Genomic DNA, 114,618 nt, shown 5'->3' on the forward strand with positions numbered 1-114,618 from the left:
CTGGCTGTTCGAAGGAGCACGGATGCCTCCCGTCGCAGACGCCGCACGAGCGCCCCGCCCGATCGTCGTGCGGGCGGCCCCACCGGGGGTCCGGATCGGGGAGCTGCTGCCCGCCGGCGCGCTGCCGGCGTCCGGGCGCACGCTGCGCATCGCGCTCGCGATGCGCGGCGGGGTGAGCCTCGCGGTCTGGATCGGCGGCGTCGCCGCGGAGCTCGATCTCCTGCGCCGCATCCGACTGTTCGACGTCGGCGACGAGACCTGGGCGATCGTGCCGACGACCCGCGGCGCCGACCTGTCGCCCGCGATGGAGGAGCGCGTCGTCGTCTACGCGGGCCTGCTGGACCGGGCGGGGTACGACCGGGTCGAGATCGATCTGCTCGCCGGGGCCAGCGCGGGTGGGCTGAACGCGGTCGTCTACGCCGTCGCGCAGCGTGCGGGCGTCGCGCTCGACGGACTGCTGCGCACGTGGGGCTCGGTCGGCGGCTTCTGGGGGCTGCTGCACGAGCCGGGCACCTGGGGGCTCCGGGCGCCGCTGCGCGGCGAGGGCTACTTCCGGCGCCGGGTGTTCGCGGCGATCCGCGATCTGCACGGCTCGCCCGGCGGACATCCCGACCTCGTGCCCGAGTACGTGAGCGTCGACCTGTCGGCGACCATGATCGACACGGCTGACCAGTTCGAGGAGGACGCCGCCGAGGGGCGCGGGCACTTCCGGTTCGTCGGCAGCGACACCCACCATCTCGACAACCTGGTGCCGCGCCGGGGGGCGCTCGGCTACGAGGGCAAGCCGGCCGACGATCGCACCCAGCTGTGGCACCTCGCACTCGCCGCGAGGTCGACCTCGTCGCTCGCGGGCGGCTTCGAACCCGCCGAGATCGCCTCGACGGAGTGGCCGGCGGGTGAGCCGCGCACGGAGAGCGTCGCCGAGCGCGACGACCTGCGGTTCGCGTTCGGCGCGCACCGCGAACGTCCGGGCGAGCCGTTCCGTGTGATCGACGGCGCGGTGTTCGACAACGTGCCCATCGATCGCGCGCTGGCCGCCGCCAGGCTCCGCGCGAGCGACCGGCTCGCCGACCGCGTGCTGGTCTTCCTCGATCCGGAGCCCGACCCGGCGCTCGGCGGCCCGGCACCCTGGGATCCCGATGCGTCGCGGTTCTTCCGTGCGGTCGGCGCGATGTTCACGCGCAGCTTCCGGCGTGAGTCGGTCGCGCGCGAGGCCGCCGAGCTGCAGCGCTTCAACGGGCAGCGCGCGCTCGAGGCGGGCCGGCGCGACAGCGGCGCGGGGCTGCTCGGATCGGCGGGCGCCGAACCCCGCGAGGTCGACGCGCGCCGCCGCGCGTACGTGCGCGCGTCGGGCGTCGCGGTGGCCGAGAGGCTCGCCGACGCGCTCGGTCAGCCCTCGCTCTGGCAGCTGCGTTCGGCGGGCCGGCGACGCCGGCGGTACACGCCGATCGACCGCAGCGCGCTCGCGGGGCTCGCCGATGCGGCGGCCGCCCGGTACGCCCGTGAGGCCGACGACCGGCTCGCCGTCGCGCTGCACGCCCCGCTGGCCCTCGCAGACGCGGCGAACTGCATCCTCGCCTGGGCCCGTGAGCTCGAGCGCGTTCCGGAGACCCCGGGTGCCCGCCGCGGGCTGAGCCTGCCCGATGTGCGCCGCGACGCGTACGCCGCGCTGATCGACGCCGAGGGCTCGCTCGACGCGCTCACGGAGCGCGTGCTCGAGCACGTGCGTGCGACGCTGCGGCCGCACGCGGTGCCCTCGCCGCCCGAGCTCGCGGCGTTGGTCGAGCTCTGGGTCGCGACCTCGGACGAGGTCGACACCAGCGCGCACTGGCGCGAGCTCGATGCGTGCGTCACCGGGCTCGCGCTGCTCAGCCGTCAGGTCGATGCGGGCATCGACGCCCACGCGGCCGAGGTCGCCGCACGGTGGCGTCGGTCGCCGTGGCGCGCGATCGCCCTCGCGGACGCCGCGACCGAGGCGGCCGACCTGCCGCCGCTCGCGAACCCCATCGGCATCCCGGCCGCGCTCTCGCACGTCGGCTACTGGAGCATCGGCGTCGACGAACGGCCGGCACACCAGGAGCGGTTCACTGTGCTCCTCGACGACCGGTTCCTCACGCGACTGCAGACCACATTGCGCACACCCGGCCTGCCCGCCGACGCGGCGGCCCGCACGCTCGCCGCGCCCGACCCCGACCCGATGGACCGTCAGACGAAGCTCGCGGGCTACGGGTTCGGCAACTTCCTCGGCTTCCTCGCGAGCCAGTGGCGCGTGAACGACTGGTGGTGGGGGCGTCTCGACGGCTCGGCCGGTCTCGTGCGCCTGCTCGCGACGCGCGTGCACGGCGTCGCCTCCGACGGCCTCGTCGCGGCGGTGCAGGACGCCGTGCTCGCGCAGAGCGACGAGCCCCGCTATCGCGACGGCGGACTGTCCCCGCTCGATCCGGTCCGGTCGGGGGCGTCTTCGGGTGTCTCGGCGACGGTCTCGGCCGGCGCGGCCGTCCGGTCGGGCGGCCTCCCGGACGCGGCCCCGGCGAGCGCCACGTCGACGGATGCCCCGCCCGAGGCCGAACGCACCCCGGTGCCCGCCCCGCACGCGGCCGACGGCGACGACCGGCGGGCGCGGCTCCGCGCGGGCACCGATACGCTCTGGAACCTCGATCCGGGGTACCGATTCGCACTCGCGGCGCGTGCGATCCGGCTCATCGACCGCGCGGCGATGCCCGTGAACCGGGTGTTCCGCACCGTGTTGCAGGTCGGGCTCGCCGCACTGCGGCCCGTGCTCGTCGCCGTTCCGGCTGTCGCCGACCCGCCCCGGCTCGCGCTGGTCGCGGGGCTCGCGGCGGGCGTCGCGTGGCTGCTCACCTGGACGGCGTTCGCGCCGACCGCGGGGTCGAGCATCACCGCGGCGGTCGTCGCAGCGATCCTGCTCGGCGTGCTCGTCGCGGGCATCGTGCGCTCGCGCCGGCGCTGGGCGACCGTGATCCAGGGCCTCGCGGGGAACCCGCGCGAGATCGCCGCCGTCCGTGCACGGGCGGACTCCCGCTGGGGCCTCGCGCGGTACACGGTGGTCGCGGTCGCGAGCCTCGTGCCGCTCGTCATCGCGATCGCGCGCGCGAACCTCGTCATGGCCGTGCTCTGCATCGGGGTGTCGCTCGTGCTCATCTCCGTCGCGGTGCGCGCCGCGAGCGGCGCGCGGCAGACCACGGTACGGCCGCGCCTGCTGCGCACGAACCTCATGTTCGCGGTGTTCGTCGTGCTGGGCGGGCTGCTGCCGCTTGCGCAGGTGCTCTGGGCGGAGCATCCGCTCGCCCCGTCGCTCGCGCGCGCCGCGCTCGCCCCGCCGCTGCGCTGGGACCTCGCGGTGCTCGCCGTCGGCGCCCTGCTCGTCGCGATGGCGCTCAGCGTCGACTGGCTGCCGGTCCGTGTCGGCCGCACGGCCCGGCGCCGCACGCGCGGCATCGACTGGCTCACGATCTCGACCCTCGCGACCGCCGTCGCGCTCGTCGCCGCCGAGCTCACCCGGTTCGCGATGTCCGACCGCCCTGAGCTGCACGCCACGGCCACCGCCGTCGCGGTGTTCCTCGTCGTCTGGGGCAACCTCGTGTGGTGGCTGCCCGACCTGCGCCGCCGCGAGCTCCCGAAGGCCGACACCGTCGTCCGCGCCCCCTGACCCGCGCCCCGGCCCGCGCGCCCGCGCCAACCGCGCCCCGCGCCCCCGCACCACCGCCCCCGTCCCACCGCCCCGCCGCGCCAACTCCGACCAATCGCGCCAGGCACGACGGTCCTAGGCGGCGCGATCGGTCAGAGTCGGCGCGGCAAACGCGAACTGGCGCGGCACACGGAAGGTGGGCGGCACACGGAAGCGGGCGCGGCACGCGGAAGGGAGCGCGGCACGCGGAAGGGGGCACGCGGCAGGTGGCGCGGCACACGGCAGGTGGCGCAGCCGCGCCCCGCGCGCCCCGCGCCCCCCGCGCCAGCTCTGACCAATCGCGCCAGGCACGACGGTCGTACGTGGCGCGATCGGTCAGAGCCTGCGCGGCACACGCGAACTGGCGCGGCACGCGGAAGGGGGCGCGGCACACGGAAGGGGGCGCGGCACACGGCAGGTGGCGGCACACGGCAGGGGGCGCGGCCGCGGCTATACGAGCGAGTCCCGCCAGGCCGCGTGCAACGCGGCGAAGCGGCCCGACCCCGCGATGAGGTCGGCCGGGGCGCCGTCCTCGACGATCCGGCCGTGCTCCATCACGAGCACGCGGTCGGCGATCGCGACCGTCGACAGCCGGTGCGCGATGATGACCGCGGTGCGGCCCGCGAGCAGGGTCTGCAGCCCGTCCTGCACGGCGCGCTCGCTCGGGATGTCGAGCGAGCTCGTCGCCTCGTCGAGGATCAGCACGGCCGGGTTCGCGAGGAACGCGCGCGCGAACGAGATCAGCTGGCGCTGCCCCGCGCTCACGCGTCCGCCGCGCTTGTTCACGTCGGTGTCGTACCCGTTCGGCAGCGACTCGATGAACTCGTGCGCGCCCACGGCCTGCGCCGCGCGCACGATCTCCTCGAACGGTGCGTCCGGCCGGCCGAGGCCGATATTGTCGGCCACCGAGCCCGAGAACAGGTACGCCTCCTGCGTGACCATGACGATCGCGCGGCGCAGGTCCTTCGGGTGCAGATCGCGCAGATCGACGCCGTCGAGCGTCACGTGCCCCTCGCTCGGGTCGTAGAACCGGGCGATGAGCTTCGCGAGCGTGGACTTGCCGGCGCCCGTCGAGCCGACGAGCGCGATGGTCTGCCCCGCCGGGAGCTCCAGGTCGAATCGCGGCAGGATGACCCGGTCGGCGGTGTACGCGAACTCGACGCCGTCGAACCGCACGTTCCCCTCGGCGGTCCACAGATCGACCGGCTTCACCGGATCGGGCACGCTCGGCTCCTCCTCGAGCACGCCCGAGATCTTCTCGAGCGCGCTCGCGGCCGACTGGTACGAGTTGTAGAACATGGCGAGCTCTTCCATCGGGTCGTAGAACCGTTTGGTGTAGAGCACGGCCGCGAGCAGCACGCCGACTTCGAGCCCCGCGTCGATGACCCGGAACCCGCCGATCAGCAGCACGACGGCCACCGCGGTGTTGCCGATGAGCGCGAGCGACGGGTTGTACACCGCGAAGAGCCCGAGCACGCGCGCGTTCACGTCGCGGTAGTCCTCGACGAGCGCGCCGAACTCGTCCTCGTTGCGCCGCTCCTTGCGGAACGCCTGCACCGCCCTGATGCCCGTCATGGTCTCGACGAACTGCACGATGAGGCGCGCGCTGGCCACGCGCGAGCGCCGGAACAGCTTCTGCGAGCGCACCTGGAACCAGCGCGTCAGCCCCACGAGCGGCAGCAGCGTGACCAGGAGCACGAGACCCGACACCCAGTCCAGCCAGATCAGCGCGATCGCGGTGAACACCATGTACAGCACGCCGCGGATGAGCGCGTTGATGCCCTCGTCGAGCAGCTCGCGGATCGCATCGAGGTCGCTCGTCTGCCGCGAGATGATGCGACCCGATGTGTACGACTCGTGGAACTCGAGCGACAGCTTCTGGGTGTGCAGGAACACGCGGGTCCGCAGGTCGATCAGCACGGCCTGGCTGATGCGCGCCGCGAGCCGGATGTACCAGGCCATCAGGAACGCGCCCGCGACGCCCGTCAGCAGGAACGCGAGGCCAGCGAACCCGACCGGCAGCCAGTTCTGCTGCAACAGCGCAGGCAGCCCCTGGTCGAGCCCGTAGGCGATGATGGCCGGGCCCGCGACCTGCGCCGCGGTCGACACGACGACGATCATGAGCGTCAGCCACAGGATGCCCCGCTGGGGGCCGAGCAGGGAGCCGAGCAGGCGAAGGCTGCGCCGACGGATCTGCCGAGACTCGGCCTTCGTGTACTCGTGGCGTTCCTCGCCCTGCACGCCGAACACGGTGCTCATCGGAGGACCTCCCGCTCATCGTCCCGGTCTTCGATGGGCTGGTCGCCTGGGCCGGACGACTCGACCACCTCGATGAGATCGGATGCCTCGGCCTGGGCCCGACGCTCCTCGTCCTCGAGGCTCGAGATCACGAACCGGTAGTGGTCCGAGTCGCGGAGCAGCTCGGTGTGGGTGCCGACGGCGGTGATGCGGCCCTCCTCGAGGAGGGCGACCCGGTCGGCGAGCATGACCGTCGACGGGCGGTGCGCCACGATGAGCGCGGTCGTGTCGGCGAGCACGGTGCGGAGCTCCTGCTCGACGCGCTCCTCGGTCGCGACGTCGAGCGCCGAGAGGGGGTCGTCGAGCACGAGCACGGCGGGCTTGGCGGCGACGGCACGAGCGAGCGCGAGCCGCTGCCGCTGCCCGCCCGAGAGGCTCATGCCCTCTTCACCGACCTTGGTCTCCAGCCCGTCGGGCAGGTCGTAGGCGAAGCCGGCCTGCGCGATGCGCAGCGCCTCGTGCAGCACCCGGTCGGCCTCGGCCAGGACGGCCGGCTCGTCGCCCGCGAGCTCGGGACGCCCGAGCAGCACGTTGTCGCGCACCGAGGCGCTGAACAGCGTCGCGTCCTCGAACGCCATCGCGATGTGCGTCCTGAGCTCCTCGCGCGTGAGCGCGCGGACATCCACGCCGTCGAGCGTGACCGCACCCGCCGTCACGTCGTAGAGCCGCGTCGTGAGCGCCGTCATCGTGGTCTTGCCCGAGCCCGTGAGGCCAACCAGCGCCATCGTCTCGCCGGGCTCGAGCACGAGGTCGACCCCGTCGAGCAGGTCGCCGAACCGCTCGGGCGAATCCTGATACCTGAAGTGCACGCCCTCGAATGCGAGCTCGCCGCGTGGGCGCTCCACACGCAGCGGACGCTCGGGGTCGGTCACCTGGTTCCGCTCGTCGAGAATGTCGAAGTACCGGTCGGTCGCGGTCCGTGCGTCGAGCGAGAACGCCAGCAGGAACCCGATCGACTCGATCGGCCACGCGAGCACGGTCGCGGTCGCGAAGAAGGCCACGAGCTGGCCGACCGACAGGTGCCCCTGCGACGCCAGCCAGACGCCGAGCACGAGACACGCCGCGAGGGCGACCGCGGGCACGAGCAGAAGCCACACCCAGATGTTCGCGTCGAGCCTGGCCTTCTCCATCTCGGTGGACCGCAGCGTCTCGGCCCGCGCCCGGAACGAGCTCAGCGCGTGCTTGCCGCGGCCGAACGCCTTCAGCACGCGGATGCCGTGCACCGACTCCTCGACCGCGGTCGCGAGATCGCCCGACTGGTCCTGGCTGCGGCGCGAGACCTCCGAGTACCGGCCTTCGAACAGGTACCCGACGACCCACAGTGGGATGGCGCACACGAGGAACACGAGGCCGAGCACCCAGCTCATCGAGATGAGGATCGCGATGCCGACCACGATCACGATGAGGTTCACCACGAGCAGCACGAGCCCGAAGGCGAGCCAGCGCCGGATCAGCCCGAGGTCGGTGACCGCACGCGAGAGCAGCTGACCGCTGGGCCACCGGTCGTGGAAACTCACGGGAAGGTCCTGCAGCTTGGCGTAGAGCGCGTTGCGCATGCGCGCCTCCACGCGCGTCGTCGGGGTGAGCACGAGCCAGCGACGGAGGGCGAACATGAGGGCCTCGGCCGCGCCGAGCCCGAACACGAGCAGCGCGAGCGGCACGACCGCGGCGCGGTCGCCGTCGGTCAGCGGCCCGTCGACGATGCCCTGCAGCACCTGCGGCACGGCGAGCGCGATGAGCTGCGCGACGAGCGCGGCGGCCGCGCTGCCGATGAGGGCGGGAAGGGCGGGCCGCGCGTAGGCGTTGAGCCGCCAGAGCGCGCGGATCGAGCTCGAGCGGGCCGGCGCGGGGCTGCGGTGGGGCGGTGGCTGGTGGTCGGCGATGGCGGTCAAGCCGAGATCCTTCCGGAGGCGCTCGCGCGCGTCAGCGCGTCGAGTCGAAGGTTCGAGGAGGGCGCACGGTCGCCGCGCGGTCGTCGCGTGGCGGGAGTGTGCGGAATACAGGCGGCCGGCGGAGCCGGCGGTGCGGACGGGGAGCCGGGGGCGCTACCGGGACGGCGTGAGCGCGGCCGGCGCACGAAAGGCAGCGCCGAATGCCGCCACGGAACGGGCGTCGAAATCGGTCGTCTGCATGGTGTCCTCCTGCGTCTTCGTGATCGGCCGCGACGGATCGCATCGCGGCCAGCCCTCCAGACTAGAGAACCGCGGAGCCGGACCGCAACACCGGCGTTGGTCGAGTCGCGCAGCGTATCGAGACCGGGCGTGGGGTCTCGATACGCTCGCTGGCGCTCCCTACTCGACCAGCGGGGGTCGCTACTCGACCAGCGGTGGTCAGCGCACGCGCACCGAGAGGCAGGTCACGCAGCCCTCGAGCTTCTCGAACTCGGAGATGTCGACCGTGACCACGCGATAGCCGAGGCCCGCGAGCATCTCAGCGGTCTGCGGGGCCGACGCGGCCATCAGCAGCGTCTCGGGCGACAGCTCGACCACCGCGACCCCCTCGGGCTCGGGCACCGGCAGGAACCGCGGGAACAGGCTCGGCGTGTCGACGCGCTCGGGATCGCCGATGATCGTGCCGTCGGGCAGTGCGGTGAGCACGCTCTTCAGGTGCAGCGCCTTCGTGACCGGCACCGCGACCACGGTGAAGCCGTGCGGGGCGAGGATCGCCCGCAGCTGACGGATGCCCTCGGCGTTGGTCCGGCTCGAGGCGCCCACGTAGACCGTGTCGCCGACCTTGAGCACGTCGCCGCCCTCGAGCGTGCCCGGTTGCTGGATGCGCTGCACCGTCACGCCGGGCAGGTTCCGCACCGCGCGCTCGACCGACGCGGTCTCGGGCCGGCGCGATTCGGCGCCCGGGCTGCCGAGCACCGCGAGGTCGCCGAACATGACCACCTGGTCTTCGACGAACACCGAGTCGGCGAGCTCCGGCTCGGCGTCGACCTCGATCGTCTCCCACCCCTCGGCGACGAGCGCGGCGCAGTAGTTGTCCCACTGCTCGTCGGCCTTCGCCTGGTCGACCGGGAGCCGCTCGAGGTGCGTGAGCTCGCCCTCCGCGAGGTTCGACGCGGGGATCCGCACGAGCGCCATGCGGTGCTGATCGCGGTCGGGCGCGTACCCGAGCACGGTCCGCAGCACGCGCGGCGCGAGCAGCACCTCGGCGAGCACGACGGCGATGATGAACACGAGGTTCAGGCTGACGAGCGACCCGAGCACGAACAGGAACGTCTCGGGCCGGACGCCGTTGCCGCCCGCGAGCACCGTCCAGGAGGTCCCGAGGATGGCGGCGAGGACGGCAGACGCGAGCCCCGCGAGCAATGCGAGGAACCAGCGCCGTGTCGCGCCGGCCGCGTTCGCGATCGAGAGCAGTGCCCATGCCAGCACCGACGTCACGAAGAAGTGGCCGCCGATCTGCCCGAACACGTCGGGCGACTGCCCGTTGCCGATGAAGAGCGCGAGCGTCGCCGCCGCGTAGGCGACCCCGGCGACCACGGCGCTCGAGAGCAGCACCGAGCTCACGCGCCGGGCGGGGGTGATCGCCGGACGGAAGCGGGCGCGCGGGGATGAAGCGGATGGCGCGGGGGACGTCATTCGCCCAGCCTATCCGGGCGCCCGCCGCCGACGGGCGGTGCCGCAAGCCGCTTATTGCGGCGTGTCGCCTCCGGTTCGACCGGCCTCGGAACGGGCGTCCGCGCGACCCGCGTCGAGCCGAGTCGCGGCGAGTCGCTCGGCGGCGCCGAGCGTGGTCTCACCCGCGGTCTCGGCGCCGCGCAGCACCTCGCCCACCGTTCGGCCGATGCCCGCGATCCTCGCCTCGAGCTCGACCTCGGCCACGTCGGGCGAGGAGGCGAGGTCGAGATAGACGACGCCGCCCGCATTCACGACGAAGTCGGGCGCCCAGACGATGCCGCGTTCGCGCAGCAGGTCGGCCACGACGCGTTCGGCGAGCTGGTTGTTCGCGGCACCGACCACGGCCCGCACGCGCAGGTCGCGGACGACGTCGGCGGTCAGCACGCCGCCGAGCCCGCACGGCGCGAAGACGTCGGCCTCGACGAGGTGCGCGTGCTCGGGCTCGACCCAGTCGGCGCCGAGCTCCGTGGCGAGCGCACGCTTGCCCTCCGCGACATCCGTCACCGTCAGCCGCGCGCCGCCCGCCGCAAGCTGGCGCGCGAGGCGACCGCCCACCTGGCCGAGGCCGGCGATCACCACGTGGCGGCCCGAGACGTCGGCGCTGCCCGTGAGGTGTTCGAGCGTGGCGATCAGGCCCGCGTGCACGCCGGCCGCGGTCGCGTCGGCCGGCTCGCCGACGCCGCCCTGCTCGGGCGGAAGCCCGCACACGTGCGCCGTGCGCTCGGCGACGACGGCCATGAGCTCGGCGCTCGTGCCCACGTCCTCTGCGGTCATGTAGGCGCCGCCGAGCGACTCGACGGCGTCGCCGAGGTCGAGCATCGCGGCCCGCCGGCCCGCGTCGTCGAGCACGACGCCCGGCGGGATCGCGATGACCGACTTGCCGCCGCCGCGCGCGAGGCCGGCCGCGGCGTTCTTCAGCGTCATGGCCTCGGAGAGGCGGAGGGCGTCGGCGAGCGCGTCGGTCCAGTGGTCGTACTGCCAGAGCCGGGCCCCGCCGAGCGCCTGCCCGAGTACCGTGGAGTGCACGGCGACGATCACGATGAGACCGGATCGCGGGCCTCGGGTGATGAGCACGCGCTCATGATCGGGGGCGTCGAGGGGAAGGGCGACCGCGCCGGCCGTGGAGGGCGCGGGAGCTGCGGGTGCGGTCGCGGGCGTGGCGAAGGAATGCGTGATCGACATCGATCGTTCTCCTGGTTCTTCCGCCTGGTGGGCGGAACGTGGGCTGCAGCGCCTCGTGAGCGCCTCACCCCCAGGGTACAACCGGCCCCGTCGGTCCGTTGATCCAGTCAGTGGAAGAAGTGCCGCTCGCCCGTGAAGTACATGGTCACGCCGGCCGCCTTCGCGGCCGCGACGACCTCGTCGTCGCGCACCGACCCGCCGGGCTGCACGATCGCGCGCACACCCGCGTCGATCAGGATCTGCGGCCCGTCGGCGAACGGGAAGAACGCGTCGGATGCCGCGACCGAGCCCGCTGCTCGCTCCCCCGCACGCTCGATCGCGAGCTTGCACGAGTCCACGCGGTTCACCTGGCCCATGCCCACACCGACCGACGCACCGCCCGACGCGAGCAGGATCGCGTTCGACTTCACGGCCCGGCACGCGGTCCACGCGAACGCGAGGTCGGCGAGCGTCGCCTCGTCGGCCGGCTCGCCCGCGGCGAGCGTCCACTCGGCGGTCGGCGCGAAGTGCCGGTCGGACTGCTGCAGGAGCATCCCACCGGAGACCTGGCGGAGCTCGACCGCCGTGGGCGCGAAGCCCTCGGGCAGCGTGAGCAGCCGGATGTTCTTCTTCTGCGTGAGCACCTCGACGGCCTCGGGCTCGAAGCCCGGCGCGACGAGCACCTCGGTGAAGATGCCCGCGACCGTCTCGGCCATCTCGCGCGTGACGACGCGGTTCGCGGCGATCACGCCGCCGAACGCCGACACCGGGTCGCACTCGTGGGCGCGCCGGTGCGCGTCGGCGATCGGGTCGGATGCCCCGGCCGCGGCCACGGCGATCCCGCACGGGTTCGCGTGCTTGATGATCGCGACGGCCGGCTCGGCGAAGTCGAACGCGGCGCGCACGGCCGCGTCGGCGTCGACGTAGTTGTTGTACGACATCTCTTTGCCGTGCAGCTGCTCGGCCTGCGCGATGCCGGGCGCCGGGGCGCCGTTCGCCGCGTACAGCGCCGCGCGCTGGTGGGAGTTCTCGCCGTAACGGAGGTCCGCGTCCTTGCTCCAGGACCCCGCGATCCATGCGGGGAACGGCGACTCGTCTGCGGGCTGGTCGGGGGCGACGACCGAGCCCATCCACGATGCGACGGCGATGTCATACGACGCCGTGTGCCGGAACGCCTCGCGTGCGAGCTCGCGACGCTGCTCGAGCGTCGTGCCGCCCGCGGCGACCGCCTCGGCGATCTCGGCGTACCGGTCGGGCGACACCACGACCGCGACGTTCGCGTGGTTCTTCGCCGACGCACGCACCATCGCCGGGCCGCCGATGTCGATCTGCTCGACGACCGCGTTCGGCTCGGCACCCGAGGCGACCGTCTCGGCGAACGGGTACAGGTTCACGACGACGAGCTCGTACGGCTTGATGCCGAGCTGCGCCAGCTCGGTCTGGTGGTGGTCGAGGCGCAGGTCGGCGAGCAGGCCCGAGTGTACCGCGGGGTGCAGCGTGCGCACGCGCCCATCGAGGTGCTCGGGGTAGCCGGTGACCTCGGCGACCTGCGTCACGGGCAGCCCGGCCGCCGCGATCGCCGCGCTCGTCCCGCCCGTCGAGACCAGCTCGACACCCGCGTCGACGAGCGACGTCGCAAGCTCGACGAGGCCGCGCTTGTCGCTCACCGCGATGAGCGCACGCCGGACGCGGATCTTGTCGCGCTCGCGGTACAGGCTCGGGTCGATCTGCGGTCCGCTCATGCGGTGAACTCCTTGAGGTCGAGGTGGGAGGTGGCGATGTCGTGCACCGCCTGGATCAGCAGCCGGCGTTCGACGGGCTTGATGCGGTCGTGCAGGCTGTGCTCGGTGTCGCCGGGCAGCACCGGCACGCGCTCCTGCGCCACGATCGGGCCGCCGTCGACCGAGGTGTCGACGACGATGAGGCTCGCCCCGGTCTGCGTGACGCCCGCGGCGAGCGCGTCGCGCACGCCGTGCGCGCCGGGGAACTCGGGCAGGTACGCGGGGTGCGTGTTCAGCAGGTACGGCGAGAACGCCTCGACGACCGACGGCGGCACGAGCCGCATGAGCCCCGAGAGCACGACCAGCTCGGCGTCCCAGCGACGCACTTCGGCGATCAGGGCCTCACCCCACGCCTCACGGCTGTCGTACGCCGTGAACGGCACGGTGAAGGTCGGGATTCCGAACTCCTCGCCGAGCACGAGCCCGTCGGCATCGCGGTCGGCGCCGATCGCGACCACCCGTGCCGGGTACCCGGGGTCGGATGCGGCTTCGAGGAGCGCACGGAGGTTCGAACCGCCGCCCGAGATCAGCACGACGAGCTTGAGCACCGTTCGAGCCTACCGGCTGCTCGGATGCGCACCCGTCCCGCCGCCCGCCGCGCACGCGATCGGAAGATCGGGCGATCGGGCGATCGCGGCGTCCGATTTCCTTGCTCAGGAAGGTCGGCGCGACGCGCCGCCTTCGGGGCGCCCGCTGTCGGCGGGTCGCGCGGATCTTCCTGAGCACGGACAGGTGCGGCAGGCGAGCTCCGCGCGGTGCGCGTCAGCTCAGGCGAGGTGCGCTTCGTGGGCGGATGCCTCGTCGGCATCCCGTTCCCGCGCGCCGCCGTCGCGCGGGAACGCGCGCGCCGTGAACGCCCCCGCGACCGCGCCGAGGAACACGGTGGCCGCGGCGATCGCCGCCACGGGCCACGGGTCGGGCCCGGTGACCGCGAGCCGGCCCGGGCCGAGTGCGCCACCCGACCACCAGGCGAGGAGTCCCATCACGACACCGGCGACGACGCCCGACGCGGCCGCGACGGCGACCGGCGCCCACCAGAGGTCGGCGCGGGCGTCACGCACGCGGGCGATGCGCGGCCACACGAGGTTCGCGCCCGCGAAGGCGAGCACGAGCGGAACGATGAGCCACACGATGCCGAGCGACGCGCCCTCAGCCGGCAGCACGCCGAGCAGCGGCACACCCGGCACGGGGCCGAGCAGCGTGCCCGTCGGCGAGACCGTCGAGCCCGCACCGAACGCGAAGCCCGGGCCGAGCAGCCACGACGCCGCCCAGATCACCGCGTTCGGCAGCACCGCGAGCTCGGCGACGGTGATCGCGAGGCCGCCGTCGACGCCCGCACCGATCGCCTGCGAGAGACCGATCATGGTCGCGTAATCGGCGGCGATGAGGATCGCGACGAGCACCGCGGCGGCCGCGAGCACCCCGAAGACCGTGCCCGCGCCGATGCGCACGGCCGCCCCGGTCACCGCGCCGACGAACTCGGGCAGCGCGCGCCAGCGCGCGAGCAACGGACCCGCCGAGGCATCCGCCCGCCCGGCCCGCTCGGCACGCAGCGTCTCGGAGACCGAGCCGATCGTCGCGCCGAGCGCCATGACGAACGCGGGAAGCACGACCGCCTGCCAGACCGACGGCGTCGCCGCCGGCGCGGCCGCCGCGACGCCGAGGGCCGCCCCGATCGCCGCGAAGACCGCGGTCGCCGCGAGCACGCCCGTGACCGCGTGCCCGCCGGCGGCCGCCCGGCGGCCGAGCCGCACACCGAACAGCGCGCTCACCAGCGCGAACCCGAGCGCCGCGATCGTGAGGGCGAACGGTTCGCCAGCGCCCGCGATCCCGGTCAGCTCGGCGGTCAGCGGATCGAGCTGCACGACGAGGTCGACGCCGTGCCCGAGGAGCCACACGTCGGCGGTCGCGCGCAGGAAGATCGAGACGTCGAGCGTCAACCCGAAGTGCAGGCCCCAGAGCAGCATGAGCGGTACGAGGACGACACCGAGACCGACGAGGGCCGCGATCGCGGCCTCGAGCGCGGCGAGCAGGGCGACGGCGGTGCGGGACATGGCACCGCGAGCCTAACCCGCCGCGGGCTCCGTTCTCGCCGTCGCCTCCGGCGAGCCGGTCGGCCGGCGCAGCAGCTCGACGAGCAGCAGCGCCAGCAGCGAGAGCAGCACGGTCCAAACGACGAGTCCGACCGTGATGGGACGAGTGAACAGCACGACCGCCGAGGCGACCACCACGATGAGCGCGTACGCGCCGGCCCGCCACCGATCGAGCCAGCTGCCGAACGTGCCCGTCGTGACGCCGTGCGCCGCGGCCGAACGCCGGATCGCGGTGAACCCCGAGTCGGCGAGCCCGCGCGCGGCGCGCGCCGGGCGCCACGGACCCGTGAACCACGCGATGATCGCGATCAGCAGACTCAGCACGAACAGCGCGAGGACCGCACCCCGCATGATCTCGACAAGCTGCTCGTACAGCGCCACGGCGGTGTCCTGCGGCATGATCGACGGGCTCACGGTGCCGACGAAGAACGCATGGCCGATGCCGACGCCCGCCGCGAACAGGATCATCGACAGCGCGAACCCGCCCGCCGTCCAGACGAGCGCGGACGCGCGCCGTTTGGCGATCAGCACACCCGCAACGAGCAGCGCGAGCGACACGATGGGCAGCCAGGTGCCCGCGGCCACCGCGAGCGCGTACATGGTCTTCACGAGCGCAATCGCGTCGTCCTGCACGATGACGATGCTGCGGTCGATCGACGGGATCGCCGACGCGATGCCGATGCCCTGGTCCTCGAGCCGCTCCTTGACGGCGTCGATGACCGGCCCGAGCTGCACCGACAGCGTGTCGTTCGAGACGTCGAGCGCCGCGTTCGGATCCCCCTGCATCGCGGCGACGAACTGGCGGTGGGTGACCCTGAGCGCGGTCCCCCAGACGTCGGCGAATGCGTCGGACGCGACGATGCGGTCGACCGCGCCCGCCACGAGCGACTGCAGGCCCTGCGTCGCGGGCCCCTCGAGCAGGCCGAGCGCGTCCTGCGCGCGCGGCGGCAGGTTCAGCTGCTGCAGCCCGTCGAACAGGTCGCTCGTGAGCGCCTCGAGGTCGACCTGCTCCTCGATCGCGGCCGTCACCTGGTCGGCGACGTAGGCCTGCACGTCCGGGTCCTCGGCGAGCGGCGCGAACGTCGACACGAACCGGTCGGTGTCGACGAGCTCGATGCGCGCCCACGCCGTGAGCAGTGCGATCGGGGCGAGGATCAGCCCGACGACCACGCAGATCACCGCGACGACGGTGCGCCAGCGCTGCCGGCCCTTGCGTGGAGCGGGCGGGGCGGCGCGGCCGTCGTCGGCTGACTGCGCACGCCGCAACGCGACGTTCTCGGCTTCGAGCTGCGCGATCCTCGCCTGAAGTTCCGACTCCGATGCCGTCGACATGGCGCGCCCCCTTCGTCGGGCTCCCTCTGGGATGACCCTAGCGCTGCCACCGCCTCGCGGTCACGCGCGCTCGCGGATCGGGCCCGGCTCAGTGCACGATCGCCTTGAGCGCGATCATCGCGAACCCGAACGCCGCCGTGCCGAGCGCGCCCAGGATGCGCCACGGCCAGCTCGCACCCCGGCGCGTGAAGCCGATGTACCCCAGCACGAACAGCACCAGCACGCTGACCCACAAGGCCGCCCAGATCGCGTTCGTGTCGTCGACGACGCGGGTGGCGCCGAACAGCAGGATGAGCGACGGGATGAGGGCCGACGTCAGCAGGCCCAGCGACCGCTGCAGCGACATCCGGAACGCCTCGCGCAGCCCGGTGACGCGATCCTCCTCGAGCCCGTGGTGCGCGACCGTGCCCGCGTACACGTGCGCGGCCCAGAACACGAAGACCGTGGCGATCACGGTCGTGAAGACCGTCCATGAGCTGTCGCTGTAGCCCCCGGCGACGATGATCATGCCCGCGACGAGCAGCACCCCGTACACGGCCTCCTCGGTCGCGAAGCTCGCATGCACGAGGTGGACGGCGCCATTCGTCTTGCGCTTCGACACGGTTCCCACGCGATCAGGCTAGAACGAATCGAGCCCCGACGGCAGGACCGGTCAGACGCTACTTCCCCCGGCTGGCGTCCGCAGGATTGCTCGTGCAGTGCACCGTCACCTTCACCCTGGCGGAGTAGAAGTGGATCACATTGGTGATCTGGTTCCCCCAGTCGACGCCCCACCCGCGGAGGCGACTGACGCCGTCGAGCGGATCGTCGTCCGTGATGCCGGAGTACCAGAGCGAGAGGGTCACGCCGAACGGCACCTCGACGTCGACGCCCTTGAACACATTGAAGGAGGACTCGTGATCGCCGTCGAGGATGTAGGGGGTTTCCGACGGGCACGTGAACGGAGGAATGAGGACGCTCTCCCCCACCGGCACCTCGCCGTCGACGATGACATATTCGTCAACCCTCGGCGACGCCGCAACATGGCCGGATTCGGATGGTTCGTGGGGCTGCACGCGGGCCGCCGCGGAAGCCGGCGAGACCGCCCCGAGCGTCGCGCAGACGCAGACGGCGGCAGCGGCGACGCACGCGGCGAACGATCGAATTTCCGCCTTCATAGTTCTAATATACAGTAGCGAATTTTCGCGTGCACCCGGTCGGCAACGCGCGAGCCCCGACGGCACTGCCGTCGGGGCTCGCGTGTCAGCGGTGAGCGGATGCTTCGCTACAGCGCCGCGTAGACCTCACGCAGCAGACGCGCGGTCTCGGACGGCGTCTTGCCGACCTTGACGCCGGCGGCCTCGAGGGCCTCCTTCTTCGCCTGCGCGGTGCCGGCCGAGCCGGACACGATCGCGCCCGCGTGGCCCATGGTCTTGCCCTCGGGCGCGGTGAAGCCCGCGACGTAGCCGACGACCGGCTTCGTCACGTTCGCCTTGATGAAGTCGGCCGCGCGCTCCTCGGCGTCGCCGCCGATCTCGCCGATCATGACGATCGCCTTGGTCTCGGGGTCGGCCTCGAACGCGGCCAGCGCGTCGATGTGCGTGGTGCCGATGATCGGGTCGCCGCCGATGCCGATCGCGGTCGAGAAGCCGAGGTCGCGGAGCTCGTACATCATCTGGTAGGTCAGCGTGCCCGACTTCGACACGAGGCCGATCGGGCCCTTGCCGGTGATGTTCGCCGGGGTGATGCCCACGAGCGACTCACCGGGGCTGATGATGCCCGGGCAGTTCGGGCCGATGATGCGGGTCTTGCCGCCCTGCTCCTTGGCGTACGCCCAGAACTCGGCCGAGTCTTGCACGGGCACGCCCTCGGTGATGATGACGAGCAGCGGGATCTCGGCGTCGATGGCCTCGATCACCGCGTCCTTCGTGAAGGCGGGCGGGACGAAGGCGATCGAGACATCCGCCCCCGTCGCCTCGATCGCCTCGGCGACCGAGCCGAAGACGGGAAGCTCGACGTCGGCGCCGTCCTTGCTCTTGTGCAGCACCGTCGTGCCCGCCTTGCGGGCGTTGACGCCGCCGACGACCTGGGTGCCCGCCGCGAGCATGCGCGCGGTGTGCTTCGAGCCCTCGCCGCCGGTGATGCCCTGGACGATGACCTTGGAGTCCTGGTTCAGAAAGATGGTCACTGGAGTTCAGTCCTTGTCTTCGGCGCTTACGCGTTCGCGAGCTCGGCGGCCTTGTCGGCGCCCTGGTCCATGTTCTCGGCGAGGGTGACGAGCGGGTGCGCGGCCTCCTCGAGGATGCGGCGGCCCTCGGCCACGTTGTTGCCGTCGAGGCGCACGACGAGCGGCTTGTTCGCCGTCGAGCCGAGCTCGGCGAGCGCGCCGACGATGCCCTTCGCGACCTGGTCGCACGCGGTGATGCCGCCGAAGACGTTCACGAAGACGCTCTTGACCTGCGGGTCGCCGAGGATGATCGAGAGGCCGTTGGCCATGACCTCGGCCGACGCGCCGCCGCCGATGTCGAGGAAGTTCGCCGGCTTCACGCTGCCGTGGTTCTCGCCCGCGTACGCGACGACGTCGAGCGTCGACATGACGAGCCCCGCGCCGTTGCCGATGATGCCGACCTCGCCGTCGAGCTTGACGTAGTTGAGGTCGAGCTCCTTGGCCTTGGCCTCGAGCGGGTCGGTCGCGGCCTTGTCTTCGAGCAGCGCGTGACCCGCGTGCCGGAACTCGGCGTTCTCGTCGAGCGTGACCTTGCCGTCGAGCGCGATGATCTTGCCGTCCTCGTCGAGGATGAGCGGGTTGACCTCGACGAGCGTGGCGTCTTCGGACTTGTAGACGTCGTAGAGCTTCACGAACACGTCGGCGACCTGGTCGACGAGCTCGGCCGGGAAGTTCGCGGCCTGCGCGATCTCGCGCGCCTTGGTCGGCGTGATGCCCGTGCCGGGGTCGACCTCGACGCGCGCGAGCGCCTCGGGCTTCTCGACCGCGAGCTGCTCGATCTCCATGCCGCCCTCGACGCTCGTGAGCGAGAGGTAGGAGCGGTTGGCGCGGTCGAGCAGCACCGAGAAGTAGAACTCCTGCGCGATCTTCGCACCCGCGGCGACCATCACGCGCTTGACGACGTGCCCCTTGATGTCGAGCCCGAGAATGGCCTTCGCGGCCTCCTCGGCCTCGTCGGGCGTCTTGGCGACCTTCACGCCGCCGGCCTTGCCGCGGCCGCCGGTCTTGACCTGGGCCTTGACCACGACGACGCCGCCGAGCTGCTCGGCCGCGGCGCGAACCTCTTCAGGCGTGTCGGCGACGATGCCCGGGAGCACCGGTACGCCGTACTGTTCGAAGAGGTCTCGGGCCTGGTACTCGTAAAGATCCACGCTCTATCGCTTCCAATCGTTCCGCGCGGGTGACGCGCAGGGATGGTGGGTGATGGCCCGGCCTCGATCTCCCGCTCGGTCGATCTCTCGACGTCGAGATATCCGCGCGGGCCGTCTGCCATGGTACTCCCCTTGCGAGGCGCCTCAGAACGCGTGACGGAGGGCTCGCGCCCGGCACCGCCCGTGAGGCCCTGGAGTATACTGACATTATGTCTACGCTCTCCGCGATCGCCGCTGCGTCACTTGCCGTGACCCTCCCGCTCGGACCGGGCGTCCAGAGCGCCGAGCCGGTCGCGGTTCCCTCCGCGCGGGCTGCGGCGAGCGATACCGTCGAGGTCCTCGCCGGTTGGGGGAAGTTCGGCGGATCGGGGATGGAGACGAAGTGGTTCACGGCGTGGACCTGCCCCTGCGATCGGCCCTACCTCTCGGATCGCGAGTTCCACCCGGCCAGCGGCTATGGAATTCCCCGCGGCGTCGAGATACGTGCCTCGGTCGCCCTGCCGACCACGCCGGTGTTCGCCGCCACCGCCGGTGCCACGCTTCACGTGTCCGAGAAGGGGCTGAGCCCGTCGGGCATCCTCTGGGCGACCATCACGAACTTCGACAGTCTTCGCCAGAGCGTGTACATCATCCTGCACTGCACGAAGACGGCGAGCTGACGAGCCGGGCGCAAGCCCCGGTCGCCCCGCGCACCACGCTGCGAGACTGGCGGGCATGACGGATGCCTCGGCCCCGGCCGCTCGCGACGCGCCCGAGGCGCGCGCGTTCGTCGGCATCTCGGGGTGGGTGTACCCGCGCTGGCGGAAGGCGTTCTATCCGAAGGGGCTGCGGCAGGCCGACGAGCTCGCGTACGCGTCGGAACGGCTGACCTCGATCGAGGTCAACGGGTCGTTCTACTCGTTGCAGCGCCCCGCGAGCTGGGAGCGCTGGCGCGACACGGTGCCAGAGGGATTCGTGTTCGCAGTGAAGGGGCCGCGCTTCGTCACCCACATCAAGCGGCTGCGCGACATCGACGCCCCGCTCGCGAACTTCTTCGCGAGCGGGGTGCTCGCGCTCGACGGCACGCTCGGGCCCGTGCTGTGGCAGCTGCCGCCGACGCTCGCGTTCGACGAGGCGCTGCTGGACGCGTTCCTGGCACGGCTGCCGCGCACGCGCGGCGCCGCGGCCGCTCTCGCGGCCGGGCACGACGAGCGCATGGAGGGCCGATTGTGGTTCGCGGTCGACCACGACGACCCGGCGCCCGTGCGGCACGCGGTCGAGGTGCGGCATCCGAGCTTCGAGACCGAGGCGTGGACCGACCTGCTCGCCCGCCACGGCGTTGCCTCGGTCGTCGCCGACACGGCCGGCCGGTACCCGCGCCTGACGGCGACCACGGCCGACTTCGCGTACGCGCGGCTGCACGGCGAGGAGGAGCTGTACGCCTCGGGCTACGACGACGCCTCCCTCGACCGCTGGGCCGACTGGGTGCGCGGCCACCGCGCCTCCGGCCGCGACGCCTACGTGTACTTCGACAACGACGCCAAGGTCCGTGCCCCGTTCGACGCCATGGCCCTCATCGCACGCCTCGACGCCTGACCCGGCCGGCGCAGGCGGGTGTGCCACCAAAACTGTGCGCGCCGCCGAAAGTGGGTGTGCGCGTAAGGGTGGGATCGAGGCCGAGAAGTGGGTTGGAATGCGCCCCTGTCGGGTTTCCAACCCACTTTTCGACTTCCAACGCGAGCCCGCCCCGCCGGAACACGGTCAGGAAGAGGAGGAGGGGGCGCGGCGAGTGAGGCCGCGGGCCGCGAGCACGGCGAGGATCGCGACGGCACATCCGAGCGCGGTCTCGACGACACGATCGACGAGCAGCGTGCCGACGGGCACCGGCTGGCCAAGATGCGCGACCACGAGCGCGAGCGGCGTGATGAACATGAGCGCGACGCCGTAGTGCCGCCCGACGAACACCTCGGCGCCGAACTGCGCAACGGCCACCACGAGGACGAGCACCCACACCGCCGGGTCGGGCAGCAGGATCGACCATGTCACAACCACGCCCGCGACCGTGCCGAACACGCGGTGCCACGCTCGCGACACCGAGTGCGCCGCCCCAGCGGGCGGGATGACCGCGGCGACGCTCACCACGGCCCAGTACGGATGCCCGATGCCGAACGCCAGCGCAATCGCCCCGGTGGCGAGCCCCCCGATGACGTGTTGCGCGATCGCGCGCCACACCGCGGCATCCCGCAGCGCACCCCAGCGGACCGGCGCGGCCGAGCGCAACGGCTTGAACGGCGACACGGATGCCCCGGGGCGGGCCACGGCCCGCCGGAGCAGCCAACCCGACAGGCTCACCGCCCAGGCGAACGCCGCCGCTGCCGCGGCGATGCCGATGCGCAACCAGGCCTCGTCGCCGGGCGTCGGCACGCTCGCGCACACGAGCACGGCGAACACGAAGAACAGCGGGGTGGGCGGCCCGAGCCGCGCGACGTTCACGGTGAGCACGCCGACGACGAGCACGAGCACCAGCGCCGCCGCCGTGAGCGGCACCGCCGCCCCGGGACCGAACGCATCGACCGAGCTCGCGACCGCGACCGCGACGCCGAGCGCGACGCTCGCGACGAGCGCCACGGCCGCGACGGACACCGTACGGACCCGCCCCCGATACGCCTCACCGCGTCCGAAGATCGCGGTCATCCCGCCGAACGCCGCATACGGTGCCAGCTCGACGTGACCGAGGCCCACGAGGATCGCGAGCGGCACGACCGCGGCGACCGCTGCCCGCGCCGCCACCTCGAGATCGAGGGCACGCACGTCGCGCCACCACGGCCGCCTCGATGCTGCCGCTCGCGCCGCGGCGCCGGCTCCTGTATCGCCGTCGGCGCCGCCGTCACCGCCCGCGCCGCCATCACGACCAGCGCCGCCATCACGACCAGCGCCGCCATCACGGCCAGCGCCGCCGTCACGGCCAGCGCCGGCGTCGCGGCCGGCGTCGAAGGCGGCCCCGGGCGATTCGTCGGGCGACCCGGTCACGAGACGCGGCCGAGCGCGACCGCGGCGAACATGAGCGCCGCCACGGTCTCGCCGTCGGTGATCTCGCCGGCCTCGATCATGCGGGTCACCTCGGGCCACGGCACCGCACGCACGTCGCTGATGCCTTCCTCGGCCTGACTCTCGCCGGCGTGGGCCGACGGCGCCAGGCCGGTCGCCAGGTAGATGTGCTCGGGCGCGCGGGCGATGCCGTTGAGCGCATTCATGCGGCCGATCTTCCGCCACTCGGCGGCCTCGTACCCGGTCTCCTCGAGCAGCTCGCGACGGGCCGCCACGAGCGGGTCCTCGCCGTCGGTGCTGCCGGCCGGAACCTCCACCGAACGGCCGACGGTGTGCCGGTCGATGGTCACCAGCAGCACCTCGTCGGCCTCGGTCACGGCCACCACGAACACCGCGGTGTGCTGCATCTCGACGACGCCGTAGATGCCGGTGCCGCCGTCGGGTTTCACGATCTGGTCTTCGAGGACCCGGATCCAGCGGTTCTCGTACGCGGTGCGGGTGGCGCGGATCGGCCAGGTCACAGTTTCTCGATCGGCGCGATCTTGATGAGCAGCTTCTTCGGTCCGGCCTGCTCGAAGTTCACGTGCGCGATGCGCTTCGCGCCCTCGCCCGTGACCTGGTTGACCCGGCCCTCGCCGAAGTCGGTGTGCCGGATGCGGTCGCCGGGCTCGAGCGTCAGGTCGCCGTTGTCGCGCACCTTGCCGGTGACCCGGTTCGGAGCGACCCGATTCGCCCACTCGGTCTTCGCGTCGGCGTCCTTCGTCACGCTGAACCGCTCGAGGTCGCGACTGCGGGTGCCCCACGCGCCGCCCGAGCCGGGCGCGCCGCCGCGCCTCGCGTTCAGCGCGCGCGGCTGCGTTCCGCCGCGGCTGGTCGCCATGCCCGGCGACTGCTTCCAGTCGACGAGGTCTTCGGGGATCTCCTGCAGGTACCGGCTGGGCATCGCGACCGCGACCTCGCCGAACTGGGCGCGGCTCATGGCGAGCGAGATGAACAGCCGCTGCCTGGCCCGCGTGATGCCCACGTAGAACAGTCGCCGCTCCTCGGCCGGGCCGCCCGGTTCGGAGGCCGACATCTGGTGCGGCAGCAGGCCCTCCTCGAGGCCGGTGAGGAACACCGCGTGATACTCGAGACCTTTCGCGGTGTGCAGGGTCATGAGCGAGACGGTGCCCGATGCGTCGTCGAGCTCGTCGGCCGCGGCCACGAGCGATACCTGGGTGAGGAAGTCGACGAGCGTCGCCTGCGGGTTCTCGCGATCGAAGTCGCGCGTCTGCGCCACGAGCTCCTCGACGTTCTCGGCCCGCGTCTCGTCCTGCGGGTCACGGCTCGTGCGGAGGGTCTCGAGGAGCCCCGACTGCTCGACGAGGAACACGAGCACGTCGGAGACCTTCGCCGCACCCTCGTTCGTGCCGGCCGCGATCGCCTCCTGCGTCGGCACGAGCATGGCCGCGGCCTGGTCGAGGAGGTCGGCCAGCGCGGTGATCGCCTTCGTCACCTTCGGCCCGAGGCCGAGCTCGCCCGCCGAGCGCATGGCCTGCCGGAACGTCAGCTCGTTCTGCTCGGCGAACTGCGCGATGGCCGTCTCGGTCGCGGGCCCGATGCCGCGCTTCGGCGTGTTCAGGATGCGGCGGAGCGCGAGCTCGTCGAGCGGGTTCGCGACCGCGATGAGGTACGCCATCGCGTCCTTGATCTCGGCACGCTCGTAGAACTTCGTACCGCCGACGACCCGGTACGGCACCGCCGAACGCACGAAGATCTCTTCCAGCGCACGGGTCTGCGCGTTGGTGCGGTAGAACACCGCGATGTCGCGGTAGGCCACGCCCGCGCGGTGCAGGGCCTCGATCTCGTCGGTGACGAACTGCGCCTCGTCGTGCGCCGAGTACCCCGTGTAGCCGACGATCTTCTCGCCGTCGCCGTCGGCCGTCCAGAGCTTCTTGTCTTTGCGGTCGAAGTTGTTCGAGATGACCGCGTTGGCCGCGGACAGGATGTTCTGCGTCGACCGGTAGTTCTGCTCGAGCAGCACGACCTTCGCGCCCGGGAAGTCGCGTTCGAACTCGGAGATGTTGCGGATGTCGGCGCCGCGGAACGCGTAGATCGACTGATCCGAGTCGCCGACGACCGTGAGCGAGGCGCCGGGGATCTCGCCGGCCTGGTCGACGAGTCCGCGCACGAGCACGCCGTGCGCGTCGAGCTCGTCGACGAGCGCTTTCGCGACGGGCCGCGTGAGCTCTCGGATGAGCGAGTACTGCGCGTGGTTCGTGTCCTGGTACTCGTCGACGAGGATGTGCCGGAACCGCCGCTGATACAGCGCCGCGACCTTCGGGAACGCACGGAACAGGTACACGGTCTCGGCGATCAGGTCGTCGAAGTCGAGCGCGCTCGCGTCGCGCAGCCGACGCGTGTACTGCCGGAAGATCTCGAGGAACATGACCTCTTGCGGGTCGTTCATGTTCGCGTTGCGCGCGTAGCTCTCGACATCGGCGAGCTCGTTCTTGAGCTTCGAGATCTTCGCCTGCGCGCTCGCGGGCGTGAAGCCCATGGTGTCGGCGTCGAGCTCTTTGATGATGCGCTTGAGCACCGTACGGGTGTCGGCCGAGTCGTAGATCGTGAACGTCGACGACAGCCCGATGGCCTCGGCCTCACGGCGGAGGATGCGCACGCACGCCGAGTGGAACGTCGAGATCCACATGCCGGACGCGCCCTCGCCGAGCAGCGCCTCGACGCGTTCGCGCATCTCGGCCGCGGCCTTGTTCGTGAACGTGATGGCGAGGATCTGGCTCGGCCATGCCTCGCGGCTCTGGATGAGGCCGGCGATGCGGTGCGTGAGCACGCGGGTCTTGCCCGAGCCCGCGCCCGCCACGATGAGCAGCGCCTGGCCGCGGTACTCGACCGCCTCGCGCTGCTGCGGGTTCAGGCCCGCCGTCAGCGGGTCGTCGGAACGGTCGGCGTCGGGGGCGAGGACGGCGGGCGCCTCGCGCCAGCCAGCTGGATCGTCGGGGTCGAGAATCAGGGTCATGTCGCCGTCAAGTGTAGGCGGCACCCCTGACAGCGACCCCGAGGTCGGGATGGTCGAGGAAGAGCCCGTCGACGCCCGTCCCGATGATCTGCCGGAACTCCCCCGGCCAGTCACCGATGCCCGCGCGCGCCGCGCCGCGCCGCCGGCCCGGCGCGAGGAACCGGTTCTCGGGCCGGAGCGTCCACGTGTACACCTCGAGCCCCGCCGAATGCGCGGCGTCCACGAGCTCGGCACCGGTGAGCGGACGGCCGGGCACGGCCTCGGTGCGCGGCTCGGCGAGCAGCCGCGCCTTCCCGACGCTCACGCCGTCGAACCGCCCCGCGAGCGCCAGCAGCCCCGCCTCGGTCGCGAAGTGGTCGTAGCGCAGCGCCGCACGCCCGCCGGCGCTGGTCAGGTCCCAGGGCGCCCCGGCGTCCTCGAGCAGGAACACCCGCCGCCCGTGCAGGCCGCGCTCGGCGAGCCGGTCGAGGAGCGTCGGCTCGAACGACTCCATGATCAGGCGCTCGTCGCCCGACCCCCAGCCCGCGGCCTCGAGCTCGGCGGCGAACAGGTCGTCGAGCGGCAGGCCGAGGCCCGCGAAGTGCGTCGCATGCTTGAACTCGGCGACGAGCCGGAGCATCCGGTCGTGCTCGCTCGCGGCGCGATCGACGATCTCGAACAGGTCGCGCAACCGGATGATCGGGAAGCGTCCGTCGAAGCTGGCCGACAGCGGACGCAGCGCACCGAGACGCTCCGTGGCCCTGAGCGTCGCGAGCTCCGCCCACGTGAAGTCCTCGGTGAACCAGCCGGTGAGCACCCGCCCGTCGACCTCACGCGTGGTCCGCCGGCCGGCGAACTCGGGGCGGCCCGAGACATCCGTCGTGCCACTGATCTCGTTCTCGTGCCGCAGCACGAGGACGCCGTCGCGCGTCGCGACGAGGTCGGGCTCGACCGCGTCCGCGCCGAGCGCGAATGCGAGCTCGTACGACGCGGACGTATGCTCCGGCCGGTATCCGGGCGCGCCGCGGTGCCCGATGACGAGCGGATGCTCCGCGGAATCGCCCAGCATGTGGCCAGCGTAGCGACGCCTACCGCGCCCGCGACCGGGAACAGCGCGCGAACTCTCGGCGTTATCACGGCATATCACGGTAGGTTGGACTGAGGCGGACGGGATCGTCCGCTCGATTCCCCTCCACCCGACACCCACAGCCGAAAGCAGAGGAACCACAGCAATGGCTCTCGACAACCCCGCCTTCTCACGCAACGAGGCGTTCTCCAAGCAAGGGGCGGTGGCTGCAGCACAGAACGTGTCCGCCTCCGATCTCCAGGAGATCTACGACCGGCCTGCGACGCTGAACGACCGCGAGGTCATGACCGTCGAGGACACGATCGCCAAGTCCGGGCTCTCCTTCGGCATCCTGCTCGTCGGTGCGGCCATCGGCTGGTTCACGGCGGCTGCGATGCCGTGGCTCTGGATCGGCGCCGCGATCGTCGGGCTCGTGCTCGGCCTCGTCAACAGCTTCAAGCGCGAGCCCTCGCCCGCGCTCATCCTCACCTACGCGGCCGTGCAGGGCGTCTTCGTCGGCGCGATCTCGGTGTTCTTCGAGACCATCGTGCCCGGCGTCGTCGGTCAGGCCGTGCTCGCGACGCTCGTCGTGGTCGGCGTGACGCTCGCGCTCTTCGCGTCGGGCAAGATCCGCGCCTCGGCCAAGGCCACGAAGATCTTCCTCATCGCGATGATCGGCTACGCCGTGTTCTCGCTCGTGAACTTCGGGCTCATGATCTTCGGCGGCACCGACAGCGCGTTCGGCCTCCGCAGCGAGCCGAGCTTCCTGTTCGGCATCCCGTGGGGTGTGATCATCGGCGTGTTCGTCGTGATCCTCGCCGCGTACTCGCTCGTGCTCGACTTCGACTTCGTCCAGCAGGGCGTGCGCAACCGCGCGCCCCGCAAGTACGGTTGGACCGCCGCGTTCGGCATCATGGTCACGGTCATCTGGCTCTACATCGAGATCCTGCGCATGCTCGCGATCGTGCAATCCGGCGACTGACGGATGCTCCAGAGCTGACGCACCTCCAGAACGGGCCGCCCTTCGGGGCGGCCCGTTCTGCGTTTCCCGGGCGCAGCTTTCCGTCGCGCGGGGTCGCACTGCGCACTCGCGGTTCCTTGCTCAGGAAGCTCGCGCCAACGCGCCGGCTCCCCAGGGCTCAGCTGCGGCATGTCGGGCGTAGGTTCCTGAGCAAGGAATTCGCGCCCTGACGTCGGGGCGCCTCGGAACTCGCGATCGGGCCTCAGCCTGGGCCGACGGCGGCCTTCGCGAGCAGCACCGCGCGCTCGCGCGCGTTCTGAGTGAGCTCCACCGCGCGCGCGAACTCGGCCCGGGCCTCGCCGTCGCGCCCGAGCCGCGCGAGCAGCTCGCCACGCACGCTCGGCACGAGGTGGGACATCCGGAGCCGCGGGTCATCGGCGAGCGCGTCGACGAGCGCCAGCCCCGCCGCGGGCCCCGACGCCATCGAGACCGCGACCGCCCGGTTCAGGTCGACGATCGGTGAGCTCGTCAGTTCGGCGAGCGCGTCGTACACCGCGACGATGGCGGCCCAATCGGTCTCCTCGACCGTGGGCGCGATGTCGTGCTGCTCGGCGATCGCGGCCTGCAACGCGTACGCGCCGCGCGGCGCCGCGGCCGGCACGCCGGGCACGGCGCCTCCTGCGGCGTCGGCGCTGCTCGATCGCGCGCGCGCCAGTTCGTCGGCGCGCGCGAGCGCGGCCCGGCCGCGCGTGATCGCCGAGCGGTCCCAGCGACGGCGGTCCTGATCGGCGAGCAGGATCGGTGCGCCGTCGCGGTCCAGGCGTGCGGGGAACCGCGCCGAGGTGAGCTCCATGAGCCCGATGAGCCCGTGCACCTCGGGTTCGCGCGGCACGAGGCCCGCGAGCACGCGCGCGAGGCGCAACGCCTCCACGCTGAGCTCGGGCCGCATCCAGTCGGCGCCCGAGCTCGCGGCGTAGCCCTCGTTGAAGATCAGGTACAGCACGCCGAGCACCCCCGCGAGGCGCGCGGCGAACTCGTCCCGCCCGGGTGTCTCGAACGCCACGTCGGCCTCGGCGAGGGCCTTCTTCGCGCGCACAATACGCTGTTGCACGGTCGTCGTGGGCTTGAGCAGCGCGCGGGCGATCTCGTCCGTGGTGAGGCCGCCGACCACACGCAAGGTGAGCGCCACCTGGGCCTCGCGCGACAGCACGGGATGGCACGCGATGAACACGAGCCTCAGCACGTCGTCGTCGATCGCGTCGGGGTCCCAGGGCGTCGCCTCCGCCGCGACCCGCTGCTCGGCCTCGAGGTCGTGGGCGATCGCGGCGATGCGCTCGTCGTAGCGCTCGCGGCGCCGCCAGCCGTCGATCGCCTTGCGCTTGGCGACCGCGGTGAGCCAGGCGCCGGGGTTCGCGGGCACGCCCTGCTCGGGCCACTGCGCGAGCGCGTCGGCCAGCGCCTCCTGTGCGAGGTCCTCGGCGAGCCCGAAGTCCCCGACCGTGCGCGTGAGCGTCGCGACGATGCGCGCGGACTCGATGCGCCACACGGCGACGACGGCGCGCCGCGCGGACTCGTCGTCCGCGCGGCGCGTGGCCGAGGCATCCGTCATCTGGGAACTGATCCGCCGATCAGGCCGAGCCTGCGATCAGGCCGGGCCGCGATCAGGACCGGGCCGCCCGCTCCTCCTGCTCTTTGCGCCAGCCCTCTTCCTTCTGCACCCACTCGTTGTCCTGGGGGAAGTCCTCGGGGCCGGTGATGCGGCGCACCTCGAGCTTCGCGCCCGGGCCGAGCGGGGCACGCTTGGCCCACTCCGCCGCTTCCTCCTTCGACGCGACCTCGAGGATCCAGAACCCGTTGAACAGCTCCTTGGTCTCGCCGTAGGGGCCGTCGGTCACGAGCGGCGTCTCGCTGTCGAAGTCGACCACGAAACCCTCGCTCGCGTCGCTGAGCCCCTCGCCCGCGAGCAGGACGCCCGCCTTCATCATCGCCTCGTTGTACCGGCCCATCGCCGCGATGACCTCGTTGAAGTCGAGCTCCTCGTAGGCCGCGACGGCTTCGTCGTTCGAACGCATGATCAGCATGTACTTGCTCACGGTGATTCTCCTTGATGGTGGGGGCCGCTTCTCGACCCTCTCATTCAGGACGTCGAACGGGAAGCCTCGGGATCGACACGTCGCCCGAACTTTCTCAGGAATTTTTCCGGCACCCGTCGACGGGTGCTCAGCGGGCGGGCGCCGACTCCCATCCGTGCCGGGCGCGACCGCCGCCCGCGACGAGCGAGACGCCCGTGAGCAGGAGATCGCGCAGGGGTTGCGCGCGATCGGCCGTCGCGACGCGCATCACCCGCGACGACATGACGGCGAGCCGGCGGGTTCGCCGGCGGCGCTCACGGTCGTACGCCGCGAGCGCGCCCTCGGTCGGCCCGGCCGAGAGCAGGCGGGCGAGCGTCACGGCGTCGACGAGCGCCTCGCACCCGCCGCGTCCGAGGTTCGGCGTCATGGCGTGTGCGGCATCGCCGATGAGCACGTTCCGGTCACGCACGTAGCTCGGCAGCGCGGGCGACACCCAGATCCGCTGGGCGAGCGTCGTGGCCGGCGTCGCGGCGTCGAGCGTGCGGCGGAGGGCGGTCGCCGTCCGCCCGGCCGCGCCGAGGTGCGCCCGCGCCTCGTCGAGTGCCGCGGCCACGTCGACGTCGCGCGGGCCGAGCGATGACCGGAACGACATGTACCAGTTCGTGCCCGAGCGGTGCGGGCCGACGCCCACCAGCTGCCCCCTCCCCCAGTACTCCCCCTGATCGGCAGGATCGGTGGGCTCGGTGAGGACTCCGCGCACGGCCAGGAACGGGGTCGCGACGGCCTGCGCCTGCTGGGGCCAGACGAGGCGCCGCACGGCGCTGTGCACGCCGTCGGCGCCGACGACGAGGCCACCGCCCGGGCCGCCTCGGCCGCCTCGGCCGCCTCGGCCATCCCGGCCATCCCGGCCGTCTCGGCCGTCTCGACTGCCGGCCTCGGCCTCGCCGAACCGGGCGCGGACCCGGCGCACGCCGGCGGGCACGGCGGCCTCGAGCGCCCCGAGCAGGTCCCGACGGCCGATGAGCGGCGACTCGGGCACCTCGGATGCGACGAACGGGCGCCCGTCGATCCGGCGGATGGGGAACCGAGTGATGTGCGGGCTCGCGGCGGCGAGCCCGTCGAGGATGCCGAGCTCGGTGAGCGCACGCTGGGCCTCCGGCCACATCGCGAGACTGGTCGCGACCTCGGGAAGCTCGGCCCTGGGTTCGACGATCGTCACGTCGAAGCGCGCCGGGTCGAGGGCTGCGGCGAGCGCGAGGCCCGCGATGCCTCCGCCCGCGATGGTCACGGTGCGTCGTTGGTCCATGCCCGTAGGCTACTACTTTTGTAGTGGCACGTCACGACAAATGTAGTGCCAGCCGTCCCGAAGTGGCTACACTCGCGGAATGCAGGATCGACGCGCCCAGGTCGCCGACGCCGCCCTCGAGCTCGTGGCCGAACACGGCCTCAAAGGACTCACCCACCGCGCGGTCGACCAGCGTGCGGGCGTGCCGCTCGGCACGACCTCGAACTACCACCGCACGCGGGACGCCCTCGTCGACGCCGTCATCGCGCGACTCGAGCAGCGCGACCTCGCGGTCTGGGACGCCGACCGGGACATGCCACCCCCGGCAGACGCCGACGAGCTCGCCGATCTGCTCACGAGGTACCTCGGCGTGTTCGCCGGCCCGCAGGCCTGGCTCACCCGCGCGCGCTTCGCCGTCTCGATCGCCGAGCCCGAGGCGATCGCGGCCGGACACCGCCGGTTCATGGCGCTGGCCGAGCAGATGCTCGCGCACGCGGAGATCGCCGATCCCGCCGAGCGCGCCCGCTGGCTCGCCGACTACTGCGACGGGATGCTCTTCCACCAGGTCACCGCGCGGCGCAACGAGCCGCTCGACCTCGCCCCGCACCGCCGCGCCATCCGCGCCCTGCTCGCCTGACGGCGACCCGCCGCGCGGGTCTCACGCAACTGCGCCAGGTCCGACCAACAGCGCCCGCCACGACCGTCCGACCCGGCGCGAAACGTCACACGTGGCGCGACAGACGGAACGTGACCGCCGTCACTCCCACTCGATGGTGCCCGGCGGCTTCGACGTCACGTCGAGCACGACCCGGTTCACCTCGGGCACCTCGTTCGTGATGCGGTTCGAGATGCGCGCGAGCACATCGTACGGCAGGCGGGTCCAGTCCGCGGTCATGGCGTCTTCAGAGGACACCGGGCGCAGCACGATCGGGTGGCCGTAGGTACGGCCGTCGCCCTGCACGCCTACCGAGCGCACATCGGCGAGCAGCACGACCGGGCACTGCCAGATCTCCTGGTCGAGGCCCGCGGCGGTCAGCTCCTCGCGCGCGATCGCGTCGGCCTCGCGGAGCAGAGCGAGACGATCACGGGTGACCTCGCCCACGATGCGGATGCCGAGGCCTGGCCCCGGAAACGGCTGCCGGCCGACGATCCCCTCGGGCAGGCCGAGCTCGCGGCCGATCGCGCGCACCTCGTCTTTGAACAGCGTGCGCAGCGGCTCGACGAGCTCGAACTGCAGGTCTTCGGGGAGCCCGCCGACATTGTGGTGGCTCTTGATGTTCGCGGTGCCCGTGCCGCCGCCCGATTCGACGACGTCGGGGTACAGGGTGCCCTGCACGAGGAACTTCACCTTCTCGCCCGACGCGGCCGCCTCGGCGATGAGGTCGCGCTCGGCCTGCTCGAACGCCCTGATGAACTCGCGCCCGATGATCTTGCGCTTCTGCTCGGGGTCGCTGACGCCCTCGAGCGCCGCCAGGAAGGTGTCGGCCGCGTGCACGGTCACCAGGTTGACGCCGGTCGCGGCGACATAGTCCTGCTCGACCTGCTCGCGCTCGCCCTTGCGCAGCAGACCGTGGTCGACGAAGACCGCGGTGAGCTGGTCGCCGACGGCCTCGTGGACGAGCGCGGTGGACACCGCGGAGTCCACACCGCCCGAGAGCGCCGAGATGACCCGCGCGGACCCGACCTGCTCGCGGATCCGGGCGACCTGCTCGGCGATGACGTTGCCCGCGTTCCAGTCGGCGGGGATGCCGGCCGCCCGGTGCAGGAAGTTCTCGATGACGGCCTGCCCGAACGGCGAGTGCTTGACCTCGGGGTGCCACTGCACGCCGTAGAAGCCGAGCTCATCGTTCGCGAACGCCGCGACCGGCGTCGAGGCGCTCGACGCGAGCACCTCGAACCCCTCGGGTGCGCGAGCGACCGAGTCGCCGTGGCTCATCCAGACGGTCTGTGCCGACGGCTGGCCGCCGACGAGCGAGTTGTCGTCGTCCGTGCGCACGGTCACGTCGGTCGCGCCGTACTCGCGCTGCCCGGTGTGCGCGACCTCGCCGCCGAGCTGCTGCGCCATGACCTGGAACCCGTAGCAGATGCCGAGCGTCGGCACCCCGAGCTCGAGGATGCCGGGATCGAGCGCGGGCGCGCCCTCCTCGTAGACCGACGACGGCCCGCCCGACAGCACGATGCCGACCGGGTTGAGCGCGCGCACCTCTTCGGCGGTCACGGTGTGCGGCACGATCTCGGAGTACACGGATGCCTCGCGCACGCGCCGCGCGATGAGCTGCGCGTACTGGGCTCCGAAGTCGACGACGAGGACGGGACGCTGCTCGGTCTCGTGGCTCACTGGGCGGCCTCCATGGGCTCGGGCTCTTCTGGCGTGGCTGGCGTGGTCGCGGCCTCGGCGCTGCGCCGCGCGAGGTAGGCGTTCACCTCACGGCCGATGCGGGCCTCGAGGAAGAAGGAGAGGAAGGGGATGACGCCGCCGAGGGCGAGCACGATGAGCCGGATGAACGGCCAGCGCATCAGGCTCCAGATCCGGAAGTTGCTGATCAGGTAGACGACGTAGAACCAGCCGTGCGCGATGAGGATGCCCGTCGAGAGGTTCACGCCGTCGCCGGTCGACTCGAGGCCGTGCGCGGTCTCGATGACGGGCTGGAACGACAGGAAGCCGCCGGACCCGAACCCGTAGAGCTCGAAGTGCCAGACGTACTTCAGCAGCATCTCGGCGCAGAGCAGCAGCAGCATCACGCCGGTGATGACCGAGGCGACCTGGTAGAACCGCAGCGCCCCGCGAATGCGCGGCAGATCGGCGAGTTTGGGCTCGAGGGGCATGGGTCCAGTCTACGTGCCGGTCGGTGCGGTGAGTTCCTGCTCGGCGGCCTCGGCCGCCTCCTCGCGTTCGCGTTCGACCGCGTCGCGCACGAGCCGGTACCAGAGATACACCGCGAACCCGGCGAACAGCGCCCACTCGACGGCGTAGAAGATGTTGAGCCAGTTGACCTCGACGGCCTGCTCGGGCGGCGGCGACGAGATCGCGACGAGCCCGTCCACCGGGTCGGCGGCCGTCACGTAGCCGAAGTACACGGGCTGGTCGTCGTAGTCGGCCCACAGGTTGATGAGCTGCGCGACCGCGACGGTCTGCATGGTGTGCGGGTCGGCGTCGTCCTCGGGGAGCATGGGCGCCTCGCTCGGCAGGAACCGTCCGGTGATCGTGACCTCATCGGGCCCGGTCAGCGCGTCGAACCGGTCGAGCACCGCCTGCGCGTCGTCGCGTTCGGCCGCCCAGCCGATCGCGACGGGCAGGCCCCCGGCCGGGCCATCCGTCACCTCGAGGTGCGCGACCACCCAGGTTCCCGCCTCGCCGTCGTTGAGCCGGCCGTCGACCAGCACCGTGTCGCCTGCGACGTACCGACCGGTGACCTCGACCATCTGCCCCGTCGCCAGCTGCGACGTGGGCGTGTCGGGGTCGACCAGCCCGGCGAACGGCCGGACGTCTTCGGTGGGGGCGATCTCGACGGAGGCCTGCTCGACGGCACGCTCGATCTGCCACTGGCCGAGCGCCGCGAATGCCGCGGCGACGCCGAGCGCGAGGAGGAGCGCGAGCACCCAGCGCGGGCGCAGCATCATGCGGAGCATCGGCGACCAGTCTAGTCGGGCCGGCCGCCGGCGACCTGCGCGGTCGCCTGGCTGGGGGCGGCGGGCTCGGGCTGGGCTCCTGCGTCGGGCCGGGCGGATGCCTCGGTGTGCTCGGATGCGTCGCCGGGCGCCGTCGGCTCGCCGAACGCGGACGCCTCACCCGAGGGCGCCGCCGCGGCCGCGACCGCGGGCTCGCCACGCGTCCACCGCTGCACCAGCCGGATCGTGGGCCGCTCGACCATCACGAGCAGGATCGAGCCGAACGCGAAGGCGAGCACGAGCGTCAGCACCAGGCTCACCCAGGCGGTGCTGTTGCCGAAGCCCGCGATGAGCACCTGCTGGATGAGGAACCCGGTGAGGAACACCCCGAACGCGGGGTTGCCCCATCGCCCGGCCGACCGGATCACGGGGAACGACGACCGGCCGATGCCGACCGCCGCCACGGGCAGCAGCACCCAGCTCGCCAGGTGGATGGGTTCGGGCGAGAAGACCGTGATCGCCGTGTAGGCGACGAGCGCCGGGACGCCGACCCACGCGCCGGGGCTGCGCGGCAGCTCGCGGAGCGCGGCCCCGACGAAGAAGCACGGCAGGATGTCGCACACCGGTTGCATGGCGTTGCCCCAGACGATGACGTCGTGCGTCTCGGGCAGGAGCGACGCGACCGCCACGGCCGCGGCGAGCACGAGCCACGTGAGCGCGCGCGGCGTGCCCCGCCGCGCGAGCCCGACGAGGGGCACCGTGAGGTAGGCGAGGACCTGAGCCGGGATCGACCAGAGCACGCCGTTGACGGCCGCGCTCCACGAGTTCTGCCAGAAGACGCCCGGGAGACCGTACTGCGGGTTGAGCAGCAGGTTGAGCAGATACTCCCAGGTGCCGACGTCGCGCAGGTAGGCGTCGACGGCGAACTCGGAGGTCAGCGGACCGACCAGGAAGACCGTGACCAGGACGACCGCGATCAGCCCCGGGAAGATGCGCGCGGCGCGCTCGACGAGGTACCGCCCGGCGCCGGGGCGACGACGCCAGCTGCCGGCGACGAGGTAACCGCTGACCGCGAACAGCACGTAGATGCCGATCGGCGGCAGGCCCGAGAGGACCGCGGTCGACGCGTCGGGACCGAGCAGGATCGCCGAGTGCCGTACCGAGACGAGCGTCGCCGCGGCGAGCATGACGAACGTGAAGTTGTTGCGGGGTGCCGAGATGCTCACGAGCTCCGAGGGGGGTTCGGATCAGGGGGTCCGGACAGCCTAATCGCGGCCTCGCGGAATCGACAATCGCCGCCCGCTCCACCCGGCCGTTCACCTCCGCGCCATCGTCCGTTCACTAGGATCGAAGTGCTCCCGCGCCCCCGGGAGTATCGAACCCGACACTGGTTGCCCTCCATGATCCTCATCTCCGGCGCCCTGTTCGTCCTCCTGCTGCGCCCCGCCGTGCTCCCGATCGAGCGAACCGCAGCCCGCGCCTTCATCGCCGTCCTCATCGCCGCCTATCAGCTCATCGTCGCCCTGTTCATCGCGCTCGGCGTGGGCATCGACGTGGGCTGGGCGGAGCTGGCCGGCATCGGGTTCTTCCCCGTCCCCGTCCTCATCTCGACCGGCATCGCCGCGGCCGCGGCCGTCGTCCTGGCCGCGCTCACGCACCTCGTCACCGTCCGCCTGCGCGCGGCGGACGAGCCGATCCGCCTCGCGCCGTCGAAGGTCGCGGCCTCGGTCGTCTCGAGCGTCCTCGTCTTCGCCGGCATCTTCGCCGCCCTCCTCGCCGAGTGGGCGAAGGCCTCGTTCGCCGGCGTCGGCGTCGCCGAGATGCTCTACACGCTCAGCCAGCCCCTCACCGGCTCGGACCCCGACCGGATCGAGGACTTCCTCCGCGGCCCGCTGCTGACGTCCGTGGTGTGGACGCTCACGGCGCTGCTGGCGTTCTGGGTGCTGGCGATCGCCGTCGCGCGCATCCCCCGCACCCGCCGAGCACCCCGCGCGCTGCGCGCGGCCGCCCCCTGGGCCGCCATGGTCACGGCGGGCGCCGTGACCCTCGGCGCCGGAGTCGACTCGGGCGCGCGCACGATCGGCGCCGACGAGCTCCGCGCCTACTTCTTCGAGACCACGGCGCTCTTCGAGGAGCACTACGTCGACCCGGCGAGCGCGAACGTCGTCTTCCCCGAGGAGAAGCGCAACCTCGTCTACATCTACCTCGAGTCGATGGAGTCGACGTACTGGTCCACGGAACTGGGCGGCGCGGAGCCCGCGAACCTCCTGCCGAACCTGAGCGCGCTCGCCGAGGCGGGAACGAACTTCTCCAACTCCGACGACCTCGGCGGCGCGGTGCAGGTGCCCGGCGTCGGCTTCACGGTCGGCGGCATGATCGCGCAGACCGCGGGCGTCCCGCTCACCGTCACGGGCGAGTACAACGAGAACGAGTACGGCCAGACCTCCCGGTTCATGCCCGGTGCGGTGTCGCTCGGCGACCTGCTCGAGGAGGCGGGGTACCGCCAGACGCTCCTCATCGGCTCGGACGGCGAGTTCGGCGGCCGCTCCCGCTACTTCACGCAGCACGGCGGCTACGAGATCCGCGACTACTTCTATGCGATCGAGCACGGCTGGATCCCGGAGGACTACCACGTCTGGTGGGGGTACGAGGATGCGCGCCTCTTCTCGTTCGCGACCGAGACCCTCACCGAGCTCGCCGCGGGCGACGAGCCGTTCAACTTCACGATGCTCACCGCCGACACCCACTTCCCGTCGGGGTTGATGACCGAGGAGACGCCCGAGCTCTTCCCCCGGCAGTACAGCAACGTCATCCACCACTCGGATGCCATGGTCGGCGACCTGGTCGCCTGGATCCAGGAGCAACCCTGGGCCGAGCACACGACGGTCGTGATCGCGGGCGACCACCTGAGCATGGATCCGGAGTACTTCGCCGAGCTGTCCGAGGAGTACGAGCGCACGACGGTCAACGTGTTCCTGAACAGCGCCGTGGCCCCGGTCTCGACGAAGCGGCGCACGTTCACGACCATGGACCTGTTCCCGTCGACGCTGCGCGCGCTCGGCGCGCAGTTCGACGGCGACCGGCTCGGCCTCGGCACCGACCTCTTCTCCGGGACGCCCACGCTCGCCGAGCAGCTGACCGTCGAGGAGTTCTCCGCCGAGCTCTCCCGGCGTTCGCCGTACTACCAGTCGGAGATCATGCAGGGCTCCGACCAGGTGTCGCAGGTCGCCGGGTAGAAGGCACTGGGCTCAGTCGACCGTCACGATGTCGGGCGCCTCGAGCCGGACACGGTCGGCGGACTCGTCGTCGGGCTGCTGCTGCGAGGCCCGCTCGGCCTCGACCCGCTGCAGGTACCGCTCGACCTCGAGCTGCTCGCGCGCCTCGTCCCAGCCGAGCACGCCGGCCATGAGCTTGGCCGCGACGGGCGCCGCGGAGACGCCGCGGTCCCAGGCCTCGATCGAGATGCGGGTGCGGCGCGCGAGGACGTCGTCGAGGTGCAGGGCGCCCTCGTGCGAGGCCGCGTAGACGACCTCGGCGGCGAGGTAGTCGTCGGCGCCGGGCAACGGCTCCCCCAGCGACGGATCGCTGCGGATGAGGTCGAGCAGCTCATCGGTCATCGTGCCGTACCGGTTCAGCAGGTGCTCGATGCGCACCTTGTGCACGCCGAACGCCCGCGCGATCTTGCCGCGCTTGTTCCACGCGGCCTGGTATCCCTCGGCACCGAGCAGCGGGATGTCCTGCGTGGTCGAGACGGGGGTCTTGCCGTCGAGCGCGTCGGCGGCCGCGTCGATCGCGTCCTTCGCCATGACCCGGTACGTCGTCCACTTGCCGCCGGCGACGACGACCAGCCCGGGCACGGTGTGCGCGACGATGTGCTCGCGCGAGAGCTTCGAGGTCTGCTCGCTCTCACCAGCGAGCAGCGGGCGCAGGCCCGCGAAGACGCCCTCGACGTCCTCCCGCGTGAGCGGCACCCGCAGCACGGCGTTCACGTGCTCGAGCAGGTAGTCGATGTCGGCCGCGGTCGCGGCCGGGTGCGCCTTGTCGAGGTGCCAGTCGGTGTCGGTCGTGCCGATGATCCAGTGCCGGCCCCACGGGATGATGAACAGCACGCTCTTCTCGGTGCGGAAGATCATGCCCATCGCGGACTGGATGCGATCGCGCGGCACGACGAGGTGGATGCCCTTCGAGGCGCGCACGTGGAACGTGCCGCGCTCGCCGACCATGCGCTGCGTGTCGTCGGTCCAGACCCCGGTCGCGTTGACGACCTGCTTGGCGCGGACCTCGAAGCGCTCGCCCGTCTGCAGGTCGTGCGCTTTGACGCCGACGACGCGTTCGCCGACCTTGACGAAGCCCTCGACCTTGACCCGGCTCGCGACGTGCGCGCCGTAGAACGACGCCGTGCGGGCGAGGCTCGCGACGTACCGGGCGTCGTCGACCTGCGCGTCGTAGTAGGTGGCGCCGCCGATCAGCGCGCTGGGCGAGAGCGACGGGATGGCCCGCATGACCTGGGTCTTGGACAGGTGCCGGTGGTGCGGCACGCCCGGCGGGCGGCCTCCGGTGTAGCTGAAGATGTCGTAGAGCAGCATGCCCGCGCCGATGTACAGCCGTTCGAACACGCGCTTCTGCAGCGGGTACAGGAACCGGACGGGCTTCACGAGGTGCGGCGCGATGCGCTGCAACAGCAGGCCGCGCTCGATGAGCGCCTCGCGGACGAGCCGGAAGTCGAGCTGTTCGAGGTAGCGGATGCCGCCGTGCACGAGCTTGGAGGAGCGGCTCGAGGTGCCCGATGCCCAGTCGCGGGCTTCGAGCAGACCGGTCGAGAGCCCGCGGGTGACCGCGTCGAGCGCCGCGCCCGTGCCGACGATGCCGCCACCAACGACGAGGATGTCGAGCTCTTTCTCCTTGAGCCGCGCGATCGCGGCCTCACGCTCCTCGGGTCCGAGCTTGGTCGAACGTGTCACCGACTTCTTTTCGGCCATGTCGCTCCCCGCTTCCGAACGACGCAACGGCTGCGCCGCTCTCCTCTCACGCTACCCGAGCGTGTCGGAGGAGGGAACGGGTTGCCGATCCCACCGTCGGTCGAGTAGCGAGCGCCAGCGAGCGTATCGAGACCCCGCACGCCGACCTCGAAGCCGGATCGCCAGGTCTCGATACGCTTCGCTACTCGGCCGACGCCGCTCATGCCCCCTGGTAGGGCGCGACGACGACCTCGACGCGCTGGAACTCCTTGAGGTCGGAGTAGCCCGTCGTCGCCATCGACTTGCGCAGCGCGCCCACGAGGTTCGCGGTGCCGTCGGGGTTCAATGACGGGCCGTACAGGATCTCCTCGAGCGGAGCGACCTGGCCCACGCGGACGCGCTGACCACGCGGCAGTTTCGCGTGGTGCGCCTCGGCGCCCCAGTGCCAGCCGCCGCCCGGGGCATCCGTCGCGCGCGCGAGCGCCGCACCCAGCATGACCGCGTCGGCGCCGCACGCGATCGCCTTGACGATGTCGCCCGACGCGCCGACGCCGCCGTCGGCGATGACGTGCACGTAGCGGCCGCCCGACTCGTCGAGGTAGTCGCGGCGTGCGCCCGCGACATCCGCCACCGCGGTGGCCATCGGCGCGTGGATGCCGAGCGACGTGCGCGTCGTCGAGGCGGCGCCGCCGCCGAAGCCGACGAGCACGCCGGCCGCGCCCGTGCGCATGAGGTGCAGCGCCGCGGTGTACGTCGCGGCGCCGCCGACGATGACCGGCACGTCGAGCTCGTAGATGAACTTCTTGAGGTTCAGCGGCTCGACGTTCTTCGACACGTGCTCGGCCGAGACCGTCGTGCCGCGGATCACGAACAGGTCGACGCCCGCCGCGACGACCGTCTCATACAGCTCTTGCGTGCGCTGCGGCGAGAGCGCGCCCGCGACGGTCACGCCCGCCGCGCGGATCTCGGCGAGACGCTGCGTGACGAGGTCGGGCTTGATGGGCTCGGCGTACAGCTCCTGCATACGCGCGGTCGCACGGTCGGCCGGCAGGTTGCGGACCTCGGCGAGCGCGGGCTCGGGGTCTTCGTACCTCGTCCAGAGACCTTCGAGGTCGAGCACGCCGAGGCCGCCGAGGCGGCCCATCATGATCGCGGTCGTGGGTGAGACGACCGAGTCCATGGGCGCCGCGAGGAACGGGATGTCGAACTGGTAGGCGTCGATCGTCCAGCTCACCGAGACGTCTTCGGGGTCGCGCGTGCGCCGGCTCGGCACGATGGCGATGTCATCGAACGCGTAGACGCGGCGTCCTCGCTTCGAACGGCCGATCTCGATCTCCTGAGTCACCGTGACAGCCTATCGGGCGACCCCGACCCCGCTCACTCGGCGAGGACTGCGGCGAGCGCGGCGGCCGCGGCGTCGCATTCGGCGTACGAGGTCTGCAGCGCCGACGGGGCGAGGCGGACGACGTCGGGCGTACGAGCGTCGGCGACGACGCCGAACTCGTGCTCCAGGCGCCGCACGATCTCGGCCGAGGAGCGGCCCGGCACCCGGAGCGAGACCTGCGCACCGCGCCGGGCGGGGTCGCGCGGCGTGAGCAGCTCGACGGCGCCGCGCTCGATGAGCGGGTCGACCGCGGCGATGAGCCGGGCCGAGAGCCGCCGCCCGCGCGCGGCGAGGTCGGGCATGGTGTGCCGGTCGAACATGCGCACCGAGGCCAGCACGGGCGCGAGCGCGAGGATCGACGGGTTCGAGATCTGCCACGCCTCGGCGTCCGGGCTCGGCATCAGCTCGGCGTGATCGCCGAACCGGTGCTCGGTGCGCTGACCGAACCATCCGGCGAGCCGGGGCAGGCCGGCGTCGCCGTGGTGGCGCTCGTGCACGTACAGCCCGGCGACGGCGCCGGGCCCGCCGTTCAGATACTTGTACGAGCACCATGCCGCCCAGTCGACGCCCCACTCGTGCAGCGCGAGCTCGACGTTGCCGACCGCGTGCGCGAGGTCCCAGCCGACGACGGCGCCCGCGCGGTGCGCGGCGGCCGTGATCGCCGGGATGTCGAGCAGCTCGCCGGTCAGGAAGTTCACGCCGCCGAGCAGCACGAGGGCGATCTCGTCGCCGTGCTCGTCGAGCGCGGCGAGCACGTCGTCGGTGCGGAGCGCGTGCTCGCCGCGACGGGGCGCGACGAGCAGCGCGTCCTCGCCGAGCCCGTGCCAGTCGAGGTGCGAACGCACGGCGAACCGGTCGCTCGGGAACGCCTGGTCCTCCATCAGGATGCGCGTGCGGCGCCCGTCGGGCCTGAAGAAGGACGCCATGAGCAGGTGCAGGTTCACGCTGAGCCCGTTCGCCGCCAAGGTCTCCGCCGGCCGGGCGCCGACGAGCCGGCCGACGGGTTCCCGCATCCGGTCGGTCAGGCTCAGCCAGGCGCGCTCGCCCGCGTAGTGGCCGCCGTGCGCGAGCTCGCGCCAGACGTCGAGCTGCTCGACGACGGCGTCGCGGGCCTCGGACGACTGCAGTCCGAGCGCGTTGGCCGCGAGGTAGGCGACCGGGGCCCCGGCGTGCACGGGCGCGATGAACGCGTCGCGCTCGGGCGCGGGGTCCTCGACGTCGAGCGGATGCTCCGCGCCGAGGCCCGCGAGCACCGTGAGGCGTGCCCGGGCCAGCTGCCACGTGCTCGCGTCGGGGTCGATCACGCTGAAGTGGTCGCCCGGGAGCTCGAGGAGCTCGGGACGCCCGAGATCCTCGCGTGCCGCGAGACGGCGGTTCATCTCGACGAGGTCGGCCGAGTCATCCGCGCCCTGTACGAGGAGCCAGCCCGCGCGGCGCGACGTCCAGCGGGCCGGTGACGCGGCCGCATAGCGGCCGGGCACGTCGAGCCGGTCGCCGAGCGCGAGCCGTACCGCGTCCTCACCGAGGAAGCGGTCATGCGCGGCGTCGAGGTCGACGACGCCCGCGAGCGAGACCGCGAGGTCGACGACGTCGAGCGTCTCGGCCGCCTGCAGCACGAGCTGGCCGCCGGCGGAGTGACCGATGAGCACGAGCGGGACCGGGCGTCCGGCATCCGGCGCGTGGGCCGTGCGCGCCGCGGTGAGGACGCCCGCCCGCACGTCGGAGGTCGTGGCCTCCCAGCCGGCCTCGTCGGGCCGGCGGTACTCGAGGTTCGCGCTCGCCCATCCCCGCGCGGCGAGATCGGCCGCGAGGCCCGTCATGAGCGAGGCCTCCCAGCGGCTGCGGTAGAAGCCGCCGTGCACGAGCACTGCGACCGCTCGCGGCGCGCCGGCCGGAAGGTGCCACTCGAGGCGCTGATCGGCGTGCTCGCCGTACGCCTCGATCGCGGCCGGCGGCGAGATCAGGCTTCTGATGACGCCGTCCACCCGCAGCGGCAGGGTGTCGAGCCCGTGCGCGTGCCGCGGTGAGCCGTCGACGCGCACGATCGTGCCGGGCACCTCAGGATCGGGTTCTTCGACCGCCCCGAACCACACGACGACGTCGGCGCCGGCCGCCGAGTCGGAGTCGTCGAGCTGCCAGCCGTGACGCGCCGCGATCGGTGCGAGCGCCGCGCGCAGCGCGCCGGCGGAGGGCGCGTGCGCGTGCGCGCCGCGGGGACGTGGATGGTCGCTCGCGCCGTCCGCACGCGACCATTCGCGTCCTCGGGCGTCGAGCTCGCGCGAAGCGGGCAGGATTCCGAGCCTCACGCGCGCTCCCGGCGGAGCAGCGGCACGACCTCGCGTCCGATCAGCTCGACGCCCTCGGCGACGTCGCGCAGGCCCTGGGGCGTGCCGAACTCGACGCGGCCCACGCCGGCGTCGATGAGCCGTTGCGCCTGCGCGGCCACCTGCGCGGGCGTGCCCGAGAAGCAGAACCGGTCGAGCAGGTCGTCGGGCACGACGGCGCCCGCGGCCTCGTGGTCGTGCTCGGCGAGCTTCGCGCGCACCTCGGCCATGAGCTCGGCGGGCACGTCCACCGTGGGGTCGAGCTCGGCGATCGCGTCGAGGTACATCGCGACCTCGCGCCGTGCGACCGATCGCGCGGCCTCGCCGTCGTGGTCCACGACCGTCACCGCGCCGAACACGATGCGCACGTCGTCGACCGAGCGGCCGACCCGGTCGGTCCCCACCCGGAGACGCTCGCGGACGACGGGCACGAGGTCGGGGTTCGCGGCGCCGCCGAGCTTCAGCTCGTCGGCGATCCGGCCGGCGAGCGCGATGCCGAGCGGGCCCCACGAGCCGAGGAGGAGCGGCGGGCGCGCGCGCAGCACGGGGTAGCGCAGGGTGATGCCCGGCTTCAGCGGGAAGTACTCCCCCTCGTACCCTGCGCCGTCTCCGGCGAGCAGCGCGTAGATGTGCCCGGCGGCCTCGCGCAGGTGCGCGACGGGCTTGGGCTGGGCGACGCCGATCGCGTCCAGCCACGTGCCCTTGACGAGCCCGAGATAGGCCCGGCCCTCGCTCGTGGCGTCGAGCAGCGCCAGCTGGCCGGCGATCTCGTAGGGGTGCAGCGTGAACGGGTTCCAGCCCGCCGCGCCGAGTCGCACACGCTCGGTGGCCCTCGCCATCTCGAGCAGCGCACCGATCGGCGGCTGGAACAGCAGGTCGCTGAACACCGACACGACGTCGATCCCGACCGACTCGGCGAGCGTCGCGAGCTCGGCGTAGCGGCCGGGCGGCTGGTCGGACTGCAGGCCGATCCCGATCTCGACCGGGCGCGCCCCGGCGCCGTGCGGCGTCTCGGCGGCGCTCACGTGAGGTCCGAGGACTTCATCGATCGCAGTGTGCCGCGCTCGATCCGCATGATGAGCCGCTCCTCGGGGTCGGGGCACGACACGAACTGCTCGCTCTCGAGCCAGTCGCTCGCCGGGAGCGGGCGCTGCTTCGCGGGGATGAGCGGCAGCACGGCCTGCAGCGCGTACATGCAGAAGTGCCGAGGCACGGTGAGCTGGCTCGAGTTCGTGACCTCGAAGCAGTCGCCCACGCGCATGCTGCACACCGAACGGCCCTCAATGCGGTCGACCACGACGCGCACGTCGTAGAGCGCCATGTCGTCGGGGCCGGCTGCGGCGTCGGGCGCGCCGGTCGCGGCGCCGGCGAGTGCGCCGGCGTCGCCCGCGGGGTGCTCGCTCGCGGCCTGCTCGCCCGCGGGGTGCTCGCCGCTCATGCGCGGGCCTCGTCCGCGTCGGCGACGTCCCGCGCCTGCGCATGGTGGTGCACGATGCGCCAGCGTTCGCCGTCGTGCCTCAGCACGTCCGTGATCCGCGTCGTCTGCGTCTCGCCGGCCTCCGGCACCATGACGAGCAGGTACGCCGCGATCGCCGTGTCGCCCCAGACCTCGATGCGCCGGGGCTCGACGCGCATCTCGGCGAGCACTGGCCGCTCCGCGGCCGTGCGGCGGTCGCGGAAGCCGTCGAGCTCGGCGCGCGAGTACATGCGCGGGAAGTGGCTCTCCCAGGTCGTGGTCCTCGGGTCCAGGTGGCTGTCGAAGCGCGCCCGGTCGTTCGCGATGAACGCGTCGTACATGTCCCGGATCGCGCCGAGCACGGCCGCCTCGGGTGCGGTCGCGTCGGTCAGCACGGCGCTCATGCGGCCACCGCCTCGTCGTCGCGCACGACGCGTCCGCCCTGCATCACCCAGCGGATGCCTCGCAGCGCACTCGTGTCGGTCAGCGGATCACCGTCCACCGCGATGAGGTCGGCCGCGAGGCCCGGCGCGATGCGCCCGGCCTGGTCGTCGATGCCGAGCCAGCGCGCGGGCGTGATCGTCGCCGCCCGCAGCGTCTCGACGGGTCCGAGTCCCTCGGTGCTCATGTGTTCCATCTCCCTCACGATCGCGGTCGTCCCTTCGAACCCCCAGAACGGCGGCATGTCGCTGCCCACCATGATCGGCACGCCGGCGTCGATCGCCATGCGGAACGACTCGAGGTGCCGAGGGCCCGCGCCGAGCGAGCGCTCCTGCATCCAGCTCGGCACGCCGAGCTCGTCGAAGAACGCGCCGCAGCGCGTGACGACGAGCGTGGGCACGAGATGCGTGCCGGCCGCGGCCATGGCGGTCGCGACCTCTGGCGTGAGCTCGTACCCGTGCTCGACGCAGTCCAGCCCCCTGGCGACCGCACGGGCGATCACCGGTGCCGGGCCAGCGTGCGCGGTGACCTTGCGGCCCCAGGCGTGCGCGGTCTCGATGACCGCGGTCATCTCGTCGTCGGTGAGCTGCGGGGTGTCCATGTGCTCGTGCTCGCCCGCGATCCCGCCCGAGATCATGACCTTGATCAGGTCGGCGCCGGCCTTGACCTGCGTCCGGACGCCACGCGCGAAGCCGTCGGCGCCGTCGCACTCGAGTGTGTCGTCGTTCTCATGACCGTGGCCGCCCGTGCACACGATCGCCTGCCCGGCCGTGAGGATGCGCGGGCCGACCGCCTCGCCGCGTGCGATCGCCCGGCGCAGGGCGAAGTCGGCGTGCCCGCGCTCCGCGACGCAGCGCACGGTCGTGATGCCGGCGTGCAGCGCGCGGCGCGCGCCGTCGGCCATGTAGAGCGCCATGCCTGCGGCGTCGAGGCCCCGGATGTAGGCGCCGAGCTCGCCCGGAAGGGCGAGCGAGAAGTGCGTGTGCATGTTCATGAGCCCGGGCAGCAGGCTCGCACCGCGCATCGAGCGCTCGGGCGCACCGCCCGCGGCCGCGCGGACCTCGTCGGCGTCGCCGACGGCCGCGATGCGCCCGTCCCGCACCCACAGGGCGGCGGGGGCGCTCGACCCGGCGACGACGTCGACGACGCGCGCATCGGTGAGCACGAGGCTCGGCGGGGTGGCCGCCGACGTGGCGACGAGGGACAGCAGCTTGGGATCAGACATCCGTGACTCCATAGATTCGCCGGGCGGCCTCGGCTGAGACGTAGCCTTCGGCCACGTCGTGCCGGACCGCGTCCGGGTGTCGCTCGGCGGGATCGCCGTGGCCGGCGCCGCCACCGGTCTCGATGACGACGAGGTCGCCGGCAGCGACCGCGACGCGGCGCGTGCTGAGCCGGCGTTCCCGGTCGGTGCCGGGGAACGCGGTGACGGTCGTGGGCCGGGACTCGTGCCCGCCCGCGAGCGCCCACGGCGCCGAGCGGGTCTTCTTCACGACCGAGAGGAACTCGCCATCGCTCACGAACCGGATGTCGCGCCGGATGCCGGCGCCGCCACGGTGCCGTCCGGCGCCGCCCGAGTCGGTGCGCACCTCCCAGCGCTCGAAGCGCATGCCGCTCTTGGCCTCGAGCACCTCGAGGGGCGTCGTGCGGGCGATCGTCTGGCAGAGGTGGTTGATGGGGCCGGCGCCGTCGTGGGCCGCCGTCGCGCCCCAGCCGATGACGTCGTTGTTGCTGATCGCGAAGAAGTCGCCCGTGTCGGGGTGCGCGCCGACCATCATGAAGCCGGGCACGTCGCCGCCGGAGGACGCCGCGAGCCGATCGGGCATGCCCTGCGCGAGCGCCTTGTAGATGAGCTCGACGGCCAGGTTCCCGGTCCACTGGGTGAACGTCGCGGCCGGGTACACGGCATGGAACAGCGAGCCCTCCGGCGCCGACACCGTCAGCGGCCGCATGTGGCCCGCGTTGCCGCGCTCGTCGGGCGTCGTGAGGGCCTTGAACGCGACGCGTGCGCACGCGATGGTCGCGCCGAACGGGAGGTTGACCGGCCCGCGCACCATGTCGCTCGAACCGGCGAAGTCGACGTGGAATCCGTCGTCGTCGATCGTGACCGTCACCTGGAGTCGGATGGGCTCGTCGTCGAGCCCGTCGTCGTCCATCCAGTCGACCGCGGTCCACGACCCGTGCGGCAGCTCGGCGAGCGCGTCCCGCGAGGCCTGCTCGCCCGTGTCGTACATACGCTCGATCGCGGCACGCACGGTGCCGACGCCGAACTTGCCGACGATGTCGAGCAGGCGCCGCTCGCCGGTCTTCAGGCAGCTGACCTGGGCGTGCAGGTCGCCGATCACGAGGTCGGGCATGCGCGAGTTGAACCTGATGAGCTCGACGATCTCGTGCTGCAGCTCGCCCGCGCGCCAGATCTTCGTGCCCGGGAAGAGCAACCCCTCCTGGTGCACATCGGTCGAGTCCAGGACGTACCCCGGGTCCTTCGCGCCGAGGTCCATCCAGTGCGCGCGCACGCACACGTAGCCGATGAGCTCAGGCTCGCCCGGAGCATCCGCCCCGCCCTGGCCCGCCCCGTGGAAGACGGGCGCGAAGAGCGTCGCGTCGTACGCGTGCGCCGCGTTCCAGTACGGGTAGTTGAGCATGATGACGTCGCCGGGCTCGAGCCGTTCGCGGCCGACGTACTCGATGCCCTTCTGCAGGGAGTAGTCGTTCGCGCCCAGGAACCGCGTGAGCCCGGGCGCCTCGGCGACGAGCCTGGCGTCGTGGTCGTAGATCGAGATGCCGAAGTCGAGCACCTCGTAGATCACGGGATTGAACGCCGTGCGGATGAGCGTCGTGCGCATCTCGTCCGCCGCCGCCAGGAGGTACGAGCGCACGACCTCGACCGTCGCGCCGTCGAGCCCTGGCCGCTCGGTCACGGCTCGACCCCGTACACGTCGCGGGCGACGGCCTCGGAGACGTACCCCTCGGCGACGTCGCGGCGGACGGCCTCGGGGTCGCGATCGCGCGGGTCGCCGTGCCCCGCGCCGCCCGCGCTCTCGATGCGGATCAGGTCCCCCGGCACGACCGGTGTGCGCTTCGTGCTCACGCGCGCCTCGCGCTCGGTGCCCGGGAAGACGATGACCTGGTTCGGGTCGGGCTCGTGCCCGCCGTCGAGGGCCCACGGCCTGGTCTTGGTCTTCTTGATGACGCTCAGCAGCTCGCCCTCGGCGACGAACCGGATGTCTCGGACGATGCCGCTGCCGCCCCGGAACCGCCCGGCCCCGCTCGAGTCGGTGCGGATCTCCATGCGCTCGAACCGCATGCCGCTGCGCGCCTCGAGCACCTCGAGCGGCGTCGAGCGCACGGTCGACTCCGACAGGTGGATCGTGGCGTCGAGGCCGTCGTGGTCGGGGCTCGCGCCCCACCCGACCGGATCGTTGTTGCTGATCGCGTAGTACTCGCCGGTGTCGGGGTGGTGGCCGACCATCATGAACCCGGGCACGTCGCCGCCCGACGACGCCGCGAGCCGGTCGGGCATGCCCTGCGCGAGCGCCTTGTAGATCAGCTCGAGCGCGACGATGCCGGTCCACAGCGTGAACGTGGGCGCCGGATAGACGGCGTGGAAGAGCGTGCCCGGCTCGGCGAGCACCGTGAGCGGCACCGTGGTGCCCTCGCTGCTCGGCTCGTCGCGTGCGGTGAGGTTCTTCAGCACCACCTTGCCGAGCGCGATCGTCGCCCCGAACGGCATGTTCACGGGTCCGCGCACCGCGGGCGACGAGCCCGCGAAGTCGATCGTGAGGTGGCCGTCGCGATTCGTGACCGTCACGCGCATGGGGATCGGGTCGTCGCTCAGGCCGTCGTCGTCGAGCAGGTCCTCGGCGGTCCAGGAGCCCTGCGGCAGCGCGAGCAGCGCGTCGCGCGTGCGCTGCTCGCTCTGAGCGCGCACGGCCGCGATCGCGGCAGTGACGGTGTCGAGCCCGAACTTCTGCACGATCTCAGCGAAGCGCCGCTCACCCGTGCGCAGCGACGACACCTGGGCGTGCAGGTCGCCGATCACGAGGTCGGGCAGACGCGAGTTGAACCTGATGAGCTCGTGGATGTCGTGCACGGGCTCGCCGCGGCTCCACACCTTCGTGCCGGGGAAGAGCAGGCCCTCCTGGTGCACGTCGGTCGAGTCGAGCACGTAGCCCGGGTCCTTCGCGCCGAGGTCCATCCAGTGCGCCCGCACGCACACGTAGCCGATGAGCTCGCCGCCCTCGGGCAGGAACACCGGCGCGAAGAGCGTCGCATCGTACGCGTGCGCGGCGTTCCAGTACGGATAGTTGAGCAGCACCACGTCGCCCGCGTGCAGGTTCTCGCGGCCCACGTACTCGACGCCCTTGCGCAGCGAGTAGTCGTTCGCGCCGAGGAAGAACGTGAGCCCCGGCGCCTCGGCGATCAGCTCGGTGTCGGCGTCGTAGATCGAGATGCCGAAGTCGAGCACCTCGTAGATCACGGGGTTGAACGCCGTGCGGATGAGCGTCGTGCGCATCTCGTCGGCCGCGGCGAGCAGGTAGGAGCGCACGACCTCGACCGTCGCGCCGTCGAGAGCCGGTGTCGTCATGATGCCTCCGGGGTGATCAGCAGGTAGCCGTGCTCCTCGACCGCGACGCGCTGCCCGCTGTGGACGACGGTCGTCGAGGTGCCCTCGTCGACGAGCGCGGGGCCCGCGAACGCGTGACCCGGCCGCAGCCGGGACCGGTCGTACACCGCGAAGTCGGTCATCGCCCGCGAGCCGAAGTCGTAGGCGCGGCGGGTCTTGACGAGCGCTCCGGATGCATCGGGGTCGCCCGCGGGCTCGGTGCCGAGTGCCGGGCGGGTCGTGCGGCCCACCCCGCGGACGCGGAGCGTCAGGATCTGCACCGGATTGTCCATGGCGTGGCCGTAGCGCGCCCGGTGCAGCTCGTCGAACGCAGCACGGACCTCACCCGCGTCGATGCGCTCCCCCACGTCGACGAGGAGCGTGTGCTCCTGGCCGAGGTAGCGCAGCTCGAGCTGTCGTTCGAGCACGCCGTGCTCGCGCGGGACGCCCTGCTCCTCGAGCGAGGCGAACGCGAGCTCGCCGACCGCGTCGAGGTCGGCCGAAAGCGCCGCGGGATCCGAGTCGCCGAGCACCTCCATGCGCGTGCGCGAGAAGTCGGTGACCACATCGGCCGAGAGCATGCCCCACGCGCTGAACCCGCTCGGCGCGAACGGCACGATGACCTCGCCCACGCCCATCTCGCGCGCGAGCAGCGGCGCGACGAGCGGTCCGGCACCGCCGAACGCGAGCAGCGAGAAGTCGCGCGGGTCGTGCCCGCGCTCGACCGTGATCTGGCGCACGGCGCCGACCGTCTTCGCGAGCATGACGTCGAAGATGCCAGCGGCGGCCGCGCTCACGTCCAGCCCGAGCGGCTCGGCGATCTGCTCGCGCAACGCCGCGACGGCCTCCTCGTCGTGCAGCCGCATCTCGCCCGAGAGGAAGCTGTCGGGATCGACGTACCCGAGCGCGACCGAGGCATCCGTCACCGTCGGCTCGGTGCCGCCGCGACCGTAGGCGACCGGGCCCGGCACCGCCGAGGCGCTGCGCGGCCCGACCTTGAGCAGTCCGCGCTCGATCGAGGCGATGGACCCGCCGCCCGCGCCGATCGTCCTGATGTCGTAGGTCGGGATGAGCAGCGGGAAGTGCTCGAGCTCGGCCTCGTGGGTGACCACCGCGTTGCCGCCCTCGATGACGCACGCGTCGAGCGAGGTGCCGCCGATGTCGAACGTGAGCACCTTGTCGCGGCCGAGCGCCTCGGCGAGATAGGCGGCGCCGACGATCCCGCCGGCCGGGCCGGACAGCACGGTCGGCGTGGGCGAGAGCTTGGCCGTCGCCGAGGTCATCGACCCTCCTCCCGAGCGCATGATGAGGAAGCGGGAGTCGAACCCGCGATCGGCGAGCCCGCGTTCGAGCTCGTCGACGTACCGCTCGAAGATCGGGCGGATGTACGCCTCGAGCACCGTCGTCGACGTGCGCTCGTACTCGCGGTACTCCTGCACGATGTCGGTCGAGACGCTGACCTTCAGGTCGGGGTACCACTCGCGCAGGAGCTCGGCCGCACGCTGCTCGCTGGCCGGATTACGGTATGAGTGCACGAAGCACACCGCGACCGAGATGACGCCCTCGTCCTCGACGAGGTGCCGCGCGACCTCGCGCAGCTCGGACTCGTCGAGCGGGGTCACGACGTCGCCGCGGTGGTCGAGGCGGCCCGTCACGCCCGCGGTGTGCCGGCGCTGCACGAGGCTCGGCGGACGCTGGTACTGGAAGTCGTACATGCGGTCGTCGGGCACGTTGCCGCGGCCGATCAGGAAGATGTCGCGCAGGCCCGCGTTCGTGATGATGCCCGTCGCGCCGCCTCGGCGCTCGAGCACGGCGTTGAGTCCGAGCGTCGTACCGTGGATGAACAGCTCGGCCTCGCCGAGGTCCGTGCCGAGCGCCTCGATCGCGGCGAGCACGCCCTTCCACGGCTCGGCCGGCGTCGTCGACGCCTTCCGGAACCGCACGTGGCCCGTGCGCTGGTCGAGTTCCATCGCGTCGACGAACGTGCCGCCGATGTCGACGGCGAGCCGGTAGGGACGGTCGGTCATTGGTGCTGGCCTCTCAGACGGCACGCGGCTCGACGATGCGGCCGCCGAGGCGGGGCGCGGCATCGAGGAGAGCGCGGGTGTACGGATGCTGCGGACGATGGAAGACCTCGTCGACCGTGCCGGCCTCGACGATCTCGCCGAGGTAGACGACCACGACGCGGTCGCAGAAGGACCGCACGGTCGCGAGGTCGTGCGAGACGAACACCTGGGCGCGCTCGTGCGACGCGCCCAGCGACCTGATGAGCTCGAGGATCTGGGCTTGCACCGTGACGTCGAGTGCGCTCGTCGGCTCGTCGAACACGAGCACGTCGGGCTCGGCGACGAGCGCGCGGGCGATGCCGACGCGCTGCGCCTGACCGCCCGAGAGCTGGTGCGGCCGGCGCGTCAGGAACGAGTCGTCGAGGCCGGTGCGCGCGAGCACGTCGGCGGTGCGACGTCCGCGCTCGGCGGCGTCCAGCCCGAGCGGGAGGAGGGGCTCGGAGATCGCGTCGAGCACGGTGCGCCGCGGGTCGAGCGCGCCCAGCGGGTCCTGGAACACCATCTGCACGGTCCGGCTGAGCCGGCGACGCGACGCACGTCCCATCCGCGAGAGGTCGACGTCGCCGACCCGTGCGACGCCCGAGCTCGGCGGGACGAGCCCCATGAGCATGCGCGCCATGGTCGTCTTGCCCGAACCGGACTCGCCGACGACGCCGAGCGTCTCGCCGGCACGCACCTCGAGCGACACCCCGCGCAGCGCGTGGTGCGCCTTGCGGCCGATGCCGCCCCGGTAGTGCACGTGCACGTCGGCGAGCTCGACCTTCACAGGCGCGTCGGGCGCGACCGGGGTCGGCTCGGGCAGCGGCCGGTCGATGTCGGGGACCGCGGCGAGGAGCGTGCGCGTGTACTCGTCCTGCGGGTTCGTCAGGACGTCCTCGGCGGCGCCCGACTCGACCACCTCGCCCGAGCGCAGCACGACGATGCGATCGCAGATGCGCGCCGCCGCGGCGATGTCGTGGGAGATCAGGAGCACGCCGCGCCCCTGCTCGGTCGCGAGCGCCCTGAGCAGGTCGAGCGCGTCGCGCGTGAGCGTGACGTCGAGTCCCGTGGTCGGCTCGTCGGCGAGCAGGATGCCCGGGTCGCACGCGAGCGCGAGCGCGATCATCACGCGCTGCGCCATCCCGCCCGACAGCTCGTGCGGGTAGCCCGCGAGCACCCGGTCGAGATCGCGGATGCCGACGGACTCGAGCAGCGCCCGGCTCTCGGCCAGCGCCGGCGCGCCCGTGAGGCCGCGGTGCGCGCTCAGCCGGTCGGCCAGCTGCTTGCGGACCGTGCGCAGCGGCTCGAGGGCCGCGCGGGGGTTCTGGAAGCACATGGCCGCGCCGTGCCCGCGATGGCTCGCCAGCTGCGCGGCGTCCATCGTGAGGACGTCGACGCCCCGGAACGACACCGTGCCCGACGTCTCGGCGCCGTGCGGAAGCATCCCGACCACGGAACGCGCGAGCATGCTCTTGCCGCCGCCCGACTCGCCGATCAGCCCGACGACCTCCCCGGCGCGGACCTCGAGCGACACGCCGCGGAGGGCGTGCACGACGCCATCGCTCACCGGGATGGACACCTCGAGGCCCGAGACCTCGAGCAGCGGGGTCGTCGTGTCGGTCATCGGGACCTCCTCCGGGTCTCGCGCTCCTGCAGCCCCTCGCCGAGCAGGCTGAAGCCGAACACGCACACCACGAGCGCGATGCCGGGCGGCACCGTCGTCCACAGGCGTCCGGCGACGATGTCGCTCGTGCCCTGGCTGATCATGGCGCCCCACTCCGCCTGCGGCACGGGCACGCCGAGGCCCAGGAACGACAGGCCCGCGAGCGCGAGCATCGCCCACCCGACGTTCAGCGGCGCGACGACCCGGACCGCCGTGAGCGAGTTCGGCAGCACATGGCGCCAGAGCACCGAGCCGTGCGAGATGCCCGAGGTGCGGGCCGCGTCGACGTACGCGAGCTCGCGCACCGTGCGCACCTCGGCCCGGACCAGGCGCGCATAGGACGGGATCGACACCACGCCGACCACGATCGCGAGGTTCCCCGCGCCCGCGCCGAGCATCGCGGCGACCGCGAGCGCCAGGATGAAGACCGGGAAGGACTGGACGATCTCGAGGATGCGCATGACCGTCGTGTCGATCCATCCGCCGACGTACCCGGTGACGACGCCGAGGATCGTGCCGCCGACGACGGCGAGCGCGACCGCGGCCACGGCGATCAGCAGGTCGACCCGGCCCGCGTGCAGGACGCGGGAGAACACGTCCATGCCGTTCGCGTCGGTCCCGAGCAGGTGCGCCGCCGACGGCGGCTGACGGACGGCGTCGGGGTCGATCTGCGTCGGCCCCCACGGCGTGAACAGGGGTGCGAAGACGGCCAGCGCGACCATCAGCCCGATGAGCACGAGCCCGGTGACGATCATGGCGTTCGACCCGCGCGCGGTCCTGCGTCGCCGGCGCAGCGAGACGGTGGGCGTGAGCAGGGTCGTCATCAGAGCCTCACCCTCGGGTCGAGCGCCGCGTGCAAGAGGTCGGCGATCAGGTATGCGATCGCGTAGACCAGCGCGATCACGAGCACGCCCGCCTGCACGACCGGGTAGTCACGCGTCATGAGGCCGCGCAGGAGCCACTGGCCCATGCCCTGCCACGAGAACACCTGCTCGACGAGCACCACGGTTCCGAGCACGTTGCCGAGCACGATCGCGACGAGGGTCGGCAGGCGCGAGAGCGTGCCGCGCAGCAGGTAGCCGTTCGAGAGCGTGCGGCCCCGAACGCCGTGCGCGACCGCGGTGTTCCACGCCGGGCTCGCGAGGATCTCGAGCGCTGCGGCGCGCACGCTGCGCAGCAGCGACGCGGACGCCCCGACGATGATCGTCAGCATGGGCAGCCACAGATGTGCGAGCGCCGACGCCATGGCGGGGCCGTTGCCCGTGATGATCGCGTCGATCAGCTCGGCGCCCGTGATGGGCGCAGGGGCCGCGTCGCGATCGACGCGCCCGGACGGGGCCGGCGCCCAGTGCAGCCACTGGTAGGCGACCACGATGAGCACGAGACCGAGCCAGAACTCGGGGAGGGCGGTGCCCGCGAGCGAGCCCACGCGGCTCACGTGGTCGATGGGGTTGCCGACGCGGCGCGCCGACCAGATGCCGAGGACGACCGCGATCACGAGGGCGATGAGCACCGCGAGCAGCGCCAGCTCCAGCGTGGGGGCCACCCGGAGCGCGAGCTCGACCGCGATCGGCGTGTTGGTCTGAATGGACGTGCCGAAGTCGCCCTGGAAGACGCCCACGAAGTACTCGAGGAACTGCTGCCAGAGCGGGATGTCGAGCCCGAGACGCTCGCGGACGCGTTCGACGTCCTCGACCGACATGCCGGGCGTCACGAACGCCTGGACCGGGTCTCCTGGGAGCACCCGGACGAGCAGGAACGTCAGCACCAGCACGCCGAGCAGCACCGGGATGACCAGCAGCAGCCGGATGCCGACGTAGCGCAGAAGTCTCATCGCGTGGGGGGTCCTTCGCGGGGGATCACGGGCGGGGGCTGGGCCGCCCCCCGCTGAGCGGGGGCGGCCCCGAGCGGCTCACTCGAGCGTGAACGTGTTGAACCTGATGAGGCTGTCCACGGGCTGGACGAAGCCGTCCACGTTGTCGCGCACCGGAAGCGCGAAGTCGGGCTGCGCGAGCGGGATGCCGGGGACGTCCTGCGCGAGCACCTCCTGGACTTGACCCCAGATCGCCTCACGCGCTCCCGCTTCGGCCGCCGAACGGGCCTGGACGACGAGGTCGGCGATCGCGGGGCTGCTGTAGCCCGAGTAGTTCAGGGCCGCGCCCTCGCTGAACGTCGTGCCGATCAGGTACTCGACGTCGTTCACCCACTGCGAACCCGCGGTGATCTGCATGTCGAGGTCGCGGGCCGCGCGGCGCTCGCCGAGCGTGGCCGGGTCGAGCGGCAGGGGCTCGACCGTGACGTCGATCTCGCCGAGCGCATCCTGCACGAGCACCGCGATCTGCTCGGCCTCGCCGTCCTCGGCCGCATACGCGAGCTGGAGCGTGAGGTTCTCGACGCCCGCCTCGGCCAGGAGGTCGCGCGCGGCGTCGAGGTCCTGCGTGTAGGGGAAGCCGTCCTCGGTGTACCCCGGCATGTCGATCGGCACGAGGCTCTTCGGCAGACGCGCGTCGCCGCCGTAGACGGTCGAGATGATCTGGTCGTACGGGATGGCGTTGGCCACGGCCTGGCGCACCCGGACGTCCGCGAGCGGCCCCATGGTGGTGTTCAGCGGGATGCTCACCATCTCGTTGTTCGGAGCGGTGAGGATCTTGACGCCCTCGGCGCCCTCGAGGTCGGCGACCTCGGCCGCGCTCAGCCCGAGCGCCAGATCGACATCGCCCTCGCGCAGCATGACCGCGGCGGTCGCGGTGTCGGAGACGACCGTGAACCGGACCGTCTCGACGTTGGCGCCGTTGTCGCCGAGGTAGTCGGGGTTCGCCTTCAGCACGATCTCCTGACCGGGGACCGCGTCGTCGACCACGAAGTAGCCGCCGTCGGTCGGGTTCTGCGCAGCCCAGTCGGCGGCCCACGGGTCGTCGTCGGTCGCGTGCTCCTGCATGAGCACCGAGTCGTAGATGAACAGGCTGATGGCCTGGATCTGCTCGGTCAGCGCGCTCGGGAACTCCTGGTGGAACGCCACCGTGCGCTCATCGACGACCTCGACCTGAGACGGGTCGGTCAGGCCGATGAGGCTGTAGAGGCCGGCGACGTTCGCGCCGGCCGCGAACGCCCGGTCCTTGCTCCACTTGACGTCCTCGGCGGTGATCGGGTTGCCGCTCGGGAAGGTCGCGCCCTCCTTAATCGTGAGCGTCCAGTCCATGCCGTTCTCGCTCTCGAACGACTCGGCCCAGGTCGGGAAGATGTCGGTCGTGTCGAGGATCGCACCGCCGTCGACCTCGGTCACGCCGTAGTCGATGAGGTAGGGGTAGACGTTCTTGTACATCGTCAGCGCGGTCAGGTCGAAGCCGACGAAGTCCTGATCCCAGCTGCTGGGGTAGGCGGTGATGGCGACCCGGAGCTCGTCGGACGAGGAGGCGTCGCCGCCGTCCTGGTTCTGCACGCCCGCGGCACAGCCGCTGAGGGCGAGCGTTCCGGCGACGACGGCCGCCGCGGCGGCCGTCAGTCGGCGGCCGAACGGACGGCGGAAGAATGGAGCGTTCACGAATCCTCCTGCGGAAGGGGAACGCCTCTCGGGCGAGGCGATCCGGACGGGGGTGGTGGGTGGAGCGGTCGTGGAAATGCGTTCCGACCGTTTTATCGCACTAAACGCGATGTGAGACCAGATGTAACACGATCGTTTCACACCGGTCAGTAGTGACGCGGCGTCACGACCGAGACGACGACGGTCGTGACGTCCCCGTCGTTGTGGAACACGTGTGGCGTGTTCGAGCGCAGGAAGAGGCTGTCACCGGCCGTCAGGCGATACTCGACGCCGTCGACCTCGTAGAGCAGCTCCCCCTCCAGCACGTACGCGAACTCCTCGCCCTTGTGGGCCGAGGGCTCCTCTTTGCGCCCGCCCGGCTCGATGTAGACGAGCATCGGTTCGAGCGTGAGCCCGGGGACGCGCGCGGACAGCATCTCGTAGTGACGTCCGCTCGAGACGATGCGCGACGGCCGGTCGGCCGCGCGATTCAGCGTGAACACCACGCCGTCGTCGTCGACCGAGCCCTGCGCGCCGACCGGGGTCGCGGTCGGCGCCCCGGACCCGGATGCGGCCTCCGCGCCCGCGAACAGGTCGGCCATGGTCACGTCGAGCGCATCGGCGACCTTGTGCAGGCTCGACAGCGCGATCGAGCTGAGGCCGCGCTCGACCTGCGACAGGAACCCGCCCGACAGCCCGCTGCGCTGGGCGAGCGCGCGCATCGACATGCCCTTGGCCTCTCGAAGCTGCCGGACCCGCGGCCCGACCACCTCGGCGCCCTGGCCGGCGTCTGTTGACGACATCGTGTTCCTCGCAACCTCGGCAGTGTTCGGTGCCACGCAGTGTTCGATCACACTAAGCGCCAGGATCGCGGCATGCGAGCGATTGGCGTCACGCGTGCGCATCCTTAACCGAACCGAAACGTGGCCGCAGTCCGGTGCGACCGGCGCCGCATGCCCCCGCTCTTGGCAGGATGGGAGTCATGCAGCGTGTGCCGGCCGACCCGATCGATCAACTCCGAGCGCGCACGAGCGCCAAATGGCGGCTCTATCCCGACGACGTGCTCCCATTGCCGGTCGCGGAGATGGACTACCCGCTCGCCGAGCCCATCGCCGACGCCCTGCACGCCGCGATCCGGCGCTCCGACACGGGGTACGCGTCAGGCGGCACCGCGCTGGCCGAGGCGTTCGGGGTGTTCGCGGCCGCCCGCCTGCACTGGGAGGTGGACCCGGCCCGCGTCACCACGACCGCCGACGTGAGCATGGGCGTCGTCGAGGTGCTCCGCCAGGCCATCTCGCCCGGCGAGGAGGTCGTGATCACCCCGCCCGTCTACCCGCCGTTCTTCAACCTCGTGACCGAGGCCGGCGGGCGCGTGGTCGAGGTGCCCCTCGCCGGCGACGTGCCGTCGGGGTGGTCGCTGGACCTGGCCGGCATCGAGGCGGCGTTCGCGCGCGGCGCGCGCGCGATCCTGCTCTGCAACCCGCACAACCCGGTCGGCCTCGTGCACGACGCCGGGACGCTCGCGGCCCTCGCCGAGCTCGCCGCACGCTTCCGGGCGACCGTCGTGAGCGACGAGGTGCACGGCCCGCTCGCGCAATCCGCGATGCCGTACGTGCCGTTCCTGACGGTCTCCGACGCGGCACGCGAGCACGGGGTCGCCGTCACGGGCGCCACCAAGGCGTTCAACGTCGCGGGGTTGAAAGCCGCCGCGATCGTCACGGCGAGCGACCGCGGCGATCGGCTCCGCGCCGCGATGCCCGAAGAGGTCGGCTGGCGCATGAGCCAGTTCGGGTCGATCGCGAGCGTCGCCGCGTTCCGGCACGGCGGCCCGTGGCTCGACGGCGTGCTCGCGAGCCTCGACGACAATCGGCGGCTGCTGGCCGACCTGCTCGAGGACGAGCTGCCCGGCGTGGGCTATCGCGTGCCCGACGCGACCTACCTCGCCTGGCTCGACCTGCGCGCGCTCGGCTGGGGCGACGACCCCGCGGCGGTCGCACTCGAGCGCGCCCGGGTCGCGCTCGCCTCAGGACCCGACTTCGGCAGGCCGGGCCGAGGGTTCGCACGCCTCAACTTCGCGTGCTCCCCCGAGGTGCTCGGCGAGGCCGTCACCCGCCTCGCCGACGCACGGTCACCGCTGGTCGAGTAGCGAGCGGACGCACGACACCCGCTGGTCGAGTAGCGAGCGCAGCGAGCGTATCGAGACCCGGCAACCTGGCCTCGAGACCGGCGCACCGGGTCTCGATACGGCGCTGGCGCGCCTACTCGACCAGCGAGGCGACTACCGCGTGTAGTTCGGCGCCTCGACGACGATCTGCACGTCGTGCGGGTGCGACTCCTTGAGCCCGGCCGGAGTGATCCGCACGAACCGGCCCTTGGTCTTCAGCTCGTCGATCGTGCGCGCGCCGACGTAGAACATCGACTGCCGCAGCCCTCCGATGAGCTGGTACGCGACCGCCGAGAGCGGGCCGCGGTACGGCACCTGACCCTCGATGCCCTCGGGGATGAGCTTGTCGTCGTTCGGCACATCGGCCTGGAAGTAGCGGTCCTTCGAGTACGACGTCTTCTTGCCGCGCGTCTGCATCGCGCCGAGCGAGCCCATGCCGCGGTAGGTCTTGAACTGCTTGCCGTTCTGGAAGACGAGCTCGCCGGGGCTCTCGGCCGTGCCCGCGAGCAGCGAACCGAGCATGACCGTGTCGGCGCCCGCCACGAGCGCCTTCGCGATGTCGCCCGAGTACTGCAGGCCGCCGTCGGCGATCAGCGGCACGCCCGCCGGGCGGGTGGCCTTCGACGCCTCGTAGACGGCGGTCACCTGCGGCACGCCCACACCCGCGACGACGCGCGTGGTGCAGATCGAGCCGGGGCCCACGCCGACCTTGACGGCGTCGGCGCCGGCCTCGACGAGCGCCTTGGCGCCCTCGTAGGTCGCGACGTTGCCGCCGATGACGTCGATGTGCGCGAAGGTCGGGTCGGCCTTGAGACGGCGGATGATGTCGAGCACGCCCGCGGACTCGCCGTTCGCGGTGTCGACGACGATCACGTCGACGCCCGCGTCGCGGACGGCCTCCGCACGCTCCCAGGCCTCGCCGAAGAAGCCGATCGCGGCGCCCACGCGGAGGCGCCCTTCGGCGTCCTTCGTCGCGTTGGGGTACTGCTCCGACTTGTCGAAGTCCTTGACCGTGATCAGCCCGGTCAGCTTGCCGGCGTCGTCGACGAGCGGCAGCTTCTCGACCTTGTGCTGGGCGAAGATCGCGAGCGCCTCGTCGGGGTTCATGCCCACGCGCCCCGTGATGAGCGGGGCCGTGGTCATGACCTCGCTGACCTTCGTCGTGGGCTTCTCGAAGTCGGAGACGAACCGCATGTCGCGGTTGGTGATGATGCCGACGAGCGTGCCGTCGTCGTCGACCACGGGCAGGCCGCTGACCCGGTACGTGGCACACAGCTCGTCGACGTCGGCGACGGATGCCTCGGGCGAGGTCGTGACCGGATTGGAGACCATGCCCGACTCCGAGCGCTTCACCCGGTCGACCATGTCGGCCTGGTCGGCGATCGAGAGGTTGCGGTGCAGGATGCCGATGCCGCCCTGCCGGGCCATCGCGATCGCCATGCGCGCCTCGGTGACGGTGTCCATCGCCGCAGACAGCAGCGGCGTCGCGGCGGTGATGCGGCGGGTGAGCCGCGAGCTCGTATCGGCCTCGCTCGGGATCACATCGGTGTGCCCCGGCAGCAGCAGGACGTCGTCATACGTCAACCCTGTGAAACCGAAGGGGTCGTGCTGATCCATCGGGCGCGCCTTTCGCTGTTCGAGAGTGCCGGCCGCGTGTCGGCATCGAGATGCACCGCTGTCGTGGCCCGGCCAGGCCGTTTCGGTGTGTACCGATTCTAATCCGGCACAGGGCTCAGGTATTCCCGCGCGAGCGCGCGCGCACGGCAGGCGCGCACGGCCCGCGCGCGGCCCGCGCGTACGCGCCCGGGACCCGGCGCAGCCGGCGCGCTGCGCGGATGCGCGCCGACGAGGCATCCGCCCGCCCTTGTTCACGATTCGGATGCGTTTGCCGAGGACTCGGCACCCGAAACACGGGCGACACACTACGCTCATAGGGTCTCCCTCACGGCCGACGGGACCGACGTCGGGCCGTGGTGTCCCGACCTGGAGGTTTCGTGAGATCCCCAACCCTTGCAGTCGCGTCCCCACCGGGACGCGTACCGAGGCTGATCGCCGTGTTCTTCGCCGCGATCGCCGCCGTCCTCGGAATGCTCGCGCTGACGGCCGGACCGGCCTTCGCCGCCGAGGACGACCCGTATCGCATCAGCGGCAACGTGCAACTCGACGGGCAACCGCTCGAGGGCGTCGTGCTGACCATCGACGGGCCGGGGGGTGAACAAGAGGTCACGACCGATGCCAACGGGCAGTGGAGTGTCGGCGTCCCCGAGCGCGACGACTACACCGTCACGCTCGACGAGTCGACCCTGCCCGAGGGCATCGCCGTCGTCGATCCGGAAGACGACAGCCCGAACGAGAAAGAGGTGACGGTCGGCGCCGGCGGGCGCGTGGCGGTGAACTTCTTCATCGGCGAGGGCGAGCGCAATGTCACGAGCGTGTGGGACCAGTTCCTGCAGCGTCTCGTGCAGGGCCTCAACTTCGGCCTGATGCTGGGGCTCGCCGCGGTCGGCCTCTCGCTGGTGTTCGGCACCACCGGGATCTCGAACTTCGCACACGGTGAGATGGTGACCTTCGGCGCCGTGGCCGCCTCGTTCCTCGTGAGCGCGGCATCCCTCGCGCTGCCGCTCTGGGTGGGCCTGCCGCTCGCGGTGATCGTGAGCGCCGTGTTCGGCCTGATACTCGACGTCATACTTTGGCGACCCCTCAGGCGCAAACGCGTCGGGGTCGTGCAGCTCATGATCGTGAGCATCGGCCTCTCGCTCGCGCTGCGCTACATCTACCAGTTCTTCATCGGCGGCGGCACGACGCAGCTGCCGGGCGCGACCGCACCCAAGATGCAGTTCGGGCCGATCCAGCTGAGCGGCATCGACATCGCGTCGATCCTGATCTCGATCGGGGTCATCATCGGCTTCGCGCTGTGGCTCACCTACTCGCGACTCGGCAAGGCCACCCGCGCGATCAGCGACAACTCCTCGCTCGCCTCGGCGTCGGGCATCGACGTCGACCACGTCGTGCGCATCGTCTGGATCGTCGCGGCCGGCCTCGCGGGCCTCGCGGGCATCCTGTACGCGTACTACCGACCCGGTATCAAGTGGGACATGGGAGCCCAGATCCTCTTGCTCATGTTCGCCGCGGTGACGCTCGGCGGACTCGGGACCGCCTTCGGCGCCCTGATCGGCTCGCTCATCGTCGGCGTGCTCGTCGAGGTGTCCGGGCTCTGGATTCCGGACGACCTCAGGTACGCGGGCGCGCTCGTGATCCTCATCGTCATCCTGCTGTTCCGGCCACAGGGAATCCTCGGCCGGCGAGAGAGAATCGGGTAAGGCACGCACATGGACTGGCTCCAGATCTTCTCGAACTCGCTGTCGTCGATCCTCAGCCCGGCGACCATCGGCTACGCCCTCGCCGCGCTCGGCCTGGCCGTGCACTTCGGCTACGCCGGCCTCCTCAACATGGGCATCGCCGGCTTCATGGCCATCGGGGCGTACGGCTACGCCATCTCGACGCTCTCATTCGGCTTCCCCTGGTGGCTCGCGGCGTTGACGGGCCTCGTGGCCTCGGCGGTCTTCGCACTCATCCTGGGTGTACCGACGCTGCGGCTGCGCGGCGACTATCTGGCGATCGTTACCATCGCGGCCGCCGAGGTCGTCAGGCTGCTGTTCCTCACCACGGCGTTCGAAGACGTCACCGGCTCGGCCGACGGTCTCGCCGGCTATCAGGGCGACTTCCGCGACGCGAACCCGTTGCCCGACGGCTCGTACGGCCTCGGGCCATGGACGTACACCTCCACAGAGTGGTGGGTGCGCATCATGGGCCTCGTGACGCTCGCGATCGCCGTGCTCGTCGTGTGGATGCTCATGCGCAGCCCGTGGGGCCGCGTGCTGAAGGGCATCCGCGAGGACGAGGACGCCGTGCGCGCACTCGGCAAGAACGCCTTCGCCTACAAGCTGCAGGCGCTCGTGCTGGGTGGTGTGCTCGCCGCGTCGGGCGGCATCGTCTACGCGCTCGAACGCGCGGCGAGCCCCGGCGTGTACGTGACCTCGCTCACGTTCTTCGTGTGGACGGCCCTGCTGCTCGGCGGTGCCGCGACGGTCTTCGGGCCGCTGCTCGGCTCGCTGATCTTCTGGTTCATCCAGACGTTCCTCAGCAACTTCCTGCCCGCACTCGTGCAGGCGGGCGTGCTGCCCTTCATGACGCAGATCCAGGCGGGCACGCTGCGCTTCATCCTCGTCGGTGTCGCGCTCATGTTGCTCGTGATATTCATGCCACAGGGCATCCTGGGCAACAAGAAGGAGCTGACCTTTGTCAAGTGAGACTCCGGCCCCGCACGAGCCGACCGACGAGCCGCACGGCTCGCTCACGCCGCGCCCGAAGACCACCGGCCTGCACGTCGGCGACGCCACACCCGGCGTCGCGAAGGTCGACCCGATCATCGTGGCCGACAAGGTGCGCCGCACGTTCGGCGGCCTGACCGCCGTCGACGTCGAGCACCTCGAGATCCCGCGCGGCGCCATCACGGCGTTGATCGGGCCGAACGGCGCCGGCAAGACGACGCTGTTCAACCTGCTGACCGGCTTCGACAAGCCCAACGAGGGCACGTGGACGTTCGACGGCACGTCCCTCTCTGGCGTCCCGGCGTTCAAGGTCGCCCGCATGGGCCAGGTGCGCACGTTCCAGCTGACCAAGGCGCTCGGCCTGCTCACGGTGCTCGAGAACATGAAGCTCGGCGCGAAGGGGCAGCGCGGCGAGCGCTTCTGGACCAGCATGGTCCCGGCCGCCTGGAACAAGCAGGACGCCGAGATCGAGGAACGCGCCATGATGCTCCTCGCCAAGTTCAAGCTCGACGCGAAGGCGAACGACTTCGCGGCGAGCCTGTCGGGCGGGCAGCGCAAGCTCCTCGAGATGGCGCGCGCGCTCATGAGCGAGCCGAAGCTCGTCATGCTCGACGAGCCGATGGCGGGCGTGAACCCGGCGCTCACCCAGTCGCTGCTCGACCACATCCTCGACCTGAAGGACCTGGGCATGACCGTGCTGTTCGTCGAGCACGACATGCACATGGTCAGGCACATCGCCGACTGGGTCGTGGTGATGGCCGAGGGCCGCGTGGTCGCCGAGGGCGACCCGTACTCGGTCATGCGCGACCCGGCCGTCGTCGACGCGTACCTGGGCGCGCACCAGGAGCTCGACCTCGGCGTGGTCACGGGCCGCTATGCGGCCCAGGACGCAGACGCCACCACGGATGCCTCGGCGTCGGCGCAGGCCGATGCGGCCGTGTTGACGGACGAGGCGCAGGCTGAGCTCGAGGAGAAGGACCAGTGACCGCGACCGCAACCGACACCCCCGTCGTCTTCGTCGACGACGTGCACGCGGGGTACCTGCCCGGCGTGAACATCCTGAACGGGTGCTCGCTCGTCGCCCACCAGGGCGAGCTGATCGGCATCATCGGGCCGAACGGCGCGGGCAAGTCCACGCTGCTCAAGGCGATCTTCGGGCAGGTGAACGTCCGCGAGGGCACCATCACGCTCGAGGGTCAGGACATCACGGGGCTCAAGGCGAACAAGCTCGTCTCGCGCGGGGTGGGCTTCATCCCGCAGACGAACAACGTGTTCCCGAGCCTGACCATCGAGGAGAACCTGCAGATGGGGCTGTTTCAGAAGCCCTCCATCTACAAGGAGCGACTCGAGTTCGTGACGGGCATCTTCGCCGAGCTGGGTTCGCGGCTCAAGCAGCGCGCCGGCTCGTTGTCGGGCGGTGAGCGCCAGATGGTCGCGATGAGCCGTGCGCTCATGATGGACCCCAAGGTGCTGCTGCTCGACGAGCCGTCGGCTGGCCTGTCCCCCGTGCGCCAGGATGAGGCGTTCATCCGCGTCTCGGAGATCAACAAGGCCGGGGTGACCTGCATCATGGTCGAGCAGAACGCGCGCCGCTGCCTGCAGATCTGCGACCGCGGCTACGTGCTCGACCAGGGCCGCGACGCCTACACGGGCTCGGGTCGCGATCTGCTGAACGACCCCAAGGTCACCGAGCTGTACCTCGGCACGCTCGGCACCTGACCCGGCGCTCCCCCTCTGAGGGCGGGTCCCGCTTCGCGGGGCCCGCCCTTCTCGCGTACGTGCAAGCGGATGTCTCGGGGCCGCGCCCGCACGAGACATCCGCCCGCCCGCCCGCCGCGCCCGCGCCCGCGCCCGCGCCCGCGTAGCTTCGCCGACTGCGCCACGCACGCCCAACCGCGCCACGCACGACGGTCGTACATGGCGCAGGTGGCTGTGCCTGGCGTAATCGGTCGCACGTGGCGCGATCAGGGCGGCGGCGAGCGAAGGTCCTCGCTCCGGATCGCCGCGCCGCGGGGCGGGGCGGGGCGGGCGGGGCGGCGGATGCACGAAAGCGGGCCCCGGTCGAAGACCGGGGCCCGCTCGTGGTGCGGCGTGAAGGCTCAGCCCTCGTAGGCGCTGTAGTTGTTGTCCTCGCCGTACTGGTAGATGCCGATCGACGCCTCGGTCGGGTCGCCGACCTCGTCGAACGTGATCGGACCCGAGATGCCGTCGTAGTCGGCCGTGCCGCCACCGAGGATGATGTCGGCGCATTCCGCGTACGTCGTGCACTTCTCGCCGTCGCCCGAGCCACCCGAGACCTCGATGAGCTTCTCGGCGATCGCCTCGGAGTCGGTCGAGTTCGCCGCGAGAGAGGCGAGCGCGAGCAGGATCGTCGCGTCGTAGGACTCAGCCGCGTAGCTGTAGTCCTCGAGCGGGGGCGTGCCCTCGGCCTCGAGGAACGCGTCGAGCTCACCCGTGAAGGTCGAGATCGAGTCGATGGACAGGCCCGGGAGCGTGCCCTTCGCACCGGTCAGCGAGCCGGGCGGGAACGCGTCGGCGAAGTTCTTCAGGTTGCCGTCGACGAAGTACAGCTTGTCGGCGGGGAACTGACCGAACAGACCCGGAAGGATCGTCGACACCTCGTCGAACGTGATCAGCGCGATGGCGTCGGGCGAGGCCGCGAGCACCGAGTTGATCTGTGCGTCGAACGTGGTGTCACCGGTGTTGTACGTCGCCTCGGCGACGACCTCGCCGCCGGCGCCCTCGAACGCCTCGGACACGTACTTGGCGAGACCCGTGCCGTACGAGTCGTTCAGCACGATGATGCCGAGCGTCTGGTTGCCGTCTTCGGCGATCAGGTTGCCGAGCACCTCACCCTGCAGCACGTCGGACGGCGCGGTGCGGAAGTACAGGCCGTTGTCGTCGTACGTCGTGAACGCGTCGGACGTGTTCGCCGGCGAGAACTGGATGACGCCGGCGCCCGTGACCTGGTCGATGAACTGCAGCGACGTACCCGAGGACGCCGCACCGATGATGGCGGAGACGCCCTCACCGAGCAGACGCGGGATCTCGGTCTCGTAGGCCTTGTTGTCGGTGTCGCCCGAGTCGCCGTACACCACGTCGAGCGTGAGGCCGGTGTCACCGGTGGCCTCGTTGATCTGGGAGGTCGCGTACGCGACACCCGCTTCCTCGGGCGGGCCGAGGAACGCGAGGTTTCCGGTCTGAGGGAGAGCCGTGCCGATCGTCAGCGTGAGGTCTTCACGCGGGCCGGACGTCTCTTCGGACCCGGCGTCGGGTTCGCCGCTCGCGCAGGCGGAAAGCAGGAGGGCGCTCGTCGCGGCGACCGCGACACCCGTCCAGACCTTGCCACGCGAACGAGCGGGTCGGGAGGTACCGAAAACGCTCATGTTGCTCCTTGGGACTGAAGGATATGTTTCCGTTCGCGACGTGCTTCAGGGCACGCCGTCCTGTCACAGTAGTTGCGGCTCCCGCAAGGAACAAGGAGTCCCGATCACAACCCGGTAACACCGTCCAAAGCGTTACATTTCCGTCACATACGTGGGCATTTACGCACAATCGCGCAGCGCACCCGGACAGGGACGCAAGGAAACCGCAATCCAATAGCCGTGGACTCAGGTCAGCTGAGCGACCTGCCGACGAGCCGCCCGAGCCCCCCGGAGCAGGTCGAACGTGAGCACCACGAGTGCGACCCACACAAGGGCGAAGCCGATCCACCGCTCGGGCGGCATGGGCTCGTGCAGGACGAACACGCCGACGACGAACTGGATGAACGGCGCGAAGTACTGGATGAAGCCCATCGTGGTCAGCGGCAACCGCCGCGACGCGGCCGCGAAGAAGAGCAGCGGAACCGCCGTGAGCGCGCCCGAGACGAGCAGCAGCACGGTGTGCCACGTGCCGTACGCGCCCATGGTGAGGCCCGCGGTCGCGCCCACGACGATTAGCTGGATCACCGCCACCGGCGTCAGCCAGGCGGTCTCGAGCGTGAGCCCGGACACCGCGTCGACGCGCGGGCCGACCCGCTTCTTGATGAGTCCGTAGAACCCGAACGAGAAGGCCAGCAGCAGCGCGATCCACGGCACCTCTCCGTGCCCGATCGCGAGTACGAGCACCGCGGCGATGCTGATGCCGACCGCGACCCACTGGGTCACGTTCAGACGCTCGCGCAGCACGATCACACCGAGGAACACCGTCACGATCGGATTGATGAAATACCCGAGGGCGGCCTCGACGACCTGGCCGGACAGCGTCGCGTACACGTAGGTCTGCCAGTTGATGTAGATGAGCACGCCCGCGAGGCCCATGATGAGCACGACCCGTCGATCGCGCAGGAGCACTCCGAACGGACGCCACGCGCGCGTCACGGCCAGCAGCAGCGCGCAGAAGACGAGCGAGAGCACGATGCGCCAGCCGACGACCTCGAACGGCCCGGCCGGCGCGAGCGCGAGAAAGTAGATCGGCAGGATGCCCCACAGACCGTAGGCGCCGATCGCGTAGCCCAGCCCGGCCTTGCTCACCGGCTCGCTGCGCGCCGCGCGTGCACCGGCCGACCCCGCGCCGAGGCCGGAGGCCGCGGGCGCGCCCTGCGCGCTGCCGGGATCGGAGGGTGTGCTCACCGGCTCAGCCTACGCCCGGCCGCCGACGCGTCGACGCCGGCGTCGGACATCGCGTGGGCGGCACCACCCCGACCGACACAGAACGGCCCGGGCGCCGTGAGGCGTCCGGGCCGTTCAGCCGGATCGATCCGCTTAGCGGACGACGACCGCGAGCACGTCGCGGGCCGAGAGCACGAGGAAGTCGTCGCCGCCGAACTTGACCTCGGTGCCGCCGTACTTCGAGTAGATCACCTTGTCGCCGACGGCGACGTCGAGCGGAACACGGTTGCCGTTGTCGTCGATGCGGCCGGGGCCCACGGCCACGACCTCGCCCTCCTGGGGCTTCTCCTTCGCGGTGTCGGGGATCACCAGGCCGGAAGCCGTGGTCTGCTCGGCCTCGACCTGCTTGATGACGATGCGATCCTCGAGCGGCTTGATGGAAACCGACACGGTTGACCCCTTTTCTCTTTCGTTCGGTATGTCTTGACGAAGACTCGTTAGCAGCCTCTGACTGAGAGTGCTAACACGAGTCTAGGGAGATTCTGGCACTCACGCAACGTGAGTGCCAGCTCATTTCCACACACGCCCGAGACGGTCCCGCGCCCGGTGCTAGCGTGGCCGGGTGGATCGCGCTGAGCTCGTCGAACTCCTCTCGCCCGAGGGGCTTCGGCTCCTCGACTCGCTGCCCGAGTGGGACTCCAAGGCCGACGTCGTGCGCGCGGTGGCCGACCTCCGCAAGGCCGGTCACTCGCCCTCGCTCGTCGCCGCGGTGCTCAGCCAGGCTCGGCTCCGCCAGCGCGCGCGCGCCAAGTTCGGCGAGTTCGCCGAGCGCATGCTGTTCACCGAGGCCGGGCTCGAACAGGCCACCCGGCTCAAGGTCGCCGCACTGCACGCCGGGCGGTTCGCGCGAGCGGGCATCGGTCACGTCGCCGATCTCGGCTGCGGCATCGGCGGCGACGCCCTCGCCATGGCCGCGGTCGACCTCGAGATCACCGCGGCCGAGGCCGACGAGGTGACCGCCGCGATCGCCGCGTACAACCTGACGCCCTTCCCACGTGCGCAGGTCCGGCACGCCCTCGCCGAGGAGGTCCCGCTCGGCGGCATCGGCGGCGCCTGGCTCGACCCCGCGCGTCGCACGACCGAGGGCGGCCGCACGACCCGGCTCGCGGATGCCTCCGCGTACAGCCCGTCGCTCGACTTCGCGTTCGGGCTCGCCGAGCGAGTGGCGGTCGGCGTGAAGCTCGGCCCCGGCACCGACCGGGACGTCGTGCCGGCCGGCGCCGAGGCGCAGTGGGTCTCGGTCGACGGCGACCTCGTCGAGCTGGCGGTCTGGTTCGGCCCGCTCGCCCGGCCGGGCATCGGGCGAGCCGCACTCGTGATCCGCGGCGACCAGGCGGCCGAGCTGGCCGCGGCGGCCGACAGCGAGGACGCCCCGACGGGGCCGCTCGGCGACTACCTCTACGAGCCCGACGGCGCGGTGATCCGCGCGCGGCTCATCGGCGACTTCGCGAGAGCCAACGGCGGATGGATGGTCTCCGAGGGCATCGCCTACGTCACCGCCGATCGAGTCATCGAGAGCCCGTTCGCCCGAGGGTTCCGCGTGCTCGAACGCCTGCCGAACGATGAGCGGCAGCTCAGACAGGCGCTCGCCCAGCGGGGTATCGGCACGCTCGAGATCAAGAAGCGCGGCGTCGACGTCGATCCCGCGACACTTCGCACCCGCCTGAAGCTCCGCGGTGAGGCATCCGCCACCATCGTGATCACGCGCGAGGCGGGCCGCCGCGTCACGCTGCTCGTCGAGCGTCTTTGACCGTTCTCGCTGCGGGCAGCGACCGTCCTAGGCGGGCAGCGCGCCGTAGACGATCGCGTAGTAGCCGAGCCAGACCGCTGAGAACACGAGGCCCGTGATGCCGGTGCCGATCGCCACGAACGCGAGGGTGCGGCCGTGCTCCTCGCGGCGCAGGCCGAGAACGCCGAACACGATCGCCGCGATCGAGAGCGGGAGCATCCACCCCACGAACAGCGAGGCGAGCGCTCCGACCGCCCCGGCGATCGCACCGATCCAGCTGTAGACCCGGCGCTGCACCTCGTCGTCGGCCTCGGACTCGGGCACGGGCACCGGATCGGGCAGACCGGGACGGTGCAGCAGCAGCAGCTGCCCCGTGGGCAGCTGCTGCAGGCGCCCCGTGTCGTAGGCGTCGTCGAAGTCACGCGACACGGGCTCGGCCGCGCGGAGCGCCGGGTCGGGCGCATCGGAAGCGGGCTCGGCCCCGCGAAGCGCGGGTTCCGCGGCGCCCCCTCCCGGCTGGGCGGGTGTCGCCCCGGGCTCGGGAGGCGGGACGGGCACGCGGCCCTCCCACGGGGTCCCCGAGTGGTCGGTCACGTCGAACGGTCCTCGATCGGTCCTAGTAGGTGTACGAGTTGCTCATCGCCATCAGCCAGACGAATCCGAGGATCGCGATGACCAGGAAGATCAGCGAGATCCCGATTCCGACGAACCCGGTGATGAGGCCGGTGAGCCAGAATCCGCGACCGTTCGGTTCGCGCTTCCGCCCGAGGAATCCGAGGACGACCGCGGCCGCGGAGAGGATGAACGCGAAGCCCCAGGTGAAGAGGCTGATCGCGATGCCGACGATGCCGAGGATCATCGAGATGAGGCTCATCACCGCGACGGGCTTCGCGGGACCCGTCTGGTACGGGTTCGCGCCATACCCTTCCGCGCCGTACGCGGGCGGCGGCGGGGGCGTCGCACCGTCGCCGGGCGCCCCGTACTGCGCCGGCGCGCCATACGCGGGCTGGCCGCCGTAGGCCGGCTGGTCGCCATACGCCGGCTGGTCGCCATACACCGGCTGCGCGCCGGAGCCGGCCGCCTCAGCCGTGTACGCCGGCGCGCCGTAGGCCGGCGGTGCCGGCGGCTCGGGCGCGGCCGGGGGCTCGGGCGCCGCGGGCGGCTCGGGCGCGATCGGCACATCGGGCGCGATCGGCTCGGGCGCGGCGGGGATCTGGGGCTCGGGCGCGTCGGGCACGCCGGGCTCCGAGGGGTTGGGAGCCAGCGGCTCCTCTCCGGGCTTCGGGTCGCTCATGTCGTCTCTCTTCTCGCTCGTAGGGTTGCGATCGCTGACGGTCAGTAGTTGGTGACGACGCCGTATGTGGACATGTACCAGGTCGTCCAGGCGATCACCGCGATGACCCCGATGATGCTCAGCGCGAGGCCGATGTAGCCCACGATGAGCCCGGCGACCGCGAGGCCGCGGCCTTCTTCACCGGTCTTCTTGATCTGGCTCATCGAGATGTGGCCGCAGATAATGCCCGCCACGGAACCGATGAACCAGAAGATGACGATGCCGGCGATGGACGCCACCAGCGAGACGATCGCCAGCACGTTGGTCTTCTTCGCCGGAGCCGTGGCGTATGCGGAGCCGTACCCCGGCTGGCCGTACCCGGGCTGGCCGTACCCGGGCTGCGCGGGCTGCCCGTACGACGGTGCGGCGGGCTGCGCGGGCGGCGGCGGGGGCGTCGGCGGCACCCCGGCCCCGGACTGGTCGGGAACGTTGGGATCGGTCACGTGAATGGTCCCCTCTTGCGTGGGCGAGTCGCGCCGCGCTTCGGTTGACGCGGCGGGCGCCCGACGGCGCGCGTCACCCTCATCTCGGCTTCACCCTACCGCGGCGCGCGGACGGCCCGCGAGGGGCTCGGCCGGGCCGATCGCGATCGCACTCGGGTGCAGGGGCGCTCAGACCCTGATCTCGGTGACGGGCAGCGTCGAGTCCGCGCCGAACCCCGGGTCCGACGGCGCGTACCCCGCCATGATGAGCTGCGCGCCGAGCGCGGCGATCATCGCCCCGTTGTCGGTGCAGAGCGAGAGCGGCGGGATGCGGAGAGCCACGCCGGCGGCCTCCGCGCGCGCCTCGGCGACCTGCCGGAGCCGGGCGTTCGCCACGACGCCGCCGCCGAGCAGCAGCCTCGGCACGCCCAGGTCGCGGCACGCGGCCAGCGCTTTCGTCACGAGGACGTCGACGACCGCTTCGCGGAAGCTCGCGGCGACGTCGGCGAGGGGCACGGGGTCGCCTGCGGCCTCGCGCCGCTCGACCCACCGCGCGACCGCGGTCTTCAGGCCCGAGAAACTGAAGTCGTATCGGTGCCGTTCGAGGTCCTTCGTCCGGCTGAGGCCGCGCGGGAACGCGATCGCGGCCGGATCGCCGCCGACCGCCGCGCGGTCGATCTCGGGTCCGCCCGGGTACGGCAGCCCGAGCAACCTGGCGACCTTGTCGAAGGCCTCGCCGGCCGCGTCGTCGATGGTCTCGCCGAGCAGTTCGACGTCGCTCACGAGGTCGCGGACGAGCAGCAGCGAGGTGTGCCCGCCCGAGACGAGGAGCGCGACGGTCGGCGTCTCGAGCGGCGCCTCGTCGGCGAGCAGGTCGGCGCCCACGTGTCCGACGAGGTGGTTCACGCCGTACAGCGGGGTGCCGAGCGAGAGCGCGAGCGCCTTCGCGGCGCCGACGCCGACCATGAGCGCGCCCGCGAGGCCGGGTCCGCTGGTGACGGCGACGGCGTCGACGTCGTCGAGCGAGACGGATGCCTCGGCGAGCGCCGCACGGATCGTCGGCCCGAGCGCCTCGAGATGCGCGCGCGCCGCGACCTCGGGCACGACGCCGCCGTATCGGGCGTGCTCGTCCATCGAGGATGCGATCGCGTTCGCGAGCAGGTCGGTGCCGCGCACGATGCCGACGCCGGTCTCGTCGCAGCTGGTCTCGATGCCGAGCACGAGTGGGGCCTGACGGTTCACTGGACCTCCGCGGCGGGTGAGACGGCGGGTGCCGCGACGGCCGGCGGCACGTCGAGACGCATCGTGACCGCGTCGATACCGCCGCGGTAGTACCGGGGGCGCAGCCCGATCTCGGCGAAGCCGAGCGAGGTGTAGAGCGCGCGGGCCACGGGATTGTCGGCGCGCACCTCGAGGAAGAGTCGCTGGGCACCGCGCCGGCGCGCCTCGTCGATGAGCGCGAGCATGAGCACGCGACCGAGCCCGCTGCCGCGATGTTCGGATGCGACGGCGATCGTCTGCACGTCGCCCTCGCCGCTGCCCTTTCCGGCGAGCAGGCCAGCGTAGCCGAGCACGTCGTGCGGCGCGCGATCGTCGACGGCCACGAGATAGTACGTGTGCTGGCTTTCGAGCTCGCGCCGCATGGCCTCCTCGGGCCAGGCGTCGTCGGTGAACGTCGCTCGTTCGAGCACCATGATCGCGTCGAGGTCGCGGATACCGGCACGGCGGAGCATCCGGCTCACGGCGTCACCCGCTTGCCCGCCGACGGGGTCACGTCGGGCGCCCGCAGATAGATCGGCTCGTCGCCCGCGAGCGGGAGCCGGCCGGCGGCGTAACCGAGCTCGGCGAGCATGCCCACCGCGCCGGCCGGCACGACCGACGCGTCGACCCGTGTCGCCGCGGTCGCGGGCACCTCGTCGCGCGGGAAGAGCGCGGGTCCCTGGGTGCGCATGGGCAATCCGTCGGCGTCGAGGCCTGCGTACTCGGACACGGCGGACTCGCGACGACGCGCATCCGTCACGACCTGAAGTGCGCCCGCACCGCCCGAGCCGTACCAGGACCAGGCGACCGCGTCGTGGCTCACGACGGGTACGAGGGGCCGCCCGATGCCCAGCGCGAACGCGCGCGCGGCCGCGATGCCGACCCGCAGACCCGTGAAGGGCCCGGGCCCCATGCCGACGGCGACCCCCGAGAGGTCGCGCGGCGCGACGGCCGCGGTGCGCAGCGCCTCGTCGATGAACTGCCCGATGACCTCGGCGTGCCGCATCGCGTCGTCGGTGCCGACCTCGGCGAGCACGCCGCCCTCGCGGTCGACGACGGCGACGCTCGTCCCCGTCGACGTGTCGATCGCAAGCAGCATGCTCCAAGCCTAGGCGCCCCGCCGGTCGAGCAGCGAGCGAGGCACGAGCACATCCCGCTGGTCGAGTAGCGAGCGAGGAACGAGCACGCGTATCGAGACCGAAGCGACCCACTCCCGAGACCGGCTCACCGGGTCTCGATACGCTCGCTGGCGCTCACTACTCGACCACCGGGGCGGCGAACCTCGTGCCGGCCCAGCGCGGGCCGTGACCGGTCACGGTGATGGTGCGCGGCTCGTCGGCGTCGAGGTCGGCGTCGTCGAGCGGGGCGGATGTCTCGGCCGAGGCATCCGCCCCGGCACCGCCGGTGCCACCCACCCGCCGCTCGATGACGATCTCGAGCCAGGACTCGCTCACCCCGTCGAGCAGGCCGGCACCCCATTCGACGACGACGACCGAGCTCGCGAAGTCGAGGTCGAGGTCGTCGAGCTCGACCGCCGAGCCGAGCCGGTACGCGTCGACGTGCACGAGCGGGGCCCCGCCGCTGAGCCTCGGATGCGTGCGCGCGAGCACGAACGTGGGCGACTGCACGGGTCCGCGCACGCCGAGCCCCTCGCCGATGCCGCGCGTGAGCGTGGTCTTGCCCGCGCCGAGCGGCCCGGTGAGCACGAGCAGGTCGCCCGCGCCCAGGTCGGCCGCGAGCTCGCGGCCGAACGCCTCCATGGCCTCGGTGTCGGGGACGGCGAGCCGCATCACGAGCCCCCGAGGTAGGTCCGGGGCACGCGCGGTCCGATGCGGGTGACGATCTCGTAGCCGATGGTGTCGGCCGCGTCGGCCCAGTCGTCGGCCGAGGGCGCGCCGGTCGCGGGGTCGCCGAACAGCACCGCCTCGTCGCCGACCGCGACGTCGTCGTCGCCGACGTCGACGAGGAACTGGTCCATGGCGATGCGCCCGGCGATGCGCCGTCGCGCCCCGCGCAGCAGCACCTCGCCCCGGCCCGAGGCCTGGCGCGGCACGCCGTCGGCGTAGCCGAGCGGGATGAGCGCGAGCGTGGTGGGCCGTTCGGCCCGCCAGACGTGCGAGTACGAGGCCCCCGTGCCGGGTTCGACGCGGCGTACCGCGGCGACCTTCGCCCGGAGGGTCATGGCGGGCCGGAGGCCGAGCTCGGCGGGCGTGGTGCCGTCGCCGTACGGCGAGACCCCGTAGACGCCGATGCCGGTGCGGACGAGGTCGTAGCGCGAGCCGGGCGTGCTGAGCGCCGCCGCCGTCGAGGCGATGTGTCGCAGCTCGGGCTCGATCCCGGCCGCGGCTGCGGCCGCGAGCGCGCGCTCGAACACCGCGAGCTGCGCGGCATCGGCCTCCGCCGACGTGTTGGCGAGGTGGCTGAACACGCCGCGCACGCGCACCCGCCCCGCCGCCTCGAGTGCGGCCGCGAGCGCGACCACGTCGGCCCACTCCTCGGGTGCGACGCCGTTGCGGCTGAGCCCGGTGTCGATCTTGAGGTGCACCGCAGCCGTACGGCCGGCGCGCCGGGCGGCGGCCGCGATCGCGTGCAACTGCGCACCCGACGAGACGCCGAGGTCGATGTCGTTCGCGATCGCCGGCGCGAAGGCCGCGTCGGGGTCGTGCAGCCAGGCGAGCAGGGGCGCCTCGATGTCCGCGGCGCGCAGAGCGAGCGCCTCGTCGACGTCGGCGGTGCCGAGCCAGGCCGCTCCGCCGTCGAGCGCCGCGCGGGCCACCGGCAGTGCACCGTGTCCGTACGCGTCGGCCTTCACGACCGCGAGCACGCGCGCGGGCGCGACCTGCTCGCCGAGCGTGCGCACGTTCGCGCGGATCGCCTCGAGATCGATCACGGCCTCACGGAACGGACGGCCGCCGGCCGAGGCATCCGTCATCATCGCGCGCCACCCGTCGTGCCGGCCTCGCCCAGCCGCTCGAGCACGACGAACGCGCTCGCGATGCCCGCGTCGTGACTCATCGACAGGTGCACGCGGTCGATGCCGAGCCCGGCCACGTGCGCGGCGAGCTCGCCCGAGAGCGCGAAGCCGGGGTCGCCGTCGGCGTTCTGCACCACGCGCATGTCGTGCCAGCGCAGCACCGAGTGCCCGCCGAGCGCCTTGATCAGGGCCTCTTTGGCCGCGAACCTGGCCGCGAGCGAGCGCGCCGGCCGGTCGCGTTCGCTCTCAGCGAACAGCCGAAGGACGAGCTTCGGGGTCCGCTCGAGCGACCGCTCGAACCGCGCGATGTCGACCACGTCGACGCCGATGCCCGCGATCATCGCTGCCCGCCCGCGCTCATGCTCCCGCGCCCGACCGTGCTCACTCCACCGTGACGGACTTCGCCAGGTTGCGCGGCTGGTCGACGTCGAGGCCCTTCGCCTCGGACAGCTCCATCGCGAACACCTGCAGCGGCACGACGGCGAGCAGCGGCTCGTACAGCGGCGCCGCGAGCGGGATGCGCACGACCTCGTCGGCGAACGGCAGGACCGCCGCATCGCCGGCCTCGGCGATCGCGATGACGCGCGCGCCACGGGCCCGGATCTCCTGGATGTTCGAGACGACCTTCGGATGCAGCGCGGCCGAGCCGCGCGGACTCGGCACCACCACGAACACGGGCTGACCCGGCTCGATCAGCGCGATCGGGCCGTGCTTGAGCTCGCCCGCCGCGAAGCCCTCGGCGTGGATGTACGCGAGCTCCTTGAGCTTCAGCGCACCCTCGAGCGCGATCGGGTAGCCGACGTGGCGGCCGAGGAAGAGCACCGAGCGGGTGTCGGCCATCCAGTGCGCCAGTTGCGCGACCTTCTCCGACTCGGCGAGCACCTCGGTGAGCTTCTCGGGCACACCCTGCAGCTCCTCGATCTCGGCCGCGAGCGCCTCGCCGTCGAGCGTGCCGCGCACGCGCGCCAGGTGCAGGCCGAACAGGTACAGCGCGGTGATCTGCGCCACGAACGCCTTGGTCGACGCGACCGCGACCTCGGGGCCCGCGTGCGTGTAGACGACCCCGTCGGACTCGCGCGGGATCGTCGCACCCTGCGTGTTGCAGATCGAGATCGTCGGCGCGCCGTGCTCGCGCGCGTACTTGACCGCCATGAGCGTGTCCATGGTCTCGCCGGACTGGCTGATCGACACGACGAGCGTGTCGTCGTCGAGCACGGGCTCGCGATACCGGAACTCGTGGCTGAGCTCGACCTCGACCGGGATTCGGGCCCACTTCTCGATCGCGTACTTGGCGACGAGCCCCGCATACGACGCGGTGCCGCACGCGATGATCGTGATGCGACGGATGTCCCGGAGCCGGTCGTCGCCGAACGCCTCGAGCTCGGGGATCGCCACATGCCCGTCCGCGATCCGCCCGCGCAGCGTGTTGGCCACCGCCTCGGGCTGTTCGGACACCTCCTTGCGCATGAACGACGACCAGCCGCCCTTCTCGGCCGCCGAGGCGTCCCACGCGACCTCGAACGGCTCGACCTCGACGACCTCGCCGTCGAAGTCGGTGACCGTCACGCCTTCGGCCGTGATCGCCACGATCTGGTCCTGCCCGATCGCGACCGCGCGCTTGGTGTACTCGACGAACGCGGCGACGTCGGAGCCGAGGAAGTTCTCGCCCTCGCCGAGCCCGATCACGAGCGGCGAGTTGCGGCGGGCGCCCACGACGAGACCCGGCTCCTCACGGTGCACCGCGAGCAGGGTGAACGCGCCCTCGAAGCGCGCGACCGTCTGCCGGAACGCCTCACGGAGGTCACCGTGCTCGCGGTACGCCTTGCCGAGCAGCACGGCGGCCACCTCGGTGTCGGTCTCGCTCTCGAAGTCGAACCCCTCGGCCAGCAGCTCGGCCTTCAGCTCGGCGAAGTTCTCGATGATGCCGTTGTGGATGAGCGCGAGCCGGCCCTCGTCGCCGAGATGCGGGTGCGCGTTCGCGTCGGTGGGGCCCCCGTGGGTGGCCCAGCGCGTGTGGCCGATCCCCGTTCCGCCGGGCGCGAGCGGGTGCCGGTCGAGCTCGTCGGCGAGCACCTGGAGCTTGCCGGCGCGCTTGGCCGTCTCGAGGCCGCCCGCACGATCGATGACGGCGACGCCGGCCGAGTCGTAGCCACGGTACTCGAGCCGCCGAAGGCCGCCCACGAGGACGTCGAGGCTCTCACGAGGCCCGACATATCCGACGATTCCACACATGCGGTCGATCCTACCGGCGGCTGGATGTGCGCCCGCTCGGAGCGGATCCCGGCGCGTTGCGTCACAAGTGCCCCACGAGGCATCCGCAGCATGCCGCGGGCGGAATCCAGGCCGCCAGTAGACTGTCGAGGTGCTGGATCGCCCGAGCCTCTCGTCGGCGCAGCTGTCGCCCTTCATCGAGATCGACCGTGCAGACTGGGCCGCGCTCGCGCCCTCGGTTCCGTCGCCGTTGACCGAGACCGAGATCGTGCAGCTGCGCGGCCTCGGCGAACCGCTCGACATGCGCGAGGTCGCAGAGGTGTACCTGCCGCTCTCGCGGCTGCTGAACCTGTACGTCGGCGGCACGAACGCGCTGCGCGACCAGACGAGCCAGTTCCTGCGCGGACCCGACAGCGCCACCCCGTTCGTCATCGGCGTCGCCGGGTCGGTCGCGGTCGGCAAGTCCACGATCGCGCGCCTGCTGCGCGAGCTGCTCACGCGGTGGGAGGGCACGCCCCGCGTCGAGCTCATCACGACCGACGGCTTCCTATTCCCGACCGCCGAGCTGCAGCGCCGCGGGCTCATGGAACGCAAGGGCTTCCCCGAGTCCTACGACCGCCGCGCGCTGCTCAGGTTCGTCAGCGAGGTGAAGGCCGGTGCCGCCGAGGTGGTCGCACCGTTCTACTCGCACCTCATCTACGACATCGTGCCGGACGCGCAGATCACCGTCCGGCGGCCCGACGTCCTGATCGTCGAGGGTCTCAACGTGCTGCAGCCGCCGGGGCCCGGCCGCGGGCTCGCGGTGAGCGACCTGTTCGACTTCACGATCTACGTCGACGCGCGCACGTCCGACATCGCCCGCTGGTACGAGGAGCGCTTCCTGAAGCTGCAACGCGGGGCGTTCGCGAACCCGAACTCGTACTTCCACCGGTACGCCTCGCTCTCCGAGTCGGAGGCGCGCACGCGCGCGAGCGAGATCTGGCGTTCGATCAACGAGCCGAACCTGCTCCAGAACATCCGCCCCACGCGCTCGCGCGCGACGCTCGTGCTCCGCAAGAGCTCGGACCACACGGTCTCGAGCGTGCTGCTCCGCAAGCTCTGAGCACTCGCGACCCATCCGTCCCTTCCCGCGACATATCCGTCCGTCCTCTCGAACGGTCGCGAATGGCGGGTGTCAGCGCCGCGGACCCACCACCCGCGACCGTTCGTCGCAGCTGCCCGGGCTGACGATTCCATGCCGCGGAACGAACGGTCACGGATGGCGGGTGTGTCGCGGACCACACTCGCCATCCGCGACCGTTCGATCGAGGACGTGCGGGTGCGCGTGCGCGTGCGTACGCGTGCGCGTGCGCGCGGACTAGACCGCGAGCCGCTCGCGCACCACGTCGGCCAGCGCGGCGGCGTGCCGCTCGGCCTCGGACTGCGCGGACGCCTCGACCATGACCCGCACCATCGGCTCGGTGCCCGACGGGCGGAGGAGCACCCGACCGGTGTCGCCCAGCTCGGCCTCGGCCGCGGCGACGGCCGAGGCGATGGCCTCGTCGGCGTGCAGCGCGTGGTGGTCGACACCGCGGACGTTCACGAGCACCTGCGGGTACACGGTCATGACCGACGCGAGGTCGGCGAGCGTGCGCCCGGTGCGCGCCATCTCGGCGGCGAGGTGCAGGCCGGTGAGGACCCCGTCGCCCGTCGTCGCGTACTCGCTCATGATGACGTGGCCGGACTGTTCGCCACCCAGCGCGAGCCCGTGCTGGCCCAGGGCCTCGAGCACGTAGCGGTCGCCGACCTTCGTCTCGAGCACGCGGATCCCATGCTCGGCCATCGCCTTCTTCAGGCCGAGATTCGACATGACGGTGACGACGAGCGTGTCGTCGGTGAGCTTGCCGCGTTCCTTCATGGAGAGCGCAAGGATCGCCATGATCATGTCGCCGTCGACGACATTGCCCTCGGCGTCGACCGCGAGGCATCGGTCGGCATCGCCGTCGTGCGCGATGCCCAGATCGGCGCCGTGCTCGACGACGGCGCGCTGGAGCCCCTCGAGGTGCGTGGAGCCGACGCCGTCGTTGATGTTCATGCCGTCGGGGTCGGCGCCGATGACGATGACCTCGGCGCCGGCGTCGGTGAAGGTCTCGGGCGAGACTCCGGCGGCGGCGCCGTGCGCGCAGTCGAGGACGACCTTGATCCCGTCGAGCCGGTGCGGCAGCGTGCCGAGCAGATGCACGACGTAGCGGTCTTCGGCGTCGGCGAAGCGCTGGATGCGGCCGACGCCGTCGCCGACGGGCGCGAGCTTCTGCCGGCCGAGGTAGCTCTCGATGCGGTCTTCGACGACGTCGGGCAGCTTGGTGCCGCCGAACGAGAAGAACTTGATGCCGTTGTCGGGCGCGGGATTGTGCGAGGCCGACACCATGACGCCGAAGTCGGCACGGATGCTGTCGATGAGGAACGCGGCCGCGGGGGTCGGGATGACGCCCGCGTCGAGCACGTCGACGCCTGACGAGGCGAGCCCCGCCGCGACGGCGGTGCTCAGGAATTCACCGGACACGCGCGGATCGCGCGCGAGCACGGCGACGGGGCGGCGACCGGCCGCGCGGATCGCGTCGGCGTGCCGCCCTTGCGTGAGGACGGCCGCAGCCGCCTGGGCGAGGCCCAGGGCCAGGTCAGCCGTGAGTTCACGGTTGGCCAGGCCCCGGACCCCGTCGGTTCCGAAGAGCCGAGGCATATCGAATCCGGAGGATTAACGCTTCGAGAACTGGGGCGCCTTGCGGGCCTTCTTGAGACCAGCCTTCTTGCGCTCGATGACGCGCGCGTCGCGCGTGAGGAAGCCGGCCTTCTTCAGCTGCGGCCGGTTGTTCTCACGGTCGATCTCGTTGAGCGCGCGAGCGATCGCGAGGCGCAGTGCGCCGGCCTGGCCCGAGGGGCCGCCGCCGGTGATGCGGGCGATCACGTCGTACGAGCCCGAGAGCTCGAGCACGGTGAACGGGTCGGTGATGAGCTGCTGGTGCAGCTTGTTCGGGAAGTAGTCCGCGAACTCACGGCCGTTGACCGTGATGGTGCCCGAGCCGGGGACGACGCGCACGCGCGCGATCGCCTCTTTGCGGCGGCCGACGGCCGCACCCGAGACGTTCAGCACGGGACGCGGGGTCGACGGAGCGGCCTCGGCCGGGCTCTCGGTCGTGTAGCTCTCAGGAGCCTGGTCGATCTGGTCTGCGATCTTCGCCATGGTGGTTTCGAATCCTTATTTCGCGTCGGCGCCGGGCGTTACTGGGCGACCTGGGTGAGGGTGAACGGCTTCGGCTGCTGGGCCGCGTGCGGGTGCTCCGGGCCGGCGTAGACCTTCAGCTTCTTCAGCTGGGCACGACCGAGCGAGTTCTTCGGGAGCATGCCGCGGATCGCCTTCTCGACCGCGCGGACGGGGTTCTTCTCGAGCAGCTCGGCGTAGCCGACGGCCTTGAGGCCGCCCGGGTAGCCCGAGTGGCGGTAGGCCTTCTTCTGCTCGAGCTTCTGGCCGGTCAGGGCCACCTTGTCGGCGTTGACGATGATCACGAAGTCGCCGGTGTCGACGTGGTTCGCGAAGATCGCCTTGTGCTTGCCGCGGAGGAGCGAGGCCGCGTGGCTCGCCAGACGACCGAGGACGATGTCGGTCGCGTCGATGACGACCCAGTCGCGCTGGATGTCATTCGGCTTCGGAGAAAAGGTGCGCGTCACAGGAGTGCTGCTTTCTGATCGAGTGAGGGGTTCGTGAATCCCGCTCCTGAGGGGAGTTCGGCCGCGATGCGGACGAACGCCCGAGTGGAGGGCTCAACTTCGGGTGCCGCGCAGTGACGGCACCAACGGGCGAGTTTAGCCCACTATTCCGTCGATGCGCAATTCGCGGCGCGCGCGGGTCTGCGCGGCGCGCCCGGCGAGCTCGTCGTCCGGCGGATAGCCGACCTCGGTCAGCACGAGCCCCTTCGCGGGCATGACCTTGAACGCGCTGGTGCGCTCGCGGGCCGCGAGCAGGACGGCGGGGTCGGATGCCTCGAGCCGTCGCTCCCCCACGGCGACGCAGGCACCGACGAGCGCGCGCACCATCGAGTGGCAGAACGCGTCGGCCTGAAGCGACGCGACCAGCACCCCGTCGTCCCGGCGCCGCCACCCGTAGGCCTGGAGTGTACGGATCGTGGTGGCCTCCTCGCGGGGTTTGCAGTACGCGGCGAAGTCGTGCAGCCCGGTGAGCGTGCGAGCGGCCTCGTCCATGGCCTCGACGTCGAGCTCGCGCGGGTACCAGACCGTGCGGCGCCGATCGAGCGGATCGCGCAGCGCGCGACGGTCGGCGACGCGGTACTCGTACCGCCGCCAGACCGCCGAGAACCGCGCGTCGAACCCGTCGGGCGCGAGCTCGGCGTGCGTGATCACGACGTCGTCGTCGGCCGAGCCGAGGATGCCCGTGAGCCGTCGGGCCAGCACGCCGGCCGGGTCGGTCGCGAGACCGCTCGTCGCGTCGCCGCGCCGCGGGCGCGCCACCTCGTCGAGCGCCGCCCGCGGGACATCGAGGTGTGCGACCTGGCCGAGCGCGTGCACGCCCGCGTCGGTGCGGCCGGCGACGGTCAGCCTGGGTTCGACGCCGGCGCGCCGGAACAGCGTCGCGAGCGCCCGCTCGAGCACGCCCTGCACGGTGCGCAGCCCGGGCTGCCGGCTCCACCCGTTGAACGCCGTCCCGTCGTACGCGACACCGAGCCGCACCCGCACGGTCTCGCCCGAGGCATCGGCCCCGCCCGAGGCATCCGGCACCGACTCACTCACTCGACCACCCTCCCACACCGCGCCATCGCGCTTCGCCCCGACTTCCTTGCTCAGGACGTGCAGCCGGACACGCCCGCGATGTGCACGCGGACACGCCGCACTCACCCTGAAACATCCTGAGCAAGGAACCGCGGGTTGGGAATGGCCACTCATCCCACCTGCGCCGAATCGCTTGCTCAGGAGCTCCGACCCGACACGCCGCACCACACCCGCCGACACGCCGCACCCACCCCGAGTCCTCCTGAGCAAGAGACCTGGGGAGGGCGGCAGGCTCACGAATGAGAACGGCGGGCGGCCGGATGCCCCGGACCAGCGCCGCACGAACGACGAGGGGCCCCGTCCGCGCGATGCGCGGGCGGGGCCCCTCGGACGTGGTGCGAGGTTACTTGGCCTCGGCGGGCTCCTCGGCGGGAGCCTCGGCCGACTCCTCCGATGCCTCGGCGCCGGCGGCCTCGTCGACCTCGGCCTGAGCCTCGGTCACGACCTCGTCGGGCGTCTCCTCGGCGGCGGGCGTCTCCTCGGAGGGCTCCTCGACCGGCGCGGCGGCGGCCGGCTTCGCGGCACGCGTCTTCGGGGTCACGGGCTCGAGCACGAGCTCGATGACCGCCATGGGCGCGTTGTCGCCCTTGCGGTTGCCGATCTTCGTGATGCGGGTGTAGCCGCCCTCACGGTCGGCGACCTGCGGTGCGATCACGGCGAAGAGCTCGTGCACGACCGACTTGTCGCCGATGGTCGCGAGCACCCGGCGGCGAGCGTGCAGGTCACCGCGCTTGGCGAACGTGATGAGCCGCTCGGCGAGCGGGCGCAGGCGCTTGGCCTTGGTCTCGGTCGTGGTGATGCGCTTGTGCGTGTAGAGCGCAGCCGCCAGGTTGGCGAGCATCAGCCGCTCGTGCGCGGGTCCGCCTCCGAGGCGGGGGCCCTTGGTGGGCTTCGGCATGGTTCGTTATCTCCAGTTGGTGGGGGAAAGCGGCGGCTGCGGCTTAGTTCTCGTCGTCGAAGCCCGTGTAGAAGTGGGCGCCGTCGAAGCCGGGGACCGAGTCCTTGAGCGACAGGCCCATCTCGGTGAGCTTGTCCTTGACCTCGTCGACCGACTTCTGGCCGAAGTTGCGGATGTTCATCAGCTGCGACTCGGACAGGGCGACCAGCTCGGACACCGTGTTGATGCCCTCACGCTTGAGGCAGTTGTACGAGCGGACCGACAGGTCGAGGTCCTCGATCGGGATCGAGAGCTCGCTCGAGAGCACGGCGTCGACCGGCGCGGGCCCGATCTCGATGCCCTCGGCCGCGGTGTTCAGCTCGCGCGCGAGACCGAACAGCTCGACGAGCGTGCGACCGGCCGACGCGATCGCGTCGCGCGGCGTGATGGCCGGCTTCGACTCGACGTCGACCACGAGGCGGTCGAAGTCGGTGCGCTCGCCGGCACGCGTGGCCTCGACGCGGTACGTGACCTTGAGCACCGGCGAGTAGATCGAGTCGACGGGGATCTGGCCGGCCTCGGAGTACTCGTTGCGGTTCTGGCTGGCCGAGACGTAGCCGCGGCCGCGCTCGATCGTGAGCTCGAGCTCGAACTTCGCCGACTCGTTGAGGGTCGCGATGACCAGCTCGGGGTTGTGCACCTCGACGCCGGCCGGGGCCGAGATATCGGCCGCGGTGACCTCGCCCGAGCCCTGCTTGCGCAGGTAGGCGGTGATCGGCTCGTCGTGCTCGCTGGAGACGACCAGGTTCTTGATGTTGAGGATGATCTCAGTCACATCCTCCTTGACGCCCGCGACGGTCGAGAACTCGTGGAGCACGCCGTCGATGCGGATGCTCGTCACGGCCGCGCCGGGGATCGAGGAGAGGAGGGTGCGACGAAGCGAGTTGCCCAGGGTGTAACCGAAGCCCGGCTCGAGAGGCTCGATCACGAACCGCGAACGGAACTCCGAGATGTTCTCTTCGGTGAGCGTCGGGCGCTGTGCGATCAGCACGTTGGATTCCTTTCGGCAGGGTGTCCGCTATATGACACCTGCGAGTTCATAGGGATCGTTGAGTTGTGAGAGAACGGATGCCCCGGCGACCGGGTCGGCACGAAGGCCGACCCGGCCACCGGGACCGGAGTGTTAGACGCGGCGACGCTTGGGCGGGCGGACACCGTTGTGCGCCTGAGGCGTCACGTCGGTGATGCTGCCGACCTCGAGGCCTGCGGCCTGCAGCGAACGGATCGCGGTCTCGCGACCCGAGCCCGGGCCCTTGACGAAGACGTCGACCTTCTTCATGCCGTTCTCCTGCGCCTGGCGCGCGGCCGACTCGGCGGCGAGCTGCGCGGCGAACGGGGTCGACTTGCGCGAGCCCTTGAAGCCGACGCCGCCCGAAGAGGCCCAGCTGATCACGGCACCGTTCGTGTCGGTGATCGACACGATGGTGTTGTTGAACGTCGACTTGATGTGGGCCTGGCCCACGGCGATGTTCTTCTTTTCCTTCTTGCGCGGCTTGCGAGTAGCCGCCTTGGGTGCTGCCATGTGTGAAATCTCCTAGATCTGGCGACAAGCGGTTACTTGCGGCCGGCCTTCTTCTTGCCGGCCACGGTGCGCTTCGGGCCCTTGCGGGTACGAGCGTTGGTCTTGGTGCGCTGGCCGCGGACCGGGAGACCCCGGCGGTGGCGGATGCCCTCGTACGAGCCGATCTCGACCTTGCGGCGGATGTCGGCGGCGACCTCGCGGCGGAGGTCACCCTCGACCTTGAAGTTGGCCTCGATGTAGTCGCGGAGCGCGACGAGCTGGTCGTCGCTGAGGTCCTTGACGCGGATGTTCCCGTCGATGCCGGTCTCCTTGAGCGTCTGCAGCGCGCGAGTGCGGCCGACGCCGAAGATGTAGGTCAGTGCGATCTCCACGCGCTTCTCGCGCGGGATGTCGACTCCTGCCAGACGTGCCATGTTGGCTTCTCCTGTGATGAGTGGAGGTGTGGAGCAACGCCGGTGCCCGGGCCTCCTCCCGAGGTGTCCCCCGCAGCCCGTGGACGGGCGGCGGGTTCTGGCGTTGCCAGGTGTGCAGCTCGTGCTGCGTGTTCAGTTGTGTCGCGTGACGCGGTGAAGCGGATGCCTCCGACGAGACATCCGCTCGCGACTAGCCCTGGCGCTGCTTGTGGCGGGGGTTCTCGCAGATCACCATGACGCGCCCGTGGCGGCGGATGACCTTGCACTTGTCGCAGATGCGCTTGACGCTGGGGTTGACCTTCACAGTCGGTTCCTTCGATTCGCTGTCCTCGTACCCGCGGGGTGCCGCGGGCCGTTACTTTCCGAACAGCCCTTACTTGTAGCGGTAGACGATCCGGCCGCGGGTCAGGTCGTACGGGCTCAGCTCCACGATCACGCGGTCCTCGGGGAGGATGCGGATGTAGTGCTGGCGCATCTTTCCGGAGATGTGGGCGAGCACCTTGTGCCCGTTGGTCAGCTCCACGCGGAACATGGCGTTCGGAAGCGCTTCGATGACCGAGCCCTCGATCTCGATGACACCGTCTTTCTTGGCCATACACTCACTATCGTTCGAGTTCGGGATGATCAGTCGTGCGATGCGTGCGCGCCTGCCGCTCAAGGCATGCCGAAAGCACCGGCGCAACACACCAAGGGTCAACTATAGGTGATTCCGACCCACTTCGCCAGTCGGATGTTATGGTTCGCGCTGAGGCTTCCCAGAACCCGAACAAGCACACCCGATCACGGTCGTCAGGCCCGAGGCGCGGCGAGTTCGGCCTGGGCGTCGCGGACCAGGGCTTCCAGCCGGGGATACAGCGGATGTCCCGCCTCGATGCCCATGACCTGGTCGACGAAGGCCGTGGCGTCGAGCACGCTGAGCAGCCGGCCCAGCTCGAGGCTCTCCTCGTCGGCGGCCGATCGGAACCGCAGAGCGGCCGCGATCGCGGCCAGCAGCCCGTCGACGGGCGCTCCGCGCGCGGCGAGCCGCGCGGCCGGCTCGATGAACCGCTCCTTGCGCGAGAGCTTGCGGAGCGGCTGACGGCCCACGCGCTCGACCGTGTCCGGGAGCTCGGGGTTCGCGAAGCGCTCGAGGATGCGCCGGCGGTAGTCGGCCTGCGCCTCGGCCGTGAAGGCGTGATCGGCGACGATGAGCGCCGAGGTCTCCTCGAGCGCGCGCTCGACCGCGCCGCGCACGGCCGGGTCGGCGAGCGCGTCGCTGATGCGAGCGTGCCCGGTGGCCGCCCCGAGGTACGCGATCGAGGCGTGGCCGGTGTTCACGGTGAAGAGCTTGCGCTCGATGTACGGCGCGAGATCGTCGACGTAGTGCGCGCCGGGGATCTCGGGCGGCCGATCCCCGAACGGGGACCGCTCGATCGCCCATTCGAAGAACGTCTCGACCGTGACGTCGAGGCCGGCGTCGGCGCGCTGGCCCGGGACGATGCGATCCACGGCCGTGTTCGCGAAGATCGCACGCGGCACGAGCGTCGCCCACTCCTCGGGCGTGGTGAGCGAGGCCATCTCGTCGCGCAGCAGGGCGGTCGCGTTGATGGCGTTCTCGCACGCCATGATCGCGAGCGGCGGCAGATCGGCCGCGCGCCCGCGAAGCCCCTCGAGCACGTGCGGCGCGATGAACCGCAGCACCCGTGGCCCCACGGCCGTGGTCACGACCGCGGCGGTCTCGAGCTCGGCGACCAGGCGCGGAGCATCCGTCGAGCTGTCGATCGCCCGGAAGCGATCGACGCGGTGGTCGCTCCCACCCGGCCCCACCTCGTGCACCGTGTAGTGCTCGGCGGCCTCGAGCCGCTCGATGAGCGGGCGGTCCACGTCGGCGAAGACGACCTCGTACCCGGCCTCGTGCAGCAGGAGCCCGACGAACCCGCGCCCGATGTTGCCCGCGCCGAAGTGGACCGCCGTGGTCACTCGTTGACCTCCGCGAGCAGCGCCGCGAGCTCGTCGGCGTCGCCCGCCGCGAGCAGCTTCGCGACCTCGTCCTCGTCGGAGAAGATCGTCGCGATCTTCGCGAGGATGTCGAGGTGCTCGTTGCCGATGCCGGCGATGCCGACGACGAAGCGCACCTCCTCGCCCGACCAGTCGACGGGCTCGTCGTAGCGGATGAAGGACAGCGCCGAACGCTGGATCTGGTCCTTCGACTCATTGGTGCCGTGCGGGATCGCCAGGAAGTTGCCCATGAACGTGGACACCGAGCCCTCGCGCTCGAGCATCGAGTCGACGTAGTCCGGACGCACGGCGCCCGCATCGACGAGGATGGCGCCCGCCTCGCGGATGGCGTCGTCGCGCGAGGCGGCGCGAGCGACGAGGCGGACATCGCCCGGGGCGAGGATGGTGTCGGTCATGATGTGTTCCTTCCTGGCGAACCGCTCAGCGGACGCCCTCGGACTCCAGCAGGTGCACGATCTCGTCGTACTTCGGCGAGTTCATGAAGTTCTCCACGCTGATGTGGAGCGAGTTGGGCGACTGCTGCCGGGCGCGGTCGGTGAGGTCCTGGTGGGTGACGACCAGGTCGGCGTCGCCCTTCAGATTCGCGATGGCCGCGTTGGTGACCGTCACCGAGTCGATGCCGGCCTTCTTGATCTTGTTGCGCAGCACCGTCGCACCCATCGCACTCGATCCCATGCCCGCGTCGCATGCGAACACGATCGTGTGGATCGGCTTGTGCTCGAACGCGGCCTGCTCGCCCTCGGCGACGAGGCCCGCGCCGTCGGCGACGCCCTCGGCCTGCAGGTTGCCGAGCACACCCGACTTCTTGCCCTTGTTCGCCTCGGTCGCGGCGATCGCGGCCGACAGGTCGCCCGCGTTCTCCTTCGCGAGGTCGCGCTTGCGGCTCGCCCGCAGGATGATCGCCGAGATCGTGAACGACACCGCCGCGGCGATGACGACCGAGAGGATGACGCCCACGTAGCTGTCCTGCGCGGTCTGCAGCAGCACCGCAATGATCGAGCCCGGTGCGGCCGGCGCCCGGAGGCCCGAGTCGAACAGCACGTTCGTGGCGACGCCCGCCATGCCGCCGCCGATGGCCGCGAAGACCAGCATGGGCTTCATGAGCACGTACGGGAAGTAGATCTCGTGGATACCGCCGAAGAACTGGATGATGATCGCGCCGGGCGCGCTCGCCCGGGCCATCCCGACGCCGAAGATCGCGAACGCGAGCAGGATGCCGAGACCCGGGCCCGGGTTCGCCTCGATCAGGAACAGGATCGACTTGCCGGTCTCGTCCGCCTGCTGAACGCCGAGCGGCGTGAACACGCCGTGGTTGATGGCGTTGTTCAGGAACAGGATCTTCCCGGGCTCGACGAGGATCGAGACGATGGGCAGCAGCCCGGCGAGCACGAGCCAGTTCACCGCGGTCTCGAGCCCGTTGCTCAGGAACTCGACGGCGGGCGCGAACGCGTAGAAGCCGACGAGGGCGAGCAACAGGCCGAGGATGCCGGCCGAGAAGTTGTTGACCAGCATCTCGAAGCCGGCCTTGATCTTGCCCTCCCAGATCTTGTCGACCTGCTTCATGAGCCACGCGGCCAGCGGGCCCATGATCATGGCGCCGATGAACATCGGGATGCCGGCGCCGACGATCACGCCCATCGTCGCGATGGTGCCCACGACCCCGCCACGGGTGTCGTAGACCATGCGACCGCCCATGTTGGCGATGAGCAGCGGCAGCAGGTAGGTGATCATCGGACCGACGAGGCCGATGTTCTCGGTGCCGTCGGGGCTGGGGAACCCGCCGATCTCGGGGATCGGCAGGATCGGGCTGTCCTCGATGAACAGCGCGGTGATGAACCCCCACGCGATGAACGCGGCGATGTTCGGCATGATCATGCCGCTCAGGAAGGTTCCGAACCTCTGGACGGCGACGCGGGCTCCCCCTTGCCGCTTCGTGTCCGGTGACGACGTCGTCATCGTGATGCCTCTCTGCGAGTCACGACGCGGCCTGGCGCGTCGGAGTGGTGACGGATTCGGCGGCCTCGCGGGCCGCCTGCTTGGCTTCGGCCGCTCCCTCAGCGGCCAAGGCTGCCCGGGCGATCGCCTTCGCGTCGTCCAGGCCGTACCGCGCGAGGGAGGCGCGGACGTCTGCGAGTGCCGATGGGGACATCGACAGGCTGGTGGCGCCGAGACCCACGAGGACCACGGCAAGGAGCGGGTCGGCCGCGGCCTCGCCGCAGATGCCGACCGGCTTGCCGGTCGCGGCGCCGGCCCGGCCGACCTCCTCGATGAGCCGGAGGACCGCGGGGTGCCACGGGTCCTGCAGGGTCGCGACGGTGCCGAGCAGCCGGTCGGCCGCCATCGTGTACTGCGTGAGGTCGTTGGTGCCGATCGAGGCGAACGCCGCGACGTCGAGCACGCGCTCGGCGATGAGCGCGGCCGACGGCACCTCGATCATGACGCCGGCCACGCGGACGCCGAGCTCGTTCGCGAGGGCCGTGAAGTAGCGGGTCTCCTCGAGCGTCGCGATCATGGGCGCCATGACCCAGAGCTCGGCCTCGGCCGAGGCATCCGCCGCCGCGAGCGCCGTGAGCTGCTCACGCAGGATCGTCTCGGAATGCCGGAGCGCGCGGATGCCGCGCAGCCCGAGCGCCGGGTTCTGCTCGTCGGCGTCGTTGAGGAAGGCGAGCGGCTTGTCGGCGCCCGCGTCGAGCACGCGGACCACGACCTTCTTGCCCGGGAAGGCCTGCAGCAGGCGCGTGTACTGCTCCTGCTGCTCGGTCACGCTCGGCGCGCGGTCGGCGTCGAGGAAGAGGAACTCGGTCCGGAACAGCCCGACGCCCTCGGCGCCCAGCTGGATCGCCTCGGCCGCGCCGTCGGCCGACCCGAGGTTGGCGAGGAGCGGCACGGGCGTGCCGTCGGCGAGCGCGCCGGGGGTCACGGGGCGGCTCGCGATGCGCTCGCGCTCGGCGATGCGCTCGCGCGCCTCGCCGACCTGCACGATCGTCGGGTCGGCGACCACGACGTCGCGCTCCGCGTCGACGATGACCGAGTCGCCGTCCGCGAGCTCGGCGGCACCCGCGGCACCGACGACCGCGACGATGTTCTTCTCGCGCGCGAGGATCGCGGTGTGCGAGGTCGGGCCCCCGTCGATGGTCACGAGCCCGAGCACCTGGCCCAGGTCGAGCGTCGCGGTGTCGGCCGGCGCGAGGTCGCGCGCGACGAGCACGAACGGATGCCCCGGGCTGGGGACGCCCGGAGCAGGAAGCCTGAGCAGATTCGCGACGACACGTTGCGAGACGTCGTCGAGATCCGCGGCGCGCTCCCCCAGGTAGCCGCCCATTCCCGCGAGCAGGTCCCGGAACGCGGCGAACGCCTCGTAGACCGCGCGCTCGGCGGTCTTGCCGTCGGCGAGCCGCTTCACGACGTCGTCCATGAGCGTCGGGTCCTCGGCCATCATGGCCTGCGCCTCGAGCACGTCCTTGGCCGCGCCGCCCGCGCGGGCACCGCGGCGCTGCAGGTCGTCGGCGACCATCGAGAGCGAGGCGCGGGCGCGGGCCTCCTCGCGCTCGGGATCGAGGTGGCTCGGCCGGTCCACGGGCTCGGGCAGTGGATCCGCCATCCGTACGACCGGGCCGAGGGCGACGCCCTGCCCGATGCCGATGCCCTGGATCTCGTTCACGCTGACCTCCCGGTGGTGTCGGCGGACCGACCCTCGTTACTCGTCGTGGTCGGTGCTGAGCAGCTCGAGCAGCTCGTCCAGCACCTTCTGCTCGTCGTCGCCCTCGACCACGAGGGTGACCTCGTCGCCGTGGTCGATGCCCTGCGAGATGACGGCGAGGATGCTCGCCGCATTGACGGGCGCACTGCCGTTCTTGGCGATCGTGACGGCGGCGCCGGACGCGGCTGCCGCCTGTGTGAAGAGTTTGGCCGGCCTGGCGTGCAGGCCGTGGGTCGATCCGATCCGAACTGTGCGTTCCACCATGTTTCCGGTTCCCGTCGCGGTCGCTGGTATCCGTTCCCTCGCTCACCATAGCCCGCCACCGGTGCGGCAGGGGGGCGCTTGACTCGGCGTCACGGCGCCGCTCCGGCGGCTTCGAGAGCGAGGTCGAGGGCTGCCGTGCCGTCGCCGCTGGCGGCGGTCTCCGGCAGGATCGCGATCGGCACGGATGCCGCGTCGGCGAGCGCGCGCAGCTCGTGGAGCTGGGCGCCGAGGTGTGCGCCGACCAGCAGCACGTCCGCGCCCTCGAGCTCGGCCGCGAGCTGGGACGTGCTCGTCGGCCGGGCTTCGAGCGTGACGCCACGCGACGCGGCCGTTCGCCTGAGGCGGTGCGCCACGAAGGTGCTGGACGCTCCCGCGCCGCAGACCACGATGACCCGCATGGAGTACCTCCTCACCGTCGCCTCGTCGCGCGGTTGCCGTGCCGCGATCGATTCGATCCTGCTCCTCCGCCCGTGGCATCCGCCACCTGAATCGTTTCCGCACCCCCGGAAAACGCCAGCCGGATGGCCCCGTGCCGACGCCGCCGGTGATTGACTGAGGGCGTGGGCGAGCGATGGCAGCACCTCATCGACGAGCTCGTGCGCGCCGACGGGTGGACGACCGCCGCTCAGCTCGCCGACCGGCTCGGGGTGACGACGCGCACCGTCCGCACCTGGGTCGCGAACGCGAACGCGGCGGGCGACGCCCCCGTGATCCGGTCGGGTCCGGACGGCTACAAGATCGACCGCGCCGCCCTCGCGGCGCGAGAGGAGCCGGTCGCCGACCCGCGCGACCGCCCGGAGGGCCGGCAGGCGCTGCTCATCCGGCGCCTCGTCGACGCGGACGACGGCCTCGACCTGTTCGAGACGGCGGCCGAGCTGCACGTCAGCGAGTCCACGCTCGAGGGCGACCTCACGCGCGTGCGCGCCAGACTCGGCGACAGCGGGCTCACGCTCGAGCGCCACGGCCCGCTCCTCCGACTGTCCGGCCCCGAGGCGGCGCGCCGGCGCGTGCTCGGCGACCTCATCCGCGAGGAGTCGGCGCGCGGCCGCGTCGCGCTCGACTCGCTCCGCCGGCGGTTCCCCGCGTTGCCCGGCTTCCGCGAGGCACTCATCGCCGGGCTCGGCGAAGCGGGCTTCGCTCCCAACGAGTACGCGATCGACGACGTGCTCCTGCACCTCGCGATCGCGGTCGACCGGGTCACCCGGGACCGCACGCTCGAGAGCCGCGCCGCCGGCGCGGCGGAGACGGCCGCCGCAGGCGAGGCGGAGACGGCCGCCGCAGGCGAGGCGGAGACGGCCGCCGCCGGCGCAGTCGGCGACACGCCCGCCGGCGACGACCCCATCGACGACCTGCTCGACGTGCTCGTCAGCGACCTGCTCGGCGTCCGGCTGCCGGCCGCCGATCGCGCGCACCTCGCGCGCCTGACCCGCACGCGCGCCGCGACCCGGCTGGCCGAGGCAGGCGACCCGTCGGTGTCGCCCCGGGCGACGCTCGTGCGCGACATCGTGCGCCGCGCCGCATCCGAATACCTGGTCGATCTCACCGACGACGGATTCATCGACCGGCTCGCGCTGCACGTCGACAACCTCGCGGCACGCTCGGCCGACCGCTCGTTCTCGCGCAACCCGCTGACCGCGCAGATCAAATCCGCCTACCCGCTCATCTACGAGCTCGCCGTGTACGTCGCGAGCGAGCTGCGACGCACGGACGGCATCCGCGTGAACGACGACGAGATCGCCTACCTCGCGATGCACCTCGGCGCGCACCTGGATCGCCGGCGTGCGACCGACGAGGTCAGGGTCGCGATCGACGTCCCCGCGTACCACGACCTGCGCGACACGCTCGCCTTGCGCATCGCCGAGACGGCGGGCGACGGCGTCTCGGTCGCGCTCGCGACGGCTTCGGATGTCTCGGACGCCGACCTCGTCGTCGCGGTCGTGCCGCCCGCGGTCCCGGTGCCGAGGCTCGTGCTCGTCGCGCCGCTGCCGACCCCCGATGACCTCGAACGCGTGCGCGCCGAGGTCGTCTCGCTCCGGCGGGCGCGCCGCACCGCGCGACTCGCTGCACGGCTCGCGGACACGATCGAGCCCGACTTCTTCGTACGCGGCCTGCGCGGCCTCGACCGCGAGGCCGTGATCCGCATGCTGGGTGAGCGCCTCATCGCCGGAGGCGTCGTCGACCGCGCGTACGTCGAGGGCGCGGTCGAGCGCGAGCGCATGTCCTCGACCGCGTTCGCCGACCACCTCGCGGTCCCGCACGCGATGACCATGAGCGCGCGGCGCACGGCCATCGCGATCGCGATCGACGACACGGCCATCGACTGGGCCGGAACCCCGGTGCACGTGGTCGCGCTCATCGCGTTCGCCGACAGCGGGCGGGCCGAGTTCCAGGAGGTCTTCGATCAGTTCGTGGAGGCGTTCTCCGAGCGTGAGAACGTGCTGCGTCTCGTGCGCGGCGCGACCGACCACGCGGGCCTCGTCGCCGAGCTCGCCCGGCTGATGGAGGCCGCGGCGTGAGCCCGCTTCGCCCCGTCGGCCCCGCCCCGCCGCCCTCGCGAGTGATGCCGAAGCACGTCGAGGGTGGGCGATGTACGGCGACACTCGCGCCGTTCGGGTAACACTCGTGGGCGGGGCGGGGCCGGGCTGGCGGGGCGGGTCAGGCGATGGGGGTGGGGGTGATGCCGTAGGGGGCGAGCGCGGCGGCGCCGCCGTCGTCGGCGGTGAGCACCCAGATGCCGTCGTGGTGCACGGCGACCGTGTGCTCGACGTGGGCCGCATCGGCCCCGTCCGCGGTGGTCACGGTCCAGTCGTCGTCGCGGACGAACGTGTCGACGGCTCCCGCGACGATCATCGGCTCGATCGCGACCACGAGCCCCGGCTTCACGGCCGGGCTGCGGCGCTCGACGCGGTAGTTGAAGACCGGCGGCTCCTCGTGCATCTGGCGCCCGACGCCGTGACCGACATAGTCGGTGAGGATGCCGTAGTCGCCCTCGGCCCGTACGGCGTCTTCGATCGCGGCGCCGACCTCGTTCAGCTGACGCGCACCGGCGAGGGCGGCGACGCCGGTCCAGAGCGCGTGCTCGGTGACGCGCGCGAGCTCCTCGCGCGCCGACACGATCTCGGGCCGCGCGGGGTCGGGCAGGACGACCGTGAACGCGGAGTCGCCGTTCCAGCCGTCGACCTCGGCGCCGCCGTCGACCGACACGATGTCGCCCGGGCGGAACGGCCGGTCCCCGGGGATGCCGTGCACGACGTCGTCATCGACGGACACGCACAGCGTGTGCCGGTAGCCGGGCACGAGCTTGAAGTTCGAGCGCCCGCCGAGACCGACGATCACCCGTTCGGCCGCGGCGTCGAGCTCGAGCGGCGTGGCGCCCACCGCGAGCAGCCGTCGTGCTTCGGCGAGCGCGGCCGCGGTCGCTGCCCCGGCCGCCCGCATCGCGCGGAGATCGGCCCGGGACTTGTAGATCGACCGGCCGAACACGCCGATCAGGCCGCGCCGGGGTGCGCGGCCACGAGGCCGCGCGAGGCGAGCGCGGTGAAGATGCGCGCGGTCACGTCGGCGAGCGTGCCGACGCCGTCGACGCGCACGACCAGCCCGCGCGAACGGTAGTCGTCGAGGATCGGTGCCGTCTCGCGCTCGTAGATGGCGAGCCGGTTCGAGATGACCTCTTCGGTGTCGTCGGTGCGGCCCTGCTCGCTCGCACGCTGCACGAGCCGCGCGATCGACTCGTCGCGCGGCACCGCGAGCTCGATGACGGCGTCGAGCGCCTCGTCGCGCGACGCGAGGAACGCATCGAGGTCGGCCACCTGTCCGCGGTTGCGGGGGTAGCCGTCGAGGAGGAACCCGTTCGCCGCGTCCTCCTGAGCAAGCCGGTCGCGGACGAGCTCGCTCGTGAGCTCGTCGGGCACGAGGTTGCCCGCCTCGATGATCGCCTGCACACGCTGGCCGAGCTCGGTGCCGCCCGCCACGTTCGCCCGGAAGATGTCACCGGTGGCCACCTGCGGGACGCCGAAGGCGCGAGCGACGAGGATGCCCTGCGTGCCCTTGCCCGAACCCTGCGGCCCGACGATGAGAAAGCGGGCCTGCGTGGCGGGAGCCGTCATCGGAGAAGTCCTTCGTAGTGTCGCTGCTGCAGCTGGGCGTCGATCTGCTTCACGGTCTCAAGACCGACACCGACGATGATCAGGATCGAAGCGCCACCGAACGGGAAGTTCTGGTCGGCGCCGACGAGCGCGAACGCGATCAGCGGGATCAACGCGACCAGGCCGAGGTACAGCGAGCCGGGGAACGTGATGCGCGTGAGCACGTAGTCGAGGTACTCGGCCGTGGGACGACCGGCCCGGATGCCCGGGATGAAGCCGCCGTACTTCTTCATGTTCTCGGCGACCTCGTCGGGGTTGAACGTGATCGCGACGTAGAAGTACGTGAAGCCCACGATGAGCAAGAAGTACAGGAGCATGTACAGCGGGTGGCTGCCCTGGGTGAGGTAGTTCTGGATCCAGACGACCCAGGCCTGCGGCTCCTCGCCGGCGGCCGGCTGGTTGAACTGGGCGATCAGCGCCGGAAGGTACAGCAGCGACGACGCGAAGATGACCGGCACGACGCCCGCCATGTTCACCTTGATCGGGATGTAGGTGTTGTTGCCGCCGTAGGTGCGCCTGCCGACCATGCGCTTGGCGTACTGCACGGGCACCCGTCGCTGCGACTGCTCGACGAAGACGACGGCGACGACGATGACCAGGCCGATCGCGATCACGATCGCGAAGGTGTCGAAGCCGCGCGACATCGCGATGTTCCAGAGCGAGCCGGGGAAGGTCGCCGCGATCGAGGTGAAGATGAGGAGCGACATGCCGTTGCCGATGCCGCGCTCGGTGATGAGCTCGCCGAACCACATGATGAGGCCGGTGCCGGCCGTCATGGTGATGACCATGAGCAGGATCGCGTACCAGGCGTCGTTCGTGATGAGCTGCTGGCACTCGGTCGCGGTCGCGCCGCTGAACAGCGCGCCGCTCCGCGCGACCGTGATGAGCGTCGTCGACTGCAGGACGGCCAGCGCGATGGTCAGGTAGCGCGTGTACTGCGTGAGCTTGCCCTGACCGGCCTGGCCCTCTTTGTAGAGCGACTCGAAGTGGGGAATGACCACGCGCAGCAGCTGCACGATGATCGACGCGGTGATGTAGGGCATGATGCCCAGCGCGAAGATCGACAGCTGGAGCAGCGCACCGCCCGAGAAGACGTTGACGAGCTCGTACAGCCCGGATGCGTCGCCCGAGGTCGACGCGAGACACGCCTGCACGTTGTTGAAGTCCACGAACGGCGCGGGGATGAATGACCCCAGACGGAACAGGGCGACGATGGCCAGCGTGAAGCCGAGCTTGCGTCGAAGATCGGGGGTGCGGAAGATGCGCCCGATGGCGTTGAACACTCGTCCTCCTGTAACTCCGGCGTGGAGTCAGTTTTGCTCCGTCGTGGAGTCAGTCCATAAGCGGCTCGAGCCTGTCGAGACCCCCGTGCATCATACGCGAGGAGTCCCGACAGGCTCGAATCCGGTGTATCGGTGGTGCTAGTTGACCGAGCCGCCGGCCGCCACGATCTTCTGCTCGGCGGAACCCGAGACCTTGTCGACCGAGACGTTGAGCTTGACCTGGAGGTCGCCGTTGCCGAGGACCTTCACGCGCTCATTCTTGCGGACTGCGCCCTTCGCGACCAGGTCGGCGACGGTGACGTCGCCGCCCTGCGGGTACAGCTCGGCGAGCTTGCCGAGGTTGACCACCTGGTACTCGACCCGGAACGGGTTCTTGAAGCCGCGGAGCTTCGGCGCACGCATGTGGTACGGAAGCTGGCCGCCCTCGAACCCGGGGCGCACGGTCGTACGGGCCTTCGAGCCCTTCGTGCCGCGGCCGGCGGTCTTGCCCTTCGAGCCCTCACCACGGCCGACGCGGGTCTTGTCCTTCTTGGCACCGGGTGCGGGGCGCAGGTGGTGCACCTTCAGGACCTGCTCGCGCGGCTCGGCGACGTCCTTGGCCGGCGCCTTCTTGGCGGCGGCCTTCTTCGCCGGGGCCTTCGCGGCCGAAGCCGTGTCGGCGGAAGCCGTGTCGGCGGCAGCCTTCTTCGCGGGGGCCTTCGCGGCCGGTGCCTTGTCGGCGGCGGCCTTCTTGGCGGGAGCCTTCTTCGGAGCCTCCGCGGCCTCTTCGGCGACGTTCTTCTCGTCAGCCATTAGTCAATCTCCTCAACCTTCACGAGGTGGGCGACCGTGTTGATGTAGCCGCGGTTCTGCGGCGTGTCCTCACGGACCACGGAAGCCCCGATGCGCTTGAGCCCGAGGCTGCGGAGCGTGTCGCGCTGGTACTGCTTCTCGCTCACCTTGGACTTGATCTGGGTCACCTTCAGCTGCTTGGCCATCAGGAACCTGCCTTCGCTGCCGCAGCGGCCTCGGCCGCCTGAGCCTCGGCGCGCACCAGACGGGCCGGCGCGACCTCGTCGTAGTCGAGACCACGACGCGCGGCCACGGCACGGGGCTCCTCGAGCTGCTGGAGCGCCTCGACCGTCGCGTGCACGATGTTGATGGTGTTCGACGAGCCGAGCGACTTGCTCAGCACGTCGTGGATGCCGGCGCACTCGAGCACGGCACGCACGGGACCACCGGCGATGACGCCGGTACCGGCGGAAGCGGGACGGAGCAGGACGACGCCCGCAGCGGCCTCACCCTGCACCGGGTGCGGGATGGTCGCGCCGACGCGGGGCACGCGGAAGAAGTTCTTCTTCGCCTCTTCGACGCCCTTCGAGATCGCCGTCGGGACCTCGCGAGCCTTGCCGTAGCCGACGCCGACCATGCCGTTGCCGTCACCCACGACGACGAGCGCCGTGAAGCTGAAGCGACGACCGCCCTTGACGACCTTCGACACGCGGTTGATGGTCACGACGCGCTCGAGGAACTGGCTCTTGTCGGCGTCGCGGCCGCCACGGTCACGGCCCTGGCCGCGGTCACGACCGCCGCCACGACGACCGTCGCGCTCGTTGCGCGGCGGGGCGGACGACGCGGCCGTCTCGACGGGTGCCTGTGCCTCTGCGGTGGTCACCTCGGTCTCCTTCTGGTTGTCGGTCACAGGTTCAGCCCTGCCTCTCGGGCGCCTTCGGCGATCGCCGCGACGCGTCCGGCGTACTTGTTGCCGCCGCGGTCGAACACGACCGCCTCGATGCCGGCGGACTTGGCGCGCTCGGCGACCAGCTCGCCGACCTTGCGGGCCTTGGCGGTCTTGTCACCGTCGAACGTGCGCAGGTCGGCTTCCATGGTGGAAGCGGATGCCACGGTGCGGCCCTTGCTGTCGTCGACGACCTGCACGAAGACGTGGCGGGCCGAACGGGTGACGACGAGGCGCGGACGCACCTCGGTGCCGACGATCTTCTTGCGAAGTCGGGTGTGACGGCGCGAACGCGCGGCCGTCTTGGTCTTCACAGCCATGATTACTTACCTGACTTTCCGGCCTTGCGACGCACGACCTCGCCGGCGTAGCGGATGCCCTTGCCCTTGTAGGGCTCGGGCTTCTTGATCTTGCGGATGTTCGCGGCGGTCTCACCGACGGCCTGCTTGTCGATGCCCGAGACGGTGAGCTTGTTGTTGCCCTCGACCGCGAACGTGATGCCAGCGGGCGCCTCGACGGTGACGGGGTGCGAGAAGCCGAGCGCGAACTCGACCGACGAGCCCTTCTGGGCGACGCGGTACCCGGTGCCGACGATCTCGAGGCCCTTGGAGTAGCCCTGCGTGACGCCGATGATGTTGTTCGCGATGAGCGTGCGGGTCAGTCCGTGCAGCGAACGCGAGTCGCGCTCGTCGTCGGGCCGCGTGACGAGGACCTGGTTGTCCTCGAGCTTGACCTCGATGGGGCTCGCGACGGTGAGCGAGAGCTCGCCCTTCGGGCCCTTGACGGTGACGGCCGAGCCGTCGACCTTCACGTCGACACCGGCGGGGATGTCGATGGGGAGTCGTCCGATTCGTGACATGGACTTACCACACGTAGGCGAGGACTTCCCCACCCACGCCCTTCTTCTCGGCCTGGCGGTCGGTGAGCAGACCGCTGGAGGTGGACAGGATCGCAACGCCGAGGCCGCCGAGCACCTTGGGCAGCTCGGTCGACTTCGCGTACACACGGAGGCCGGGCTTCGAGACCCGCTTGATGCCAGCGATCGAACGCTCGCGGTTGGGGCCGAACTTGAGCGTCAGCGTGAGGGTCTTGCCGACGCGCGCGTCGGTCACCTCGAAGTCGGCGATGTAGCCCTCGCTCTTGAGGATCTCGGCGATGTGCGCCTTGAGCTTCGAGTTCGGCATCGCGACCGTGTCGTGGTGCGCCGAGTTGGCGTTCCGCAGACGCGTCAGCATGTCAGCGACCGGGTCGGTCATCGTCATGACGAATGGTTCCTTACGTTCACCAGGTTTCAGGACCCGTTACACGGGGACTGACCTGTGGTGGTGGTGCGCCGCGGATGCGACGCACCGTAGGCCCGCCACTGGCCGGCCCCGCGAAGCACGCGGGAACCGGCCGGTGACGAACACAAACTCATCGAGTCTACTACGCAGTCTCGTTCGACTTGAACGGGAAGCCGAGCGCCTTGAGCAGCGCACGACCCTCGTCGTCGGTCTTGGCGGTGGTCACCACGGTGATGTCCATGCCGCGGACGCGGTCGATCTTGTCCTGATCGATCTCGTGGAACACGCTCTGCTCCGTGAGGCCGAACGTGTAGTTGCCCGTGCCGTCGAACTGACGGTCCGACAGCCCGCGGAAGTCCCGGATGCGGGGCAGCGCGAGCGAGAGCAGCCGGTCGAGGAACTCCCACATGCGGTCGCCGCGAAGCGTGACGTGGGCGCCGATGGGCTGGCCCTCGCGGAGCTTGAACTGGGCGATCGACTTGCGGGCCTTGGTGACCTGCGGCTTCTGGCCGGTGATCTTGATCAGGTCGGCGATCGCGCCGTCGATGACCTTGCCATCGCGGGCGGCCTCGCCGACACCCATGTTGACCACGATCTTCACGAGGCCCGGCACCTGGTGCGGGTTCGTGTAGCCGTTGGCCTCCGTGAGCGTCTTGGTGATCTCGGAGCGGTACTTCTGCTTGAGGCGCGGCTGGATGGTGCCAGCCGGCGCAGCAGATGCGGTGTCGGTCATTACAGGTCCTTACCTGACTTCTTGGCGTAGCGGACGCGGACCGTCTTGGTGACGCCGTCCTTGGTGACGGTCTCGTTGCGGAAGCCCACGCGGGTCGGCTTCTTCGACTCGGGGTCGACGATCGCGACGTTCGACACGTGGATCGGCGCCTCCATCGTCTCGATGCCGCCGGTCTTCGTGCCGCGCTGCGTCTGGCCGACGCGGACGTGCTTCGTGACGTAGTTCACGCCCTCGACGACGACGCGGTTCTCCTCGACGAGCACCTCGAGGACCTTGCCCTGCTTGCCGCGGTCGCCGCCGCGGGCCTGGCTGCGGCCCGAGATGACCTGCACGAGGTCACCCTTCTTGATGTTGGCCATGGCTTAGATAACCTCCGGCGCCAGCGAGACGATCTTCATGAACTTCTTGTCGCGCAGCTCGCGGCCCACCGGGCCGAAGATACGGGTGCCTCGGGGGTCACCGTCGTTCTTGAGGATCACCGCGGCGTTCTCATCGAACTTGATGTAGGAGCCGTCGGGACGACGGGTCTCCTTCTTGGTGCGGACGATGACGGCCTTGACCACGTCGCCCTTCTTGACGTTGCCGCCGGGGATGGCGTCCTTGACCGTCGCGACGATCGTGTCGCCGAGACCGGCGTACCGACGCTTCGAACCACCGAGGACACGGATCGTGAGCAGCTCCTTGGCGCCGGTGTTGTCGGCCACCTTGAGTCGTGATTCCTGCTGAAGCACTGTGAACTCCTTCTCTCAAGCAAGCGCGAGGCTTACTTGGCCTTCTCGGCGATCTCGACGAGGCGCCAGCGCTTGGTCGCGCTCAGCGGACGGGTCTCGGAGATGACGACCAGGTCGCCGATACCGGCGGTGTTCTGCTCGTCGTGGGCCTTCACCTTGGAGGTGCGGCGGATGACCTTGCCGTAGAGCGGGTGCTTCACGCGGTCCTCGACCTCGACGACGATGGTCTTGTCCATCTTGTCGCTGACGACGTAGCCGCGGCGCACCTTGCGGTACGGGCGGGTCTCGGCCGTCTCGGCGACCTCGGCTGCAGCAGCCTTCTTGGTCTCAGCCATGATCAGGCCTCCTTCGTCTCGTCAGCCTCGGTCGAAGCTTCCGCTTCGGCCTTGGCCTTCTTCTTGGTCTTCTTCTCCGCGGCGGGCGCGGCCTCGACCGCAGCCGGGGTCGCCCGGATCCCGAGCTCGCGCTCACGGATCACGGTGTAGATGCGCGCGATGTCCTTCTTGACGGCACGAAGACGTCCGTGGCTTTCGAGCTGGCCGGTGGCCGCCTGGAAGCGCAGGTTGAACAGCTCTTCCTTGGCCTTCTTCAGCTCGTCGACGAGACGCTCGTCCTCGAAGGTGTCGAGCTCGACGGTCTCGAGCCCCTTGGTTCCGACAGCCATTACGCGTCGCCCTCCTCGCGCTTGATGATGCGTGCCTTGAGGGGCAGCTTGTGGATGGCACGGGTCATGGCCTCGCGAGCGAGTTCCTCGGAGACGCCCGAGACCTCGAAGAGGACGCGACCCGGCTTGACGTTGGCGACCCACCACTCGGGCGAACCCTTACCGGAACCCATGCGGGTCTCGGCCGGCTTCTTCGTGAGCGGACGGTCGGGGTAGATGTTGATCCACACCTTGCCGCCACGCTTGATGTGACGCGTCATGGCGATACGAGCGGACTCGATCTGACGGTTCGTCACGTACGCGGGGGTCAGGGCCTGGATGCCGAACTCACCGAACGACACCTTGGTGCCGCCGGTGGCCTGGCCCGAACGGCCGGGGTGGTGCTGCTTGCGGTACTTGACTCGACGGGGAATCAACATGGTTATGCCTCAACTCCTGCTGCCACCGACTCGGCCTTCGGGGCACGGTCGCGGCGGGGACGGTCGCTGCGCTCACGCGACGGCTTCTGCGAAGCCTGCTCGCGCGCGAGCTCCTTGTTCGTGATGTCGCCCTTGTAGATCCAGACCTTCACGCCGATGCGGCCGAAGGTGGTCTTGGCCTCGTAGAAGCCGTAGTCGATGTTCGCGCGGAGCGTGTGCAGGGGCACGCGGCCCTCGCGGTAGAACTCCGAGCGGCTCATCTCGGCGCCGCCGAGACGGCCGGACACCTGGATCCGGACGCCCTTGGCACCGGCGCGCTGCGCGCCCTGCAGGCCCTTGCGCATCGCGCGGCGGAACGCCACACGAGCCGAGAGCTGCTCGGCGATGCCCTGCGCGACGAGCTGGGCGTCGGCCTCGGGGTTCTTGACCTCGAGGATGTTGAGCTGGATCTGCTTCTTCGTGAGCTTCTCGAGGTCGGCGCGGATGCGCTCGGCCTCGGCGCCGCGGCGACCGATCACGATGCCCGGGCGGGCGGTGTGGATGTCGACGCGGACCCGGTCACGGGTGCGCTCGATCTCGATGCGCGAGACTCCCGCGCGGTCGAGCGACGTCTTGAGCAGGCGACGGATCTTGACATCCTCGGCGAGGTAGTCGGCGTAGCGCTGTCCGGGCTTCGTCGAGTCGGAGAACCACCGCGACACGTGGTCGGTGGTGATGCCGAGACGGAAGCCGTACGGGTTGACCTTCTGACCCATTACTTCGTACCCTCCTCGGGCGTCGCGAGCACAACGGTGATGTGGCTCGTTCGCTTGTTGATGCGGAAGGCACGGCCCTGGGCACGCGGCTGGAAACGCTTGAGGGTCGTGCCCTCATCGACGAATGCGCGCGTGATGTACAGGTCTTGCTCGTCCAGGTAGGTGTTCGTGGCATCGGCCTTGACGCGAGCGTTCGCGATGGCCGAGGCGACGAGCTTGTATACGGGCTCGCTCGCACCCTGGGGTGCGAACTTCAGGATGGCGAGGGCCTCCTGAGCCTGCTTGCCGCGGATCAGGTTGACGACGCGGCGAGCCTTCATGGGGGTGACGCGGATGTGTCGCACGCGGGCGATCGACTCCACCATTTCTTCCTCCTTCACACCACCGCGGTCAGCGGCGGCGGCCCTTCTTGTCGTCCTTCACGTGTCCACGGAAGGTGCGGGTGGGCGCGAACTCGCCGAGCTTGTGGCCCACCATGGTCTCGGTGACGAACACCGGGATGTGCTTGCGGCCGTCGTGCACGGCGATCGTGTGACCCAGCATGGCCGGGATGATCATCGAGCGACGCGACCACGTCTTGATGACGTTCTTGCTGCCCGCCTCGTTCTGGACGACGACCTTGCGAAGCAGGTGCTCGTCGACGAAGGGGCCCTTTTTGAGACTGCGAGGCATCTTCTCTTACTCCTACTTGCGCTTCTTGCCGACGGTGCGACGACGGACGATGAGCTTGTCGCTTTCCTTGTTGGGGCGACGCGTGCGGCCCTCGGGCTGACCCCAGGGGCTCACCGGGTGACGACCACCGGAGGTCTTGCCCTCACCACCACCGTGCGGGTGGTCGACCGGGTTCATCGCGACACCGCGGACGGTCGGGCGGACGCCCTTCCAGCGCTTGCGGCCGGCCTTGCCCCAGTTGATGTTCGACTGCTCGGCGTTGCCGACCTCGCCGATGGTCGCGCGGCAGCGCGCATCGACGTTGCGGATCTCACCGGAGGGCAGACGCAGCTGGGCGTAGGGGCCGTCCTTCGCGACCAGACGCACCGAGGCGCCGGCCGAGCGGGCCATCTTCGCGCCGCCACCGGGACGGAGCTCGATCGCGTGGATGACGGTACCCGTCGGGATGTTGCGCAGCGGCAGGTTGTTGCCCGGCTTGATGTCAGCGCCGGGGCCCGACTCGATCGGGTCACCCTGCTTGAGCTTGTCGGGAGCGATGATGTATCGCTTGGTGCCGTCCACGAAGTGCAGCAGCGCGATGCGCGCGGTGCGGTTCGGGTCGTACTCGATGTGCGCGACCTTGGCGGGCACGCCGTCCTTGTCATTGCGACGGAAGTCGATGACGCGGTACTGGCGCTTGTGGCCGCCACCGATGTGACGCGTGGTGATGCGGCCCTGGTTGTTGCGGCCACCGGTCTTCGAGAGCGGACGGAGCAGCGACTTCTCGGGGGTCGAGCGCGTGACCTCGGCGAAGTCGGCGACGGACGAACCGCGGCGACCCGGGGTCGTGGGCTTGTACTTACGAATAGCCATTGTTTTCTACGCTCCTCAGCCGACAGCCGTGAAGATGTCGATGGAACCGGACTTGAGGGTGACGATCGCGCGCTTGGTGTCCTTGCGCTTGCCCATGCCGAACCGGGTGCGACGGGTCTTGCCCTGACGGTTCAGGGTGTTGATCGACGCCACCTGGACGTTGAAGATCTTCTCGATCGCGAGCTTGATCTCGGTCTTGTTCGAACGGGGGTCCACGATGAACGTGTACTTGCCCTCGTCGATCAGGCCGTAGCTCTTCTCGGAGACGACCGGCGCGATGATGATGTCGCGCGGGTCCTTGTTGTGCGCGGCGCTCATGCCGAGACCTCTTCCTTCTTGGCCTTCGAGGCGATGAACGCCTCGAGCGCGGCCTGGCTGAAGACGATGTCGTCGGAGACGACCACGTCGTAGGCGTTCAGCTGGTCGACCGGCAGCACGTGCACGGTCTCGATGTTGCGGACCGCGCGCTCGCTGAGCTCTTCGTCGCGCGTCAGCACCACGAGGTAGCGCTTGGCCGGGGCGATGCCCGCGAGGAGCGCGACGGCGTCCTTCGTCTTGGCGACGTCACCGGCGGCAAAGCCCTCGACCGCGTGGATGCGGCCGCCGCGGGCGCGGTCGGAGAGCGCGCCGAGCAGCGCCGCGGCGATCATCTTCTTCGGGGTGCGCTGTGAGTAGTCGCGCGGCTGCGGGCCGTGGACGGTGCCACCGCCGGTGTGCTGCGGCATGCGCACCGAGCCCTGACGAGCGCGGCCGGTGCCCTTCTGCTTGAACGGCTTGCGACCCGAGCCCGAGACCTCGCCGCGGGTCTTGGTCTTGTGCGTGCCCTGGCGAGCGGCCGCGAGCTGGGCGACGACGACCTGGTGGATCAGCGGGACGTTGGTCTGCACGTCGAACAGCTCGGCGGGCAGCTCGACCGAACCGGTCTTCTTGCCGGTGACGTCGAGGACGTCGATGGTGTTGGCGGTAGCCATGGACTACGCCCCCTTCACAGCGTTGCGGACGAACACGAGACGGCCGCGCGCACCGGGGACGGCGCCCTTGACGAGCAGCAGGCCCTTCTCGGCGTCGACCGCGTGCACGCGGAGGTTGAGCACGGTCACGCGCTCGCCACCCATGCGACCGGCCATGCGCATGCCCTTGAAGACACGGCTCGGGGTCGACGAAGCACCGATCGAGCCGGGCTTGCGGTGGTTGCGGTGGGCACCGTGCGAGGCGGAGACGCCCTTGAAGTTGTGGCGCTTCATGACACCGGCGAAGCCCTTGCCCTTGGACGTGCCGACGACGTCGACCAGCTGGCCGGCCTCGAAGGCGCCGTCGATGGTCAGCTCCTGGCCGGCCGAGTACTCGGCGGCGTCAGCGGTGCGGACCTCGGTCACGTGGCGACGCGGCGTGACGCCGGCGGCCTTGAAGTGGCCCTGGAGCGGCTGGGTGACCTTGCGCGGGTCGATCCCTCCGGCCGCGATCTGCACGGCGCTGTAGCCGTCCTTCTCGGGGGTGCGGACCTGGGTGACCACGTTCGGCGCGATCTCGATGACGGTGACCGGGATGAGCTTGTTGTTCTCGTCCCACACCTGGGTCATGCCGAGCTTGGTGCCCAGCAGGCCCTTCACGTTCTTGGTAGCGGTGGACATCAGATACCTCAGAGCTTGATCTCGATGTTGACGTCGGCCGGGAGGTCGAGACGCATGAGCGAGTCGACGGCCTTGGGCGTCGGGTCCACGATGTCGATCAGACGCTTGTGGGTGCGCATCTCGAAGTGCTCGCGGCTGTCCTTGTACTTGTGGGGCGAACGGATGACGCACACCACGTTCTTCTCGGTCGGAAGCGGCACGGGGCCGACGACCGTGGCGCCCGCGCGGGTCACCGTGTCGACGATCTTGCGCGCCGAGGTGTCGATGACCTCGTGGTCATACGACTTCAGTCGAATGCGGATCTTCTGTCCCGCCATTGCTGACTCTCTCTCTGTTATGGCGTCTTACCCCTTCCGAGGGCATCGGACGCCGCGTAGTACCGCTGGTGCTGCACCACTGTTCTGCTGTCAAAGGCTGTGATCGAGCCTGTCGAAGGCACCCCGCCCGGCTGCTGCCTGGAACCATGGTTCCCGGCAGGCACAGCGATGGCCTCGACACACTCGACCCTCGAGCCGCCGGCACCCGCCCGCGCGCACAGGTCTCCCCGTGCGAAAGAGGGTGTCGGTTGTCGTGTTCTGCTGCCCGCGGCCTAGCCTGACCCTGACGCCCCTTGCGGAACCGGTGGCTATGCACTGCCTGGCAGTGATTCGAACGGCGCGCAGAGCCCACCGTTCGAAATGTTGAACTCAACGAGTTTGCCACAGTCGAGGCATCCGTGCAACCCGGGCGTGTCGCGCCCTCAGCAACACCCCCGACCGCCGGAACGGGTCCTCGATGTACCGCTTCGACAGGCCGGCGACGGTGATCGCGACGGCGACGAGGATCGCCATGAGCCAGGCCGGGCTCGGCATGCCGGTCAGGTACGGCACGAACATGAAGATCGGCCAGTGCCAGAGGTACAGCGAGTACGAGACGTCCCCGAGCCACTGGACGGGCCTCAGACCGGCGATGCGCGCAGGCGACCACGACGCCTGCGGCATCCCCGCCCAGATCACCGCGAGCGTGCCGAGCACGGGCAGGCCGACCACGAGCCCCGGGAACGCGTCCGGCGTGCGGAACGTCACGATCGGCACGAAGATCAGCACCAGCCCGATCCAGGACACCGCGGAGCGCAGACGTGCGCGGCCGGGCAGCGGGCTGCCGGCCAGCAACGCGAGCAGGCCGCCGACGCCGAACTCCCAGGCGCGCGTCAGGGTCGAGAAGTAGGCGACATTGTGGTCGGCGGCCGTCGCGATGAGCGAGTACACGAACGACGCCGCGGTGACCGAGCCGAGCACGACCGCGAGCGCGATCACGCGATCGGCACGCCAGCGCGTGGCGATCCACAGCCCGAGGATCAGGAGCAGCGGCCACGCCAGATAGAACTGCTCCTCGACCGAGAGCGACCAGAAGTGCTGCACGGGGCTCGAGCGCAGGTCGTCGCGCGCCGGATTCTGCGAGTCGCCGAGCAGCAGCCAGTTCTGGTAGTACAGCGCACTCGCGATGAACTCGCGGAACCAGCTTCCCCACATCCGCTGCGGCACGAGCGCGAGCGTGGCGACCGTGACGGTCGCGAGCACCACGATCGCGGCGGGCAGGATCCGCCGCGCGCGGCGGAGATAGAAGTCGCCGAGATGCATCCGCCCGGTGCGCGCGGCGTCGCGGAGCAGCAGGCCGGTGATCAGGAATCCCGAGACGACGAAGAAGACGTCGACGCCCATGTATCCGGCCGGCGCGACCGCGGGCCAGCCGTGGTGCAGGACCACCGCGCCCACGGCGACCGCTCGGAGGGCTTGGATCTCCGGGCGGACCGCGGTGCGGGTTCGTTCAGAGTTCGCGGGCCCCATCCATACCAGCGTATGTATGACCCTCGAACGGGGGCTGGGAGAACCCCGGAAAGCAGGGTGCCGCACTCCGCTCCACGAAACGCGCCCGACACATCCGAAAGACGCCGAACGGGGCCGGGCCCTGAGGCCCGACCCCGTTCGAGAGATCGAAGTACGCGGACTTACTTGATGATCTTGGTGACCGTACCGGCACCGACCGTGCGACCACCCTCACGGATGGCGAAGCCGAGGCCCTCCTCCATGGCGATCGGCTGGATGAGCTCGACCGTCATGTCGGTGGTGTCGCCGGGCATGACCATCTCGGTGCCCTCGGGCAGCGTGATGACGCCGGTGACGTCAGTGGTACGGAAGTAGAACTGGGGGCGGTAGTTCGCGTAGAACGGGTTGTGACGCCCACCCTCGTCCTTGGACAGGATGTACGCGGTGCCCTCGAAGTTCGTGTGCGGCGTGACCGAACCCGGCGCCACGACGACCTGGCCGCGCTCCACGTCCTCGCGCTTGGTGCCGCGGAGGAGCAGACCACAGTTCTCGCCGGCCCAGGCCTCGTCGAGCTGCTTGTGGAACATCTCGATACCCGTGACCGTGGTCTTCTGCGTCGGGCGGATGCCGACGATCTCGACCTCGGAGTTGATCTTCAGCGTGCCACGCTCGGCGCGGCCCGTGACGACCGTGCCACGGCCGGTGATGGTGAAGACGTCCTCGACGGGCATGAGGAACGGCTTGTCCTTGTCACGCACCGGGTCGGGGATCGAGTCGTCGACGGCCTCCATGAGCTCGACGACCGAGTTGACCCACTTCTCGTCACCCTCGAGCGCCTTGAGGCCCGAGACGCGGACGACCGGAGCGTCGTCGCCGGGGAAGCCCTGGCTCGACAGCAGCTCGCGGACCTCGAGCTCGACGAGCTCCAGGATCTCCTCGTCGTCGACCATGTCGGCCTTGTTCAGCGCGACCAGCAGGTAGGGCACGCCGACCTGCTTGGCGAGCAGCACGTGCTCACGCGTCTGGGCCATCGGGCCGTCGGTCGCCGCGACCACGAGGATCGCGCCGTCCATCTGAGCGGCACCGGTGATCATGTTCTTGATGTAGTCGGCGTGACCCGGGGCGTCGACGTGCGCGTAGTGGCGCTTCGGCGTCTCGTACTCGACGTGCGAGATGTTGATCGTGATGCCGCGCTGGCGCTCCTCGGGAGCCGAGTCGATCGACGCGAAGTCGCGCTGCACGTTGGTGGCCGACGGGTACTTGTCGGCGAGCACCTTCGAGATCGCGGCGGTGAGCGTCGTCTTGCCGTGGTCGACGTGACCGATCGTGCCGATGTTGACGTGCGGCTTGGTCCGCTCGAACTTGGCCTTAGCCACTGTGGGTCCTCCTCAGGACTCGTGTAGGAACCCCGGGCGCTGGATTGCGACCGGTGAGCTACGGGGTTGTGTTGTTATGTTACGCGACCCGATGGGGTCGTGCGGGCAGGGCCCGAGCTTCGTGAAAAGCTACTCGCCCTTGTTCTTCTGGACGATCTCGTCGGCGACAGCCTTCGGGACCTCCGCGTAGCTCTCGAACTCCATCGAGTACACCGCTCGACCCGAGGTCTTCGACCGCAGGTCACCGATGTAGCCGAACATCTCCGAGAGCGGGACGTGCGCACGCACGACCTTCACACCGGCGGCGTCCTCCATGGACTGGATCTGGCCGCGGCGCGAGTTCAGGTCGCCGATGACGTCGCCCATGTACTCCTCGGGAGTACGGACCTCGACGGCCATCAGCGGTTCGAGCAGGACGGGGTTCGCCTTGCGAGCGGCCTCCTTGAAGCCCATGGAGCCCGCGATCTTGAACGCCATCTCCGACGAGTCGACGTCGTGCGCCGCACCGTCGAGGAGGCTGGCCTTCACGCCGACCATCGGGTAGCCCGCGAGGATGCCGTACTGCATGGCGTCCTGGAAACCGGCGTCGACCGAGGGGATGTACTCGCGCGGAACGCGGCCACCCGTGACCTTGTTCTCGAACTCGTACGTCGTGTCGGCCGTGACCTCGAGCGGCTCGAGCGCGAACTGGATCTTCGCGAACTGGCCCGACCCACCGGTCTGCTTCTTGTGGGTGTAGTCGTGCTTCTCGACGGCGCGCTTGATGGTCTCGCGGTACGCGACCTGCGGCTTGCCGACGTTCGCCTCGACCTTGAACTCCCGCTTCATGCGGTCGACGAGGATGTCGAGGTGCAGCTCGCCCATGCCCTTGATGACGGTCTGGCCGGTCTCGGGGTTGAGCTCGGTGCGGAACGTCGGGTCTTCCTCGGCGAGCTTCTGGATCGCGGTGCCGAGCTTCTCCTGGTCGGCCTTGGTCTTCGGCTCGATCGCGACCTCGATGACCGGGGCCGGGAACGTCATCGACTCGAGGACGACCTGGTTGTCGGGGTCGCACAGGGTGTCACCGGTCGTGGTGTCCTTCAGACCGATGACCGCGTAGATGTTGCCCGCGGTGACCGCGTCGACCGGGTTCTCCTTGTTGGCGTGCATCTGGAAGATCTTCCCGATGCGCTCCTTCTTGCCCTTGGTCGAGTTGATGACCTGGCCACCCGAGTCGAGGTGACCCGAGTACACGCGGATGTAGGTCAGGCGACCGAAGAACGGGTGCACCGCGACCTTGAACGCGAGCGCCGCGAACGGGTCGCTGGCGTCGGCGTGACGCTCGATGACCTCGTCCTCGTTGCGCGGGTTGCGACCCTCGACGGCCGGCACGTCGAGCGGCGACGGCAGGTAGTCGATGACCGCGTCGAGCATGGGCTGCACGCCGCGGTTCTTGAACGCCGAACCGCACAGCACGGGGTAGATCTCCGAGTTGACGGTGAGCTTGCGGATCGCACCCTTGATCTCGGCGACCGTGAGCTCCTCGCCGCCGAAGAACTTCTCGAGCAGCGCGTCGTCGGTCTCGGCGACGGTCTCGAGGAGCTGCTGGCGGTACTGCTCGGCCTTCTCCTTGAGGTCGGCCGGGATCTCCTGGACCTCGTACTTGGCGCCCATGGTCACGTCGCCCTTGGCGTCGCCCGGCCACACGAGGGCGCGCATCTCGATGAGGTCGACGACCCCGATGAAGTCGCTCTCCGAGCCGATCGGCAGCTGCAGCACGAGCGGCTTGGCACCGAGTCGCTTGATGATCGTGTCGACCGTGAAGTAGAAGTCGGCGCCGAGCTTGTCCATCTTGTTGACGAAGCAGATGCGCGGGACGTCGTACTTGTCGGCCTGACGCCACACCGTCTCGGACTGGGGCTCGACGCCCTCCTTGCCGTCGAAGACGGCGACCGCGCCGTCGAGCACGCGGAGCGAGCGCTCGACCTCGACCGTGAAGTCGACGTGGCCGGGGGTGTCGATGATGTTGATCTGGTTCTTGTTCCAGAAACAGGTGACCGCGGCGGACGTGATGGTGATGCCGCGCTCCTTCTCCTGCTCCATCCAGTCGGTCGTCGAGGCGCCGTCGTGCGTCTCGCCGATCTTGTGGTTCACGCCCGTGTAGAACAGGATGCGCTCGGTGGTGGTGGTCTTGCCGGCATCGATGTGCGCCATGATGCCGATGTTGCGGACCTTGTTCAGGTCGGTGAGCACGTCAAGTGCCACGGGGTTCCTCCGGTTTGGATGGGAACGAACAGGGAAGGTGGGCGGATGCCTCGGCGGTGGCCGAGGCATCCGCCCGGCCCATTACCAGCGGTAGTGGGCGAAGGCGCGGTTCGACTCGGCCATCTTGTGCGTGTCTTCGCGGCGCTTGACCGCGGCACCGAGGCCGTTCGAGGCGTCGAGGATCTCGTTGGTGAGACGCTCGGTCATGGTCTTCTCGCGGCGGGCCTTCGCGTAGCTCGTGAGCCAGCGGAGGGCGAGCGTGTTCGCGCGGTGCGGCTTGACCTCGACGGGGACCTGGTAGGTCGAACCGCCGACGCGGCGCGAGCGGACCTCGAGGGTCGGGCGCACGTTGTCGAGCGCCTTCTTGAGGACCGCGACGGCGTCCTGGCCGGACTTGTTGGCGACGTTCGAGAGCGCCTCGTAGACGATGCGCTGCGCGAGGTCTTTCTTGCCGTCGACGAGGATCTTGTTGACGAGCTGGCTGACGACGGGCGAGCCGTAGACCGGGTCGGCGACGACGGGGCGCTTCGGAGCGGGTCCCTTGCGAGGCATTACTTCTTCTCCATCTTCGCGCCGTAGCGGCTGCGGGCCTGCTTGCGGTTCTTCACGGCCTGCGTGTCGAGTGCGCCGCGGATGATCTTGTAGCGCACGCCGGGGAGGTCCTTCACACGACCGCCGCGGACGAGCACCATCGAGTGCTCCTGCAGGTTGTGGCCCTCACCGGGGATGTAGGCCGTGACCTCGGTGCCGTTCGAGAGCTTCACACGGGCGACCTTGCGGAGCGCCGAGTTCGGCTTCTTCGGGGTGGTGGTGTACACACGCGTGCACACGCCGCGCTGCTGGGGGTTGGCCTTCAGGGCGGGCGCCTTGGTCTTGGTGACCTTGGGCGAGCGACCCTTGCGGACCAACTGCTGAATGGTTGGCACTGCTTCTCCTTGTTGTGCTGCACGGTGACAGCGTTGATGGATGTCTCACATCACGACCCACCGACCCCGCGAGACTCGCGGAGCCTTCGTTGATGGGTATGCCGTGGGGGCTGGATGCCCTGATGTGCGAGGGGTTGCACACCCGCGTTGCACTCGGAATTCCCCGGGCACAGCGCAGGCGCGCGGCTACGCGCACACCCGATCAATGGTACTTCCCCGGTGCAGAGCGGTCAAATGGCGAGCGGATGCCTCGCGCGGCGGTTCGCGCACGGCGGAACCGCCTCGCCGTGACGGGCGACCAGGCCGGTCAGGTGTGCGGCCAGCCGGGGGCGTCGAGCTCGCGTTCGAGATCGGCGAGCAGCTCGGCGACCTGCGGCTCGACCAGGCGTTCGACCGCGCTGCCGATGCGGCGCGAGTGATGGGTCAGTTCGGTGCAGACTCGGCGGCCGACCTGCTTGGCGAAGTCGTCGGCGAGCCGCACCTCTTCGCGCAGCGCGTCCTTCTCCTGCGGCGTGAACGGCCGCGGCGCGGGTTCGGCGGACTCGGCCGCGGCATCCGCCTCGAGGCCGGACAGCGTGAACAGGAACGGCTGGTCGGCCACCGGCTCGGGGTCGAGCTCGAGGCCGCGGTACTCGGGGTCGAGCCCCTCGCCCGCGCGGTACGGGCGCTTGGCCTTGCGCTCCTCAGCCAGCCTGATCTCGCGGTGCAGCATGGGCAGGTTGCGCGCCGTGTAGTCGTCGACGGCGTCGTCGATGATGGTCTTCATCCGCATGGAGAACGCGTGCTGCACGGGGTGCGGCACGTCGACGTCGAGCCCGGCCGCGGCGAGGATCGGCGAGCCGAAGCAGCGCTGGCACAGGCGCACCCGGGCGCGGTGCGTGCCGGGTCGCCATCGCGGCAGCCACTGCAGCCACCGGTCGACCTCGTGGCTCACGCGCGCCTCGATCGAGCCTTCCACGCAGCTCACCCTAGCCGCAGATATATCGCTGAACGGGGAGGTTGCGGTCGAACGGCCCGGCGCTCCGGCGTGGACCGGGGCGGACGAGGGCTACTCCCCCGGTCGCTCCCAGGGCCAGCGCGGCCGCTCCATGCCCTCCGCACGCCCGCGCGCGACGACCACGGCGAGCGACGAGACCACCGCGGCCGCGGCGGGCACGAGCAGTCCGAACCAGCCAATGCCCAGCCCGAGGCCGAACAGCACGCTCTCGAGCACGCTGCCGGTCGTGCCGAGCACATGGCCGATCGTCGCGACCACGACGAGCGCAAGCCAGCTGGACACGGTCGCGATCACCACGGTCCCGGCCATGTGCCGCGGCTTCCGCAGTCGCAGGCCGAGCGTCACGAGCACGGCGGCGACGGATGCCCCGACCGCGGCCGGGCCGACGAGCACCCCCGCGCGCGGGTCGGCGACGACCTCGACGTCGAGCAGCAGGCTCACGAATCCGTACCCGCACACGACCACGGCGAGGTACAGCGCCGTCGCGAACCCCGCGATCACCCAGGCGTTGCGTGCATCCATCCCTCCGAGCGTACGCCGCGGCCCGAGACATCCGCTCGGTTCACCCGTTCCTTGCTCAGGAAGCACGCGCGCCCGACCCACCCGTTCCTTGCTCAGGAAGCACGCGGCGGGCCGCGGCGTGTCGCGGCCCGCCGCGCCGGCCCGGCCCGCATCCTTCCTGAACACGGAAGTCGGCATGCCCGGTGAAGACCAGCCGCGCGAAGCGCCGTCCACCGAGACATCCGCTCGCTTCCCGCGTTCCTTACTCAGGAAGCACGCGCGGGGCCGCGGCGTGTCGCGGGGCGACACCCCGGCCCGACAGGAGTGGTTCCTGAACACGGCGCACCGCGAGGGCGGTCAGTGCCCGTCGACGCGCCTGCCAGGTACGCTCGGAGGCAGCCTTGC

Annotated in this window: 112 protein-coding genes; 14 read left to right on the plus strand and 98 right to left on the minus strand. The window is 71.0% G+C overall.

Going from position 1 to position 114,618, the window contains the following annotated elements; genetic code table 11:
- Positions 1-22 precede the first annotated feature (22 nt).
- On the plus strand, positions 23-3,670 hold the full coding sequence (locus RH864_RS00510) for a DUF3376 domain-containing protein (protein WP_310515553.1): 3,648 nt from the start codon (positions 23-25) through the stop codon (positions 3,668-3,670).
- 468 nt (positions 3,671-4,138) lie between these two features.
- On the opposite strand, the gene RH864_RS00515 is transcribed toward RH864_RS00510, so the two are convergent.
- From RH864_RS00515 to sucC, 12 genes are all read right to left on the minus strand, one after another.
- The gene (locus RH864_RS00515) at positions 4,139-5,947 is read right to left on the minus strand and encodes an ABC transporter ATP-binding protein (protein WP_310515554.1); all 1,809 of its coding nucleotides are present in this window, start codon (positions 5,945-5,947) and stop codon (positions 4,139-4,141) included.
- Entirely contained in the window at positions 5,944-7,869 is a 1,926-nt protein-coding gene (locus tag RH864_RS00520; protein WP_310516000.1) for an ABC transporter ATP-binding protein, read from the minus strand. The genes RH864_RS00515 and RH864_RS00520 overlap by 4 nt, the downstream gene beginning before the upstream one ends.
- A 447-nt stretch (positions 7,870-8,316) precedes the next feature.
- Positions 8,317-9,573, minus strand: a complete 1,257-nt coding sequence (gene ddaH, locus RH864_RS00525) for a dimethylargininase (RefSeq protein WP_310515555.1) — start codon at positions 9,571-9,573, stop codon at positions 8,317-8,319.
- A 51-nt stretch (positions 9,574-9,624) separates the two neighbouring features.
- The gene (locus tag RH864_RS00530) at positions 9,625-10,794 is read right to left on the minus strand and encodes a Glu/Leu/Phe/Val dehydrogenase family protein (protein WP_310515556.1); all 1,170 of its coding nucleotides are present in this window, start codon (positions 10,792-10,794) and stop codon (positions 9,625-9,627) included.
- Between the two features lie 107 nt (positions 10,795-10,901).
- Positions 10,902-12,515: a bifunctional phosphoribosylaminoimidazolecarboxamide formyltransferase/IMP cyclohydrolase gene (purH, locus tag RH864_RS00535; protein WP_310515557.1), complete on the minus strand. Its 1,614-nt coding sequence runs from the start codon at positions 12,513-12,515 to the stop codon at positions 10,902-10,904.
- Entirely contained in the window at positions 12,512-13,102 is a 591-nt protein-coding gene (purN, locus tag RH864_RS00540) for a phosphoribosylglycinamide formyltransferase (RefSeq protein WP_310515558.1), read from the minus strand. Before purN ends, purH begins: the two co-directional genes overlap by 4 nt.
- A 219-nt stretch (positions 13,103-13,321) precedes the next feature.
- Positions 13,322-14,608, minus strand: a complete 1,287-nt coding sequence (locus tag RH864_RS00545) for a cell division protein PerM (RefSeq protein ID WP_310515559.1) — start codon at positions 14,606-14,608, stop codon at positions 13,322-13,324.
- A 12-nt stretch (positions 14,609-14,620) separates the two neighbouring features.
- A complete protein-coding gene (locus RH864_RS00550; protein WP_310515560.1) occupies positions 14,621-15,979 on the minus strand; it encodes a hypothetical protein in 1,359 nt (452 codons plus the stop codon).
- A gap of 88 nt (positions 15,980-16,067) precedes the next feature.
- Positions 16,068-16,589: a hypothetical protein gene (locus RH864_RS00555; RefSeq protein ID WP_310515561.1), complete on the minus strand. Its 522-nt coding sequence runs from the start codon at positions 16,587-16,589 to the stop codon at positions 16,068-16,070.
- Positions 16,590-16,638: 49 nt separating this feature from the next.
- Entirely contained in the window at positions 16,639-17,136 is a 498-nt protein-coding gene (locus tag RH864_RS00560; protein ID WP_310515562.1) for a hypothetical protein, read from the minus strand.
- A gap of 107 nt (positions 17,137-17,243) precedes the next feature.
- Positions 17,244-18,146 (minus strand): succinate--CoA ligase subunit alpha, encoded by a 903-nt coding sequence (gene sucD, locus RH864_RS00565; protein WP_310515563.1) that lies wholly within the window; start codon positions 18,144-18,146, stop codon positions 17,244-17,246.
- Positions 18,147-18,172: 26 nt separating this feature from the next.
- Entirely contained in the window at positions 18,173-19,336 is a 1,164-nt protein-coding gene (gene sucC, locus RH864_RS00570; protein WP_310515564.1) for an ADP-forming succinate--CoA ligase subunit beta, read from the minus strand.
- 209 nt (positions 19,337-19,545) lie between these two features.
- Here sucC and RH864_RS00575 point away from each other — a divergent pair, with 209 nt between their 5' ends.
- The gene (locus RH864_RS00575) at positions 19,546-19,995 is read left to right on the plus strand and encodes a hypothetical protein (protein WP_310515565.1); all 450 of its coding nucleotides are present in this window, start codon (positions 19,546-19,548) and stop codon (positions 19,993-19,995) included.
- A gap of 55 nt (positions 19,996-20,050) precedes the next feature.
- A complete protein-coding gene (locus tag RH864_RS00580; protein WP_310515566.1) occupies positions 20,051-20,911 on the plus strand; it encodes a DUF72 domain-containing protein in 861 nt (286 codons plus the stop codon).
- Positions 20,912-21,076: 165 nt separating this feature from the next.
- On the opposite strand, the gene RH864_RS00585 is transcribed toward RH864_RS00580, so the two are convergent.
- The 4 genes from RH864_RS00585 to RH864_RS00600 form a co-directional block, all read right to left on the minus strand.
- A complete protein-coding gene (locus RH864_RS00585; RefSeq protein ID WP_310515567.1) occupies positions 21,077-22,126 on the minus strand; it encodes an FUSC family protein in 1,050 nt (349 codons plus the stop codon).
- Between the two features lie 215 nt (positions 22,127-22,341).
- A complete protein-coding gene (locus tag RH864_RS00590) occupies positions 22,342-22,884 on the minus strand; it encodes an NUDIX hydrolase (protein ID WP_310515568.1) in 543 nt (180 codons plus the stop codon).
- The gene (locus RH864_RS00595; RefSeq protein ID WP_310515569.1) at positions 22,881-25,379 is read right to left on the minus strand and encodes a UvrD-helicase domain-containing protein; all 2,499 of its coding nucleotides are present in this window, start codon (positions 25,377-25,379) and stop codon (positions 22,881-22,883) included. Before RH864_RS00595 ends, RH864_RS00590 begins: the two co-directional genes overlap by 4 nt.
- Positions 25,380-25,386: 7 nt before the next feature.
- A complete protein-coding gene (locus RH864_RS00600; RefSeq protein ID WP_310515570.1) occupies positions 25,387-26,427 on the minus strand; it encodes a glycerophosphodiester phosphodiesterase family protein in 1,041 nt (346 codons plus the stop codon).
- 163 nt (positions 26,428-26,590) lie between these two features.
- On the opposite strand from RH864_RS00600, the gene RH864_RS00605 reads away from it, so the two are divergent.
- The gene (locus RH864_RS00605; RefSeq protein ID WP_310515571.1) at positions 26,591-27,406 is read left to right on the plus strand and encodes a Bax inhibitor-1/YccA family protein; all 816 of its coding nucleotides are present in this window, start codon (positions 26,591-26,593) and stop codon (positions 27,404-27,406) included.
- Positions 27,407-27,647: 241 nt separating this feature from the next.
- Here the strand turns inward: RH864_RS00605 and RH864_RS00610 are convergent, their stop codons facing one another.
- From RH864_RS00610 to RH864_RS00620, 3 genes are all read right to left on the minus strand, one after another.
- A complete protein-coding gene (locus RH864_RS00610) occupies positions 27,648-28,994 on the minus strand; it encodes an RNA polymerase sigma factor (protein WP_310515572.1) in 1,347 nt (448 codons plus the stop codon).
- Between the two features lie 52 nt (positions 28,995-29,046).
- Positions 29,047-29,478 carry a YciI family protein gene (locus RH864_RS00615; protein WP_310515573.1) on the minus strand — a complete coding sequence of 144 codons (432 nt, stop codon included), beginning with the start codon at positions 29,476-29,478 and terminating at the stop codon, positions 29,047-29,049.
- 127 nt (positions 29,479-29,605) lie between these two features.
- Positions 29,606-30,763, minus strand: a complete 1,158-nt coding sequence (locus RH864_RS00620) for an NAD(P)/FAD-dependent oxidoreductase (RefSeq protein WP_310515574.1) — start codon at positions 30,761-30,763, stop codon at positions 29,606-29,608.
- Between the two features lie 79 nt (positions 30,764-30,842).
- Between RH864_RS00620 and RH864_RS00625 the strand changes: the two genes are divergently transcribed.
- Complete coding sequence (locus RH864_RS00625; protein WP_310515575.1) at positions 30,843-31,379, plus strand: TetR/AcrR family transcriptional regulator; 537 nt, start codon at positions 30,843-30,845, stop codon at positions 31,377-31,379.
- A 120-nt stretch (positions 31,380-31,499) separates the two neighbouring features.
- Here the strand turns inward: RH864_RS00625 and guaA are convergent, their stop codons facing one another.
- From guaA to RH864_RS00645, 4 genes are read right to left on the minus strand one after another with little or no spacing between them, the layout of a single operon-like run.
- Positions 31,500-33,080: a glutamine-hydrolyzing GMP synthase gene (guaA, locus tag RH864_RS00630; protein ID WP_310515576.1), complete on the minus strand. Its 1,581-nt coding sequence runs from the start codon at positions 33,078-33,080 to the stop codon at positions 31,500-31,502.
- Positions 33,077-33,568, minus strand: a complete 492-nt coding sequence (locus RH864_RS00635; RefSeq protein ID WP_310515577.1) for a DUF3817 domain-containing protein — start codon at positions 33,566-33,568, stop codon at positions 33,077-33,079. The genes guaA and RH864_RS00635 overlap by 4 nt, the downstream gene beginning before the upstream one ends.
- 9 nt (positions 33,569-33,577) lie before the next feature.
- On the minus strand, positions 33,578-34,372 hold the full coding sequence (locus tag RH864_RS00640; RefSeq protein WP_310515578.1) for an SURF1 family protein: 795 nt from the start codon (positions 34,370-34,372) through the stop codon (positions 33,578-33,580).
- A gap of 11 nt (positions 34,373-34,383) precedes the next feature.
- The gene (locus tag RH864_RS00645; RefSeq protein ID WP_310515579.1) at positions 34,384-35,577 is read right to left on the minus strand and encodes an acyltransferase family protein; all 1,194 of its coding nucleotides are present in this window, start codon (positions 35,575-35,577) and stop codon (positions 34,384-34,386) included.
- 174 nt (positions 35,578-35,751) lie between these two features.
- Between RH864_RS00645 and RH864_RS00650 the strand changes: the two genes are divergently transcribed.
- A complete protein-coding gene (locus RH864_RS00650; RefSeq protein ID WP_310515580.1) occupies positions 35,752-37,587 on the plus strand; it encodes an LTA synthase family protein in 1,836 nt (611 codons plus the stop codon).
- Positions 37,588-37,599: 12 nt separating this feature from the next.
- Here the strand turns inward: RH864_RS00650 and RH864_RS00655 are convergent, their stop codons facing one another.
- The 15 genes from RH864_RS00655 to RH864_RS00725 all read right to left on the minus strand — a co-directional run bounded on the left by RH864_RS00655 (position 37,600) and on the right by RH864_RS00725 (position 57,551).
- Positions 37,600-39,330, minus strand: a complete 1,731-nt coding sequence (locus RH864_RS00655; RefSeq protein ID WP_310515581.1) for a glycerol-3-phosphate dehydrogenase/oxidase — start codon at positions 39,328-39,330, stop codon at positions 37,600-37,602.
- A gap of 199 nt (positions 39,331-39,529) precedes the next feature.
- Entirely contained in the window at positions 39,530-40,654 is a 1,125-nt protein-coding gene (locus RH864_RS00660) for a GuaB3 family IMP dehydrogenase-related protein (protein WP_310515582.1), read from the minus strand.
- A 32-nt stretch (positions 40,655-40,686) separates the two neighbouring features.
- Positions 40,687-42,999, minus strand: a complete 2,313-nt coding sequence (gene kynU / locus RH864_RS00665; RefSeq protein ID WP_310515583.1) for a kynureninase — start codon at positions 42,997-42,999, stop codon at positions 40,687-40,689.
- The gene (locus tag RH864_RS00670) at positions 42,996-44,042 is read right to left on the minus strand and encodes an LLM class flavin-dependent oxidoreductase (protein WP_310515584.1); all 1,047 of its coding nucleotides are present in this window, start codon (positions 44,040-44,042) and stop codon (positions 42,996-42,998) included. Before RH864_RS00670 ends, kynU begins: the two co-directional genes overlap by 4 nt.
- The gene (locus RH864_RS00675; protein ID WP_310515585.1) at positions 44,039-44,455 is read right to left on the minus strand and encodes a TIGR04076 family protein; all 417 of its coding nucleotides are present in this window, start codon (positions 44,453-44,455) and stop codon (positions 44,039-44,041) included. The genes RH864_RS00670 and RH864_RS00675 overlap by 4 nt, the downstream gene beginning before the upstream one ends.
- Positions 44,452-44,877 carry a nuclear transport factor 2 family protein gene (locus RH864_RS00680; protein ID WP_310515586.1) on the minus strand — a complete coding sequence of 142 codons (426 nt, stop codon included), beginning with the start codon at positions 44,875-44,877 and terminating at the stop codon, positions 44,452-44,454. Before RH864_RS00680 ends, RH864_RS00675 begins: the two co-directional genes overlap by 4 nt.
- Positions 44,874-46,139 carry an amidohydrolase family protein gene (locus RH864_RS00685; protein ID WP_310515587.1) on the minus strand — a complete coding sequence of 422 codons (1,266 nt, stop codon included), beginning with the start codon at positions 46,137-46,139 and terminating at the stop codon, positions 44,874-44,876. The genes RH864_RS00680 and RH864_RS00685 overlap by 4 nt, the downstream gene beginning before the upstream one ends.
- Positions 46,132-47,835 (minus strand): hydantoinase B/oxoprolinase family protein, encoded by a 1,704-nt coding sequence (locus tag RH864_RS00690; protein WP_310515588.1) that lies wholly within the window; start codon positions 47,833-47,835, stop codon positions 46,132-46,134. Before RH864_RS00690 ends, RH864_RS00685 begins: the two co-directional genes overlap by 8 nt.
- Positions 47,832-49,502 carry a hydantoinase B/oxoprolinase family protein gene (locus RH864_RS00695; protein ID WP_310515589.1) on the minus strand — a complete coding sequence of 557 codons (1,671 nt, stop codon included), beginning with the start codon at positions 49,500-49,502 and terminating at the stop codon, positions 47,832-47,834. The genes RH864_RS00690 and RH864_RS00695 overlap by 4 nt, the downstream gene beginning before the upstream one ends.
- On the minus strand, positions 49,499-51,547 hold the full coding sequence (locus RH864_RS00700; protein ID WP_310515590.1) for a hydantoinase/oxoprolinase family protein: 2,049 nt from the start codon (positions 51,545-51,547) through the stop codon (positions 49,499-49,501). Before RH864_RS00700 ends, RH864_RS00695 begins: the two co-directional genes overlap by 4 nt.
- A gap of 13 nt (positions 51,548-51,560) precedes the next feature.
- Entirely contained in the window at positions 51,561-53,189 is a 1,629-nt protein-coding gene (locus tag RH864_RS00705) for an ABC transporter ATP-binding protein (RefSeq protein WP_310515591.1), read from the minus strand.
- Positions 53,186-54,052 (minus strand): ABC transporter permease, encoded by an 867-nt coding sequence (locus RH864_RS00710; RefSeq protein WP_310515592.1) that lies wholly within the window; start codon positions 54,050-54,052, stop codon positions 53,186-53,188. The genes RH864_RS00705 and RH864_RS00710 overlap by 4 nt, the downstream gene beginning before the upstream one ends.
- Entirely contained in the window at positions 54,052-55,062 is a 1,011-nt protein-coding gene (locus RH864_RS00715) for an ABC transporter permease (protein ID WP_310515593.1), read from the minus strand. The genes RH864_RS00710 and RH864_RS00715 overlap by 1 nt, the downstream gene beginning before the upstream one ends.
- A gap of 78 nt (positions 55,063-55,140) precedes the next feature.
- Positions 55,141-56,769 (minus strand): ABC transporter substrate-binding protein, encoded by a 1,629-nt coding sequence (locus RH864_RS00720; protein ID WP_310515594.1) that lies wholly within the window; start codon positions 56,767-56,769, stop codon positions 55,141-55,143.
- A gap of 146 nt (positions 56,770-56,915) precedes the next feature.
- Complete coding sequence (locus RH864_RS00725) at positions 56,916-57,551, minus strand: helix-turn-helix domain-containing protein (RefSeq protein WP_310515595.1); 636 nt, start codon at positions 57,549-57,551, stop codon at positions 56,916-56,918.
- Between the two features lie 179 nt (positions 57,552-57,730).
- Here RH864_RS00725 and RH864_RS00730 point away from each other — a divergent pair, with 179 nt between their 5' ends.
- Positions 57,731-58,894, plus strand: coding sequence for a MalY/PatB family protein (locus tag RH864_RS00730; protein WP_310515596.1), 1,164 nt, complete (start codon positions 57,731-57,733; stop codon positions 58,892-58,894).
- A gap of 132 nt (positions 58,895-59,026) precedes the next feature.
- On the opposite strand, the gene guaB is transcribed toward RH864_RS00730, so the two are convergent.
- A complete protein-coding gene (guaB, locus tag RH864_RS00735; protein ID WP_310515597.1) occupies positions 59,027-60,529 on the minus strand; it encodes an IMP dehydrogenase in 1,503 nt (500 codons plus the stop codon).
- A 437-nt stretch (positions 60,530-60,966) separates the two neighbouring features.
- Here guaB and RH864_RS00740 point away from each other — a divergent pair, with 437 nt between their 5' ends.
- From RH864_RS00740 to RH864_RS00755, 4 genes are all read left to right on the plus strand, one after another.
- Entirely contained in the window at positions 60,967-62,232 is a 1,266-nt protein-coding gene (locus RH864_RS00740) for an ABC transporter permease subunit (RefSeq protein WP_396129930.1), read from the plus strand.
- Positions 62,233-62,241: 9 nt separating this feature from the next.
- Positions 62,242-63,222, plus strand: coding sequence for a branched-chain amino acid ABC transporter permease (locus RH864_RS00745; RefSeq protein ID WP_310515598.1), 981 nt, complete (start codon positions 62,242-62,244; stop codon positions 63,220-63,222).
- Positions 63,223-63,292: 70 nt separating this feature from the next.
- Entirely contained in the window at positions 63,293-64,228 is a 936-nt protein-coding gene (locus RH864_RS00750; RefSeq protein WP_310516002.1) for an ABC transporter ATP-binding protein, read from the plus strand.
- Positions 64,225-64,962, plus strand: coding sequence for an ABC transporter ATP-binding protein (locus RH864_RS00755; protein ID WP_310515599.1), 738 nt, complete (start codon positions 64,225-64,227; stop codon positions 64,960-64,962). The genes RH864_RS00750 and RH864_RS00755 overlap by 4 nt, the downstream gene beginning before the upstream one ends.
- A gap of 380 nt (positions 64,963-65,342) precedes the next feature.
- On the opposite strand, the gene RH864_RS00760 is transcribed toward RH864_RS00755, so the two are convergent.
- The 3 genes from RH864_RS00760 to groES form a co-directional block, all read right to left on the minus strand.
- A complete protein-coding gene (locus tag RH864_RS00760) occupies positions 65,343-66,629 on the minus strand; it encodes an ABC transporter substrate-binding protein (protein ID WP_310515600.1) in 1,287 nt (428 codons plus the stop codon).
- Between the two features lie 225 nt (positions 66,630-66,854).
- On the minus strand, positions 66,855-67,757 hold the full coding sequence (gene rarD, locus RH864_RS00765) for an EamA family transporter RarD (protein WP_310516003.1): 903 nt from the start codon (positions 67,755-67,757) through the stop codon (positions 66,855-66,857).
- 231 nt (positions 67,758-67,988) lie between these two features.
- Positions 67,989-68,285, minus strand: a complete 297-nt coding sequence (gene groES, locus RH864_RS00770; RefSeq protein ID WP_308797093.1) for a co-chaperone GroES — start codon at positions 68,283-68,285, stop codon at positions 67,989-67,991.
- 172 nt (positions 68,286-68,457) lie between these two features.
- On the opposite strand from groES, the gene RH864_RS00775 reads away from it, so the two are divergent.
- Positions 68,458-69,645, plus strand: coding sequence for a class I SAM-dependent methyltransferase (locus RH864_RS00775; RefSeq protein ID WP_310515601.1), 1,188 nt, complete (start codon positions 68,458-68,460; stop codon positions 69,643-69,645).
- Positions 69,646-69,672: 27 nt separating this feature from the next.
- Here RH864_RS00775 and RH864_RS00780 read toward each other — a convergent pair whose 3' ends face one another.
- The 10 genes from RH864_RS00780 to glmS form a co-directional block, all read right to left on the minus strand.
- Positions 69,673-70,218 carry a DUF4190 domain-containing protein gene (locus RH864_RS00780; protein WP_310515602.1) on the minus strand — a complete coding sequence of 182 codons (546 nt, stop codon included), beginning with the start codon at positions 70,216-70,218 and terminating at the stop codon, positions 69,673-69,675.
- 22 nt (positions 70,219-70,240) lie between these two features.
- Entirely contained in the window at positions 70,241-70,918 is a 678-nt protein-coding gene (locus RH864_RS00785) for a DUF4190 domain-containing protein (protein WP_310515603.1), read from the minus strand.
- A gap of 41 nt (positions 70,919-70,959) precedes the next feature.
- Positions 70,960-71,400: a DUF4190 domain-containing protein gene (locus RH864_RS00790; protein WP_310515604.1), complete on the minus strand. Its 441-nt coding sequence runs from the start codon at positions 71,398-71,400 to the stop codon at positions 70,960-70,962.
- Between the two features lie 168 nt (positions 71,401-71,568).
- Positions 71,569-72,621, minus strand: coding sequence for a tRNA (adenosine(37)-N6)-threonylcarbamoyltransferase complex transferase subunit TsaD (gene tsaD, locus RH864_RS00795; RefSeq protein ID WP_310515605.1), 1,053 nt, complete (start codon positions 72,619-72,621; stop codon positions 71,569-71,571).
- Positions 72,618-73,112, minus strand: coding sequence for a ribosomal protein S18-alanine N-acetyltransferase (rimI, locus tag RH864_RS00800; RefSeq protein ID WP_310516004.1), 495 nt, complete (start codon positions 73,110-73,112; stop codon positions 72,618-72,620). The genes tsaD and rimI overlap by 4 nt, the downstream gene beginning before the upstream one ends.
- Before the next feature lie 5 nt (positions 73,113-73,117).
- Entirely contained in the window at positions 73,118-73,738 is a 621-nt protein-coding gene (gene tsaB / locus RH864_RS00805; protein WP_310515606.1) for a tRNA (adenosine(37)-N6)-threonylcarbamoyltransferase complex dimerization subunit type 1 TsaB, read from the minus strand.
- A gap of 157 nt (positions 73,739-73,895) precedes the next feature.
- Entirely contained in the window at positions 73,896-74,429 is a 534-nt protein-coding gene (gene tsaE / locus RH864_RS00810) for a tRNA (adenosine(37)-N6)-threonylcarbamoyltransferase complex ATPase subunit type 1 TsaE (RefSeq protein WP_396129931.1), read from the minus strand.
- Complete coding sequence (alr, locus tag RH864_RS00815; protein WP_310515607.1) at positions 74,429-75,571, minus strand: alanine racemase; 1,143 nt, start codon at positions 75,569-75,571, stop codon at positions 74,429-74,431. The genes tsaE and alr overlap by 1 nt, the downstream gene beginning before the upstream one ends.
- Entirely contained in the window at positions 75,571-75,954 is a 384-nt protein-coding gene (locus tag RH864_RS00820) for a holo-ACP synthase (RefSeq protein ID WP_310515608.1), read from the minus strand. Before RH864_RS00820 ends, alr begins: the two co-directional genes overlap by 1 nt.
- Before the next feature lie 40 nt (positions 75,955-75,994).
- Positions 75,995-77,845, minus strand: a complete 1,851-nt coding sequence (gene glmS / locus RH864_RS00825) for a glutamine--fructose-6-phosphate transaminase (isomerizing) (RefSeq protein WP_310515609.1) — start codon at positions 77,843-77,845, stop codon at positions 75,995-75,997.
- A gap of 130 nt (positions 77,846-77,975) precedes the next feature.
- On the opposite strand from glmS, the gene coaA reads away from it, so the two are divergent.
- On the plus strand, positions 77,976-78,926 hold the full coding sequence (gene coaA / locus RH864_RS00830) for a type I pantothenate kinase (RefSeq protein ID WP_310515610.1): 951 nt from the start codon (positions 77,976-77,978) through the stop codon (positions 78,924-78,926).
- Positions 78,927-79,181: 255 nt separating this feature from the next.
- Here coaA and glmM read toward each other — a convergent pair whose 3' ends face one another.
- The 16 genes from glmM to RH864_RS00910 all read right to left on the minus strand — a co-directional run bounded on the left by glmM (position 79,182) and on the right by RH864_RS00910 (position 91,877).
- Positions 79,182-80,543 carry a phosphoglucosamine mutase gene (gene glmM, locus RH864_RS00835; protein ID WP_310515611.1) on the minus strand — a complete coding sequence of 454 codons (1,362 nt, stop codon included), beginning with the start codon at positions 80,541-80,543 and terminating at the stop codon, positions 79,182-79,184.
- 15 nt (positions 80,544-80,558) lie between these two features.
- On the minus strand, positions 80,559-81,044 hold the full coding sequence (gene rpsI, locus RH864_RS00840) for a 30S ribosomal protein S9 (RefSeq protein ID WP_310515612.1): 486 nt from the start codon (positions 81,042-81,044) through the stop codon (positions 80,559-80,561).
- 38 nt (positions 81,045-81,082) lie between these two features.
- A complete protein-coding gene (gene rplM / locus RH864_RS00845) occupies positions 81,083-81,529 on the minus strand; it encodes a 50S ribosomal protein L13 (protein ID WP_310515613.1) in 447 nt (148 codons plus the stop codon).
- A gap of 135 nt (positions 81,530-81,664) precedes the next feature.
- Positions 81,665-82,606, minus strand: coding sequence for a tRNA pseudouridine(38-40) synthase TruA (gene truA / locus RH864_RS00850; RefSeq protein WP_310515614.1), 942 nt, complete (start codon positions 82,604-82,606; stop codon positions 81,665-81,667).
- 382 nt (positions 82,607-82,988) lie between these two features.
- A complete protein-coding gene (gene rplQ, locus RH864_RS00855) occupies positions 82,989-83,543 on the minus strand; it encodes a 50S ribosomal protein L17 (RefSeq protein WP_310515615.1) in 555 nt (184 codons plus the stop codon).
- 43 nt (positions 83,544-83,586) lie between these two features.
- Positions 83,587-84,573 (minus strand): DNA-directed RNA polymerase subunit alpha, encoded by a 987-nt coding sequence (locus tag RH864_RS00860; protein WP_310515616.1) that lies wholly within the window; start codon positions 84,571-84,573, stop codon positions 83,587-83,589.
- A 132-nt stretch (positions 84,574-84,705) separates the two neighbouring features.
- Complete coding sequence (gene rpsK, locus RH864_RS00865) at positions 84,706-85,104, minus strand: 30S ribosomal protein S11 (protein WP_310515617.1); 399 nt, start codon at positions 85,102-85,104, stop codon at positions 84,706-84,708.
- A gap of 32 nt (positions 85,105-85,136) precedes the next feature.
- On the minus strand, positions 85,137-85,517 hold the full coding sequence (gene rpsM, locus RH864_RS00870) for a 30S ribosomal protein S13 (RefSeq protein WP_310515618.1): 381 nt from the start codon (positions 85,515-85,517) through the stop codon (positions 85,137-85,139).
- Positions 85,518-85,707: 190 nt separating this feature from the next.
- Positions 85,708-85,821: a 50S ribosomal protein L36 gene (rpmJ, locus tag RH864_RS00875; RefSeq protein WP_056734976.1), complete on the minus strand. Its 114-nt coding sequence runs from the start codon at positions 85,819-85,821 to the stop codon at positions 85,708-85,710.
- Positions 85,822-85,890: 69 nt separating this feature from the next.
- Positions 85,891-86,112, minus strand: coding sequence for a translation initiation factor IF-1 (gene infA, locus RH864_RS00880; protein ID WP_011186713.1), 222 nt, complete (start codon positions 86,110-86,112; stop codon positions 85,891-85,893).
- 194 nt (positions 86,113-86,306) lie between these two features.
- The gene (locus RH864_RS00885) at positions 86,307-87,476 is read right to left on the minus strand and encodes a mannitol-1-phosphate 5-dehydrogenase (RefSeq protein ID WP_310515619.1); all 1,170 of its coding nucleotides are present in this window, start codon (positions 87,474-87,476) and stop codon (positions 86,307-86,309) included.
- Positions 87,473-87,910 carry a PTS sugar transporter subunit IIA gene (locus RH864_RS00890; RefSeq protein WP_310515620.1) on the minus strand — a complete coding sequence of 146 codons (438 nt, stop codon included), beginning with the start codon at positions 87,908-87,910 and terminating at the stop codon, positions 87,473-87,475. The genes RH864_RS00885 and RH864_RS00890 overlap by 4 nt, the downstream gene beginning before the upstream one ends.
- Positions 87,911-87,935: 25 nt before the next feature.
- Complete coding sequence (locus RH864_RS00895) at positions 87,936-89,471, minus strand: PTS mannitol transporter subunit IICB (RefSeq protein ID WP_310515621.1); 1,536 nt, start codon at positions 89,469-89,471, stop codon at positions 87,936-87,938.
- A gap of 19 nt (positions 89,472-89,490) precedes the next feature.
- Positions 89,491-91,176: a phosphoenolpyruvate--protein phosphotransferase gene (gene ptsP, locus RH864_RS00900; RefSeq protein WP_310515622.1), complete on the minus strand. Its 1,686-nt coding sequence runs from the start codon at positions 91,174-91,176 to the stop codon at positions 89,491-89,493.
- Positions 91,177-91,212: 36 nt separating this feature from the next.
- Positions 91,213-91,479 (minus strand): HPr family phosphocarrier protein, encoded by a 267-nt coding sequence (locus tag RH864_RS00905; protein WP_310515623.1) that lies wholly within the window; start codon positions 91,477-91,479, stop codon positions 91,213-91,215.
- A gap of 89 nt (positions 91,480-91,568) precedes the next feature.
- Complete coding sequence (locus RH864_RS00910; RefSeq protein WP_310515624.1) at positions 91,569-91,877, minus strand: PTS sugar transporter subunit IIB; 309 nt, start codon at positions 91,875-91,877, stop codon at positions 91,569-91,571.
- Between the two features lie 162 nt (positions 91,878-92,039).
- Here RH864_RS00910 and RH864_RS00915 point away from each other — a divergent pair, with 162 nt between their 5' ends.
- Positions 92,040-93,995: a BglG family transcription antiterminator gene (locus tag RH864_RS00915; protein ID WP_310515625.1), complete on the plus strand. Its 1,956-nt coding sequence runs from the start codon at positions 92,040-92,042 to the stop codon at positions 93,993-93,995.
- A 139-nt stretch (positions 93,996-94,134) separates the two neighbouring features.
- Here the strand turns inward: RH864_RS00915 and map are convergent, their stop codons facing one another.
- The 30 genes from map to RH864_RS01065 all read right to left on the minus strand — a co-directional run bounded on the left by map (position 94,135) and on the right by RH864_RS01065 (position 114,234).
- Positions 94,135-94,962 carry a type I methionyl aminopeptidase gene (gene map / locus RH864_RS00920; RefSeq protein WP_396129932.1) on the minus strand — a complete coding sequence of 276 codons (828 nt, stop codon included), beginning with the start codon at positions 94,960-94,962 and terminating at the stop codon, positions 94,135-94,137.
- A gap of 5 nt (positions 94,963-94,967) precedes the next feature.
- A complete protein-coding gene (locus tag RH864_RS00925) occupies positions 94,968-95,585 on the minus strand; it encodes an adenylate kinase (RefSeq protein WP_310515626.1) in 618 nt (205 codons plus the stop codon).
- Positions 95,582-96,907 carry a preprotein translocase subunit SecY gene (secY, locus tag RH864_RS00930; protein WP_310515627.1) on the minus strand — a complete coding sequence of 442 codons (1,326 nt, stop codon included), beginning with the start codon at positions 96,905-96,907 and terminating at the stop codon, positions 95,582-95,584. Before secY ends, RH864_RS00925 begins: the two co-directional genes overlap by 4 nt.
- A 138-nt stretch (positions 96,908-97,045) precedes the next feature.
- Positions 97,046-97,699, minus strand: a complete 654-nt coding sequence (gene rplO, locus RH864_RS00935; protein ID WP_310515628.1) for a 50S ribosomal protein L15 — start codon at positions 97,697-97,699, stop codon at positions 97,046-97,048.
- A complete protein-coding gene (rpmD, locus tag RH864_RS00940) occupies positions 97,699-97,884 on the minus strand; it encodes a 50S ribosomal protein L30 (RefSeq protein ID WP_308797127.1) in 186 nt (61 codons plus the stop codon). Before rpmD ends, rplO begins: the two co-directional genes overlap by 1 nt.
- Positions 97,884-98,561: a 30S ribosomal protein S5 gene (gene rpsE, locus RH864_RS00945; protein WP_310515629.1), complete on the minus strand. Its 678-nt coding sequence runs from the start codon at positions 98,559-98,561 to the stop codon at positions 97,884-97,886. The genes rpmD and rpsE overlap by 1 nt, the downstream gene beginning before the upstream one ends.
- Positions 98,562-98,584: 23 nt before the next feature.
- Positions 98,585-98,944 carry a 50S ribosomal protein L18 gene (gene rplR / locus RH864_RS00950; protein ID WP_310515630.1) on the minus strand — a complete coding sequence of 120 codons (360 nt, stop codon included), beginning with the start codon at positions 98,942-98,944 and terminating at the stop codon, positions 98,585-98,587.
- 2 nt (positions 98,945-98,946) lie between these two features.
- A complete protein-coding gene (rplF, locus tag RH864_RS00955) occupies positions 98,947-99,483 on the minus strand; it encodes a 50S ribosomal protein L6 (protein WP_310515631.1) in 537 nt (178 codons plus the stop codon).
- 4 nt (positions 99,484-99,487) lie between these two features.
- Complete coding sequence (gene rpsH / locus RH864_RS00960; RefSeq protein WP_310515632.1) at positions 99,488-99,886, minus strand: 30S ribosomal protein S8; 399 nt, start codon at positions 99,884-99,886, stop codon at positions 99,488-99,490.
- 163 nt (positions 99,887-100,049) lie between these two features.
- Positions 100,050-100,640: a 50S ribosomal protein L5 gene (gene rplE / locus RH864_RS00965; RefSeq protein WP_310515633.1), complete on the minus strand. Its 591-nt coding sequence runs from the start codon at positions 100,638-100,640 to the stop codon at positions 100,050-100,052.
- A complete protein-coding gene (gene rplX / locus RH864_RS00970) occupies positions 100,640-100,999 on the minus strand; it encodes a 50S ribosomal protein L24 (RefSeq protein ID WP_310515634.1) in 360 nt (119 codons plus the stop codon). The genes rplE and rplX overlap by 1 nt, the downstream gene beginning before the upstream one ends.
- A gap of 3 nt (positions 101,000-101,002) precedes the next feature.
- Positions 101,003-101,371, minus strand: coding sequence for a 50S ribosomal protein L14 (gene rplN / locus RH864_RS00975; RefSeq protein ID WP_308797134.1), 369 nt, complete (start codon positions 101,369-101,371; stop codon positions 101,003-101,005).
- Between the two features lie 32 nt (positions 101,372-101,403).
- Entirely contained in the window at positions 101,404-101,706 is a 303-nt protein-coding gene (gene rpsQ / locus RH864_RS00980; RefSeq protein WP_310515635.1) for a 30S ribosomal protein S17, read from the minus strand.
- 2 nt (positions 101,707-101,708) lie between these two features.
- Entirely contained in the window at positions 101,709-102,035 is a 327-nt protein-coding gene (rpmC, locus tag RH864_RS00985; protein ID WP_310515636.1) for a 50S ribosomal protein L29, read from the minus strand.
- Entirely contained in the window at positions 102,035-102,454 is a 420-nt protein-coding gene (gene rplP, locus RH864_RS00990) for a 50S ribosomal protein L16 (RefSeq protein WP_149161171.1), read from the minus strand. Before rplP ends, rpmC begins: the two co-directional genes overlap by 1 nt.
- Before the next feature lie 2 nt (positions 102,455-102,456).
- Complete coding sequence (rpsC, locus tag RH864_RS00995) at positions 102,457-103,209, minus strand: 30S ribosomal protein S3 (RefSeq protein ID WP_310515637.1); 753 nt, start codon at positions 103,207-103,209, stop codon at positions 102,457-102,459.
- Entirely contained in the window at positions 103,209-103,574 is a 366-nt protein-coding gene (gene rplV / locus RH864_RS01000; RefSeq protein ID WP_308797139.1) for a 50S ribosomal protein L22, read from the minus strand. The genes rpsC and rplV overlap by 1 nt, the downstream gene beginning before the upstream one ends.
- A 25-nt stretch (positions 103,575-103,599) precedes the next feature.
- Positions 103,600-103,881, minus strand: a complete 282-nt coding sequence (gene rpsS, locus RH864_RS01005) for a 30S ribosomal protein S19 (protein ID WP_022889728.1) — start codon at positions 103,879-103,881, stop codon at positions 103,600-103,602.
- Between the two features lie 12 nt (positions 103,882-103,893).
- Positions 103,894-104,733, minus strand: a complete 840-nt coding sequence (rplB, locus tag RH864_RS01010; RefSeq protein WP_310515638.1) for a 50S ribosomal protein L2 — start codon at positions 104,731-104,733, stop codon at positions 103,894-103,896.
- A gap of 15 nt (positions 104,734-104,748) precedes the next feature.
- Entirely contained in the window at positions 104,749-105,051 is a 303-nt protein-coding gene (gene rplW / locus RH864_RS01015; protein ID WP_153685731.1) for a 50S ribosomal protein L23, read from the minus strand.
- Positions 105,048-105,704, minus strand: coding sequence for a 50S ribosomal protein L4 (rplD, locus tag RH864_RS01020; RefSeq protein ID WP_310515639.1), 657 nt, complete (start codon positions 105,702-105,704; stop codon positions 105,048-105,050). Before rplD ends, rplW begins: the two co-directional genes overlap by 4 nt.
- A gap of 3 nt (positions 105,705-105,707) precedes the next feature.
- Positions 105,708-106,364, minus strand: a complete 657-nt coding sequence (gene rplC, locus RH864_RS01025) for a 50S ribosomal protein L3 (RefSeq protein WP_310515640.1) — start codon at positions 106,362-106,364, stop codon at positions 105,708-105,710.
- Positions 106,365-106,372: 8 nt separating this feature from the next.
- Entirely contained in the window at positions 106,373-106,681 is a 309-nt protein-coding gene (rpsJ, locus tag RH864_RS01030; protein WP_017201594.1) for a 30S ribosomal protein S10, read from the minus strand.
- 369 nt (positions 106,682-107,050) lie between these two features.
- Entirely contained in the window at positions 107,051-108,190 is a 1,140-nt protein-coding gene (locus RH864_RS01035) for an acyltransferase family protein (RefSeq protein ID WP_310515641.1), read from the minus strand.
- 161 nt (positions 108,191-108,351) lie between these two features.
- Complete coding sequence (gene tuf, locus RH864_RS01040; RefSeq protein WP_310515642.1) at positions 108,352-109,545, minus strand: elongation factor Tu; 1,194 nt, start codon at positions 109,543-109,545, stop codon at positions 108,352-108,354.
- Between the two features lie 129 nt (positions 109,546-109,674).
- Positions 109,675-111,789, minus strand: coding sequence for an elongation factor G (gene fusA / locus RH864_RS01045; protein WP_310515643.1), 2,115 nt, complete (start codon positions 111,787-111,789; stop codon positions 109,675-109,677).
- Between the two features lie 81 nt (positions 111,790-111,870).
- Positions 111,871-112,341: a 30S ribosomal protein S7 gene (rpsG, locus tag RH864_RS01050; protein ID WP_310515644.1), complete on the minus strand. Its 471-nt coding sequence runs from the start codon at positions 112,339-112,341 to the stop codon at positions 111,871-111,873.
- Entirely contained in the window at positions 112,341-112,715 is a 375-nt protein-coding gene (gene rpsL / locus RH864_RS01055; protein ID WP_022889720.1) for a 30S ribosomal protein S12, read from the minus strand. The genes rpsG and rpsL overlap by 1 nt, the downstream gene beginning before the upstream one ends.
- A gap of 307 nt (positions 112,716-113,022) precedes the next feature.
- Positions 113,023-113,673: a spermidine/putrescine ABC transporter substrate-binding protein gene (locus RH864_RS01060; protein WP_310515645.1), complete on the minus strand. Its 651-nt coding sequence runs from the start codon at positions 113,671-113,673 to the stop codon at positions 113,023-113,025.
- A 90-nt stretch (positions 113,674-113,763) separates the two neighbouring features.
- Entirely contained in the window at positions 113,764-114,234 is a 471-nt protein-coding gene (locus RH864_RS01065) for a DUF6121 family protein (protein WP_310515646.1), read from the minus strand.
- Positions 114,235-114,618 lie beyond the last annotated feature (384 nt).

Source organism: Agromyces aerolatus (assembly GCF_031432255.1).
Classification (GTDB): domain Bacteria; phylum Actinomycetota; class Actinomycetes; order Actinomycetales; family Microbacteriaceae; genus Agromyces.

Bases quoted from the DNA above. Each gene is read 5' to 3' on its own strand.
- RH864_RS00510 (WP_310515553.1), top strand. From the start codon at position 23: ATGCCTCCCGTCGCAGACGCCGCACGAGCGCCCCGCCCGATCGTCGTG.
- RH864_RS00515 (WP_310515554.1), bottom strand. From the start codon at position 5,947: ATGAGCACCGTGTTCGGCGTGCAGGGCGAGGAACGCCACGAGTACACG.
- ddaH (WP_310515555.1), bottom strand. From the start codon at position 9,573: ATGACGTCCCCCGCGCCATCCGCTTCATCCCCGCGCGCCCGCTTCCGT.
- RH864_RS00530 (WP_310515556.1), bottom strand. From the start codon at position 10,794: ATGTCGATCACGCATTCCTTCGCCACGCCCGCGACCGCACCCGCAGCT.
- purH (WP_310515557.1), bottom strand. From the start codon at position 12,515: ATGAGCGGACCGCAGATCGACCCGAGCCTGTACCGCGAGCGCGACAAG.
- RH864_RS00545 (WP_310515559.1), bottom strand. From the start codon at position 14,608: ATGTCCCGCACCGCCGTCGCCCTGCTCGCCGCGCTCGAGGCCGCGATC.
- RH864_RS00550 (WP_310515560.1), bottom strand. From the start codon at position 15,979: ATGTCGACGGCATCGGAGTCGGAACTTCAGGCGAGGATCGCGCAGCTC.
- RH864_RS00560 (WP_310515562.1), bottom strand. From the start codon at position 17,136: ATGAAGGCGGAAATTCGATCGTTCGCCGCGTGCGTCGCCGCTGCCGCC.
- RH864_RS00575 (WP_310515565.1), top strand. From the start codon at position 19,546: ATGTCTACGCTCTCCGCGATCGCCGCTGCGTCACTTGCCGTGACCCTC.
- RH864_RS00580 (WP_310515566.1), top strand. From the start codon at position 20,051: ATGACGGATGCCTCGGCCCCGGCCGCTCGCGACGCGCCCGAGGCGCGC.
- RH864_RS00595 (WP_310515569.1), bottom strand. From the start codon at position 25,379: ATGACCCTGATTCTCGACCCCGACGATCCAGCTGGCTGGCGCGAGGCG.
- RH864_RS00600 (WP_310515570.1), bottom strand. From the start codon at position 26,427: ATGCTGGGCGATTCCGCGGAGCATCCGCTCGTCATCGGGCACCGCGGC.
- RH864_RS00605 (WP_310515571.1), top strand. From the start codon at position 26,591: ATGGCTCTCGACAACCCCGCCTTCTCACGCAACGAGGCGTTCTCCAAG.
- RH864_RS00610 (WP_310515572.1), bottom strand. From the start codon at position 28,994: ATGACGGATGCCTCGGCCACGCGCCGCGCGGACGACGAGTCCGCGCGG.
- RH864_RS00620 (WP_310515574.1), bottom strand. From the start codon at position 30,763: ATGGACCAACGACGCACCGTGACCATCGCGGGCGGAGGCATCGCGGGC.
- RH864_RS00625 (WP_310515575.1), top strand. From the start codon at position 30,843: ATGCAGGATCGACGCGCCCAGGTCGCCGACGCCGCCCTCGAGCTCGTG.
- RH864_RS00635 (WP_310515577.1), bottom strand. From the start codon at position 33,568: ATGCCCCTCGAGCCCAAACTCGCCGATCTGCCGCGCATTCGCGGGGCG.
- RH864_RS00640 (WP_310515578.1), bottom strand. From the start codon at position 34,372: ATGCTCCGCATGATGCTGCGCCCGCGCTGGGTGCTCGCGCTCCTCCTC.
- RH864_RS00650 (WP_310515580.1), top strand. From the start codon at position 35,752: ATGATCCTCATCTCCGGCGCCCTGTTCGTCCTCCTGCTGCGCCCCGCC.
- RH864_RS00655 (WP_310515581.1), bottom strand. From the start codon at position 39,330: ATGGCCGAAAAGAAGTCGGTGACACGTTCGACCAAGCTCGGACCCGAG.
- RH864_RS00675 (WP_310515585.1), bottom strand. From the start codon at position 44,455: ATGAGCGGCGAGCACCCCGCGGGCGAGCAGGCCGCGAGCGAGCACCCC.
- RH864_RS00680 (WP_310515586.1), bottom strand. From the start codon at position 44,877: ATGAGCGCCGTGCTGACCGACGCGACCGCACCCGAGGCGGCCGTGCTC.
- RH864_RS00685 (WP_310515587.1), bottom strand. From the start codon at position 46,139: ATGTCTGATCCCAAGCTGCTGTCCCTCGTCGCCACGTCGGCGGCCACC.
- RH864_RS00695 (WP_310515589.1), bottom strand. From the start codon at position 49,502: ATGACGACACCGGCTCTCGACGGCGCGACGGTCGAGGTCGTGCGCTCC.
- RH864_RS00700 (WP_310515590.1), bottom strand. From the start codon at position 51,547: ATGACCGACCGTCCCTACCGGCTCGCCGTCGACATCGGCGGCACGTTC.
- RH864_RS00705 (WP_310515591.1), bottom strand. From the start codon at position 53,189: ATGACCGACACGACGACCCCGCTGCTCGAGGTCTCGGGCCTCGAGGTG.
- RH864_RS00710 (WP_310515592.1), bottom strand. From the start codon at position 54,052: ATGACGACCCTGCTCACGCCCACCGTCTCGCTGCGCCGGCGACGCAGG.
- RH864_RS00715 (WP_310515593.1), bottom strand. From the start codon at position 55,062: ATGAGACTTCTGCGCTACGTCGGCATCCGGCTGCTGCTGGTCATCCCG.
- RH864_RS00725 (WP_310515595.1), bottom strand. From the start codon at position 57,551: ATGTCGTCAACAGACGCCGGCCAGGGCGCCGAGGTGGTCGGGCCGCGG.
- RH864_RS00730 (WP_310515596.1), top strand. From the start codon at position 57,731: ATGCAGCGTGTGCCGGCCGACCCGATCGATCAACTCCGAGCGCGCACG.
- guaB (WP_310515597.1), bottom strand. From the start codon at position 60,529: ATGGATCAGCACGACCCCTTCGGTTTCACAGGGTTGACGTATGACGAC.
- RH864_RS00745 (WP_310515598.1), top strand. From the start codon at position 62,242: ATGGACTGGCTCCAGATCTTCTCGAACTCGCTGTCGTCGATCCTCAGC.
- RH864_RS00760 (WP_310515600.1), bottom strand. From the start codon at position 66,629: ATGAGCGTTTTCGGTACCTCCCGACCCGCTCGTTCGCGTGGCAAGGTC.
- RH864_RS00785 (WP_310515603.1), bottom strand. From the start codon at position 70,918: ATGAGCGACCCGAAGCCCGGAGAGGAGCCGCTGGCTCCCAACCCCTCG.
- rimI (WP_310516004.1), bottom strand. From the start codon at position 73,112: ATGCTCCGCCGTGCCGGTATCCGCGACCTCGACGCGATCATGGTGCTC.
- tsaB (WP_310515606.1), bottom strand. From the start codon at position 73,738: ATGCTGCTTGCGATCGACACGTCGACGGGGACGAGCGTCGCCGTCGTC.
- tsaE (WP_396129931.1), bottom strand. From the start codon at position 74,429: ATGCGGCTCGCCGTCCCCGACACCGAGGCCATGGAGGCGTTCGGCCGC.
- alr (WP_310515607.1), bottom strand. From the start codon at position 75,571: ATGACGGATGCCTCGGCCGGCGGCCGTCCGTTCCGTGAGGCCGTGATC.
- RH864_RS00820 (WP_310515608.1), bottom strand. From the start codon at position 75,954: ATGATCGCGGGCATCGGCGTCGACGTGGTCGACATCGCGCGGTTCGAG.
- glmS (WP_310515609.1), bottom strand. From the start codon at position 77,845: ATGTGTGGAATCGTCGGATATGTCGGGCCTCGTGAGAGCCTCGACGTC.
- glmM (WP_310515611.1), bottom strand. From the start codon at position 80,543: ATGCCTCGGCTCTTCGGAACCGACGGGGTCCGGGGCCTGGCCAACCGT.
- rpsI (WP_310515612.1), bottom strand. From the start codon at position 81,044: ATGGCGAAGATCGCAGACCAGATCGACCAGGCTCCTGAGAGCTACACG.
- rplQ (WP_310515615.1), bottom strand. From the start codon at position 83,543: ATGCCGAAGCCCACCAAGGGCCCCCGCCTCGGAGGCGGACCCGCGCAC.
- rpsK (WP_310515617.1), bottom strand. From the start codon at position 85,104: ATGGCAGCACCCAAGGCGGCTACTCGCAAGCCGCGCAAGAAGGAAAAG.
- rpsM (WP_310515618.1), bottom strand. From the start codon at position 85,517: ATGGCACGTCTGGCAGGAGTCGACATCCCGCGCGAGAAGCGCGTGGAG.
- infA (WP_011186713.1), bottom strand. From the start codon at position 86,112: ATGGCCAAGAAAGACGGTGTCATCGAGATCGAGGGCTCGGTCATCGAA.
- RH864_RS00890 (WP_310515620.1), bottom strand. From the start codon at position 87,910: ATGACCGACACCATCCTCGCCCCGGGCGATGTCCGCCTCGTCGCTCGC.
- RH864_RS00895 (WP_310515621.1), bottom strand. From the start codon at position 89,471: ATGACGACGTCGTCACCGGACACGAAGCGGCAAGGGGGAGCCCGCGTC.
- RH864_RS00905 (WP_310515623.1), bottom strand. From the start codon at position 91,479: ATGGTGGAACGCACAGTTCGGATCGGATCGACCCACGGCCTGCACGCC.
- RH864_RS00910 (WP_310515624.1), bottom strand. From the start codon at position 91,877: ATGCGGGTCATCGTGGTCTGCGGCGCGGGAGCGTCCAGCACCTTCGTG.
- RH864_RS00925 (WP_310515626.1), bottom strand. From the start codon at position 95,585: ATGACGGCTCCCGCCACGCAGGCCCGCTTTCTCATCGTCGGGCCGCAG.
- rplO (WP_310515628.1), bottom strand. From the start codon at position 97,699: ATGGCTGACGAGAAGAACGTCGCCGAAGAGGCCGCGGAGGCTCCGAAG.
- rpmD (WP_308797127.1), bottom strand. From the start codon at position 97,884: ATGGCCAAGCAGCTGAAGGTGACCCAGATCAAGTCCAAGGTGAGCGAG.
- rplR (WP_310515630.1), bottom strand. From the start codon at position 98,944: ATGGCTGTGAAGACCAAGACGGCCGCGCGTTCGCGCCGTCACACCCGA.
- rplF (WP_310515631.1), bottom strand. From the start codon at position 99,483: ATGTCACGAATCGGACGACTCCCCATCGACATCCCCGCCGGTGTCGAC.
- rpsH (WP_310515632.1), bottom strand. From the start codon at position 99,886: ATGACGATGACCGACCCGGTCGCTGACATGCTGACGCGTCTGCGGAAC.
- rplE (WP_310515633.1), bottom strand. From the start codon at position 100,640: ATGACCGACACCGCATCTGCTGCGCCGGCTGGCACCATCCAGCCGCGC.
- rplX (WP_310515634.1), bottom strand. From the start codon at position 100,999: ATGGCCAACATCAAGAAGGGTGACCTCGTGCAGGTCATCTCGGGCCGC.
- rpsQ (WP_310515635.1), bottom strand. From the start codon at position 101,706: ATGGCTGAGACCAAGAAGGCTGCTGCAGCCGAGGTCGCCGAGACGGCC.
- rpmC (WP_310515636.1), bottom strand. From the start codon at position 102,035: ATGGCTGTCGGAACCAAGGGGCTCGAGACCGTCGAGCTCGACACCTTC.
- rplP (WP_149161171.1), bottom strand. From the start codon at position 102,454: ATGTTGATTCCCCGTCGAGTCAAGTACCGCAAGCAGCACCACCCCGGC.
- rpsC (WP_310515637.1), bottom strand. From the start codon at position 103,209: ATGGGTCAGAAGGTCAACCCGTACGGCTTCCGTCTCGGCATCACCACC.
- rplV (WP_308797139.1), bottom strand. From the start codon at position 103,574: ATGGTGGAGTCGATCGCCCGCGTGCGACACATCCGCGTCACCCCCATG.
- rpsS (WP_022889728.1), bottom strand. From the start codon at position 103,881: ATGCCTCGCAGTCTCAAAAAGGGCCCCTTCGTCGACGAGCACCTGCTT.
- rplB (WP_310515638.1), bottom strand. From the start codon at position 104,733: ATGGCTATTCGTAAGTACAAGCCCACGACCCCGGGTCGCCGCGGTTCG.
- rplW (WP_153685731.1), bottom strand. From the start codon at position 105,051: ATGAGCGCCGCGCACAACAAGGACCCGCGCGACATCATCATCGCGCCG.
- rplD (WP_310515639.1), bottom strand. From the start codon at position 105,704: ATGGCTACCGCCAACACCATCGACGTCCTCGACGTCACCGGCAAGAAG.
- rplC (WP_310515640.1), bottom strand. From the start codon at position 106,364: ATGTCCACCGCTACCAAGAACGTGAAGGGCCTGCTGGGCACCAAGCTC.
- rpsJ (WP_017201594.1), bottom strand. From the start codon at position 106,681: ATGGCGGGACAGAAGATCCGCATTCGACTGAAGTCGTATGACCACGAG.
- RH864_RS01035 (WP_310515641.1), bottom strand. From the start codon at position 108,190: ATGGGGCCCGCGAACTCTGAACGAACCCGCACCGCGGTCCGCCCGGAG.
- rpsG (WP_310515644.1), bottom strand. From the start codon at position 112,341: ATGCCTCGCAAGGGACCCGCTCCGAAGCGCCCCGTCGTCGCCGACCCG.
- RH864_RS01065 (WP_310515646.1), bottom strand. From the start codon at position 114,234: ATGGATGCACGCAACGCCTGGGTGATCGCGGGGTTCGCGACGGCGCTG.